This is a genomic window from Dyella sp. AtDHG13, from assembly GCF_003201105.1.
Lineage (GTDB): Bacteria > Pseudomonadota > Gammaproteobacteria > Xanthomonadales > Rhodanobacteraceae > Dyella > Dyella jiangningensis_B.
The window spans coordinates 170,573-262,544 of the sequence record NZ_QICJ01000008.1; the positions used below are offsets into that span (position 1 = coordinate 170,573).

Genomic DNA, 91,972 nt, shown 5'->3' on the forward strand with positions numbered 1-91,972 from the left:
TGCCGGCGGAGCCGCCGCATCCGACCCGGGTCTACCAGGTCGACGAGTGGCGCGTGCGCGCCCTGCAATGAACGACGCCCTGATCGCCAACCTACGAGCGCAGTGCGGCGGGCCGCGCGATGGCGCGCTGCTGCGCTTCTCGCTGGGCAACGCCCTGCTCAATGCAGGCGATGCGGCCGCAGCGATTCCGGAGTTACGCCAGGCCGTCGCCTTCGACGCGGGCTATTCCGCCGCCTGGAAACTGCTGGGCAAGGCCTGCCTTGCCGTGGATGACAAGAACGGTGCAGCCGACGCCTGGCGGCAAGGCATCAGCGCCGCCCAGGCGCGCGGCGACAAGCAGGCGGAAAAGGAAATGACCGTATTCCTGCGGCGACTGGAGAAGCAGGAGTGAGTAAAGAGTAGTGAGAAGTGAGAGACGAGCGCCGTGCTCTCTCTGTTTTCTCACTCCTCTTCACTCGTTTCTAGTCATACGGGCTGCGCCACGTATCCGACGAATACCGCTTGTAGTGCCACTGGTACTGCGAGAAGGCCAGTTCCACGCAGTTCTCTACGCCCTGGTTGAGGGCGCGGCAGGCGACGGCAAGGTCCCCGTCAGCCAGCCCTTCCGGCGCCGGCATCAGGTGGATGCGGAAACCCTCGCCGCGGGGCAGGCGTTCGGCGAAGGCGAACAGCACCGTCGCGCCGGTGCGCGCGGCCAGCCGGGGCAGCAGCACCATGGTCAGGGCGTTCTGGCTGAAGAACGGCGCCACTTCGCCCTCGCCCGCGCGCGGTTTCTGGTCCGGCAGGATGCCCACCGTGCCGCCTGCCGCCAGTCGCTTGTACAGCGTGCGCACGCCGGCGCCCTCGGCGCGCACCTGCTCCGGCGCCAGCGCGCCGCGCACCTTGCGCAGCAGGCCTTCGATCGCGGCGATGCGCGGGGGCCGGTAGAGGATGGCCATCGCCGTCTTGCGGCACAGCCAGTAGTTGAGCAGTTCCCAGCAGCCCAGGTGCGGCGCGGCGATGATCACGCCCTTGCCCGAGGCCAGCGCGGCATCGAACAAGGCCTCGCCGCGCACCTCGCGCACCATGTCCAGCGCGCGCTCGGCGTCGTTGCCCCAGATCTTGGCGATCTCGGTGGCGGAGCGGCCGCTGTCTTCCATCACCTGGCGCAGCAGGGCGGCGTGCGCCTCATCGTCCAGCGAGGGACGCACCAGCTTGAGGTTCACCGACGTGGTGTGCGCCGTGCCGCTGCGCAGCGCCAGCGAGAGGCGGCCGATGCCCGCGCCGATGGCGTGCAGCACGCGCAGCGGCAGCAGGCCGAACAGGCGCAGGAGGAGGTAGAGAAAGTAGATGTCGAATCGCATGGGCGACGCAGTGTAACGAACCGCCCGCGCGCCGGGGTCAGCCGTCAACGGATGGTCGCCCCTTCCCGTTCCCTGCGTCGAAGGCTACCGCGCCGAGCTAAGCTTTCGCCTCCTCCTGCCGTTACCTCATCGATGATCGCCCTGATCCAGCGCGTCCTGTCCGCCCGTGTCGACGTCGAAAACACCACCGTGGGCGCCATCGGGCCCGGCCTGCTGGCGCTGGTCGCCGTGCAGCCGGGCGACGACGAGGCGCGCACGAAGCGCATGCTGGAACGCCTGCTCGGCTACCGCGTGTTCGCCGACGAACAGGGTCGCATGAACCGCTCCCTGGCTGACACTGGCGGCGAGCTGTTGCTGGTCAGCCAGTTCACCCTGGCGGCCGACACCCGCTCGGGCATGCGGCCCAGCTTCACCCGCGCCGCCACCCCGGACGAGGGCCGCCGCTGGTTCGACCGGCTGGTCGAACTGGCCCGCGCGGCGCACCCCAGGGTGGAAATCGGACGCTTCGGCGCCCATATGCAGGTACATCTGGTCAACGACGGCCCGGTCACCTTCTGGCTGGAGACCCCATGAGCGCTCCGTTCCTCGCCGTGGCTGGGCCCGCATCCACGAAATCACCGGAAGATGCCGATTTGGCGCGATTTTTGCGTATCGGCCTTCCTCTTTTTCTTCCTTGAAAACTGGTCAAAAAAGCATCACATCGGTATACTGATCGGTTCCTGCATACGCGGCGGTAGGTATGAATAACAAAGCTCCTGAGCAACAGTCTGAAATCAAGGCGCTCATCTCCAAGGGTCTGGAGCAGGGCTACCTGACTTACGCCGAGATCAACGACCACCTGCCCGACGACATCGTCGATCCGGAGCAGATCGAAGACATCATGGCGGTGCTCAAGGGCGTCGGCATCGAAGTGCACGATGCCGCCCCGGATTCCGACCCGCTCTCGGACAACGCCCCCGGCGCGTCCACCGACGACGAGGCCGCCGCGGAAGAAGCCGTGGCGTTGCTGTCGGCCGTGGACTCCGAAGTGGGCCGCACCACCGACCCCGTGCGCATGTACATGCGCGAGATGGGCACGGTCGAGCTGCTCACCCGCGAGGGCGAAATCGCCATCGCCAAGCGCATCGAGGAAGGCCTGGGCCAGGTGCAGACCGCGCTGGCCAGCTTCCCGCTGACCATCGAGCTGCTGCTCGAGGAATACGACCAGCATCTGGACGGCAAGCGCCGCCTCAGCGAAATCCTGGCCGGCTTCGCCGACCTGGAAGAGGCCGCCGACGCGGCCCAGGCCGCCGCGGCCGACGCCGAAGTGGACGAGTCCGAAGTCGATGAAGACGAAGACGACGTCGAAGGTGGCGCTGAGGACGAGGACGCCGGCCCGTCCGGTCCGGACCCGGAAGAGGTCAAGCGCCGCATGGAGCTGCTGCGCGACTACTACGGCAAGTTCCAGAAGGCGGCCCCCAAGGCCACCGACATCAACGACAAGAAGGTCACCAAGCTGCGCGACCAGATGGCGGAGGAGTTCCTCAAGCTCAAGCTGCCGTCCGCGCTGATCGACAGCTTCGTGCGCAAGCTGCGCGACGTGGTGAACGACATCCGCCACCACGAGCGCGTGCTGATGGACATCTTCGTTAAGCACGTGAAGATGCCCAAGGCCGAGTTCCTCAAGACCTTCCCCAGCAACGAGGGCAACCTCGAGTGGGCGAACGAGCTGGGCCGCAAGCGCCAGAAGTGGTCGCCGAACATCAAGCCGCACAAGGAAGCGATCGACGCCGAGCAGGAAAAGCTCGCCGCCATCGAGCGCAAGCTGTTCCTGCCGCTGACCGACATCAAGGAAATCAACCGCACCATGTCGATCGGCGAGGCCAAGGCCCGCCGCGCGAAGAAGGAAATGGTCGAGGCCAACCTGCGCCTGGTCATCTCCATCGCCAAGAAGTACACCAACCGCGGTCTGCAATTCCTCGACCTCATCCAGGAAGGCAACATCGGCCTGATGAAGGCGGTGGACAAGTTCGAATACCGCCGCGGCTACAAGTTCTCCACGTACGCCACGTGGTGGATCCGCCAGGCCATCACCCGCTCGATCGCCGACCAGGCGCGCACCATCCGCATCCCGGTGCACATGATCGAGACGATCAACAAGTTGAACCGCATTTCCCGCCAGATGCTGCAGCAGTTCGGCCGCGAGCCGACGCCGGAGGAGCTGGCCAAGGAAATGGACATGCCCGAGGACAAGATCCGCAAGGTGCTGAAGATCGCGAAGGAACCGATCTCGATGGAAACCCCGATCGGCGACGACGAGGATTCGCATCTGGGCGATTTCATCGAGGACACCAACGCGTCCTCGCCGATCGAGTCGGCCACCGAAACGGGCCTGATGGAAACCGTGCGCGACGTGCTCGCCGGCCTCACCCCGCGGGAAGCGAAGGTGCTGCGCATGCGCTTCGGCATCGACATGAACACCGACCACACGCTGGAAGAAGTGGGCAAGCAGTTCGACGTGACGCGCGAGCGCATCCGTCAGATCGAGGCCAAGGCGCTGCGCAAGCTGCGTCACCCGAGCCGCTCGGAGCAGCTGCGCTCGTTCCTCGACATCGACTAAGCACTACGCTGGTGCAAGTTGCAGGGAGCCCCGCGAAAGCGGGGCTTTTTGTTGGCGCGACCTGTTGGCGCAATGCGCGGCGTTGCAACGGCGCGGCTCAACCGCCGGCGTCGTAGAAGAACTGCTCGCTGACGATCTTGTCGTCCTTCACGTGGTACACGCAGATCTCGGTCATGGTGACGCGGCCGTATTCCTTCATGGTCACGTCCATGGTCATCACTACGCTGAACCAGTTGCCGGCGATCAGCGGTTCGCTGACCTCCAGGCCGTGCATCTGCACCACGTTGGCCTGGAAGCGCTTGCCCTTCTCCAGGATGGCGTCGAGGCCCTTCACATTACCCAGGGGGCCTTCCGCCATGGCGGCGGGCTCAATGCTCTCGGCGTCCTTGGCGTACAGCTCGTGCTGTGCTTCCTCGAACTGGCCGTGGCGGCACATGGCCACCAGGCGCTTGGCGACGGCTTCGGTGCTCATACGGAACCTCCGGCTGGCGAGGCCCGCGAGCGTAGCGCCGGCCGCGGCATGCAGGCGTGAAGGCGCGCCGGGGCCGGCGCACCTTCACCTTGCTCATCAGTGCTTGCCGACGTTGTCTGTGTCTTCGATGAAGCGCGCCACGTTGTCGTGCAGCTTCTTCAGCGAATCCTCGTGGGCGTACACCATGTGGCCCGAGGGATACCACGCGTAGGAGATGTTCTTCTCCAGGCTCGCCGGGATCGGCATGTGGTGCATCTCGTAATCCGCCGCGAAGTAGGGCGTGGCCAGGTCGTAGTAGCCGCCGTTGAGCGAAACGCGCAAGCCGGGGTTGGTCTTCATCGCGGTGGCGAGGTCGGGCATCACGTTGGTCGACTGCTGCAGTGCCTCGGTGGCGCCGGGCGCCTTGTGCGCGAAATCCCAGTGGTCGATGTCCGCGAACAGGCGATAGGTCTGCCCTTCGCCGAACTTCAGCTGACGGCGCACGTAGTCGTTGAAGGCGGCCACGTAGGCGGAGCTGATCGCCGAAGACTGCGGATCGTACTCGGACGACTTGCTCAGCGGGTCCAGCGATGGCCCGGAGAAGCGCGTATCCAGGCGTCCCGTGGTGATGTCGCCATCCGCCTGCAGCTCGTGCTCGAACATGCCGCCGTCGACGCGCAGGTTGGCCTTCAGCAGATACGCCACCGGCAGGCCGGTGTACTGGTGCAGCTTCTGCGCGACCGCCTGCTTGCGCGACGCATCCAGGCGCGAGCCCTGCATCAATGCCGAGGCGTATTCACCGATGGCGTACTGCTCCACCTCGCGCAGGAAGGCTTCCTGGTCCGCCGGCTGCTGCGGCAGCTTGTGGTGGTAGTACGCCGTGGCGGCGAACGTGGGCAGGCCCACCACGTACGGCAGGTCCACGCCGGGATTGTTGCCTGGCCCGTCGATGCTGGTGTCGAAGTTGAGGATCTGCGACAGCAGGATCACGCCATTGAGATCGACGCTGTCCTCGTTTTCCAGGATGTTCGCCACCACGGCCGAGCGCGTGGTGCCGTAGCTTTCGCCGAACAGGTATTTGGGCGAGTTCCAGCGGTTGTATTTCGACAGGAACTGCGTGATGAACTGCGCGAAGGCGTGGGCATCGCCATCGACGCTGTAGATGGCCTTCTTGCGGTCCTTCATCTGCTCTTCGCGCTTGCCCTTGTCGGCGTCGTCCGCGATCAGGCGGCTGAAACCCGCGCCGGGCGCGTCGATGAACACGAGGTCCGAGGCATCGAGCAGGCTGTAATCGTTGTTCACCAGCCCGTACGGCGCGGCCGGCGTGTGCGAATCGTCGCTGGTCACCACGCGCTTGGGCCCGAACGCGCCCATGTGCAGCCACACCGTCGCCGAGCCCGGGCCGCCGTTGTAGATGAAGGTGATCGGCCGCTTGCCCGGTTCCACGCCCTTCTTGAGGTACGCGGTGTAGAACATGCTGACCTGCGGCTCGTTCTCCTTGTCGCCCGTGCCGTGCAGCACCAGCGTCCCGGCCACGGCCTTGTAGTCGACGCTCTTGCCTTCCACCTTCACCGTGCCCGAGGTCTCCGACGACTGCGGCTTGAGCAGCGCGGCATCGGGCTTGTCCTCGGGCTTGTCGTTCTTGTCTTTCTTGTCGGCGGCGTGGACGGCCGTGCCGAGCAGCAGCGTGGCCAGGGCCACGGCGAGGGAAAGCTTGCGCATGTAGAGGGAACCTCGGGAGGGGCGCGGGGGCGCGATGCGCCAGCTTAGGCACCGGTGTCCGTCGGTTTCATACGCCAGAAGTCATTGCCTGCTGCGCGCTACATGCCGGCGCCAGGGAGAGAACCTCAGTCCTTCGGACTCGTGCACGCCGCATAGCGGCGCCCTTCCACCTGCACCACGTCCTGGCCCTTGATGCTGATGCCGGCGGTGTAATGCTCCGCCGAGTCGAACTTCACCCTGCCTCGCGCCGCATCCGTCAGGCCCTGGCATTGCAGCGTCCAGCTCAGTGCCGTGCTGCTGCGATGCGGATCGGCGCGCTCGCATTGCGTGTAGCCCGGCACGGGCAGCTGGGCGAACTCGGGCCACGGGTCCGGGCCTTCGTCCACGCAATGCCAGGCCACCTGCGGCGGGCCTTCCTTGCCGTGCTCGAACACGCGGGTGACGATCTTCCACAGGCCGGGCATGGCCTGGAAATCGCCGGGGTCGGCGTGGCCGGGCTCGCCGACGAAGGCGGCGCCCAGCAGCACCAGCACGGCGAGCGCACGGGCCACGGCGTGGCCGCGGCCTCCCGAAGCGGATGGATGGTTCGTTTTCATGGGCGGCGACGATTCCCGACACAGCAAGAACCCCGCCCTGCATGGGCGGGGTTCGATCCCTGCTATTGGATCAGTCCTGTGTTTCAGCTGCTGCGTAGCTGTGGCCGTGGCCGTCGCGGTCGAAGTCGAACATGTTCATCAGGTTGCCGATGGCCGGCGCGTTGAGCGGCACATACGGGTTGTTGGGCAGCGACACCGGGTTGGGCAGGTTGTCGCGGCTGCGGCTGGAGATGGTTTCGTGCAGGCCCCAGTTGGCTTCCACGAATTTGTCGAAGGACACGTGGTCGTAGTAGGTGTGCACCACGCGGCCGCCTTCGGAGAAGCGCGACACCACCAGCAGCGGGATGCGCGTGCCGTCGCCGAAGAAGTCCACCGGCTGCACGTAGCCCGAATCGTAGTAGCCGCCGCCTTCGTCGAAGGTCACCATGATCACGGTGTCGTTCCACACCTTCGGGTTGGCCTTGGCCATGTCCACGATCTTCTTCACGTAGCCTTCGAACAGATCCAGCTTGGACGAGGCCGGATGGCCGTCCAGGATGCCGTCCGGCTTGGCGATGGACACCGCCGGCAGCGTGTCGTTCTGGATGTCGTTGTACAGGTCGGTGATGTCCTGGTTGTTCGCGCGCAGCTTCGGATTGGTCATGACCTGCGTGGAGTACAGGAACGGATCGCAGATGTTGCAGAACGTGCCGGCCTCGCCGTTCTCCTTGCCGCCCGCATAGCCTTCGCCGTAGTACTTCCACGACACGTGGTGGCGGGTGAGCAGCAGCGCGAGGTTGTCCTGGCGCGTCGGCGGGATGGTGAACTGGTTGGCGCCCAGCGGCGCCGGCGTGCCGTCGCCCAGGTAGCCCGGGTTGTAGTTGTTCACCAGGTAGTACGCGTTCTTCTTGCAGTCGGTGCCGTGGAAGGTGTGGTACGGCAGAGACTTGAGGTAATCCTTCACGGCGCCCACGCCGGGCTGTGTGTCATCGGCGCAGTTCACGTAGGAGCCGCCGCTGTAGCCGTCCTGCACGTACCAGTTGTTGGTGCCAGGCTGCGCGTCGGGATTTTCGATCTGGTTCGACGGCGGTGTGGCCGGTTCGCCGTTGGCATCGGCGTAGTAGATCAGGTCGCCGAAGCCCAGCATGATGTGGTTGGCGCCCGTGCCGCCCATCACCGACTGGTGGAAGTTGTCGCTCAGCGTGTAGGTGCGGGCCAGCTCCGCGAAGTACGGCGCGTCGCCCTTGGCGATGTTGAGGAACTGCATCGCGGTCGAGCCTTCGCCCGTGGTCTGGTCGTCGAAGCCGGCCGGCTGCGCCTTGCCGTTGGTGCCCGCGCCCACGGTGGTTTCCACCCACGGGAACAGGTCCATGCGGCAACCGCTGGGGTTCTTCTCGGTAGCGGCGCTGGCGTCGCAGTCCATCTGCTGCCACATCTGGAAGAAGCGGTGCACCGGGCTGTTGGCGTAGTCGTCGTAGCTGATCGATGCATGCATGTCGACCGGCGCATTGGCCAGCACCGACGGGAAGCGCGTGTCCACCACGTCGTTGGGCAGGCCGGTGCCGCCGGCGGCGAGCTCGCTGTAGGCGCTGGCCGGCAGGGCAGGCTCGATGGCCTGCGCCTGCGCGGCCGAGGCGAACGGCGCCTGCGTGGGCGCGCCGCCGGTGTTCATGCGCGGCAGCGAGGTGTAGGCGGTGGTGTGCGTGGGCGCCAGCGCGAACTTGCCGGTGCTGCTGGCCTGCCACTGCCTGGCGGCCGCGACGTTCGGGCCCGGCGTGCCGTCGGCGTTGACGATGCCTTCGGACAGCAGGTTGTGCACGCTCTGGCCCTTCGGCGGCGTGTACGTGGCGAACACATGGTCGAACGTGCGGTTCTCGCCGATCAGCAGGATCACGTGCTTGATGGGCGTGCGGGTGCGATCGCTGCGATCGTCGCCGTCGCGGCCCGGCGTGTGCAGCACGGTGACGCCGCTCGCGGGAGCCTGTGCAGCCGCGGTGGCAGTCGGAGTGGAATTGCTCTGGGCGCTCACCACGCCGGCCAGGCCGACGGCAAGCGTACCAAGGGCAAGCGGCAACAAGCGCTTGCGGACGTGCGTCATGGACATGACTTCGTTCTCCTGCAGCGATCCCTGGGAAGGGCTGCGTGAGTGGTCCCCCTGATTGACCGGCGCCTGTTCGCAACGTGGAGGGGCGCGGCCGGCGGCGAGTCTGGTCCGCGCAGATGACGGACCCTTGGCGCTTTTGCGACAGCGATGACGCGCTAGATGACAGTGCCAAGACGCCGCAAATCCTTGCGCGCCTGCATGCAGCGCAAAGCCTGTGGCTACGCGATCAACGCGTGCGGTGCGCGCGACGCGTTCGCCCTGTCGGCAAGAAATTGCTTTTGCATCGATGCAGGAAGAGGGTGCGGAAGTGTGCGATATCGCACGCTCGCGCGACGGCGCGCACGCGGCCTCACGCCGGCAGCAGCTGGAACGGCCGCATCATCTCGTTGTCTTCGTGCTCCAGCAGATGGCAGTGCCACACGTAGCGGCCGGGCTCGCCCTCGAAGCGCGCGATGATGCGCGTGACCATGCCGGGGTCGGCACGCACGGTGTCCTTCCAACCCATCTCTTCAGGGTCCGGCGGTATCGCGGGCCCGGTGTACTTCAGCGTCTTGCTCTCGTTCCACGCGAACAGGTCGAACGGCCGGCGATCGAGCACCTGGAAGCGCACCAGGTGCAGATGCATCGGATGCGCATCGCCGGTGAGGTTCACCATGCTCCAGATTTCCGTGCTGTCCTGCCGCGGATCTTCGGTAACGGGCGCCGACCAGTGCTTGCCGCCGAGCATCATCATCATCGGGCTGCCGCCGGCGTCGTCCTGTTCGCCCAGCGTGAGCACGCGTTCGCGCACGGCGCTGGCCGCGGCGATGCGCTCGATGGTGCGCAAGGTGGCCGGCACCACGCTGGTGTCCTTGCGGCCGCGATCGCGCACGCGGAATGCCATGATGGCTTCCGCCTGCTGGCGCAGCTGCACCTGCTTGCCGTCCATGCCGGAGAAATCGATGATCACGTCAGCACGCTCGGCCGGATACAGCGTGACGTGCGGGCGCGTAAGCGGCGCGGCGAGCAACCCCTGGTCGCTGGCGATCTGCTGGAAGCTCAAACCGTCGGACAACGACAGCGCATAGAAGCGCGTGTTGGCGGCGTTGATCAGGCGCAGGCGATAGCGGCGCGGCTCCACCTCCAGGTAGGGATACAGCTTGCCGTTGCACAGGATGGCGTTGCCCTGGCATTCGGACACCCACGGCGCATCCGGATCGTCGGACACGGGGTAATACAGCTGCCCGTCCGTCGCGATCAGCCGGTCGCACAGGATCAGCGGCAGATCGCATTCGCCCGTGGGCAGGTTGAGCGCGCGCTCCGCATCGTCCTCGATCAGGTACGCCCCGAGCAGGCCGGCGTAGATGTTCAAGCGCGTGATGCCCATGGCGTGGTCGTGATACCACAGCGTGGCCGCATCCTGCGCGTTGGGATAACGGCTGACGGCCGAACGGCCGGGCTCGAACCAGTCCTCCGGATAGCCATCGCTCGATGCCGCCACGCGCGCGCCGTGCACGTGCGCCACGGTGCGCACTTCCGGCTTGTCGCGCTCGGCGCCGTGGATGTTGTGGTCGATCGGCAGGAAGTGTTTCGTCGGCAGCGCGTTCGCCCATTCGATCAGCAGTGTTTCGTTGCGCCTGGCGACGATGGTGGGGCCGGGAAACGCGCCGTTATAGCCCCATAGCGGCGTTGGCGGCAGGTCGCGATGCAGCTTCGCCTTGAACGCGCGCATCTCCATCCGGTACAGCGGCAACTGTCGGCCAGGATGCGCGGGGTCGCTGTGCTGGCCCACCGGCTTGGCCACGGCGGGCAATGGCAAGGGATCCACGAAGCGCGCCAGCGTTACCGGATTCACCAGTGGCACCTTGGGCGCGGCGAGCGGCGGCATGGCCATGCGCGGCATCTTCTCGTTGCCGATGGCGGGCGCGGGCCATGCCAGCAGGCCCAATTCCATCGCCGTGGCCGCGCCGGCCATATCGAGCAGGCCACGCAGGAACTGGCGGCGTGAAGCGTTGGTGCGAGTCATCCGGCGACCTTAGGCAGGCCGGATGACAGTCGCGTGGCAAAGCGTGAAGGGCCGCTCACCCCGCGCGCACGCTGGCGCGAAGGGCGAGGTCGCTCACTCCGCGGAGGCCGGAACGCCCTGACCGGTGGTGGGTGCCTGCTGGCCGGCGACGGCGGCCACGTCGTCCTGCCCTGCTTTCTCGATGGGCGTGGCGAGCATGCGTGCGCGGCGCCAGCCGCCCCACTTGTAGTAGCCCATGGCCATCAGCATCGAGGCGAGCGAGCCCAGCGGAAAACTCCACCAGATGGAGTCGGCGCCAAGATGCGGCGCCAGCGCCACGGCGAACGGCGGACGGATCAGCCACATCGAGATGAACAGGATCACCAGCGGCGGCACCACCGCGCCGGTGGAACGCACCACGCCGAACAGCACGAAGGTGACGCCGAAGAACATGAAAGACCACACCGCGATGCTGTTGAGGTGCTCGGCCAGCGTCAGCGCCTGCGCGTCGTTGGGCAGGAACAGCCCCAGCGCCGCGTGATTGAACAGGTAGATCACCCCGATCAGGCAACCGCTGAGCAGGAAGTTGTAGAGCACGCCCACGCGCGTGATGCGGCTCACGCGATCCCACAGCCGGGCGCCCACGTTCTGCGCCGCCATGGAGGACACCGCCGCGCCGATCGCCATCGCCGGCATCTGCACATAGGTCCACAACTGCGTGGCGGCGCCGTAAGCCGCGGTGGTCTTGGAGCCGTACTCGTTCACCATGTGGATCATGATCATGGCGGAGCTGGAGATCACGATCATCTGCAGGCCCATCGGCAGGCCCTTCACCACCAGCGAACGCAGGATTTCCCGATCCGGCCGCAGATAGCCGAGCTCGTGGCGGGTCAGGCGCAGGAAGTGCTTGCGCCGGTACAGCGTGAACACCAGGGCGAACAGCGCGATGGTCTGCGCGATCAGCGTGGAGGTCGCCGAGCCGGCAATGCCCAGGCGCGGAAACGGCCCCACGCCGAAGATCAGCAAGGGGTTGAACACGATGTCCATCAGCACCGACAACGCCATGAACACGAACGGCGTGCGCGAATCGCCCGCGCCGCGCAGCGTCATCATCAGGAAGTTGTAGAAGAACATCGACGGCACGGCGACGAAGATGATGCGCAGGTACGGCACCGCGAAGGCCTGCGCATCGGCCGGCGTGTTGAGCGCGCGCAGCATCCACGGCGTGCCGACATAGCCGCCGATCGCCACCAGCACCGATACCGACACGAAGAACGTCACGCCGGTGCCCACCACGCGCTTGGCCTCCAGCATGTTGCGCGCGCCCAGGCTCTGGCCGATCAGGATGGTGCACGCCATGCTCAGGCCGAACACCGCGCCGAGCAGCAGGAACAGGATCAGGTTGGCGTTGCTCACCGCCGTGAGCGCCGCTTCGCCCAGGTAGTGGCCGATCCACATGGCGTTGACCGAGCCGTTGAGCGACTGCAGCACCGTGCTGCCCAGGATGGGCAGGGCGAACATCAGCAGCGTGCGCGCGATCGGTCCTTCGGTAAGCAGCGGCTGCCTTGCAGCAATGGATGACATCGAAAGAGTTCCGCGAAAGGGGAAAGGGGGAATCAGTCGCCCGCGACGGCGGCCTGCCATGCGCGCGCCGCGAGCCGACGCACATGCTCGCGCACATCGGCGGGCCATGCATCCGTCAATTGATGGAAACGCTCGCGCTCCTTGCGCCAGAACGCGCGCGATGCTTCTTCGTGATGGGCCAGGTTACCCGTCATCGCGCTCATGAAGCGATCGACCGCCTCGCCCGCCAGGCGCACGGCATCGCGCTCGCGATGGCTGCGACGCGCTTCCTCCACCAGGCGCCGCAAGGTCGCCGAGGCGCCGCCCGGCTGTTCGGCCAGCCAGTCCCAGTGCCGTGGCAGCAAGGTGACCTCGCGCGCGATCACGCCAAGGCGCGGACGGCCGGGGCCGCGCGGCGCGGGTTCCTCGTCCGTCGATGGCTTGGGCAGGCGGGCGAGCACGTCGTCCGGCGCGCCGCGCAGGTCCAGTTCCACCGGTCGGCTACTGAGCTCGTCGAAGACCAGCACCGGTCCCGCGGCACCGGCATCGACCGCGCGCTTGACCGCCAGCGCTACCTCGCTCAGCGAACCCGATGCGATGCGACGGTGGCCATCGAAGGCGATGCAGGCAGGCGTATCGGCCATCGGCATTGTTTTATCCGGGTATAAACAGGGCGCGCAGTGTGCGCCGGCAGGGCGCCAAGGTCAACAGGCGCCGCCGGTCCCAGGCCGCGCGCTACCATTTGCCCACTTTCCGCAAAGCGTGCCCCATGGTCATCCACCCGCCGCAACGCTCGCTCCGGCTGATGCTGTTCACCCTGCGCGGCTCGATCATTCCGGTGATCTGGAAGCGCGTGCTCGGCATGATGCTGCTGTCCGTCGCCGTGGTGGCGGTGGAACGGCACCTGCCGCGCACCGGCGTGGAACTGGGCGCCATTCCGCCCACCCTGATGGGGCTGACGCTGGCGATCTTCCTGGGCTTTCGCAACACCGTGGCCTACCAGCGCTGGTGGGATGCGCGAACCCTGTGGGGCGAGCTGCTGATCGTGCTGCGCAACCTTGCCCGCCAGACCATGAGCCTGCCCGAGGGCCTCAGTGTGCAGGAGCGCGAACGGATGGTGCACCGCCTGATCGCCTTCGCCCACGCGCTGCGCCATCACCTGCGCGGCACGCCGCCCGGCGACGAGGTCTCGCGTTGGCTCACGGCGGAGGACCAGGCGGCGCTCGCGGGCCGTCCCAATCCGCCGAACCTGCTGCTCGGGCTGATCGCGCAGGGCTACGCGCAGCTGCATCGCGACGGCCGGCTGGATGCCATCCTGCTGGCCAGCATCGATGCGCAGGTGACGCGCGCCTCGTACGTGCTAGGCGGCTGCGAGCGCATCCAGGGGACGCCGATTCCGTTCGCCTACATCCTGCTACTCCATCGCACCGTCTACATCTACTGCCTGCTGCTGCCGTTCTGCCTGATCGGCAGCGTGGGCTGGGTGACGCCGCTGATGGTGGGCGTGCTGTCCTACACCTTCTTCGGGCTCGATGCGCTGGGCGACCAGATCGAGAACCCGTTCGACCGCCTGCCCAACGACCTGCCGCTCGACGCCATGTGCCGCACCATCGAGATCGGCCTTGGCGAACTCCTGGGCGAGCACGACCTGCCGGCGCCGCTGCAGCCGGTCGACGGCGTGCTCATGTAAGGCGAAGCGCAACAGCGCTTTTTGCAGAAAAACGGGATTTCGCAAGCCCCACGTCAGCCCTTGCCGTAGTTTTACGGTGATTTCGGCACGTATTTCACACGGGCCGAGACAGACTGTTGCCGTGCGCAAAAAAGGACCCCCCGCGCACTTGTGCCGCCCAGGCAACGCACTGTTGCCTCGATTCGACCTATTTCCAGTACCGGTCGGTCCAGTTAAGTAATTATACTAGGCGGTGCATAAATCCCTCCCCAAGCAAAAAAGAAGAACTGCCATGCGATCTTCCCTCCTGCGCAGTGCCGCAGCGTTCGCACTGATAGCTGTTTCCGCCTCGGCCGTGGCCGACCCGCGCATCGAAATCAACGGCGGCCGAAGCTACTCCGACGGCTACTGGACCAATACCGCCTGGATCGAAGCCATCTGGGGCGAGCACAACCTCGGCAACAGCCGCATCACCTGGGCGCCGATGGCCTCGCTGGGTTTCATCAACGGCCGCAACGTCGCGCGCTACGGCAACGCCGTGTCCGATGACGTGTGGCTGGGCGGCGGCGGTTTCCGTATCCGCTACGGCGGCGCCGACGACTGGTATCACCACCTGTTCTGGAACACGGAAATCGCTGTCCAGGCCGGACGCACCTTGGCTTTGAGCAGCGGCGGCGAGTTCGTCAACTCCGTGGGCTGGGCTGGCGAGCACTGGACTTTCCAGATTCGCCATGCGTCCAACGCGGGGATCAAGGGGTCCAATCGAGGCGAGACGATGGCGCTGGTGGGGTTTGCGTTCAATCCCTGAGGCGTGTGGCTAGTGATGGATACGATGACGGCCCTTTGGGGCCGTTGTTGTTTGGATGGCTAAATGGATTTGGCGGGTGTTTTGCGTGAGGCTTTGTTCTGCTCTCTTTGCGCGGTTTGGAGGGCTGGGGCATGGTGCTTCGTGGTGGTTTGGGTCACTTGCCTCGCCGTTTCATTCTTTAGCCGTCATTCCTGCGAAGGCAGGAATCCAGTGACTTTGCGCTGGGTTGTCGCGTAAAGGTTGATCGGCTCTTTTCAGCGTTCCCGCAACCTGGCCGCCTGCGCGGCGGGCGTTCCGACCTCCTGCCGGAGGCCGGGTCACTTTCTCTTGCTTGCCCAAGAGAAAGTAACCAAAGAGAAGGGCCGCCCGGAATCGGCGCCTATCGGGCTGAAGCCCGATAGGTTCGCGGACGGGTTGCGGGGTTTGTCGACAGGGCATCCTGCCCTGACGACAAACTGGCTCGCATCCTTGCGAGCCACCCTGCGGGCTATTCCTCCACCCGCCCGCCGCCTCATACGGGGACCCGTAGATCAAGAGCATCGAGCCGACGGCTCGTGCCGCTGCGCGGCACATTGCGTCGTGGCAGGCGCTGAGCGCCTGCTTCAGAGCACAAGTGATGCGCTAATGACGGCTAAAGAACAAAACAGCGAGGCAAGGCCGCACTCACCATCGTAAAGTTGGCAATGCGCCATAAAGACAGCACCGCCCCGCGTCCAACAAGAGCGAGAAAAACCAACCCTCACCCCGCCGCCATCTGCGCCTTCAACGCGCGCTTCGCCGCTTTCTTCTCGCGACGTTTCTCCTTGCGGATCTTGCGATCGTAATTCCACAGATAGATCGCCGGCGTGCTCAGCAAGGTCAGCAGCTGCGACACCAGCAGGCCACCCACGATGGCTACGCCCAGCGGCTGGCGCATTTCCGAGCCCACGCCGAAGCCGATGGCCAGCGGCAGCGCCGCGCCCATCGCCACGAGGGTGGTCATCGTGATCGGGCGGAAGCGCACCAGGGCGGCTTCCTTGATCGCGTCGGGTGGCGACAGGCCGCGTTCGCGTTGCGCGACGAGGGCGAAGTCCACCATCAGGATCGCGTTTTTCTTCACGATGCCGATCAGCATCAGGATCGCGATGATCGCCATCAGGGTGAGCTGTGTCTGCGTCACCAGCATGGCGAGGAAGGCGCCCATGCCTGCGGCCGGCAGGGTGGAAAGGATGGTCAGCGGGTGGCCCAGGCTTTCGTAGAGGATGCCGAGCACGATGTACATCGCCACGATGGCGCCGATGAGCAGCACCATGCCGTTGCTCTTGGCCTGCTGCAGGCGCTGGTTCTGGCCGGTCCATTCCACGCGCACGCCTTCGGGCAGGCCCGCGAGGATCGCAGCGTTGCTCACCAGGCGCGTGCCCACGTCCTGCGACACGTCCTTGGCCAGGTTGTAGGTGATGGTCGAGGCTTCCAGCTGGTTGTGGTGGCGGATGCGCATCGGGCTCATGTTGGGCTCGATATGCGCGATGGCGGACAGCGGGATCATTTCCGCCTTCGCGTTGCGCACGCGCACGTTGAGCAGGGTCTCGGGGCTCAGCGAGGTGGCGGAGCTGGAGGTCAGCACCACCCAGTACTGGTTGATGTCCGAGTAGATGATCGACACCTGCCGCTGGCCGAACGAGTTGAACAGCGCGGTGTCCACGTCGCCCATGGTCACGCCCAGGCGGCTGGCGGCGTTGCGGTCCACCTTCAGCTTCTGCTGCTTGCCGACCAGGTCGAAGTTGCTGCCGACGTCGCGGAACTCCTTCATCTTGCGCATCTGCTGCACCATCTTCAGCGTCCACGGCTGCAGGTCTTCGCCGTTGCTGCCGATGAGCTGGAATTCGTAGGCGCCGCCCTTGTCGCCGCTGCCGCCGCCGCCGAGGAACTGCACCAGGCTCAGCGACACGCGGATGCCGGGAAGCTGGTCGTACTGCTTGGCGAGGCGCTCCATCACCACCTTGGCGCTGTCGTGGCGATCGTTGGGGCCGCTGCCCTTGGGCTTGAGGTCTACGAACATGCTGCCGGAGTTGCCCACCGCGCCGGTGCCGTCGTTGCCGCCCAGCGTGGTGAGCACGTCGAGCACGGCCGGGTCCTTCTTCATGATGTCGGCGGCCTTCTGCGCCTGCGTCGCCATCAGCGTGGGCGAGATGTTGGCGTCCGCGCGGATGTCGCCCTGGATCATGCCGATGTCTTCCTCGGGCATGAAGTTACCGCCGGCGGTCGCCACCACGGCGGCGCCCAGCGCGAAGGTGGCCAGCAGCAGGATGATCGGCTGCCAGCGCATCAGCCGGCGATGGCGCATGGCCCAGTCCAGGCCGCGCTCGTACACGCGCTGCACGCCCTTGTCGAAGCGCTCCAGCGCCTGCTCCACGCGGCCCGGCGTGCGCTCGCCCGGCTCCTCGTGCTTGAGGAACTTGCCGCACAGCGCCGGCGTCAGCGTGAGCGACACGATGGCCGAGATCACCACCGCCACCGCCAGCGTCACCGAGAACTCGCGCAGCAGCTTGATCAGCATGTTGTTGCCGAACAGCAGCGGCGCGAACACCGCCACCAGCGACAGGGTGATCGACACCACGGTGAAGCCGATCTCGCGCACGCCCATCAGGGCGGCCTGCAGTGGCGGCTCGCCGTGTTCCATGTGGCGCACGATGTTCTCGATCACCACGATGGCGTCGTCCACCACGAAGCCGATGCACAGCACCAGCGCCACCAGCGACAGCGTGTTGAGCGTGTAGCCCAGCGCCAGCATCACCACGAAGGCGCCGGCCAGCGACAGCGGCACGCTCAGCGAGGCGATCAGCGTGGGGCGCAGGCGGCGCAGGAACACCAGCATCACCAGCACCACCATGGCGATACTGATCAGCAGCGCCACTTCCACTTCATGCAACGCGGACTTGGTGGTGGTGGTGAGGTCGAAGATCGGCGTGATCTGCACGTCGGCCGGCAGCCACTGGCGGAACTCCGGCAGGCGGCGGCGGATCTCGTCCACCGTCTCCACCGCATTCGCCTCGGGGCGCTTGCTGATCTGCATCGCCACCGTGGACTGCGCGTTGAACCACGCGCCCTGGTAGATGTCCTGCTGGCCGCTGTACACCTTGGCCACGTCCGACAGCCGCACGGGCGCGCCGTGGCGGGTGGCCACGAGCACGTTGGCGAAATCGGCGGCCTCGCGCAGGCCGTCGTTGGCCGTCACCGTCATCTGCGTGCGGCCGTCGGTGAGCACGCCCTGCGGCGAGGTCACGTTGGCCGCGATCAGCGCATTGCTGACGTCGTTGGCGGTAAGCCCCTTGGCCGCCAGCGCATTGATGTCCAGCTCCACGCGCACCGCGTGCGGCGTGCCGCCGAACACCTGCACCTGCGCCACGCCGGGGATCTGCGCCACGGCGGGCTTGAGCAGCGTATCGGTCAGGTCGTACAGCTTGTCCTGCGGAAGCCCGGTCGAGGTGAGCGAGACCAGCAGGATGGGAATCTGCGAGGTGTCGAACTTGAAGTACTGCGGCGGCGTGGGCAGCACCGGCAAATCCGCCTGCGCCGCGTTGATGGCGGCCTGCACGTCGCGCGCCGCCTGGTCGGCCGTGCGGTCGAAGGTGAAGCGCACCTGGATCGAGGCCGTGCCCTCCGCCGCGTTGCCGTACATGTCGTCGATGCCGGGAATGCGGCCGACATGGCGCTCCAGCGGCGCCAGCACGGTGGACGCCATGGTCTGCGCGCTCGCCCCCGGCATCTGCGCCACGATGTACACGCCGGGGAATTCCAGCGACGGCAGCGCCGCCACGCCCAGCAGGCGGTACGCGAAGACACCCGCCAAAAGCAGGCCCAAGGCCAGCAGCGAGGTGCCCACGGGTCGGCGGATCAGGGGGGCGAAAATATTCACTCGGGTTTCCATACCGGTTAGGGCTGCGCGCGCCCGTCACCCAGGCAGACCATCAGCGCGGGCACACGTTCACGCAAGCAAGGCGAAAGGCCCAGACATGCTGCTCTTTATGCCTGTGGGGGCGGGAAAGGCGAATGTGCCTGAAGTCGGTCCGTGCCGAAAGGCAGGGGGCGAAAAATGGGACGAGGATGACGCGCTTGGGGCGGTTAGCCCGCCGCCGGCTGGGCCTTCAGCGCCCGCTTCGCCGCGCGCCGCGCCCGTCTCGCCTCCTTGCGTTGCTTGCGATCGTCGTTCCACAGGTAGATCGCCGGCGTGCTCAGCAGGGTCAGTAGCTGCGACACCAGCAGGCCGCCCACGATGGCCACGCCCAGCGGCTGGCGCAGTTCCGAGCCGATGCCGAAACCGATGGCCAGCGGCAGCGCCGCGCCCATCGCCACCAGGGTAGTCATGGTGATCGGGCGGAAGCGCACCAGCGCGGCCTCGCGGATGGCGTCCGGCGGCGAGCGGCCGTGTTCGCGTTGCGCCACCAGGGCGAAGTCCACCATCAGGATCGCGTTCTTCTTCACGATGCCGATCAGCATCAGGATGGCGATGATCGCCATCAGCGACATCGGTGTGCCCGTGACCAGCATGGCCAGGAAGGCGCCGGCGCCGGCGGCCGGCAGGGTCGAGAGAATCGTCAGCGGATGGCCCAGGCTCTCGTACAGGATGCCGAGCACGATGTACATGGCGAGGATGGAGCCCAGCAGGAGCACGTTGGCGTTCGAGCGCGTCTCCTCCAGGTTCTTGGCCTCGCCGGAGTAGCCGAGCTGGACACCGGCGGGCAGGCGGGCGTCGTCCACGATGCGGTTGATCAGCGCCGTCGCCTTGTCCTGCGTCATGCCCTGCTCGATGTTGTAGTAGATCTGCGTCGCTTCGAGCTGGTTGGTGTGGATCACGAACGATGGCGTGACGGCCGGCGAAATGCGCGCCACCGCCGACAGCGGCACCATGCTGCCGGTGTCGCTGCGGACGTAGGTGTTGAGCAAGGTGTCCGGGCTCAGCGAACGCTCGGCGGACGATGTCAGCACCACCCAGTACTGGTTGATGTTGAAGTAGATGATCGACACCTGCCGCTGGCCGAACGCGTTGTACAGCGCCGAGTCGATGTTGCCCATGCTCAGGTGCAGACGCCCGGCCGCGAGCCGGTCGACGGTGAGCATCTGCTGCTTGTCCACATCGTCGTAGTCGCTGCTGACGTCGCGGAACTCCTTGTGCTGACGCATCAGCTGCGTGACCTTGTACGCCCACGGTTGCAGGTCGATGTTGTCGCTGCTGATCAGCTGGAAGCTTTGGCTGCCCCGGTTGGTGTTGTCGTTGTCGTTGAAGAAGCCGATGGAATTGAGCGCGACGTGCAGCTCGGGCAGCTTCTCATACGCCTTGTTCAATCGGGTGATGATGTCCTTGACCGATTCGGCGCGCATGCCTGGCCCGTGCCCCTTGGGTTTGAGATCCACGAACATGGTCGCCTGGTTGCCCACCGCGCCGCCGGCGTTGTCGCTGCCGAGAAAGGTGGTGACGTCGCGCACGGCGGGGTCCGCGACCATGATCGCCGCCGCCTTCTTCGCGCGCTCGGCCATCAAGGTAGGCGAGATGTTGGTGTCGGCGCGCACGTCGCCCTGGATCATGCCGATGTCCTCCTTCGGCATGAAGTCGAAGCCATACAGCTTCACCACGGCGACGGCCATGCCGACGGTCAGGGTGAGCAGGATGAGCGGCTGCCAGCGCATCAATCGCCGATGGCGCATGGCCCAGTCCAGCGCGCGCTCGTACACGTGGTGCAGGCCGCGGTCGAAGCGCGCCAGCGCCCGCTCCATGCGGTTGGGCGTGCGGTCGCCCGCGTTCTCCAGCGTCAGGAAGCGGCCGCACAACGCCGGCGTCAGGGTGAGCGAGATCACGGCGGAGATCACCACCGCCGCCGTCAGTGTCACCGAGAACTCGCGCAGCAGCATGGTGAATTGGTTGTTGCCGAACAGCAGCGGCGCGAACACCGCGATCAGCGACAGCGTGATCGACACCACGGTGAAGCCGATCTCCTTCACGCCATCGAGCGAGGCCTGCAGTGGCGGCGAGCCGTGCTCCATGTGGCGCACGATGTTCTCGATCACCACGATGGCGTCATCCACCACGAAGCCGATGCACAGCACCAGCGCCACCAGCGACAGCGTGTTGAGCGTGAAGCCCAGCATCCACATCACGGTGAATGCGCCCGCCAGCGACAGCGGCACGCTCAGCATGGCGATCAGCGTGGGCCCGACCCGGCGAAGGAACACCAGCATCACCGCCGCCACCAGCAGCACGCTAAGCAGCAGGGCCACTTCCACTTCGTGCAACGCGGACTTGGTGGTCTGGGTAAGGTCGAAGATCGGCGTGATCTGCAGGTCCGCCGGCAGCCACGCGCGCATCTGCGGCAGCTTGGCGCGCACCGCGTCGGCGGTGGCCACGGCGTTCGCTTCGGGGCGTTTGCTGATGCGGATGGCCACGGCGCGGTGATCGTTGAACCACGCCGCCTGGTATTCGTCCTGCTGGCCCGTGGTGACCTTGGCCAGGTCCGCCAGCCGCACCGGCGCGCCCTTCTGCACGGCGATCAGCAGGTTGCCGAACTCCTGCGGCGTGCTCAGCGCGTCGGTGGCCGCCACCGTCATCTGCGTGCGGCCGTCGCTCAGCGCGCCCTCCGGCGACGTGACGTTGGCCGCGCGCAGCACGTTCGCCACGTCGTTGGCGGTCAGGCCCTTGGCCGCCAGCGCCGCCGTGTTGAGTTCCACGCGCACCGCCTTCGGCCGGCCGCCGATCACGCGCACCTGCGCCACGCCGGGAATCTGCGAGATGGCGGGATTGAGCAGCGTGTCGGCCAGGTCGTAGAGCTTGTCCGGCGGCAGCGTGTTGGAGGTGAGCGACAGCAGCAGGACGGGAATGTTGGCGGTGTTGAACTTGTAGTAGCGCGGCGGAATGGGAATGCCCGGCGGCAGGTCGGCCATGCTCGCGTTGATGGCGGCCTGCACGTCGCGCGCGACCTTGTCGGTGTTGTTGCCGAAGTTGAAGATGATGCGCACCGAGGTCGAGCCGTCATTGCTCTCCGAATGCATCTCCTTGATGCCGGGGATGCGTCCCAGGTGGCGTTCCAGCGGCGCTGCGACCGTCGCCGCCATGGTTTGCGCGTTGGCGCCGGGCAGCTCGGTGTAGACCACCATGCCCGGAAATTCCAGCGACGGCAGCGCGGCCACGCCCAGCAGCAGATACGCCCAGAAGCCCGCCAGCGCGAGCCCCAGCGCCAGTACCGAGGCACCGATGGGGCGACGTATCAATGGCGCGAAGAAATTCATGGCGTGTCGACCATCGAGATAGCGCGCCCCTGCCCGTGCCCTGTGAGCGGAGCGCTACCGCGCAGCCGCTCCCACGCCCTTTATGCACGCAAACGCGCGCCGGCGAATGTGCCGGAAGTAGTCGATGGCGAGGCTTTGCGTTTCGCCTTCCGTGAAACGCCATGCACCCTACCGTGGATTAACCATAGGGCCGCTCGCGCACCCATTTGGTCATGATCCATTTCTCCCCGCGCGCCACCGGCATGCCGCCATGCAGCGTCAGCGGATCGAGCAGGCCGCCGGCATCTCGATAGGCGAAGTACAGGCCCATGCCGCGCCGGGGAAAGCACGTGAAGCCGACGTCAGGAAATGTGGTGCCGCCTCCGGCTTCCACGTCGTTCAGATACATGATCAAGGTGGCGCAGCGCTGGCCGCCCTGCGTCACGTGGCGCGTGCTCCCCGCTTCCCCGGGCGGGAAATAATCGTAGTGCGGCCGGTATTCGCCGCCCTGCTGGTAGTGCAGCACCTGCAAGCCTTCGCCGTGCGCTACCGGTTCGCCCATCAGTTGCGCCAGTCGCCGTTCCACGCGCGACACCAGCGGCGTCTGGCCGCGTTCGAAGAACATGCTCTTGCTGCTGCGCGAATGAATGGTGCGCGCGACGCCATCGGCGGGATCGACCACGGTGGACTGCGTCATGCGGTTCCTGGACAACGTGATGAAGGCCTTGCATTCCTCGTCGGAAAGCACGCCATCGAGCACGGCCACGGCAGGGCGTTCCAGGCGGGCAACCATGCGTATGGCATGCCCCTCGATGTGCACGCGGTTGCTCGATGACAGCGCGAAGCGTGGCGACCAGCAATGGCATGCATCGCTTTCGTCGCCGGGTTCGCCATTGGCCGCCCGCCCTTCGGCGACGCGCTGGATGCTTTCCATTGCCAGCACGGGATCGATCCGTTCGTGGATCATCACCGACACCATGGATTCGACGGTGCATCCGCGCTTGAGGTTGTCGCGAATCCAGTCCTGCCAGGCTTCATCGAGCATGAGTGTTCCCCTGTCGCGTTGAGCGGCGCGGGCGGCGCGTGGGCCGCCCGCGCGCAGAGCAGTCACTTGGTGTTGTCGACGACGATCTGGCCGTTGTACATGACCTGTCCGCGGTAGAAGTAATCGACGCAGCGCTTGTAGTCGCCCGGCGTGACCAGCGAGAACGGCATCTGATAGTCGACCAGCTTGCATGCCGTGGCGGGCTTGCCGTTGACCCAGCTCCAATCCTTGTCCAGGTATGCCTGCACGGCGGCGGCCGAGCCCTGCACGAAGCCGCGCATGTTGGCGCAGCCCAGCGGCTCGTCCGGCGGTATGGTCACGCTGAGTTGCTCCGCCATCTTCTTGTAGGCCGCGATGCGGTTCTGCACCTGCGGCCGCTCGTCGCCGCCGCCGCCGCACTCGATGCCGCCATTGATGATGTACACCGTGGCGCCGGAACCGGGCTTCATGTTGTTCGCCAGGTCGATCGAGTTGGGCTTCCACGTACCGTCGATCACCCAGGTCATCGGCGGTTTGGGCGTCTGCGGCGCCACGGCGAACCACACGGCGGAGGCAAAGTTGAGCCAGGTATCGGCCACCTTCCCCGGATTGTCGAGCAACAGGTTCACGTCGCCATACAGGGCGTCCGAGAACGGGCCGAAGTTGTAGTTCCACGACAGCTGCTTGGCGCCGCGTCCGAAGTAATCGATGTACTGGCCTTTGCTGTTCTTGGCGCAGGGATAGAAGATCCAGTTGGTGGCGTGCGAGCCGGGCGTGCATTGCTGGTACGCACCGACGGCCGAGCCTTCCTCGTAACCCGATTCGCGCAGGAACCACAGACCCTGGCGCCACATCTCGATGGGCGTGTCGGGCGGCAAGGTCGCGAGCACGGCGTTGTTGTGATCGGGATAGGTACGCGCCTGCGCCGGCGTCAGCGACGACCAGTTGGCGCCCGTCTCCTGCACGAAGTGGGCGAACGAGGTCGCCAGCAGCTTGCGGCAGATGGCATCGGCGTCGCGCCCGTCCTTGTAGTCGCCGCAATACGCCGGGAACTTGGCGATGCCGCGCAGCAGGTTGACGTACGAGTACGCCACGCTGCGCACGGGGAACAGCGCGTCGAACTTCGCTTCCGTCAGCACCTTCTCCACCCGGCGCACGTTGGACGGATTGGCCGCCCTGCCCGGCACCACCGCGTTCACCTCGTCATCGGGAAGCACCTGCAACGCGGCGCGGATAAGCGCGATCTGTCCCTGGCTCTGCTTGACCAGGCCGTCCTCCGCCTGCGCCAGCTCCGCATCGGTGGGATAGCCCGCGGGCTTGGCGATGTAGATGATCGTCGGCTTGTACGACGCGGGGGCCGGAGTTGGTGTCGGTGTCGGTGTCGGGGCTGGCGTCGGCGTCGGCGTCGGCGTCGGCGTCGGTGCTGGTGCAGGCGCAGGCGCAGGCGTAGGTGCGGGAGTCGGTGTTGGCGTCGGCGCTGGTGCTGGTGCCGGCGTTGGAGTCGGAACCGGTGCCGGTGTCGGTGATGGCGTAGGAGCCGGAGTTGGAGCCGGAGCGGGTGTTGGAGTTGGCGCCGGCGCAGGCGCAGGCGAGCCTCCACTGCACGCACCGAGATCCTTCCAGACGCCATAGGCGCCCGACGCGGCGGGATTCTCTCCGCTGGTCCACCACTTGTTCTCGTAGTTCCGACCGCTGTACGTCACCTTCTGTCCGGGGTTGGCGTAGGTCGCCGTGGCGGACCATGCGGCGTAGCAGCCGCCAGGTGCGGGAGCGGGCGAAGGCGTCGGCGTTGGAGTGGGAACCGGAGCCGGTGCGGGCGCAGGAGTTGGCGTCGGGGCCGGAACCGGAGTTGGAGCGGGCGACGGAGACGGAGTCGGTGCGGGCGTGGGAGTTGGCGCCGGAGCCGGACTCGGCGTAGACGACGACGGCCCCAGGTCCTGCCACAGCGTGGGGCTGGCCGACGGTTGCCAGCCCGCGCCGACATAGGCCGTGTGCGTCTGCAGCGCCTTGTAGTCGTGTCCGTTGTAACTGACGATGGTGCCCGCCGTGTACGTGCTGCCTTCCTGTCAGGCGGGATACGCGGCATACGCCACGTTCGCGTAAAGGGCAAAAAGCGAGGCCGCGAGAGGGGTCAGATAGGTGTGCTTGGTGTGCATGGCGAACCTCGGCTAAGGGAAACGAAAAACCGTCATGACGGGCCCGTTGTTCCTGCGTGTGCCACGGTCGGTAGCGCTGGCGCGCCTAGCGCTGCACGTTCCCTCCCCCTCCTGGATAGTGGGCAAACTTCCAGTCGGCATAACTCTGTTGATGCGCGAAGTTGGCGTACTCGTCGTCGAAGCCGTCCTGTTTGAGCGGCACGCCATCGGCGCGGCTGTACACGCCGAACAGCTCGCCGTGCGGGCCGCGTATCAACTCCCAATCCCCCGACGTCATCGGGTCCACGTACGCCTGCCGCAGAAAGCGGCGCACATAGGGCACGCGGGGATCGGAAAGCAGGTCGTGCAGGCGCGTGGGAAAACGCTTGTCCTTGTCCACGTCCACGTAGGCCTTGATGGCCTGCCGGATGGCGTTGCCGACGACGAGCAGGTCGTGCTCGTTCTCGCGCCGCACTTCCGTCGTCCAGATCGTGCCTATGCGCCCCAGGTAGATGGCCATGATGGCGACGGCCGCAATGGCCCAGAGGAAGTTGAAACCGCGCTGGCGTGACCGGCTTCCCATGGCGTCACCACCACGTCCGGTATTCGGTGCCATCGCTGGCCTTGCCCGGCGCGCCGCTGTGCACGTCATACACGCCGGTGCCGCCGTCCGGCGGCGGGGTGACTTTCCAGCTGGTGGCGTTGCCGGTGAGCGTGTCCTTGGGAATCTCCCGCAGATAACGACGCTCGACCAGCTCCTTGAGCGAATCGGGATAGCGGCGCTGGTCCGCATGGAAGTGATCGATCGATTCGCGCATGCTCGCCAGGTTCTGGCGAAGCACGGTTTCCTTGGCCTTGTCCACTTGCTCGAAATAACGCGGCACCACCAGCGTGAGCAGCGCGGCGATGATCGCCAGCACGACGAGAAGTTCGATCAGGGTGAACGCATGTTCCTGTCGTCGCGTCATGTCGGTCACCATTGGCGGAACGGCACGCCGTTCTGTCCGTTACCCTGCGCGAGGGAATAGACGTCGTACACGTCGTCGCCTTCGGCGGGCGCCTCGGGCGGGCTGGCGTAGCTGCGCTTGCCCCAGGTCTGCGCATCCGACTTGCTCGGGCAGTCGCACAGCGGGTCGCGTGGAATGCGCCGCAGAAAATAGAGCTTCTGGCCTTGCGGACTGGACTTGTCCGTGACGCCATTCACGAGCACGTCGAGCGTCGGCGGATAGCCGCTGTCGGACGCGGATTTCTCGATCTTCCCTTCGTCGCTGGCCTTCTTGTAATCGTCGATGGCATCGCGGATCTGCCACAGGTCGCGCTTGAGTTCCTGTTCGCGCTGGCGTTCGGCCGCCATCTGCGCCAGCGGCAGCGCGACGGATGCCAGCGCCGCCAGGATGGCCAGCGTGACCAGCATCTCGATCAGGGTGAAGCCGCGTGGTGTCATGGCACGGTCGGCTCCGTCACGATCCGGAGGGTGGCGTGGGCGGTTGCGCGGGCGGCGCGGCGGGCGCCGGCGCAGGAGGCGGCGGTGGTGGCGGTGGCGGAGTCGTGCCGCTCTGCGGCGGCATGCGCACGCCGTGACTGTCGCGGTCCACGTCGGTCGGCGCGATGGTCATGCGGTTTTCCGTACCCGACTCGAACGCCATGACGCTCGCGCCCGGCACCGGCTGCGTGCGCACGATATGCGGCGTGATCAGCAGGATGAGTTCGGTCTTGTCGTTCTGCCGCGATCCCGTGCCGAAGATGCGGTCCAACAGCGGCACGCGCCCCAGCCCCGGAATGCCGGAGGTATTGTCCTGCTCGATACGCTGCAGCAGCCCGGCCAACGCCTGCGTCTCGTTGTTGTGCACGGTCATCACCGTGTCGGCGGTGCGCGTCCCGATCTGGTAGACCACCAGGCCGCTGTTGGTGGTGATGGTCTGCACGATGTTGGACACGTCCAGGGTCAGCTTGACCTGGATCTCGTTATCGTTGTTGATGATGGGCTCGACCGCCAGCGACAGGCCCACGTCCTGGTAGTTGACGCTTTCGGTGCTGAAATTGTTGGACAGCGTGGTGGTCACCACCGGCACGCGGTTGCCGATCAGGATGCGTGCCTTCTCGCGGTTCTTCACCCGTATCCTCGGGTTGGCGAGCGTGTTGGTCTTGCCCAGGCTCTGCAGCATGTTGAGCGTGATCGACGGATTGCCGAGGTTGACCAGGATGTCGCCGCCATTGATGTGGCGAAGCTGGTTCATGGTCAGCACGCCCGGCGTCGGCGTGGTGAAGGAGTTCGGGTCCTGCGGCGCCTGCACGGTCAGGCCCACCGAATCGGGATAGTTGATGCCGAGGTTGAGCAGATCGCTGGACGTCACCTCCAGCACCTCGACGTCGAGCATCACTTCCGACTGCGGCAGGTCCATCGCCGATACCAGTTTCTCTGCCACGGCGATGGCATCGGGCGAGTCGCGCATGATGATGGCGTTGGTGCGCTCGTCGACCAGCAGGTCGCGTGTCTTCAGCATCTGCTTCACCGCCGCCATCATCTGCGGCGCCGGAATGTAGTGCAGGTAGAACGTGCGGACGGAGAGGCTCTTGTACTCGGCGTCCTTGTCGGGCCGCTTGGGGTAGATCAGCAGCGTGTTGCGGTCGATCACCTTGCTGTCCAGCTGGTTGGACTGCAGCACCATGGAAATGACCTTGCTGATCGGCGTCCTGTTGGCAAAGATGGTCGTCGGCACGCTGCCGGCCACGTCGTGGTCGAACACGAAATTCAGGCCCGTGATCTTGGTGATCAGCTCGAACACGCTGATGATGGGCTGGTCGCGGAACTGCACGCTGATGGGCTGGTTGAGGTCATTGGCGAGCTTGGTCGCCAGCATGTGAGGCTGCCGGGTGGCGATGGAGTCCCTTACCGCCGCGGCGCGCGTGTTGTCGGGTTGCTCGCGCAGCACGTCGTTGACCAGGGCAAGCGCGTCGTCCGGTTGCGTGTACTGCATGGCTTCGGCGCGGCCGATCTTCTGGTCCAGTTTTTCCTGCGCGTCGATCCACTGCAGCATCGCCTTGGCGCTGTCGTTGTTCGGGGCGATGTCCAGAGCGTGTCGGGCCAGCTGGCGGGACAGCGCGGGCTTGCCATCCTGATAGGCGTCCCTGGCCTGCTTGATGTAGCTGTCGGTTTGCCGCGCCAGCATCTGCAGATAGGTGCTGCGCAGGTTGAGGTCGTCCGGATGCCGCGCCGTTTCCTGCCGCAGCCATTCCAGCGCGACGTCCGGCGGGTTGGTGGCGATCACCTGCTCCATGCGCAACTGCTGGGTTGCGCAGGAAGCCGCCAGGAGCAGCGCGACGGGTACGGCCAGGCGACGGCGGCGTGTCATCTCAGCCTCCTGCGATCTGAATGCGTTGTTTCCGGTTGAGCGGCAGGTACACCAGGCTCACCGCGCTGCTGGTGACGCTCTCGATCCGGTAATGGCCCAGCACGACGTTGCCGCTGCGCAGGAAGCCCGAGCGTTGGCACGCGTTGCACAAGGGAATGTCCTGGCCGTTGGCGCTGAGCAGCACGAACAGCGAACCCTCGGCCGATACCCACACCGACTTGACCACGAAGGGCAGCGGCGGCGGTTCCGGTGGCGGTGGCGGCGTGGTGCTGGGCGGTGGCGGCGGCGGTAGCCAGCTCTGCGCAGGAAACAGGTCGACGAGCGGTGCCGAAGACGACGGCGCCGCGGCCGTGGGCATGGGCGCTTGCGGTGCGGGAACCTGCGCGGGCGCGGCGGTTTCCGTCGGCTGCTCCGCAGGTACGGCCGCCGAGGTTTCGTTCGGCTCCTGCCTGCCACGCACGAAAACGAACACGCAAAGCGCGATGGCCGCGAGCAGAAGCCAGCGGAGGGTAGGCGATATCTTCATGCCGGCCGCTCGATCGCAAAGGACAGCTCGACGCGCACATCCAGCGTCGTCTGGCCGATGTCGCCGCGGGAGATGGTCACGTGCTCCAGCCGCATGCCGCCCAGCGTGCGCAGGTCCGCCGAGAACATCCGCAGTTGCGGATAGCTCGCCTTCATCGACAAGGCCACGAAGTAGCGTTCCACCTTGCCATCGCCCTCGGTCTCCGCCTTGTAGGCGACCTGGGACGTCGCGATGCCCTCCTTGTTCGCCATGGCGAACAGGCTGTGGAGAAACGTGGTGAAGCTCGGGCTGTATCCGTTGTCCTCGATGGTCGCCGGCGCGGGCGACGGCGGCACGGTGGCCTCGCGCGCGCGGCGTTCCAGGTCCTGCGAGCGGACGTGAAGATCGCGGGCCAAGGGCACCGCCTCGAACAGCGTCATGGCCACGCTGAAGAGCAGCAGCACCACGCCGAGCAGGCCGAAGGTGCCAAGCCGCCAGCGCAGGCGCTTGATCTCCCAGCCCAGGCGTTGCGCATGCCATGCCTTGCTCATGGTGCGGGCTCCGTAGCGGCGACGGCGCCGCCCGCCGGTTTCCAGTGCACGACCACGCCCACTTCCATGACGTCGCCCGCCGGCCCCGGCTTCTCGGCCTGGCGTTCGATCTGCACGCTCTCCGTCGATGGCTGCGCATCGAGCCAGTCGATGTAGGAGAGCGCGGTCTGTATCGAGCGAGCTTCGAAGACCAGATGCATTTCCCGCGTTGCCGTGGCGATGTCGATGCGCAGCATGGCGATGTCCGGCTGCCAGCCGCGTTCCAGCAGATCGCGCGCGGGCTCCACGGCGTAAGCCTGCTGCGCCTGCAACGCGGTGCGTCGCGGTGCGGGGTTCCGATGCGCGTGCTCCACCTGTGCGCGCGCCTGTTCGGCGCGCGTGATCTCGCTTTCGCGATCGTCCATCCGCGCGGCGCGCGCATGCAGCCGGTCCAGGCCTTGCATCACCGCGACCAGTGCCGCGACCGACAGCAACAGCACGGCGATACCCGACCAGCGTGGCGCGGCGTAGGGTCGATGAAGGTTGATGGAGGGCACCTTCATGCCGAGTCCTCGTTCCAGGGTTGGGCGAGCCACTGCGGATCGGGCAGGCCGTCCAGCCATTCCTTGGCGATCTGTGGCCCCAGGACATAACTGCGCAACGGCCATGCGACCCGGCACAGCACGGCGGCGTCGCTCAAGGCGTCGGCCAGGCGGCCTGGATCCAGTGGAAGCGTCACGAAGCCCGCCCAGTCGTTGTCGTGGCGGAAGGCGACGTGGGCGATGAAGCGGCCGCCGCCCGCCTCGACCTGGATCAGCGCGCCATCGCCGCCGATGGCGCGCGCATGCGCCGCGATGGCGTAGGTGACGCAAGGGAGTATCGAACGCAGCAACAGGCCCGATTGCCTGGCTCCTTGTTCGATGGCGCCGCAGAGCGACTCTGGCATGGCGGCGCCGAAGCGCGATTTCTGCCATGCCCCGTCCTCGATGCACAGCCGCCACTGGTCCGGCGCACCCAAGCCCATGCGCATCAGTTGCACGCGCGCCGCTTCGGCCCAATCCACTGGACGCGGAAGCGGCCGCCAGCCCAGCACGAAGTAATGGACCCACGGTTCGCCGATTACCGCATCGAGCAGATGCAGGCCATTGCGCTTGGGCGGAGCGAGCAGGGACGCGATGGCGCTTTCCGCCTCGGGCGAGCGCATCGGTTCGAGGATGGACATGTCCCTGAGCAGCCGACCGCCCGGTTCCACCAGACAGACTCGATCGCGGCCAAGCCGCAGCACGCAGCGGCTCACGTAACGGGACAGCACGGGCCGGGCGCGCGCGCAAACCACGTTGCGCTGCGCTTCCAGTCGGTCGCGCCACTTATTCAGCCATGGTGACACGGTTGACCTCGGTGAGCGTGGTCCGCCCATCGGCGACGGCGCGCAGGGCCATCTGGCGAATGGATACGTAGCCGTTGGCCAAGGCCAGCTGCTTCAGTTCAGTGATGGGACGGCGCTCGACGAAACATTGCTTGAGCACGTCGTTGAAACGCAGCACCTCCGCTATCGGTTGCCGGCCGAGATAGCCGGTCATGCGGCATTGCTCACAACCGGCGCCCTTGCGGAACAGCCAGCCTTTCACCGCGGCCGGCGTAAGCCCGGAGGCCGCGATGAGTTCCGCATCCGGTACGTCGTCGCGCGTGCAGTGCGGGCAGTTCTTGCGCATCAGCCGCTGCGCGACGACGCCGAGCAAGGCGTCGACGAAACTGTGCAGGTCCACGCCCATGTGCAGGAAGCGGTCGAGTACGGAAAAGACGTTGTTGGCGTGCACCGAAGTCAGCACCAAGTGACCGGTCAAGGCTGCCTGCACGGCGATGCCTGCGGTTTCGCCGTCACGGATCTCGCCTACGAGAATCTTGTCCGGATCGTGCCGAAGAATGGAGCGAAGGCCGCGCGCAAAGGTCAGGCCCTTCTTGTCGTTGATCGGTATCTGCAGGATGCCCGGCAGCTCGTACTCGACCGGATCCTCGATGGTGATGATCTTCTCCTCGCCGGTGTTGATCTCCGTCAGCGTCGCGTACAGCGTGGTGGACTTGCCCGAACCGGTGGGGCCGGTGACCAGGATCAGGCCGTAAGGCTCGCCGGCGACCGCGCGGATGGCGCGCACGGTGTCCGGCTCGTGTCCCAGCCGATCCAGCCGCAGCGGTTCGGCGCTCTTCTCGCCGCGCTGCTTGTCCAGCACGCGCAGCACCGCGTCTTCGCCCCCATGCACGGACGGCATGATGGAGACGCGAAAGTCGATGTCCCGCTGGTTGATCACGGCGCGGAAGCGTCCATCCTGCGGGATGCGCCGCTCGCCGATGTCCAGGTCCGCCATCACCTTCAATCGCGACAGCACCTGCTCGGCCATCTCCACGCCGGATGCGCCACCCGTGGCCAGCAGCACGCCATCGATGCGGTACTTGATCACCAGGCCGGTGGCGGTGCTTTCGATATGGATGTCCGAAGCCCGCGCCTTCAGCGCGTCATACAGCGACGAATTGACCAGCCGTATCACCGGGTGCGTATCGTGGGCCAGCGTCGCGAGGGAGATTTCCAGGCCGCCATCGGCCACCCGGTCGGAAAGCTGCGTGGCGGAAACCGGTTCCAGCGCGCGGTGCTCGGCCTCGTGCAAGGCCATGTAGGCGAGCAGGTCCGAAGGCACGCAGAAGGCGAAACTGAAAGGCTCGCCGAAGCGCTGCAAGGCCCAGCTGCGCTGATAAGGGTCGAACGGGTCGGCCAGCACCAGCAGATGTTTTCCGGAGGCGTCCACCGCGAACAGGCATACCCGTGCGCTCGCTTCGGCGAACGACAAGGCATCGAAGCGGGGACGCAGGGCGGCCAGTTCGTCCGCGCCGACGGCGCGCAGGCCGGTGAGGCGCGCGACTTCTTCGCGATAGTCGCCGGGGTCCTGTTCGCACTTCTCCCAGATGCGCTCCTGCAACGAGCCCGCCGTGCCGTCGGCAGCCGGATCGTAGTGATCGGTGCGGACCGTGGCCATGGCTCACCCGACGCTTCCCGCGAGCTGGAAGATGGGCATGTAGAGCAGGAAGACGATCGTGCCCACCATGGCGCCGACGAAGAGCATGATCACGGGTTCGACCATCCGCATCAGCGTGTCGATGGCGCGGTCGAGTTCCTCGTCGCAGAACTCCGCCGCGCGCGTGATCATGCCGGCGAGATCGCCGCTCTGCTCGCCGACGCGGATCAGCCGCTCGGCCACGGGCGTGGTGAGGTTGGCCGCCGGCAACGCCGTGGAGAGGGACTGGCCGGCCTTGATGCTCTCCAGCGCCTGGTTGAGCGATGCGCGCAGGTTTGCGGGCAGCAGTTGCGCCGACAACTCCATGGAGGCCACCACCGACATGCCGCCGGCGAGCAGCAGGCCCAGCGTCCGGAAGAAGCGCGTCAGCGCGAACAGCCGCTGGTAGCCCACCATCTTGGGCATGCTCCAGAAGGCTTCGATGGCGCGTGCGCGCATGCCGTCGTTGGCGATCGCCACGCCGATGCCGATGCAGGTGGCGGCGATGGCGGCGAACAGCATCAGCCCGTGTGCATGGACCAGGTCGCCCCACCACAGCATCAGCTTCGCAGCGAACGGAAGGTTTTTCATGGATGCGTAGATCTGGCTGAACTTGGGTATGACGTAGAACGCCAGGAACAGGATGATCAGGCCGCCGGTCGACAGCACGATCACCGGATACACCAGCGAGGCGACGATCTTTTTCTTCACCGCCGCCAGCCGCGCGTCGTACTGGTGATACCGCTTGAGCGCTTCGGCCAGGTGGCCGGTCCGCTCGGCGGAGGCCACCGTGGCCACGTACAGCGGCGGAAACACCTCCGGTTGCTGCTCCAGCGCCCGCGAGAGCGGCATGCCCTCGTAAAGCGCATCGACGATGCGTCCCTGCACGCGTTTCTCGATCTCGGTCTTGCTCTTGTCCCGTAACGTCTCGATGGTTTCGATCAGGCTCAGTCCCGCTTCCAGCAGTGCGATGAGTTCCTGCGTGAACAGCGACTCGTTGAACTTCTGCTTTCGCTTGAACAGCGAACGGCCTTCTTCGACCGGCGTGGCCTGCAGGAACACCATGCCCATGGAACGCACGTCCTGCCTGAGCTGTTCCTCGTCGTCGGCCGTCAGTTCCAGTTGCCGCTCCTCGCCCTGCACAGTGGCGCGTACCAGGTAGCGCACGGCCCTGGCTCCGCCTACTTCGCCTGGATGTCCGCGTCTTCGCCGGTGCCGCCGGGCTTGCCGTCGGCACCATAGGTGAGCAGGTCGAAATCCTTGCCGTTCTGTCCGGGCGACCGATACACGTAGGGGTGTCCCCACGGATCATCCGGAATGTCGTTGCTCATGTACGGGCCTTCCCAATGCGTGGTGTTGCCCGGGTCGTGCATCAGCGACTTCAGTCCATCCTGGGTCGAGGGGAACTTGCCCGTGTCCAGCCGATATCTGTCCAGCGCGTCGGACAGCGACTTCATCTGCGACATGGCCGTCTTGGTCTTGGCCTTGCCCACTTCGCCGAACAGCTTGGGCCCGACGTAGCCGGCGAGCAGCGCGATGATCAACAGCACTACCAGCAGTTCGAGCAGCGTGAAACCCTTGCCGCTTTGGCGGTGCCGCCCGAACGATAGAGACAAGGCACGCATGGCTGGACTCCTTTGAGCGTGGCGCTGTGATCGTCGCTTCCGTGTTCTGCTACTTGCCGTTGAGCTCGCCGATGACATTGGTGAGTTCGGCATTCGTCGCATCGCCATCGAGCTCCCAGCTGAAGGCGCCACCCAGGTTGTTCTTGCGGATGTAGTCGAGCTTGGCGCGGATGGTGGTGGGCGTGTCGTACGACCAGAACGTGGTGCCGTCGTACTTCCACGCCTGCATGGTCACCGGATGCTCGCGCACCGTTCCCGCGCGGTCCTTGAGCAGCTTGTAGTCCTCGATGCCCTCTTCGTACTTGCCGGGAGCGGGCTTGCTGGCCGTCTGGTACAGGCCATCGCCCTTGGAGCCGGCGGCGACACCCGTCCAGCCACGTCCATACAGCGGAATGCCCACGTTGAGCTTCGATGCGGGCGTGCCCGCCTTCAGCAGCGTCTGCACGGCGCTGTCGACGTTGTAGGTGGCGCCATACGTGCTCTTGGCGTTGGGGCTGTTGGGATCGAGATAGAGGTTGGACTGGAAGTCGGTGGGCCCCTGCGCTTCCCAGCCGCCGTGGAAGTCGTAGGACATGATGTTGATCCAGTCCAGCGACTTGCTGTACTGCGCAGGTTCCGTGTTCTCGATCTTGTCGCCGCCGGAGCCGATGGCGACCGTGAGCAGGTACCGCTTGCCGTCGATGGCGCCCTGGTCGTCCAGCTGCTTGCGGAACTCGGCCAGCAGCAGCGTGTAATTGTGCTTGTCGTTCTTGGTATCCACCGTGTTATAGGGCTGGCCGCCGCCGCCGGGGAACTCCCAGTCGATGTCGATGCCGTCGAACACGCCTGCCGCGGTTCCGGGGCCGCCGGCATTGGATCCCGCATCGAAGGGCAGGTTGCCCTTGATGTAGAGATTGATGCACGAGCTGACCAGCTGCTTGCGCAGCGCGTCGGTGGACGCGGCCTTGCTGAACCACTTCGACCACGTCCAGCCGCCCAGCGAAATCACCACCTTCAGGTTGGGATACTTCGCCTTGAGCTTCTTGAACTGGTTGAAGTTGCCCTTCAGCGGGCCCGTCTTGCCGTTCTCCGCGCCCCAGACGTCACCCTTGCCGTCCACCGACTCGTTGCTGGCAAAACCCTTCTGGTAGTCGGCCCAGCCGTCGCCGCCCGTGCCGGCGGCAGGATCGCTGGGATTGGTGGCACCCGGCTCCGTCTTGGTGATGATGTCGCACTCGTAGCCACCGTTCTTCGCATACAGGTTGCCGAAGGCGTAGTTGACGAAGGTGAGCTTCTTGGCCGCGCCGGACGTATCGATGTTCTTGACCTGATAGTTGCGGTCATAGATGCCCCACTGCGCGAAATAGCTGCCGAGCTGGTATTGGCCGGCAGGAGCGGGCGACGGTGCGGGAGTTGGCGAAGGCGTTGGTGCAGGCGTCGGCGTTGGCGCGGGTGCGGGAGCGGGAGCGGGAGCGGGAGCGGGTGTGGGTGTGGGTGTGGGTGAAGGTGTCGGCGCAGGTGCTGGTGCAGGTGCAGGTGCAGGCGTCGGTGCTGGTGCAGGCGCAGGCGCAGGAGCAGGAGCAGGAGCAGGAGCAGGAGCAGGAGCAGGAGCAGGAGCAGGAGCAGGAGCAGGAGCAGGAGCAGGAGCAGGAGCAGGAGCAGGTGCAGGTGCAGGTGCTGGTGTGCCACCGCTGCAGCTGCCCAGATCCGCCCACACGCCGTACTGCCCGGATTGCGCGGGGTTCTCACCTTGCGTCCACCACTTGTTCTGATAGTTGCGGCCCTGGTAAGTCACCTTCGTTCCGGGCGATGCATACGTCGCGGTAGACGACCACGCTGCGTAACAGCCGGAGGGCGAAGGTGCGGGTGCCGGGGATGGCGCTGGTGCCGGCGAAGGCGTTGGCGATGGCGTCGGCGCGGGCGAAGGTGCGGGGCTTGGCGCTGGCGCAGGTGCGGGAGCCGGCGTGCCGCCGCTGGACGGGCCGAGGTCCTTCCACAACGTCGGGCTGGAGGAAGGCGTCCATCCGGCACCGACGTAAGCGGTATGCGTCTGAAGCGCCTGGTAGTCGTGCCCGTTGTAGGAGACGAGTGCGCCGGCCTGATACGTCGCGCCCTCTTGCCAGGGTGCATTGGCCGCCCATACCGCCGAGGAAAAAGCTGCCCACACCGCTAACGCAAGTAGCGGCCTGCCAAGCTTCGCATTCATGGTTTTTACCCCTTGAGCAGAGCTGTCCACCACGCATGCCCACGGGCATGTCGGGTTGTCTTTGCGCGTTTTAGACGCCTATTTGGGGCGTCGAAATAAATCATGGGATAAGTGAATGACCTGTGATCCCAAATAATGCTTTTGAATTAGCGAACTGCGCGTTTCTCTTTTGCAGAAAAGGCGTGTGCAGGCGCGTAAATGTACGCGTTAATTCGTCCGCTGATTTGCGTGTATGAATTAGGTGGATTCGCCGCGTGGATTGGAAGTGCAAGGCGCGTAAATCAACGGGTTGCGATTTACCTGTAATTACGCTGACTTTCCAAGGACGAGCAGATGTCCCCCGTAATGATTCGCGAGGACCATGCGTAATAATGCGAGCGAGTCATCCGTATATATAAGGATGGCTTTGTATCGCGCGTGTTAGTTGCCGTTTCCGATGGTCGGAATATTTTTTTACTTAAGTTAATTTGGCGTGCGTGATCGCCAGGCCGGAAAGGCTTGCTTGGGCTCGCGCAATCGAACAAAGACACGCAGCGCGCAAGTCAGTCCTAGGAAAAAAGCGGGCGAAGGACGCGCCTCAATCCGTCTGCAGTTCCGCCACGAAATCGTAGATGTCGCCGCGATACCACGAGGTGGTGAACTCCACCACGCGGCCGTCGTCGAGGAAGCTGCGCCGTTCGATGTTGAGTCCCGCGCTGCCGGCGGGCACGTGCAGCAGGCGCGCCTGCTGCGCGCCCAGCGACACCGCGCGCAGCCGCTGCAAGGCGCGGCGCGGACGCGCGCCGAGTGTTTCGAGCACCTGATAGAGCGAGTCCTGCACGATGGTCGGGTCGGGCAGGATGCTCGCGGGCACCACGCTGCGCTCGATCGCCAGCGGTTCTTCCTTCGCATAGCGCACGCGGTGCAGGCGCGCCACCAGCACGCCGGGCGAGAGATTCAACGCCATCGATTCCTCGGGCGTCACCTCGCCGATGATGCGCTCGGAGAATTCGGAACGCGGGTTGAGCCCGCGCGCGCGCAAATCCTCGGTAAAGCTGGTGAGGCGCGACATCGGCTTGATGATGCGCTCGGCGACGAAGGTGCCCGCGCCGTGGCGCTGGTTGAGCAGGCCTTCTTCCACCAGTCCGGAAATCGCCTTGCGCACGGTGACGCGCGAAAGCTGCAGCAGGCGGGAAAGATCGCGCTCGCTGGGCAGCGCCTGGCCCGGCTCGATGTCGCGGTGTTCCACCACGTTGCGGATGGCCCGGCGCAGGCGCAGATAGGCCAGCGGCTGGCTGGTGGCGGGGTCGCGGCTGAGCCGGCGGTATTCGTTGACGAGGGCGGTTTCCATACCTAAACGATACCAATGACCATACCAATCTGGCAATCGACTGTTTTGGTGCGGCTTTTGGGTGGTACCAGTTTTATGCCCCAAACCTTGCCCAATGAAGGCTCCCGGCCCGCGCCCGGGGAACTGGTGTTGTCTGGTATGTCACTGGTACGATCAACGGGCAACGTACGTGGTATGCATGCCACGCACTGGCCCCACGCATCGCCTCGAGGTGACTGAAGTGACTGCTTCTCCCCAGCCGGTCGACACGTTTGACCTGGTGATTTTCGGCGGCACCGGCGACCTTGCCCTGCGCAAGCTCCTGCCCGCGCTCTACCACCGCTACACCGACGGCCAGATCCCCAACGACAGCCGCATCATCGGCATTGCCCGCGAAGGCCTGGACGACGAGGGCTACCGGGACAACCTGCGCAAGGTGCTGGTGAAGGACGGCAACGGCAAGAAGGTGGAGGATTTCCTCAAGCTGGTCGGCTACCGCTCGCTCGACGCGCGCAAGGACGACGGCTGGGATGACTTCGCCAAGCTGATGGGCAAGGACGCGGACCGCATCCGCGTGTTCTACCTCTCCACCTCGCCCGACCTGTTCGTCGACATCTGCAATCGCCTGGGCAAGTACGACCTCAACAAGGGCAAGTCGCGCGTGGTGCTGGAAAAGCCCATCGGCCACGACCTCAAGAGCGCCAACCAGATCAACGACGACGTCGGCCGTTTCTTCGACGAGTCGCAGACCTTCCGCATCGACCACTACCTTGGCAAGGAAACGGTGCAGAACCTGCTGGCGCTGCGCTTCGGCAACGCGCTGTTCGAGCCGCTGTGGAACGCCGAGCACATCGACCACGTGCAGATCACCGTGGCCGAAACGCTGGGCGTGGGCCAGCGCGCGGGCTACTACGACCACGCCGGCGCGCTGCGCGACATGGTGCAGAACCATATCCTGCAGCTGCTGTGCATGCTGGCGATGGAGCCGCCCTCCTCGCTCGCGCCCGACGCGGTGCGCGATGAAAAACTGAAGGTGCTGCGCTCGCTCAAGCCGATCACGGAAAGCAATTTCGCGCAGCTCACCGTGCGCGGCCAGTACCGCGCCGGTTCGGCGGACGGCCAGGCCGTGCCGGGTTATCTCGACGAACTGAAGGACCACAAGTCCAACACCGAAACCTTCGTGGCGGTGAAGGCGGAGATCGCCAACTGGCGCTGGGCCGGCGTGCCGTTCTACCTGCGCACGGGCAAGCGCCTGCCCGAACGCGTGTCGGAGATCACGGTGGTGTTCAAGGCCGTGCCGCATTCCATCTTCGATGCCGCCGCCGGCCCGCTGCAGCAGAACCGCCTGGTGCTGCGCCTGCAGCCGGACGAGGACATCAAGCTGTGGCTGACCATCAAGCATCCGGGGCCGGGCGGCCTGCGGCTGCGCCATGTGCCGCTGGACATGAGCTTCGCCGAAGCCTTCGGCGCCTCGCAGCCCGATGCGTACGAGCGCCTGCTGCTGGACGTGGTGCGCGGCAATCCCACGCTGTTCATGCGCCGCGACGAAGTGGAGGCCGCATGGCGCTGGGCCGATCCCATCCTGGCCGCGTGGGCGGAAAGCGGCGAAGCGCCGCGTCCGTACACGTCGGGCACCTGGGGCCCGAGCGCGGCGGTGGCGCTGATCGAGCGCGACGGCCGCACCTGGAACGAGGACAGTGACTAAGCCCTCGTTCGGTTTGGTGCAAGGCGATGCACGGGCGTTTCACCCGTGCGTCGCAAGCCGGCTCCTAGACTTCGACGCCTACCCTTTTCTGCGCCGCGTGTGTGCTTCCGCGCAGTTTCCTCTTCTCGCTCACCATGCCTGACACCCTCAACGTCACCACCCACAGCTTCACCGATTGCGACGCGTTGGCCGTCGCGCTGGCCGAACGCATCGCCGAGCGTCTGCGAGAAGGCATTGCCGAACGCGGCAGCGCGCTGCTCGCGGTGTCCGGCGGCAGCACGCCGCGCCACTTCTTCGAGAAACTCTCGCGCCAGTCGCTGGACTGGGCGAAGGTGGTGGTGACCCTGGTCGACGAGCGCTGGGTACCCGAGAGCAGCGAGCGTTCCAATGCCGCGATGGTGAAGGAACTGCTGCTGCAGCACGCCGCCACCGCGGCGCAGTTCGTGCCGCTCTACACCGATGCGCCGACGCCGGAAGCCGGCCTCGCCACGGTGCGTGCGCGCATGGCCTCGCTGGCCCTGCCTTTCGATGCGGTGATTCTCGGCATGGGCAACGACGGCCACACGGCCTCGTTCTTCCCCGAGGGTGATCGCCTGCCCGAAGCGCTCGACCTCAACAACAGCGCGCGCGTGCTGCCCATGCGTGCGCCGGGCGCCGGCGAGCCGCGCATCACCTTTACCTTGTCCGCCCTGCTCGATACGCGCGCGCTGGTGCTGCATATCGAAGGCGAAGCCAAGCGGCAGCTGCTGGCGGATGCGCGCCTTGGCCTGGGCGACGCCGCGAATTTCCCGGTGCGCTCGGTGCTGACCCAGCAGCGCGTGCCGGTGGCCGTGTACTGGTGCCCCTGAGGCACCGCGGCCTCACCTGATGAATGGGCGCGCCCGCGCGCCCGATGATCTTCCCGGAGTTCGACCATGAGTGTGCTGCACCCCGTTCTTGCCGAAGTCACCGAACGCCTGCGCGAGCGCAGCCGCGAATCGCGTGCGCAATACCTGCGCCGCATCGAGGCGGCGCAGGGCAATGGCCCGCATCGCGAGCGCCTGTCGTGCGGCAACCTGGCCCACGGTTTCGCCGCGTGCGGCGTCACCGACAAGGAGCGCCTGCGCGAAGGGCATACGCCCAACCTCGCCATCGTCAACGCGTACAACGACATGCTCTCGGCGCATCAGCCGTACGAGCGTTATCCGGAACTGATCCGCAACGTGGCGCGCGAAGCCGGCATCACGGCGCAGATGGCCGGCGGCGTGCCGGCGATGTGCGACGGCGTCACGCAGGGCCGGCCGGGCATGGAGCTGTCGCTGTTCTCGCGCGACCTGATCGCCATGGCCACCGCCGTGTCGCTCTCGCACGACATGTTCGACGGCGCGATGTACCTGGGGATATGCGACAAGATCGTGCCCGGCCTCCTGATCGGCGCGCTGAGCTTCGGCCATCTGCCCGGCATCTTCGTGCCCAGCGGCCCGATGCCCAGCGGCATCAGCAACGAGCAGAAATCCAAGGTGCGCCAGGCCTATGCCGAGGGCAAGGCCACCAAGGCCGAGCTGCTGGAAGCCGAGGCCGCGTCGTACCACGCGCCCGGCACCTGCACCTTCTACGGCACCGCCAACTCCAATCAGATGCTGATGGAGATCATGGGCCTGCACCTGCCAGGCTCCAGCTTCGTCGCGCCCGATACGCCGCTGCGCGACGCGCTGACGCGCGAGGCCGTGCTGCGGGTGGCGGAACTGAGCGCGCCGGGTTCGTCCTACCTGCCGCTGGGCCACATCATCGACGAGCGCGCCATCATCAACGGCGTGATCGGCCTGCATGCCACGGGCGGCTCGACCAATCACCTGCTGCATCTGGTGGCCATCGCGCGCGCGGCGGGCATCGAGTTGCGCTGGGACGATTTCGACGCGCTGTCCTCGGTGATTCCGCTGCTGGCGCGCGTGTATCCCAACGGCTACGCCGACGTGAACCAGTTCCACGAAGCCGGCGGCATGGCGTTCCTGATCGACCAGCTGTTGAGCCAGGGCCTGCTGCACGCCGACGTGCGCACGGTGTTCGGCACCGGTCTGGACGGCTATGCGCAGGTGCCGCACCTGGACGAGCACGGCGCGCTGGCGTGGTCGCCGGTGTCGAAGGAAAGCGGCAATCGCGGCGTGCTGCGCGGCGTGGCCGAACCGTTCCGCGCGGACGGCGGCCTGCGCATGCTGTCGGGCAACCTGGGTCGCGCGGTGATCAAGGTGTCGTCCGTGCCGGAGGACCGCCTCGTCATCGAAGCGCCCGCCATCGTGTTCCACGACCAGGACGACGTGCGCAAGGCGTTCGAGCGCGGCGAGCTCAATCGCGACTTCGTCGCCGTGGTGCGCTTCCAGGGTCCGCAGGCCATCGGCATGCCCGAGCTGCACAAGCTCACGCCGACGTTGTCGGTGCTGCAGGACCGCGGCCACCGCATCGCGCTGCTCACCGATGGCCGCATGTCCGGCGCGTCCGGCCGCGTGCCGGCCGCGATCCACGTGACGCCGGAAGCGCAGGACCTGGGCCCCATCGCGCGCATCCGCGAGGGCGACATCATTCGCCTGGACGCCGTGGAAGGCCGTCTGGAGGTGCTGGTGGATGCCGCCGAATTCGCCGCGCGCACGCCGGCGACGGCCGATCTTTCCGCGCATCAGTTCGGCCTGGGGCGAGAGCTGTTCGGCATGTTCCGCCGCAACGCCACCACCGCCGATCTCGGCGCGGGCGTGTTCTGATCCACATTCACTTTTTACGGAACGCCATGAGCATCGAAACCAAGCAGAAACAGGTCGAGTCCACCCTACGCCTTGCGCCGGTGGTTCCCGTGGTGATCATCGACGACGCCCGCCAGGCGGTGCCGATGGCGCGCGCGCTGGTGGCCGGCGGCATCCCCGCCATCGAAGTGACCTTGCGCACGGCCGCCGCACTCGATGCGATCAAGGCCATTGCCGATGAAGTGGAGGGCGCGGTGGTCGGCGTCGGCACCGTGCTCAGCGCCAAGGATCTGCGCGCCGCGCACAAGGCCGGTGCGAAGTTCGCAGTGTCGCCGGGCGTGTCGCCGGGCCTGCTGGACGCGGCCGACGACAGCGAACTGCCGCTGCTGCCGGGCGCGGCCACGGCCAGCGAAGTGATGACGCTGCTCGAGCGCGGCTATCGCTTCCTCAAGTTCTTCCCGGCCGTGCCCGCGGGCGGCCACAAGCTGCTTGGCGCGTGGGCGAGTCCGCTGCCGCAGATCAAATTCTGCCCCACCGGCGGCATCAGCCTGAGCAGCGCACCGGATTTCCTCTCCCTGCCGAACGTGGTGTGCGTGGGCGGCTCGTGGCTCACGCCCGCCAACAAGCTGCACGGCGGCGACTGGGCCGGCATCGAGGCGCTGGCGCGCGAGGCCGCGGCGCTGCGCTAAGGCGTGGCGTCCACGCGCGGCCACGACTGCGCGGGCGCATCGCCGCCTTCCACGTAATCCAGGCGGATGACCTTGCCCTGCGCATCGTGTACCGGCTGGAAGTAACTCAGTTCATCGGGCACGAAATACAGACGGCCTTGCGCGGTGGCCTGCAACGGCACCGCGTGGCGGCCGGTGCGCTGTGCGAACAACTGGCCGTCTTTCACGCTGAGCGTTTCCAGCGTCGCGCCGTCGATGCGGTAGCTGCCTTGCAGTGCATCGAGTTCGGCCTTTGATAGCGAAACGGCCACGGGCGTGTCGTAAGGTTCGCCCATCGCCAGCGCGGCGAGTCGGCGCGCCAGGGTGCGCGCATCGGTGTGGTCGTCGTTCGCGAGCACCACCACGGTGACCTGCGCCGAGGGCACGTAAGCCACCGCGGAAGCGAAGCCATCGATCTGCCCGGTGTGGCCGATCATCGGCTTGCCCCGCACCTGCCACAGATAGACGCCCAGGCCGTAGGGATGCGCGGACGTCACTCCGGCTGGCAGGGAGGCCGGCGTGGTCATCTGCGCGAACCAGGCGTTGCCGATGACCTTCCCGCCGGTCAGCGCGCGCATCCAGTGGAACAGATCCTCCGCCGTGGACACGAAGGCGCCAGCGGCGGCCGGCACCGAGGCGTTGATGTAGGACGCATTGCGCACGCCGTGGTCGGGCGTATCCGTGGTGTAGCCGGCCACGCGGCCCGGAATGATGGCCGCGTTGTCGCCGTAGCCGGTCTGGCGCAGGCCCAGCGGCTCCAGCAATTGCTCGCGGATGGCTTCGTGCCAGGGCTTGCCGGTGACCTTTTCGATCACCGCGCCGAGCACGGCGTAGCCGCCGTTGGAGTACGACTGTTGCGTGCCGGGCGCGAATGCCGGATCGCGACTGGCCACCTGGGCCAGCAGCGTGGCGGTATCCAGCTTGCGCGCGAAAAAGCCGGGCTGTGGATTCTTCGCCACATCGGAAATGCCGGCGGTGTGGTTGAGCAGCTGCCGCAGCCGGATGTGCGAAGCGTTGGGGAAGTCGGGCAAGTATTTGTCGAGCGTGTCATCCAGTGACACGCGTCCCTGCTCGGCGAGCTTCAGCACCTCGGCCGCCGTGAACATCTTGGTGATGGAGGCGATGCGATAGACCTGCCCCGTGCGCAGCGGCACGCCCAGCTCGATCTCGGCGCTGCCGCGCGCGGCATGGAACAGCACACGGTCGCCGCGGGCGATCAGCAGCTCCATGCCGGGTGCATCGGGACGCGCCGTCTGATCCAGCAAGGCTTGCGCCTGCGTGGCCACCGCGGCATCCGACGGCGAGCCGCCGGCCGCGGCCGCGAGTGTCGAGAAGGCCACGGCGGCCGCCAGCGCCCAACGTGCCATGCGTCGTGCCGGGCTTCGTGTTGTCGCTGCCATCGGGTGTACCTCTGCGTGCATCAGGCGGCCGCCACGTTGCAAAACCGCGGACAGCGACGAGGCGCGTTACGGAGCGGGCGCCGGCGTCGTCTGCACGCACTGCGCCACCTGTTCGAAGTACCAGGTGTCGTCCTCGTTGAAGTTCGAGTAGTACGTGGCCACCGTGTGGTCGCCCACCGGCTTGATGTCCACCAGCGCCACGGCGGGACCGTTTTCGGTCTGGTGGATCTCGATGGTGGTGCCGGTGTACAGCACGTAGGACTCCAGATGTACGGGCTTTCTGCCCCAGGCGTCGGCGACGCACGATGCGATGTCGGCCGCGCTGCCCGCGCCCGCATACGAGGCGGTGGGCTTGGAATTGCGCAGGCTGCCCGCGCTGGAGCAAGCGGCGAGCAGGGTGACGGCAAGGGCGAGGACCACAAATCGTTTCATCGAAGGTCTTCCATCGGTGGGGTGAGGGCTGTGGGGCGTTGAGGCATGCCGGCGCTTGCGGCCCATGGTACGTGTGCGCCGCCGTCATGCCCATGCATGATGCAAACGCGCTACCCATGGCTCGCACTTAGAGCCTGTTCACGATCTCCGCGTAGCCCGCGTTGTTCTTGAGTGGCTGCCCGGCGGCACCGCGTGGCGCAGCGCCTGCCTGGTGGGCAGGTCAAGCCGCGCGGTGCCGTTGGGCGGCCACTCAAGAACAACCCTTCGGGCCGGGTCTGTTTGCCCCCAGGCCGGCGTCATCACTCGGTCGTGTACGGACGTACACTCCCTCGCTCTTCCTTGCCCTGCGCGCAAACAGCTCCCGGCGCGGGCCACGCGGAGATCGTGAACAGGCTCTTACGCGGCCATAACGACACAGGGTGTTCAATGCGCGCACCTGACGGAGGGATACCCATGAACAAACGCATCGGCAGCATCGGTACGGCCTGCGTGGCCATCGCCCTGAGCCTGGCCTGCAGCACCGGCGGCGCGCAGGACCTGGGCAAGCTCGGCAGCATGATCCCCGGCGGCGGCGGTTCGCTGACCTCCGGCAGCATGGGCAACGTGGCGGGCCTGCTGGAGTACTGCGTGAAGAACAACTACCTCGGCGGCAACTCGGGCGCCTCGGGCATCCAGAGCCAGCTGATGGGCAAGCTCAGTGGCGGTTCCAACTCGTCCAGCAACAGCACGGGCTCGAGCACCAGCGACATGCTCGGCCAGCTCACCGGCAGCAAGAAGAAATCCTCCGACAGCAGCAGCTCGGGCGGCGCGACGAACGACCCCGGCTATCTCAACGGCGCCAAGGGCATCCTGCAGGGCAGCAACGGCCAGACCACGGACCTGTCGAGCCTTGGCGGCGGCAACAGCGACCTGAAGTCCCAGCTCACCACCAAGGTGTGCGACACCGTGCTGAAGCAGGGCAAGTCGTTCCTGAAGTAAGTCGGAGCACGGCAGGGGCGCAGCCTTGCGCTCCTGCCATCGCGGGACTAGCGACCGCGGCGCAGCCGCCGCTCGTCCCGCGCCACGTAGATGCCCGCCGCCAGCACCATCAGCGCCAGCAGATACCAGGTGATCAGGTAGCTCAGGTGGTTGTTGGGAAACGCGATGACGGTGAGCCCGCCTTGCGGCCACGCCGGCTTGCCGGCGTCGCGCGTGCCGGGTGCCGCATCCTGGTCCACGAAATATGGCGCTACATGGCTGAGCCCGCGCGCCGCGGCGATGGCGGTCACGTCGCGCGTGTACCAGCTGTCGCGTGACGGGTCGTTATGGCGGAACGGGCGCGGCGATTCGCTGATGCGCAGCAGGCCGGTCACGCTAGTGTCGCCGGTCGGGCCGCGTGCGCAGCTGCCCTTGATGCCGCACCAGTCGGTGGGCACGAAGCCGCGGTTGACCAGCACGATCGAACCATCCGCCTGCTGCAGCGGCGTGAGCAGCCAGTAGCCGGTGCCATAGTCCGTCGCCGTCCACACCAGGGTTTGCTTGTCGTGCAGGAAGGCGCCGTGCAGCGTCATGTGGCGATACTCGGCGGACTGCGCATCCACGCCGGGCCATTCGGCCGGGCCCGGTGCTGCGACCGGTGGCGCATGCACGCGCGCATCCACGCGTGCGATCAGGTCGCGCTTCCAGCCCAGCCGATAGACCTGCCAGGTGCCCAGCGCCACGAAGCCGGCGAACAGCACCACGCCAAGAAAGGCCAGCAAGGCCAGCGCCACGGGGCCGCGCGGCTGGCGGCCCGGTTCTTCAGCAACACTCATCGGGAACCACGTCTCTGGATGGGGTGTGGATCGTCAGGGCAGGTTCGACGGATCCATCATCGACGGCATCATGTTGCTGTTGAGGTGATACATGATCCAGATCGACCCGCTCAGCGTGATGACCACCAGCACGATGGTAAACACCAGCGCGAGCATGTTCCAGCCGCCTTCCGATTTCGCGTTCATGTGCAGGAAGTAGATCATGTGCACCACGATCTGCACCGCCGCCAGCCCCAGGATGATCACCGCCGCCGTGCTCGACTTGGTGATGACGTGTCCCATCACCAGCCAGAACGGAATGACGGTGAGCACCACCGACAGCACGAAGCCCGTCGCGTAGCCGCCCAGGGTGGCGTGGATGCCGAAATCCTCCTCGTCGTGGCCGTGGTCGCCGCCGTGGGCGTGCAACTCGTCATGCGCACTCATGGCAGCACTCCCATCAGATAGACGAAGCTGAAGACGCCCACCCACACCACGTCGAGGAAGTGCCAGAACATCGACAGGCACAGCAGGCGGCGCTTGTTGGCGGTGATCAGGCCCTTCCTCAGCACCTGCGTGATCAACACCACCAGCCAGATCAGGCCGCAGGTGACGTGCAGGCCATGCGTCCCCACCAGGGTGAAGAACGAGGACAGGAAGGCGCTACGCTGCGGCCCCGCGCCGATCGAGATGAGGTGCGCGAACTCGCGCAGCTCCAGCGTGATGAAGCCCGCGCCCAGCAGGCCGGTGATCACCAGCCACACCAGCATCGGGTTCTGGCGGTTGCGCTGCATCGCCAGCACGGCGAAGCCGTAGGTGATGGAGGAAAGCAGCAGCAAGGTGGTGTTCACCGCCACCGCCGGCAGCTCCAGCACCTCCTGCGCCGTGGGCCCGCCCGCGTATTCGCGGCCCAGCACGCCATAGGCGGCGAACAGGCAGGCGAACACCAGGCAGTCGCTCATCAGGTACACCCAGAACCCCAGCAACGTACCGTTGACCGGGTGGTGTTCCGCCGTGTCGTAAAAGGCCAGCGGCTTCGCCGGGCCGCTACCGGGGAGAGTCGTCGATATCTCAGACATGGCTGGCCAGCAGCTCCGTTCGGGATGCTTCGGTGCGGGTCACTTCCTCCGACGACAGGTAATAGTCGCGGTGGTAGTTGAAGGTATGGCCGATCGCCACCGCCAGCAGCGCGATGAAGGACACCGCCGCCAGCAGCCACATGTACCAGATCATGGCGAAGCCGAACACGAAGCTCAGCCCGCCCATGATGATGCCTGCGCCGGTGTTGAGCGGCATGTGGATCGGCACGAAGCCGCCGATGGGCCGCTGGTAGTGGTGCTTCTTCATCATCCACCACGCGTCGTGGTCATGCACCAGCGGCGTGAAGGCGAAGTTGTACTTCGGCGGCGGCGAGGAGGTGGACCACTCCAGCGTGCGGCCATCCCACGGATCGCCCGTGGTATCGCGCAGCTTGTCGCGGTTCCTGAAGCTCACGACGAACTGGATGATGTTGCACGCGATGCCCAGCGCGATCAGCAAGGCGCCGAACGCCGCGATCTGGAACCAGATCTGCAGCGAGGGATCGTCGAAATGGCTGAGCCGGCGCGTGACGCCCATCAGGCCGAGCACGTACAGCGGCATGAAGGCGAAGTAGAAACCCACCACCCAGAGCCAGAACGAGCACTTGCCCCAGAACGGATCGAGCCGGAAGCCGAACGCCTTGGGGAACCAGTAGGTGATGCCGGCGAACAGGCCGAACAGCACGCCACCGATGATCACGTTGTGGAAGTGCGCGATCAGGAACAGGCTGTTGTGCAGCGAGAAATCCGCCGGCGGCACCGCCAGCAGCACGCCGGTCATGCCGCCGATCACGAAGGTGACCATGAAGGCCACCGTCCACATCATCGGCAGCTGGAACTCCACCCGCCCGCGGTACATGGTGAACAGCCAGTTGAAGATCTTCGCGCCGGTGGGGATCGAGATGATCATGGTGGTGATGCCGAAGAACGAGTTGACGCTCGCGCCCGACCCCATGGTGAAGAAGTGGTGCAGCCACACCAGGTACGACAGCACGGTGATCACTACCGTGGCGTACACCATCGAGGCGTAGCCGAACAACGGCTTGCGGCTGAAGGTGGCGGTGACTTCGGAGAAGATGCCGAACGCCGGCAGGATCAGGATGTAGACCTCCGGATGTCCCCAGATCCAGATCAGGTTCACGTACATCATGGCGTTGCCGCCAAGCTCGGTGGTGAAGAAGTTGGTGCCGGCGTAGCGGTCCAGCGCCAGCAGCGCGAGCACGGCGGTGAGCACCGGGAAGGCCGCCACGATCAGCACGTTGGTGCACAGCGCCGTCCAGGTGAACACCGGCATCTTCATCATGGTCATGCCGGGCGCGCGCATCTTCACGATGGTCACCAGCAGGTTGATGCCGGACAGCAAGGTTCCCACGCCCGCTATCTGCAAGGCCCATATGTAGTAATCCACGCCCGCATCGGGGCTGGACACGATGTCCGACAGCGGCGGATAGGCCAGCCAGCCGGTGCGCGCGAACTCGCCGATGAACAGCGAGGCCATCACCAGCATGGCGCCGGCCACCGTCATCCAGAAACTGAAGTTGTTGAGAAAGGGAAACGCCACGTCGCGCGCGCCGATCTGCAGCGGCATGACGAAGTTCATCAGGCCCGTCACCATAGGCATGGCGACGAAGAAGATCATGATCACGCCGTGCGCGGTGAAGATCTGGTCGTAATGCTCCGGCGGCAGGTAGCCGTGCGAATCTCCGAAGGAGATCGCCTGCTGGGCGCGCATCATGATCGCGTCCGAGAAGCCGCGCAGCAGCATCACGAAGCCCAGGATCATGTACATGATGCCGATCTTCTTGTGGTCGATGCTGGTGAACCACTCGCGCCACAGGTAGCCCCACAGCCTGAAGTAGGTGATGGCGCCCAGCAGCGCGATGCCGCCGATGGCGACCGCCACGAACGTATACACGACGATGGGCTCGTGCAGCGGCAGCGAGTCCAGCGTGAGTCGACCGAAGATCAGCTTGGCGAGGTCGGTTTGGGCAAGCATCGTGGACACCACCGGATGGAAGGATCAGTCGGAGTGGGGATGGTCAGCCATGGCGGCCATGCCGCGGGTCGATGCGGGTTGCAGCATCACACCCGAGTCGCTGGTCTCGTGCGGGCTCAGGTCCATGCGCGTCATGCACGAGGGGCTTTCCGGATCCACGCACTTGGTGAGGATGGCGCGGTAAAGGCCCGGCTCCACCGTGGCGTAGTACGTCACCGGGTCGTTTTCGCTGGGCTGGGCCAGCTTCACGTAGGCCTCACGGCTGAGGTCGCCGCCGCCGGCCTTGGCCTTCTGCACCCATTGCGCGAAGCCTTCCTCGCTGACGCCGTGGAAGAGGAAATGCATGCCCGAGAAACCGTGGCCGCTGTAGTTGGCCGAGAAGCCCTGGAATTCGCCGGGCGCATTGATCACGGCCTGCAGCTGCGTCTCCATGCCGGGCATGGCGTAGATCTGCCCGGCCAGCGCGGGGATGAAGAACGAGTTCATCACCGAGGAGGCGGTGATCTTGAACTGGATCGGGCGATCCACCGGCGCGGCCAGTTCGTTCACGGTGGCAATGCCTTGCTCCGGGTATATGAACAGCCATTTCCAGTCGAGCGCGACCACGTTGACCTGCAGCGGTCGCGCGCCGGCCGGCATCGGGCGGTGGGCGGCGACGCGTTCGAGCGGACGATAGGGATCGAGCTTGTGCGTGCTGACCCAGGTGATCGCGCCCAGCGCGATGATGATCAGCAGCGGCGCGGCCCAGATCAGCAGTTCGAGGATGGTGGAGTGATCCCAGTCGGGATCGTAGGTGGCCTTCTTGTTGGATGCGCGGAAATGCCAGGCGAACAGCAGCGTGAGCACGATCACCGGCACGATGATCAGCAGCATCAGCACCGTCGAGGTGATGATCAGGTTGCGCTGCTGCACCGCGAGGTCGCCCGATGGCGACATCAATACGGATTGGCAACCCGCAAGCAGCAGGGCGACAGATACGAGCAGTCCACGGAAAGCCTTCATAGACATACCGACGGCGCAACGAGTGTGGAGAACGGTACGCCAGTCGGCGCGAAACCGGAACAGGCAACATTCCAAGTGACGCGAGTGGCGCGGTAGTGCCATAGTGTGGCTCGGAACTTCCCCAGACATATTCCTTCTTCCCGGGTAATGACTATGTCAAGCACGTTCCCTGAGCACGGCGCGGGCCACACGGTAGAGGACATCGGGCGCATCCAGGCGCACGCGAAGGTTGCACCGGGCGAGATCGCCGTCGGCGTCATCATCGGGCGCACCTCCGAACACTTCGACTTCTTCGTGTTCGGCATTTCCTGCGTGCTGGTCTTTCCCTCCCTGCTGTTCCCGTTCGCCAGTCCGTTGAACGGCATGCTTTACGCCTTCACGATCTTTTCACTGGCCTTCCTCGCGCGGCCCTTCGGCACGGCGCTCTTCATGAGTTTCCAGCGGCGCTGGAGCCGCGGCATCAAGCTCACCATCGCGCTGTTCCTGCTCGGCAGCGCCACGGCGGGCATGGCCTTCCTGCCTGGTTATAGGGTGATCGGCGATTGGTCGATCGGCCTGCTGGTGTTGTTCCGCATCCTGCAGGGCATCGCCCTGGGCGGCTCGTGGGATGGCCTGCCCTCCCTGCTCGCCCTCAACACGCCGCCGCAGCGTCGCGGCTGGTACGCCATGCTCGGCCAGCTCAGCGCGCCGATCGGTTTCATGGTGGCGGGCGCCCTGTTCCTGTTCCTGCACAGCAACCTCAGCGACGAAGACTTCATCGACTGGGGCTGGCGCTATCCGTTCTTCGTCGCCTTCGCCATCAACGTGGTGGCCTTGTTTGCCCGCCTGCGCCTGGTGGTGACGGAGGAATACACCGTCGCGATGGAAGAGCGCGAACTGGAACCCATCGGCATCGTCGAGCTGCTGCGCACGCAGGGCTACAACATCTTCATCGGCGCGTTCGCCGCGCTGGCGAGCTATGCGCTGTTCCACCTGGTGACGATCTTCCCGCTGTCGTGGATCGTCCTCGGTTCCACGCAGTCGGTGAATGCCGTGCTGGTGGCGGAAATCATCGGCGCCTGCGCGTGCATCGTGGGCATGATCATCTCCGGCCTGCTGGCGGACCGCATCGGCCGGCGCACGACACTCGGAACCATGGCGGCCTTGATCGCCATCTTCGCCTTGCTCACGCCCTGGCTGCTCGGCGGCGGCAAGCTGGGGCAGGACGCCTTCATCATCCTGGGCTTTGGCGGTCTGGGCCTGTCGTACGGGCAGGCGGCCGGCAGCGTTACGTCCAATTTCGAGATGCGCCTGCGCTACGCCGGCGCAGCACTCACCACCGACTTCGCCTGGCTGATCGGTGCGGCCTTCGCTCCGCTGGTGGCTTTGGGTTTGTCCACGCGCTTCGGACTGGTGGCGGTCAGCGCCTATCTGCTCTCCGGCGTGATCTGCACCTTGCTGGCCTTGCGTGTGAATCGCGCGCTGGCGGCGCGGGAATAAGGCGCGTGTGAGAACTCACGACGGCGCGTATCGACGCGCCGTCGTGGTATCGCGTGCGCTCAGCGCTGCTCCGGCGCCCACCCTTCCAGTTGCGCCGCAAAGCGGGCGTGAGCGGCCAGGTCCACCGGTTTGTGCGTGACGGTGCGCGTGGCGGGTTGATCGCTGAGCGAAACGCCCGGCCGCCACGCATGGGCGGGGCGGATGGGGCGCGCCGTGAAGCCGCCGCCGCAGTTGGGGCACACGTTGTGCAGCGCGTCCACGCAATCGCGGCAGTAGGTGCACTCGTACGAGCAGATCATGGCCTCGGTCGAGGCCGGCGGCAGCGTCTTGTTGCACTGCTCGCAGGTGGGACGCAGTTCCAGCATGAGGTGTCCTCGGTCGTGGGGTGCGCATGGTGATCAGGTGTTGGGCGAGCGGCGGGCCACTCATTTCAGCGCGCCAGGCCGAAGCCTTCGTCGATCCATCCGGTCAGGCCGCCGATCATCTCCTTCACCGGCCGCCCCAGCTGCGCCAGTTTCACCGCCGCCTTGTTGGCGCCATTGCAGTGCGGCCCCGCGCAATACACCACGAACAAGGTATCGGACGGGTACTCGGCCAGCCGCTGCTCGCTGATCATGCGCGTGGGCAGGTTCACCGCGCCGGGCACGTGGCCGGCGGCGTAGAGCGTGGGCGTGCGGACGTCGAGCAGCACGAAGTCCTTGGTCTCGTGGTTGGAGGCGTAATGGACGTCCGCGCAATCGGTCTCGAAACCCAGGCGGGCCTGGAAATGCGCCAGCGCGTCCTGGCTGGCGGCGGCGGGAACGCGTTGCACCACACTGCTCATCGTCTGGCTCCGTCGGTTGGGATGGCGGCATTGTCGGCACTGGCGCCGCCGGCGAACATTGGCAAGAATGCCATTTACCATGAAAAATCCGCCAAAGCGATCCAGGCGTCCATCCGGGCCACCCAACCGACAGGTGGCCGCCCTGGTGTACGACGGCCTGTGCACGTTCGAGTTCGGCATTGCGGTGGAAATGTTCGGCCTGCCGCGGCCCGAGCTTTCGGAGTGGTACGAGTTCCGGCTGTGCGCGGTCGACCGCGGACCCATGCGCGCGGCGGGCGGCATGCGCGTGCTGGCGGACGACGGTCTCGACACACTGGCCAGCGCCGGCACCATCGTGGTGCCGGGATGGCGCGGCGTCGATGCGCCGCCGCCTGAGCCCTTGCTGGAGGCCCTGCACGCCGCTTACGCACGGGGCGCGCGGCTGCTGTCGTACTGCTCCGGCGTGTTCGTGCTGGCCGCCACCGGCCTGCTGGACGGACGGCGCGCCACCACGCACTGGCGCTACGCGGATGCGCTGGCCCAGCGTTATCCGCGCGTGCACGTCGAGCCCGACGTGCTCTATGTGGACGAGGGCCGCCTGCTCACCTCCGCCGGCAGCGCCGCGGCGCTGGATCTCTCCTTGCATCTGATCCGCCGCGATTACGGCCCCGAGGTGGCCAACGCCGTCGCCCGCCGGGCCGTGGTGCCCGCGCATCGCGATGGGGGGCAGGCGCAGTTCATCCAGTCGCCGATGCCTGCGCAGGGCGATGGGCTGGGCAAGCTGCTGGAATGGATGCGCCGCCATCTCGACCAGCCGCAGCCGGTGGCGTTGCTGGCCGAACGCGCGCGCATGAGCGAGCGCACCTTGTTGCGGCGCTTCGAGGAGGCCACCGGCTGCTCGCCCAAGCAGTGGCTGATCCGCGAACGCCTCGGCCGCGCCCGCGAGCTGCTGGAAGGCAGCGGCATGGGCATGGACCGCGTGGCGCAGGTGTGCGGATTCGGCAGCGCGGATACCCTACGGCACCACTTCCGCCAGCAACTGCAACTGAGCCCGGCACGCTATCGCGAGCGCTTCACCCATCAGCGATAGCGTTCGCGGCCGCAGGACGGCTGACATCAAGGTCCGCTATACCGGCGAAGCCAGCTTCGCCTCCCACAAGGATTCCCCATGGTTTATGTGTTGCTGAGCGTTGTCTGCAGCGTGCTGGTCTCGGTGCTGCTCAAGCTCGCGCGGCGGCTGTCGGTCGACGTGGGCCAGGCCATCGCCTGGAACTACGTCGCCACCAGCGCGTTGACGGCGATGGTGTTCCGCCCGTCGCTGGCGGTGCTGGCCAGTCCGCAGGCGCCGTGGCTGGGCTTCGTCGGCTTGGGCCTGCTGTTGCCGCTGATCTTCCTCGCCCTGGCCGCGTCGGTGCGCAGCGCGGGCATCGTGCGTACGGACGCCGCGCAGCGCTTGTCGCTGCTGATTTCCCTGCTGGCGGCCTTCCTGCTGTTCGGCGAGGCGCTGAGCGCGGGCAAGGCCGTGGGCATCGCGCTGGGCCTGGCGGCGCTGCTGTGCATGGTGTGGCGCGCGGCGCCGGCCGGCGCCAGCCAGGGCGAACGCGGCTGGTTGTGGCCTTGCGTGGTGTTCGTGGGCTTCGGCGTCATCGACATCCTGTTCAAGCGCGTCGCGGTGGCGGGCGCGCCGTTCGAGGCCTCGTTGCAGGCGATGTTCGCGCTTGCCTTCGTGGTGTCGCTGGCGATCCTGCTGTGGCGCCGCTGGCACGACCGCACCTTCTTCACCGTGCGCGATGCGGTGGCCGGCCTGCTGCTGGGCCTGGCCAACTTCGGCAACATCGTGTTCTACCTGCGCGGGCACCGGGCCTTGCCGGATCATCCTTCGCTGGTGTTCGCGAGCATGAACCTCGGCGTGGTGGCGCTGGGCGCGCTGGTGGGTACGCTGGCGTTCCGCGAGCGCCTGAGCTGGCTGAACGTCGTGGGCGTGCTGCTGGCGCTGGGGGCGATCGGAGTGATCGCCTGGTCGTGAGGAGACATCCGCCAGCCTGCGCCAAGGCAAAGAAAAAGGCCGCATCGCTGCGGCCTTTCTCGTATGCACGCCTGGAACCGATCAGTGATCCGCGCCCGGGCCCGCCTTCGCGCTGAACGGCGGACGTGCCAGCCAGACCACCACGATCAGGCTGAGGAACACCCATCCCAGCATGTGGAACACCTCGTTGAACGAGATCTGGTACGCCTGCTGGTTGATCAGCTGCTCCAGCAGGCCGTTGCTTGCCTGTCCCGTCACGCCCGCGGCCTGCAGCGCCGCCTGCGGCGAGCTGTCGTACGGCGTGATGTGCTCGGTCAGGTGCGCGTGGTGCACGATGGCGCGGTGATCCCACAGGAAGGTGGTGAGCGACGCCGAAAAGCTCGCGCCCAGCGTGCGCAGGAAGGTCGCCAGGCCGCCGCCCGCGGCGATCTCGTTGGGCAGCAGGTCCGACAGCAGGATCGTGGTCACCGGCATGAAGAACAGCGCCACGCCCAGGCCCTGGATGAACTGCGCGCCCGCCACGTGCCAGAAGTCGATCTGCGTGAAGAACTCCGAGCGCATGAAGCATGTGGCGCCCATCACCAGGAACGCGCACGAGGCCAGCAGGCGCATGTCGGTGCGCGGCGCGTACTTGCCCACGATGAAGGTCAGCATCACCGGCAGGATGCCCAGCGGCGCGGCGGCGAAACCCGCCCAGGTGGAGGTGTAGCCGATGTTCCGTTGCAGCCACTGCGGCACCAGCAGGCCGATGGCGAAGAACGCCGCGTAGGCCAGCACCAGCGCAATCGTGCCGGTGCGGAAGTTGTGGTGGCGCAGCAGGCGCAGGTTGACGATGGGTTCCTTGTCGGTGAGTTCCCAGATCAGGAACACCGCCAGCGCGATGACCGACACGATGGTGGTGATCACGATGAATTGCGAGCTGAACCAGTCCTCGTCATTGCCCTTGTCGAGCACGATCTGCAAGGCGCCCACGCCCACGATCAGGGTGATGAGGCCGACGTAGTCCATCTTCGGCCGCATGGTCACGTCCACGCGGCCCTTCATCTGATTCGCCACCACCGTGCTGGCGAAGATGCCGATGGGCACATTGATGAAGAAGATCCACGGCCACGAATAGTTGTCGGTGATCCAGCCGCCCAGTATCGGGCCCGCAATGGGCGCCACCACCGTCACCATCGCCAGCAGCGCCAGCGCCATGCCTCGTTTCGCGGGTGGATAGATGGAGATCAGCAGGCTCTGCGTGATCGGATACATCGGGCCGGCCACGGCGCCCTGCAGCGCGCGGAACAGGATCAGCATCGGCATGCTCTGCGCGAGGCCGCACAGGAAGGAGGCGATCGAGAACAGCAGCGTCGACCAGATGAACAGCTTCACCTCGCCAAAACGGCGCGTGAGGAAGCCGGTGAGCGGCAGCGCGATGGCCGTGCTCACCGCGAAGGAGGTGATGACCCAGGTGCTCTGGTTGACGCTCACGCCGAGGTTGCCGGCAATCGTCGGCAGCGACACGTTCGCGATCGTCGTGTCCAGCACCTGCATGAAGGTCGCCAACGAGAGGCCGACGGTGGTCAGCGCCAGGTTGGGCGGACGGAAATCTTGGCTCATCGCACGGTTAACCTGCGGAATGAAGGGTGTGTCCGCTTCGAGCAAGGCATCGAAGCGGCTTCTGCTTTTTGCTCGTCATTCCGGTGCACCCGGGGCGCGCAGGAACGACGCTTGGAATGAAAAGCGTGGCTGGCATGGATGGCGATGCAGCGCCTCCACGCCAGCCACAAACTGCTTACTGCTTCTGGCCTTCGCCGGCACCGGCCATGTTCGCGTGGATGATTTCCGCGATCATGCCGTCGGCCTTGGCCAGCTGTTCCTTGTACACGTCGGTCTTGAAGGCCGGCTGCGTCGGCGCCTGGTTGGCGAGCAGCAGGCCCTTCTGGTCGTGCAGGTTCACTTCCACCTTGGTCGACAGGCCGATGCGCAGCGGATGGTCTTCCAGCTGCTTCGCATCGGTGAAGAACACGCGCACCGGCACGCGCTGCACGATCTTGATCCAGTTGCCGGTGGCGTTCTGCGCCGGCAGCAGCGAGAACGCGCTGCCCGTGCCCACGCCCAGGCTCTGCACGGTGCCCTTGTAGGTCACGCTGCCGCCGTACACGTCGGCGCGGATCTCCACCGGCTGGCCGATGCGCATGTTGGTGAGCTGCGTTTCCTTGAAGTTGGCGTCGATCCACACCTCATGCAGCGGCACCACGGCCATCAGCGGCGTGCCCGGGGCCACGCGCTGGCCCAGCTGCACCGAACGCTTGGCGACGTAGCCGTCCACCGGCGCGACGATCGAGGTGCGCACGTCGTCGAGGTAGGCGGCGCGCAGGCGGGCAGCGGCCGTCTGGACGTCCGGATGCGAGGCGACGACGGTGTCGTCCACCAGCACCTTGTTGGTCTGCAACTGCTGCTGCGCGGTGGTCAGGGCGCTCTGCGCGCTGGTCAGCGCATCGAGCGCGTGCGACAGCTCTTCCGCCGAGATCGCGCCGGACTTGGCCAGGTCGCGGCGGCGGTTGTAGTCGGCCTGCGCCTTGTCCACGGCGGTCTTGCGCACGGCCACTTCGGCCTGGGCGCCGCTGACGTTGCTGTACAGGCCGCGCACCTTGCGCACCGTGCTGGCCAGGTTGGCGCGTGCCTGCTGCAGCGCGACGTCGGCGTCGGCCGGGTCGAGCTTCACCAGCACGTCGCCGGCATGCACCAGGTCGCCGTCGTCGGCGCCGATGGTGATCACCGAACCGGGCACCTGCGGGGTGATCTGCACGACGTTGCCGTTGACGTAGGCGTCGTCGGTCTCTTCATACCAACGGCCTTCGAGGAAGTACCACAGGCCCCAGCCGATGGCGGCAAGCACCACCACGGCCGCGAGCGCGCGCAGCAGGAAGCCTCGACGGCTCTTGGGAGGTTGGGCGGCCGCGTTCTCGGCCGCAAGCGGGGTTTGGCTAGACATGGGGGCAGCCTTTTTCTAAGTGCTCAAAGCGAATGATCGGGGGAAGTCTGGGCGGCGACGTCGGCCGTGCCCTGCGGACGGAAACCGCCGCCGAGGGCCTGGATCAGCTGCACCGACAGATCGACCTGCTGCGACTGCAGCGCGGCAAGGCGTTCCTGCGCGGCGAGCAGCTGCTGGCGCACGATCAGCGCCTCCAGGTAGCTGCCGACGCCCGCCTTGTAGCGCTGCTGGGAAAGCTGCCACGCCTGCGTGGCGGCATCCACTGCGCGCCGCTGGGCGGCGACCTGTTCCTGCGCGGACTGCACGGCGTCGTAGCCGTCGGCCACTTCGTTCACCGCGCGCACCAGGGTCTGGTTGTACTGCGCCACGGCCTCGTCGTACTGCGCGTCCTTGGCGGAAAGGTTCGAGCGCAGGCGGCCGCCGTCGAAGATCGGCAGGCTCAGCGAGGGGCCGAAGGTGTAGAAGCGCGCCGGCAGCTGCAGCGGGTTGATGCTGCCGAACGCGGCCACGCCGGCCATGGCGCTGATGCTCACGTTGGGCAGGAACTGGGTCTTGGCGACCTTGATCTCCTTGCCCGCCGATTCCACGCGCCAGCGCGCGGCGACGATGTCGGCGCGATGGCCGAGCAGTTCGGTCGACAGGTCCGCCGGCGCGGTCAGCGCGGCCGGCGAGAGCATCTGCGGACGGCCGATGTCCAGGCCGCGATCCGGGCCCTTGCCCAGCAGCACGGACAGCGAGGAACGAGCGGCGTCGATGGCGCGGTTGGCCGCGGCCACCTGCTGATCGGCGTTGGCCACTTCGGTGTCGCTCTGCTTGAGCTGCAACTGGTTGTCGAGGCCGGCGGACACGCGCTGCTGCGTCAGCTGGCGGGCCGTAGTGGCGCGCTCGTGCTCGGCCCTGGCTACGTCCTGCTGCGCATAGGCATAGGACAGCTGCACATAGGCGCGGGCCACGTTGGTGGACAGCTCGATGCGCGCGGCCTGCTGCTCGATCTCGGCCGCGCGCTGCATGCCCACGGCGGCTTCCCACGCGGCGCGCTTGCCGCCCCACAGGTCCAGGCCCCAGCTGAAGCTGGCGCGGGCGTCCTTGAACCAGGTGAACTTGCCGCCGCCCAGTTCCGGCGGTGCGGCGGTGAGTGGCAGGCGCTGGCCGATCACGTTGGCGCCGGCGGTCACGCTGGGGCCGCGGTCCGCATCGGCCGCGCCGGCTTCGGCCTGCGCCTGGCGGGCGCGGGCGTCGGCCACGGCGAGGGTGGGGTTGTCCTTCAGCGCTTCGGCGATCAGGGCGGACAGCTGCGGGTCGCCCAGGCCGGTCCACCAGTCGTTGGCGGGCCAGGCGGCGGGGGACAGCGCGACGCCGGACAGGCTGCGATCGGCCTTCAGCGAAGAGGCATCGGTCAGCGCGCCCTCCGGATGCAGGCCGCCGCTGCTGACGCATCCCGCCAGCGCGAGGGAGAGTCCGGTGGCTGCCGCAATGATTTGCAGACGCATGGGCTTGGTTTCCAGAAAGGTGAAACGGATCAATGGATGTCGCGGAGCGCGACCAGCACGCGTTCCAGGTAATCGCGCAGCTGTTCGCGTTCGGTCGGATCGAGCGCCTTTTGGGCGGCGTCCAGCACCCGGTCGTTGCAGGGCGTGATCTGCCGCCACATGGCGTCGCCGGCGGGCGTCAGCTCGATGCGCAGGGCGCGGCGATCCTGCTGGTGCGGCAGGCGGCGCAGCAATCCCTTGCCTTCAAGCTGGTCGAGCTGGCGGGTCATCGCGCCACCGTCCAGTTCCACCGCGCGGGCCAGTTCGCTGGCCGACATCGGGCCCATGTAGGCCAGGCGCTTGAGGATCAGGAACTGGGTGAAGCGCAGGTCCGCGCCCGACGCCTGAAGCTCGGCTTCCATCTTGCGGACCAGTTCGCTACGGACCAGCCCGATGAGGACGCCGATGCTGTCCTGCGGGTACGAGGGAGGGTTGGAGGGGCTCATGGACCCGGCATTCTATTGCCGGAAATATATTTGTCAAGGCAAATATGTTCTCGATAGATTTTGCCTGAACAAAATTTGGAGCCGCCTCAATGAGCTCCCTCCCGCAACTCGTCGTTCAACCAGGTACGCAAGGCCGGGTCGCGCAACTCGAACAGCTCGAACACGCCCAGCGCCCGCAGGGTGGGCAGCAGGGCGAGCACCCGCGTTTCCATCGCGCGGCGGGCGGCTTCGGGGGTGTCGGGGTCCAGCATCTGGTGGGCACAGGCCACGAACGCCTCCAGCGGGGCGGTCTCGGCGGTAGGCATGCGTAGGGCAATCATCGACATGGGCTCTCCCTTCGGCGCCTGGGGGCGGCGTCGCTGGCTTCAGTGAGGACGTGTGTCGGGGTGCGGGCGTGACGGCGCCGGATCAAGCAGGAGGAATGGCACAGGCGGAGGAACCGCGACCGACAGCACGTTCGTCACCGCGAGCGGCGGCAGCGGTGAGAAACGGAGCAGCATGATTGAGCAGGCGCGGGGATTACTGTTAGCGTTATTTGGTCAAAGTTTGTCGAGAATCGGCCATGGGCCATGTAGCGGATAAAGACGAGGCGCGGTTCCACGCCCTGATCGAGCGCCTGGACGGGCCACCCGTGATCGCCTACTGGACCGAGGGCGAGGCCTCGAGCGAGTACAGCGACAACACGCGCCAATACGGCTGGCATTCCCATGCGCGCGGGCAGCTGTACTGCGTGGAAAGCGGCTTGGTGCACGTGCGCACGGCGCACGGTTCATGGCTGCTGCCGCCCCACCGCGCGGGCTGGATGCCGGCGGGCGTGGAGCACACCGTTACCCTCAACGGCTCCATGAGCGGCTGGGGCGTGTTCATCACCCCGCTGGAATGCGGTTGCCTGCCCGCCGAGCCGTGCGTCATCGCCGTCACCGAACTGATGCGCGCCCTGGTGCGCCGCGCCAGCACCTGGGTGTGGGAGCGGGAACTGGACGAAAGCCAGGAACGCATCAGCCGGGTTCTGCTGGAAGAAATCTGCCGCGCGCGACACGAGCCCCTGCACCTGCCCATGCCGACCGATCGCCGCGCACTGCGCATTGCCGTGGCGCTGCTGGAAAACCCCAACGACAACCGCGGCCTGGACGACTGGGCCGCCTGGGCCGGCCTGTCCCCGCGCAGCCTCAGCCGCCTGTTCCGCAGCGAAACGGCCTTGAGCTTTGCGCAGTGGCGCCAGCTGGCGCGGCTGACGCGCGGCCTGGAACGACTCGCCGATGGCGAGCCTGTATCTGTAGTGGCGGATGCGCTGGGCTATGCCAGCGTGAGCGCGTTCGTGGCGATGTTCCGGCGCAGCTTCGGGCAGCCGCCGGCGAGGTATTTCGCGACGCAGTCGGCGCAGTGACCGGGCGGGTCAATTCCCGCCCTCACTCCTCCAGCGCGGCGGCCGGCACCCGATCCACGTCCTCGCTTGGCAGGCAGCCCGGCACGACGGCGTCGGCCTTGAACATCCACCACTCGCGCCGGTTCGCGTGGCCCAGGCTGATGGCCTTGCTGCGGTCGACGCACTGGGCCATCACGCCATCGAGCGCGAACAGCCAGCGATGCGCGGGATCTTCCGCCTGCCACTTCACCGCGGCGGCGTACTGGTCGTGCCACGGCCGGGTGAAGCCGAAATCCGTCGCGGGACGGTCGAGCATCAGCAGGTTCTGCTCCTTCCACGCGACCATGCCGAGCTGGTCGCCCGCCGGCAGCCGCTCGCGCACGTCCTGCATCAGGCCGGCGGCGGAGCTGGAATCGTTGAGGATGGGATAGGCCCACAGGCTCCACACCAGCCACATCGCCGCCATGCCGCCCGCCACGGCGGCCACGGCGCGGCGCACGCGCAGCGTGGCGATCAGCAGCAGCTGGATCACGCCGATGGTGATGGCCATCCACCACAGCGCATGACCGCCATCCTCGAAACCGCGCGCGGTGGCGAACTCGCTGGCGAACTTCGGATGCGCCACCAGCGCCGCCGTGCCCACGCCCAGCATCGCCGCACCCATGATGCCGATGAATGTGAGGCCCGCGATGCGCAGCCAGCGCTTCTGCAGCAATTCACCGAGATAAGGCGCGGTGACCAGCGCCAGCATCGGCAGCGCCGGCATGATGTACACGTCGCGCTTGCCCTTGGGGATCGAGAAGAACACCAGCAGCAGCACGATCCAGCCCAGCGGCAACAAGATGCGCGCGTCCTTCGCCTTCAGCGCCTGCCACCAGCGCGGCAGCGTGCCGGGATAGGTCAGCGACAGCGGCAGCCAGGTGAACAGCACGATGGGCACGTAGTACAGCGTGTTGTGGTGGTGATCCCACGACTTGCTGTAACGGCCGGCCGTCTGGTGGAACAGGATGTCGTTGACGTAGGCGGCATAGGCCGGGTCGCCCGTATGCGCCTTCGCGCCGAGCAGCATCGGCACCAGCCACAGCGACATCGCCAGCAGCAACGCGACCAGGCCCAGCGCCCAGCGCCACCAGGCGCCCTCGCCCATGCGCGATACGCCGTTCCATTGCCCGAACGCGGCGACCAGATACGGCACCAGCAGAAGCAGCGCGAGCACGCCCACGCCCTTGGTGATCACGCCCAGGCCCGCGCAGAAACAGCCGAACCAGAAGGCTCGCCAGTTCGGGCCCTTCAACATATGGATCAACAGGCCCCAGTTCGCCGCGGTGATGTAGAACATCACCAGCGGATCGATCTGCGCGCGCTTGGTCTGGTAGACGAACTGGAACGTGATGAGCAGCGCCGACGCGGCATACAGGCCCACCTGCCGATTCCACAGGCGACGTCCCAGGTCGTACACCAAGGCCAGGCAACCGAGCGCGGCCAGCAGCGAGGGCAGCAGGAAGGCGAGGCGCCAGCTGCGCAGCACGGTATAGCTGGCGGCCTCCAGCCAGAACAGCATGGGCGGCTTGTCCGAATACAGCTCGCTGCCGCGATGCGGGAACAGCCAGTCGCCGCTTTCCACCATCTGCTTGGCGGCGAGCGCAAAGCGCGGCTCGTCGGACGGCCAGGGATCGCGCAGGCCCATGCCGGCGCCGATCACGATCAGCGCGATCAGCATCAGCAGCCAGAAGCGGCGGCGTTCCAGGGGTGTGGCTTCAGCGAAAACGGACATGCATCAATTCCGGGAGGCGGCACAGCCGCGTCGCAAACCAAGGGGCCGACGCTTCAGCGTGTGCTGGCGGGCGGCTCAGGCCTTCTCAAGGACGGCATAGTACATGCCGTCGAGATCGCCATCGCCGGGCAGCACCTGCCAGCCCACGGCGGCGGCCTGGCCCACCGGCAAGGTGAAGGCCACGGCGCGGGCGTCCGCCTGGGTCTTCAGCCACTCGCCGACGATGGCGTCGTTTTCCGCGCGCAGCATCGAACAGGTGATGTAGACGAGCCGCCCGCCCGGCGCGAGCAAGGGCCACAGCGCGGCGAGGATGCGGCGCTGCTGCGCGGCGAGCGGTGCGATATCGCTTTCGCGGCGATGCAGGCGCACATCCGGCCGCCGGCGCAGCACGCCGGTGGCCGAGCATGGGGCGTCGATCAGGATGCGGTCGAACGGCTTGCCATCCCACCACTCCGTTGGTTCGCCGGCATCGCCGATCACCAGCTTGGCCGACAGGCCGAGCCGCTCCAGGTTCTGGGTGATGCGCTGCGCCCGCTTGGCATCGAACTCCAGCGCGGTGAGCGCCACGTCCGCGCGTTCGAGCACATGGCAGGCCTTGCCGCCGGGCGCGGCGCAGGCGTCCAGCACGCGCTGCCCGTCGCGAAGATCGGCAAGGTCGGCGGCGATCTGCGCCGCGCCGTCCTGCACCGCGAACTCGCCGGCGACGAAGCCCGGCAGGCGGGTGACATCGGTGCTGTGCGGCAGCACGATGCCGTCGGCGAGCCAGTCGTGGGCTTCGGCCGTATAGCCGTCCGAACGCAGGCGGTCGATCAGCGACTCGCGCGTGGTGCGGCGCCGGTTCACGCGCAGCATCAGCGGCGGCTCGACATTGTCGGCCGCCATCACGGCATCGGCCTGTTCCGGCCAGTCGCGCGCCAGCGCCTTGGCCAGCCACGCGGGATGCGCGTGGCGCGTCTGCGGCTTGGCATCCAGCGCGGCGAGCAGGGTTTCGCGCTCGCGCTGCCAGCGCCGCAGCACGGCGTTGACCAGCCCTGCCATGCGCGGGCGCTGCATGGCGCGCGTGGCCTGCACCGTCGCGGCCACGGCGGCGTACTCGGGCAACTGCAGGATTTCCAGCTGCACCAGGCCGAGCACCAGCAACGCGTGCACCGCCGGCTCCTTCTGCCGCAGCGGCTTTGCCAGCAGCCGGTCGAGCACCGCATCGAAGCGCAGCCACCAGCGCGCGCCGTCGCTGAGCAAGGCCATCAGCAGCGCGCGATCGCGGCTGTCGGCGAGCTTGGGCGCGTGCCGCTCCATCGCATCGCGCAGCGAGGCGCCGCGCAGGGCGACGTCGGCGAGGGCTTGGGCGGCGAGGGCGCGGGTGTCAGTCATGCAGGAAAACAGGAGAGAGAAGTGAGTAGTGAGAGGGCGCAATGGCAGCCAGAGGGCATTCTCTCACTCCTCACTACTCTTCACTCACTTCTCGCCCTTACCGCGTTGAGGTAATCCGCTGCGGTAATGCGCTTGCCGCCGGCGCGCTGCAGCGCCGTGACGCGCAGTGCCCCATCACCGCAAGCGATGTCGATGCCATCGCGGCTCATGCCGATCACCGCGCCCGGCACGCCCTTCCCTTCGACAGCCCGCGCTGCCCAGATACGCAGCATCTCGCCGCCGATCTCGCCCTCGGCCACCGGCCACGGATCGAAAGCGCGCACCTGGCGCTCCAGTTCGATGGCGGGGCGGGTGAAATCGAGCCGCGCCTCGGCCTTGTCCAGCTTGTGCGCGTAGGTCACGCCTTCCTCGGGCTGCGGTCGTGGCGGCAGGGTTTCGCCGGCGATGGCGCGGGCCAGGCCTTCGGTCAAAACATCGGCGCCCAGTGCGGCGAGGCGGTCGTGCAGGGTGCCGCCGGTGTCGTCGCGGGAGATCGGCGTACGGCGTTCCAGCAGCACGGGGCCGGTGTCCAGCCCGGCTTCCATCTGCATCAGGTCTACGCCGCTCTCGGCATCGCCGGCGAGGATGGCGCGCTGGATCGGCGCCGCCCCGCGCCAGCGGGGCAGCAGGCTGGCGTGCACGTTCCAGCAGCCCAGGCGTGGAATGGCCAGCACCTTGCGCGGAAGGATCAGGCCGTAGGCCACCACCACCATCAGGTCGGGCGCGTATGCGGCAAGCTTCGCGCGGGCTTCCTCGGACTTGAGCGATTCGGGTTGTTCGACCGGAATGCCCGCGGCGACGGCGGCTTCCTTCACCGGGCTGGGCGTCAGCTTGCGGCCGCGCCCGGCCGGGCGATCCGGCTGCGTGTAGACGGCCACCACCTCGGCGCCGCTGGCGCGGCAGGCTTCGAGGCAGGGAACGGAGAATTCGGGAGTGCCCGCGAAAACGACGCGGAGCTTCAAGCGCTGGCCGCCTGCTTGCGCTGCTTTTCCATGCGCTTGAGCAGCATGGAGCGCTTGAGCGGCGAGAGGTAATCCACGAACACCTTGCCGGCGAGGTGATCCATCTCGTGCTGGATGCACACGGCCAGCGGGCCTTCGAACTCGCGCACGACTTCGCTACCGTCCACGTCGTTGGCCTTCACCTTCACCTTGAGGGCGCGGGTGACGTCGGCATAGATGCCGGGGAACGAGAGGCAGCCTTCCTGATAGACCTGGGCGCCGTCCTTCTCCAGGATCTGCGCATTGATCAGCACGATGGGCTGGTTGCGCTCGTCGCTCATGTCAGCCACCAGCACCTGCCGATGCACGTTGACCTGGGTGGCGGCCAGGCCGACACCATTGGCGTCATACATGGTCTCGAACATATCGGCCACGAACTGCTTGAGTTCGGCGTCGAACACGCGCACGGGTTCGGCCTTGGTGCGCAGGCGAGGATCGGGAAATTCGAGAATGGTCAGGATGGACATCAGCTTTTACCTCGGCGTCGAAACTGCGGGCGAATCGGTGAAAACCAAGCCCCGACGCACTTTAGAATGGCCTTTATTGTACGCCGCCAAGCCCGTGTCTGGCATGCCGTTTTGCCAACTGGTCACGGTTGCGTGAACAAGTTGTTCGGTTACACTCGCCCGAGCGTCGGGGGATGGGGGATTCCCGTTTATGATCAGAAAGTCCATTGGGCTGCTGGCCGGCATGCTGGTCACGGTGGCCGTTTACGCTGCGGGCGCGCAATTGCGTGCCGATCACCCCGATACCTATACGGTGAAAAAGGGCGACACGCTCTGGGCGATTTCCGCGCGTTTTCTTTCCAAGCCGTGGCTGTGGCCGGAGATCTGGCAGGCCAATCCGCAAGTGCAGAACCCGCACCTGATCTACCCGGGTGACGTGCTCAATCTTTCCTTTGCCAATGGCCCGCGCCTGGGCCTGCAGCCGCGCGTGCGCGCCGAGGGCGATGCGATTCCGGCCATTCCGCTGGAGCAGCTGCAGACCTTCCTCAAGGAAATGCGCGTCCTCAATTCCAACGAGGTGAAGTCGCTGCCGTACGTGGTCGGCTTCGAGGAAGCGGACCTGCGCGGCACCGTGGGCAAGAACGTCTACGTGCGCAACCTGTCGGCGGAACCCGGCCAGCGTTTCGTGATCGTGCGTCCCACGCAGACCTTCCGCGACTTCGACGCCAAAAAGGGTCGCGACAACGGTTCGGACCTGGTGGCGCATCCGCTGGACAGCAACGTGTCCTTGGTGCGTACGCCGTGGAAGGAAGACTTCCGCGCCGACGGCCACTACGGCCACGGCCAGGACATCGGCACCGAGGTCACCGTGATCGGCCGCGCCGAAGTGCTGCGCACCGGCGATCCGTCCACCCTGCTCCTGCTCGACTCCACCATGGAGATCAACAAGGGTGATCGCCTGCTGCCGGTCGACGACAAGCCGTACGACGCCTACTACTACCCGCATGCGCCCAAGTCGGTGCCGAACAACGCGCGCGTCATCGCGTTCGCCGACGCCTACGACGCGGTGGGCCCGCATCAGGTGGTGGCGTTGAACATCGGTGCGCAGGATGGCGTGGACAACGGCCAGACCTATTCGATCTACCAGCCGGGTGAAACCATCGCGGACGACGTGGCCAGCGACAGCTGGGATCGCGGCACCGGCAAGAAGGTCACGCTGCCGCAGGAGTTCGTCGGCCACGTGATGGTGTTCCGCACCTTCGACCGCGTCAGCTACGGCCTGATCATGGACGGCCTGCGCCCGGTCCACCGGCACGACAAGCTCGAGTTGCCGGAATAAGCCCCGGCGGCACAGGACGACAGTACGGCGCGGCCAAGACCGCGCCGTTTTTTTTGGGGCGCGCGCTAGGCTGGGCGGTCATGAACGAACCGTCCCTGCTTCGCACCTGGCTGACCCTGCTGCGCACGCCGCGCCTGGGTCCGGGCGCCCTGCGCGAACAACTCGGCGCGCACGGCGGTCGCATCGATGCCGTGCTCAGCGCGCTCCGGCAGCGCCTGCCCACCCTGCCCGACGACACGCGCCGCTGGCTGGAACGCCCGGACGAGCGGCGCCTCGACGACGACCTCGCCTGGCTGGCGCAACCCGGCCACCGCCTGCTGCTGGCGGCGGACGAGGACTTCCCGCCCCTGCTGGAAACCATCCCGCAGCCGCCCGTCGCCCTGTTCGTGGCCGGCGACGCCAGCCTGCTGCTGCATCCGCAGCTGGCCATCGTGGGCGCGCGGGCGGCGACACTGAGCGGGCGCACGCATGCGCGCGGCTTTGCGCAGGAGCTGGGGCAGGCGGGCTTCGCGATCACCAGCGGCATGGCCGATGGCATCGATGGCGCCGCGCATCTGGCCGCGCTGGACGCCGGCTTGCCCACGGTGGCCGTGATCGGCACCGGGCCGGATCGGGTCTACCCGGCCCGGCATCGCGCCCTGGCGCGCCGGCTGGTGGCCGAGGCGGTGATGGTCAGCGAATTTCCGCCCGGCACGCCCGCGCGCGCCGACCACTTTCCCCGCCGCAACCGGCTCATCGCCGGCCTGTCGCTGGGCACCCTGGTGATCGAGGCCGGCCTGCAGTCGGGTTCGCTGATCACCGCCCGGCTGGCGGCCGAACAGGGACGCGAGGTGTTCGCCTTGCCCGGTTCCATTCATAATCCGCTGGCTCAAGGCTGCCATCGGCTCATCCGCGATGGCGCGCGGCTGGTCGAAACGGCGGCTGAGATCGTGGAAGTGCTTGCTCCCGCTGCTGTCGCACTGGGTCATGAACTGGCGGGCCGGCTGGATCGGCTCGCCGTCGCGACCCCTCAAGGCATGGCATCCGAAGCCGATCCGTCCGTCCTGGCGCTGCTCGAGGCGCTCGGGCACGGGCCGGTCGCGCTCGCGGATCTGGCGGTCGACACCGGCAAGACTGTCGCGGAGCTTGCATCCGCGCTGGTGCTGCTGGAACTGGACGGCAGGGTCGAATCGTTGCCTGGCAACCGCTACCAGCGCTTGCCAGGGTAGCGAAAGCCGACGTGCGGCGCGCTTTCACATCGTTCAGCTTGACGGCGTCAGGCCGCCATGCCTTTAACTAAATATAGAAGCCGGCCCGGACAGGCCGGTCACAGATGGCGGATAGCGAGTTTCATGGCAAAGAACCTGCTCATCGTCGAGTCGCCGGCCAAGGCGAAGACGATCAACAAATACCTCGGCAAGGACTTCCAGGTCCTGGCTTCCTACGGCCACGTCCGTGACCTGAAGCCGAAGGAAGGGGCCGTGGACCCGGACAACGGCTTTGCCATGGCCTACGAGGTGATCGACCGCAACGAAAAGCACGTCGACGCCATCGCCAAGGCGGCCAAGGTGGCCGACGACATCTACCTCGCGACCGACTTGGATCGCGAAGGCGAGGCGATCTCCTGGCACATCAGCGAGATCCTCAAGGAGCGCGGGCTCACCAAGGGCAAGCACCTGCACCGCGTGGTGTTCTCCGAGATCACGCCCAAGGCGATCAAGGCCGCCGTGGCGGCGCCGCGCCAGCTCTCGCACGACCTGGTGGACGCCCAGCAGGCGCGCCGCGCGCTGGACTACCTGGTGGGCTTCAACCTGTCGCCGGTGCTGTGGCGCAAGGTGCAGCGCGGCCTGTCCGCCGGCCGCGTGCAGTCGCCCGCGCTGCGCATGATCGTGGAACGCGAGGAAGAGATCGAAGCCTTCGTGGCCCGCGAGTACTGGACCATCGAGGCCTCGCTGCGCCATCCCGAGGGCGATTTCTCGGCGCGCCTGACCAAGCTCAACGGCAAGAAGTTCGAGCAGTTCGACCTCACCAACGAACACGATGCGCTGGCCGCCCGCCACGCGCTGAAGGAAGCCGCACGCGGCCACCTCACCGTCAGCGAGGTCAGCAGCAAGGAGCGCAAGCGCCGTCCGGCGCCGCCGTTCACCACCTCCACGCTGCAGCAGGAAGCCGCGCGCAAGCTCGGCTTCTCCACCAGCCGCACCATGAAGGTGGCGCAGGGCCTGTACGAAGGCGTGTCGCTCGGCACCGAGGGCAACGTCGGCCTGATCACCTACATGCGTACCGACTCCGTGGCCCTCTCCGAGGATGCCGTGGGCGAGCTGCGCCAGCTGATCGCGCGCGACTACGGCAACAAGGCGCTGCCGGATCACGCGCAGGTCTACAAGTCCAAGTCCAAGAACGCGCAGGAAGCGCACGAGGCGATCCGCCCGACCTCGGCCATGCGCACGCCGCGCGAGGTCGCCTCATTCCTCAACGACGAGCAGCGCAAGCTCTACGAGCTGATCTGGAAGCGCACCGTCGCTTGCCAGATGATCCACGCGACCATGAACACTGTGTCGGTGGATTTCAACGTGCCGCACGTGAAGGGCGGCGACGCCGCGTTCCGTTCCACCGGCACCACCGTGGTCGACCCGGGCTTCCTCGCCGTGTACGAGGAAGGCCGCGACCAGAAGACAGCCGAGGACGATGACGAAGGCCGCCGCCTGCCCAAGCTCGACGTGGGCGAGCGCGTGGCGCTGCAGGACATCCTGGCCGACCAGCACTTCACCGAGCCGCCGCCGCGCTACTCCGAAGCGAGCCTGGTGAAGGCGCTGGAAGAGCACGGCATCGGCCGTCCGTCGACCTACGCCAGCATCATCCAGGTGCTGCTCAACCGCGAGTACGTGTTCCTCGACAGCCGCCGCTTCAAGCCGACGGACGTGGGCCGCGCGGTGAGCAAGTTCCTCACCGCGCACTTCACCCGCTACGTCGACTACGACTTCACCGCCAAGCTCGAGGACGAGCTGGACGCCGTGAGCCGTGGCGAGGAGCAGTGGGTGCCGCTGATGGAGCGCTTCTGGCAGCCGTTCAAGCAGCAGGTGGAAGAAAAGACCGAAACGGTCGACCGCAGCGAAGCCACCGGCGCGCGTGAGCTGGGCACCGATCCGAAATCCGGCAAGCCGGTGTCGGTGCGCCTGGGCCGCTACGGGCCGTACGCGCAGATCGGCGACAAGGACACCGACGAGAAGCTGCAGTTCGCCTCGCTGCGTCCCGGCACCAGCATGCACACCATCACGCTGGAGGAAGCGCTGGAGCTGTTCAAGCTGCCGCGCAAGCTCGGCCAGGCGGAGAACGGCGACGAGGTATCCGTGGGCGTGGGCCGCTTCGGTCCGTTCGTGAAGCAGGGCAGCACCTACGCTTCGCTCAAGGCGGAGGACGATCCGTACACCATCGAGCTGCCGCGCGCCCTGCAGATCGTGCAGGAAAAGCTGGAGATGCTCGCCAACCGCATCATCAAGGATTTCGGCAACGGCATTCAGGTGCTCAACGGCCGCTTTGGCCCGTACATCACCGACGGCGAGAAGAACGCGCGCATTCCCAAGGACCAGGAGCCGAAGGAACTCACCGAAGCGCAGTGCGCGGAACTGCTCGCCGCCGCGCCGGTGAAGAAGGGCCGCGGCGCGTTCAAGAAGACGGCGGCCAAGAAGGCCGCGGCCGAGAAGAAACCGGCGACGAAGAAGGCGGCGGCCAAGTCCACCACCCTGACGGCAGCCAAGAAGACTGCCGCCAAGAAGGCCGCGACCAAGAAGACCGCCACGAAGAAGACCGCGGCGAAAAAGGCCACCACCAAGGCCGCCACCAAGAAAGCCGCCGCCAAGAAGCCGGCGGACGCCTGAGTGACCGCACGCTTCACCCTGGCCGATCTGGATGCCGCCGCCGCGCTGATGCGCGACGGCGGTGTGCTGGCGTATCCCACCGAAGCGGTCTACGGGCTGGGCTGCGATCCGCACAACCTGGCGGCGTTCGAGCGCCTGTTCGCCCTCAAGCAGCGTCCGCCGACCCAGGGCGTTCTCCTGATCGGCGCCGACTTCGCCCAGGTCGAGCCCTATATCGATCTCGCCGCCGTGCCCGCTGAGGTGCTGGCGCAGGTGCAGGAGAGCTGGCCCGGGCCCTTTACCTGGATCTTCCCGCGCTCCCCGCGGGTGCCTGACTGGGTTGCCGGCGCGCATGCCGGCATCGCCCTGCGCGTGACCGCGCACGAACCGGCCGCCGCGCTGTGTCGCGCGTTCGGTGCCGCCCTGGTATCCACCAGCGCCAACCCCCACGGGCAGCCGCCCGCGCGCAGCGCCGAGGTCGCCGCCGGCTATTTCGGCCCGGCGCTGGACGGCCTGCTCGACGCGCCGCTGGGCGACCAGGCGCGGCCCTCGGTCATACGCGACGCGTTGACGGGCGCTATCATTCGCTCTTGATCGAGAGCCCGGACCGCCCGCCGAGGTTTTTCCCGGCGAGCATGAACGGCTTCCACACGCCACGATCTCCCGGTAGGGAGGGATTCAGTGGCTCCCGCGAGGATGGGGACCATCGCGGACTTGCATGGATCCGTCCGACATCGGGCTGGCTCTGGCCGGCCCGCAGCGGCGGATTGCAGTTGTCGGAGAAGACTTTGGCCAGCGTTATCGAAAACCTCCAGCTCGAACAACCGGCGCAGGACCTGCCGTTGCTGGCGGCCGGCACAGCGGACCGTCCGGTGGTGTGGCGCCACGACCAGCCCGTGAGCGCCGCGCGCTTCATGGCGCACGTGCACGCGGTGGCCGAACAGCTTCCCGCGGGGCCCGCCGCGGTGAACCTGTGCGAGGACCGCTACGCCTTCCTCGTCGCGTTCTGCGCCATTGCGCTGCGCGGCCAGACCAACCTGCTGCCGTCCTCGCGCGCGCCGCAGGCCGTCGCCGAAGTGATGGCCGCGCATCCGGGCAGCTATGCGCTGGGCGAACTCGCACTGGACGCACCGCCCGCCCACTACCGCCACCTGCCGAGCCTGCTGGAACCGGTGAGCGGCGAAGGTCCTCTGAGCATTCCAAGGCTGCCGGCCGATCAGGTCGTGGCCATCGGCTACACCTCCGGCTCCACCGGCGTGCCCAAGGGCAACCCCAAGACCTGGGGCAGCTTCAACGCCAGCAACGCCGGCAATATGCGCGCGCTGCAGGACACGGTGGGCCAGCACTTCCACGTGGTCGCCACGGTGCCGCCGCAGCACATGTACGGCATGGAGATGTCGGTGCTGCTGCCCCTGCTTGACGACGTCGCCGTGCACGCCGGCCGCCCCTTGCTGCCGGCCGACGTGGCCGCGGCGCTGGCCGACGTGCCCCAGCCCCGCGTGCTGGTGACCACGCCGGTGCATCTGCGCGCACTGATCGAATCGGGCGTGGAACTGCCGCCCATCGACGCCATGGTGTCGGCCACCGCGCCGATGCCGGTGGAACTGGCGCAGGCTGCGGAAGCGCGTTTCGGTGCGCCGCTGGTGGAAGTGTTCGGCTCCACCGAAACCTGCGTGTTCGCCAGCCGCCGCTCGGCCCTCGACGAACCTTGGTCGCTCTACGACGACGTACACCTGCACCCCCAGCCCGACGGCACCCTGGTGCGCGCCCCCCAGCTCGCGCAGCCGATGACGCTGGCGGACATCGTCACCCTGCACGACGGCGGCCGCCGCTTCCGCCTTTGCGGCCGCCATTCCGACCTGCTTGACATTGCCGGCAAGCGTGCATCGCTGGGCGACCTGACCCGTCGCCTGCAGGCTATTCCAGGCGTGCAGGACGGCGTGGTGTTCCAGCTCGAAAGCGGCGATGCACTGGGCGTGCATCGCATCGCGGCGCTGGCGGTGGCGCCGGGATTGGATGAGCACGCGATCCTGGATGCGTTTCGCCAGTCGGTGGACCCGGTGTTTCTGCCGCGGCCGCTGAAGCTGGTAGACAGCTTGCCGCGCAACGAGACGGGCAAGTTGCCGAGGGCGGCGTTGTTGGCGCTGCTCTGAGGTTTTGCTCTCTGCGCTGAAGGCGGTGGCCATTGCCGCCTTCGCAACATCACCCTCCAACCCAACACCATCTCAAGGCAGGCGCTTCGCCTCTGCCACGATCGCGATGTGCCGCGCAGCGGCACGAGCCGTCGGCTCGATGCTCTTGATCTTCCGGGTCCCCGTATGAGGCGGCGGGCGGGTGGAGATCAGGCCCCGTAGGGGTGCCTGGCAGGAAGCCAGGCACTTTTCGTCGGGGCAGGATGCCCCGTCGAAAAGCCCGTAACCCGTCCGCGGACCTTCCGGGCGAAGCCCGGAAGGCGCTTCATCCGGGGGGCCCTTCTCTTTGGTTACTTTCTCTTGGGCAAGCAAGAGAAAGTGACCCGGCCTCCGGCAGGAGGTCGGAACGCCCGCCGCGTAGGCGGCCAGATCGCGGGAACGCTGGTAGAGAGCCGATCACTCTCTACGCGAAAACCCAGCGCAAAGTCACTGGATCCCAGCCTTCGCCGGGATGACGACAAAGACAAAACCTCGCGTCCGTCACGCGAACACCGTCCATCGCACCCCACCCTGCAGCCCGGTTCATGCTGCGCTGCGAAATCCCCTCCCTCCCCTTACAATGCCCCATTGCGCCGCCCCCGGCGCCCCTCTTCGGCAGTTGGAGTCCCCATGAAAGTCCTGGTCATCGGCAGCGGCGGGCGCGAACACGCGCTGTCGTGGAAGCTCAAGCAGTCGCCGCGCGTGAGCGAGGTCATCGTGGCTCCCGGCAACGCCGGCACGGCGCGCGAAAAGGGCCTGCGCAACGCGAACGTGGCGGCGACGGATCTGGACGGCCTGTTCAAGCTCGCCAAGGACGAGAAGGTCGAGTTGACGGTGGTGGGTCCGGAAGTGCCGCTGGTGGCGGGCGTGGTGGACAAGTTCCGCGCAGCCGGCATGCGCTGCTTCGGCCCGCGCGCGGTGGCCGCGCAGTTGGAAGGCTCCAAGGCATTCGCCAAGGATTTCCTGCTACGCCACAACATTCCCACCGCGCGCTATGCGGTGTTCACTGAACTCAATCCGGCGCTGGCCTATGTGCGCCAGCACGGCGCGCCCATCGTCATCAAGGCCGACGGCCTGGCGGCGGGCAAGGGCGTGGTGGTGGCGCTGACGCTGGCGGATGCGGAGCAAGCGCTGCACGACATGCTGGGCGCGCACCAGTTCGGCGATGCGTCGGCGCGCGTGGTCATCGAGGAATTCCTCGACGGCGAGGAAGCCAGCTACATCGTGATGAGCGACGGCCAGCACGCGCTGCCGATGGCCAGCAGCCAGGACCACAAGCGCCGCGACGAAGGCGACCTGGGCCCGAACACGGGCGGCATGGGCGCCTATTCGCCCGCGCCGGTGGTCACGCCGGAGGTGGAGAAGCGCATCCTCAAGGAAGTGATCGAACCCACGCTGCGCGGCATGGCGATGGAAGGCGCGCCCTTCATCGGCTTCCTCTACGCCGGCCTGATGATCGACAAGAGTGGCGCGCCCAAGGTCATCGAATTCAACGTGCGCTTTGGCGACCCGGAAACGCAGCCGATCATGCTGCGCCTGAAGTCGGATCTGGTGGATCTGATCGAGGCCGCGCTCGATGGCGAGCTGCACCACACGCACGCGCAGTGGGATCCGCGTCCTTCGCTCGGCGTGGTGATGGCCGCGGGTGGTTATCCGGGCAAGGTGCGCAGCGGTGATGTCATCACCGGTCTGGACAGCGACTTCGGTCCGGATGCGAAGGTGTTCCACGCCGGCACGCAGCTCGATGCGCAGGGCCACGTTGTCACTGCTGGCGGTCGCGTGCTCACGGTGTGCGCGCTCGGCAAGGACATCGCGGCTGCCCGCGAGAACGCCTATGCCGCCGTGTCGAAGATTCACTACGAAGGCGCGTTCTGCCGTCGCGACATCGCGCATCGCGCGTTGCATCGCGGCTGATCGAACCGGTTGGCGTGATGTGCAAAGCCCCGGTCATCCGGGGCTTTTGTTTGTGACGTGGCGTAGGCGTTAGCCCGGGATTTCCGGCTCGACCAGTTGCGCGAGATGGATCAGCGACTCCTGCCAGCCCAGGTAGCATTGCTCGGTGGGGATCATCTCGGGAATGCCCTCCTGCACGATGTGCAGTTCCGTACCGCAGGAAACCTTCTTCAAGGTGACGGTGGTCTGCATTTCGCCCGGCAGGTTGGCGTCGTCGAAACGCGCCGTGTAGCGGATGCGCTCGCCCGGCACCAGCTCATGGTAGGTGCCGCCGAACGCGTGGCTGTGGCCGCTGGTGAAGTTGGTGAACGACATCTGATAGGTGCCGCCCACCTTGGCATCCAGATGATGCACCTTGCCGGTGAAGCCGTGCGGCGGCAGCCAGCGCGCCATCGCGTCGGGCGTGGTGAAGGCGCGGTAGATTTTTTCCGGCGTGGTGCGAAGTACGCGGTGAAGCTTGACGGTTCCGGTGGTCATGCGAGTGCTCCGTGGAAGGAATGAACGGGGCAGTGTGTGCCCGTCATGGATGCGACGAACCGATCTGCATCATTTCGACAACGGGCTCAGTTTCGTTTGCGCAGAACGACGTGCGTCGCCCGCTCGCCGGGAACGCTGCTGACGCTCTCGTAGCCCAGCGCAGGCAGATCGAGTCCCTGGAACAGCGCTTCGCCACGGCCCATCACGATCGGGCGCACGGCGAGATGCAGTTCGTCGATCAGGCCGGCCTGCAGGTATTGGCGCACCGTAGCCACGCCGCCGCCGATGCGCACGTCGCGTGCACCCGCCGCCGCACGCGCCTGTTCGAGCGCCGCGTGGATGCCTTCGGTGACGAAGTGAAAGGTGGTGCCGCCGGCCATGGCGAGCGGCGCACGCGCGTGATGGGTCAGCACGAACACCGGCACGTGGTACGGCGGCTCCTCGCCCCACCAGCCTTTCCAGCTGTCGTCCGGCCACGGCCCGCGCACCGGCCCGAACATGTTGCGCCCGATGATCCATGCGCCTATGCCGTCGAAACCCTTCTCCGCGATGCCGTTGTCGATGCCGGTCTCGCCATCGCCGCTGCCATGCATGCGCTGGAACGTGCGCGTGGGGAAGAACCACTCCATCAAGGCCGGTCCGCCGACGCCCAGCGGGTTGGCCAGGTCCTGGTCCGGCCCGGCGCCGTACCCGTCAAGGGAAACGCCAAAGCTCTGCACGCGAAGTTTCGACATGATGGGTTGTCCATGAAGGGGAGGTCGACTACACGACGAGCGGCGCGGCGCCGTTTCGACACCGCAGCCCGGCCCCGGACAACGCCGGACCTTGGCTAGGCGTGCCGCCGCCGGCGTACTTTGCGACGCCGGGGGCGGCCGAACAAGGCGCGTAGTTCGTCCTTGGCGGCTTCCAGATGCTTTCGCTGTGGCGCGGAGAGCTGCTTGCCGGCGCGATTGATGAAGAAGTTGAGCATGGACATGGCCGAACGGAACGGCGAGGACTTGCGCCGCTTGCTGTGTTCGGCGGACGTCTTGAGCGAACGCGCGATGGCGGCGGGATCCGTCTGCGAGAACATGCCATGCGGCAGGTCCAGCGCATCGCTGGTTTCCATCACGTGTTTCGACCAGCGGCGCTTGCCGCGGGGAGAACGGTGAGAGCGGGATGTCGTGGCCATGAGCGTGCGGTGCGAAGCGAATGACACGCCGAGCAGTAGCGCAGGTCCGGTCATCGCGATGTGTGGGCCGGCTCACGCGCATGTGACGCCGTCAGGTGGGCACCGCAAGCAGCTGTTTCGCGGAGTGCAGCAGGCTGTGCCGCGGGCCTTCCGTCAACGCGAGAAAGGCGAGCCGATGGGACGCCATTCCCTGCCGTCGAGCAGGCGCACGTACAGGAACGGGTCATGCCCATCGCCATGCACGGCGCTCGCCGGTTCGATCCACCGTCCCGGTTCCTGTTCGCGCAACACTTCGCCGGCATAACTGCCGTAGGCATAAAGCGAGGGAGCCATGGCATCGACCGTGGCGCCGGCGTCGCGCCATGTCGCCAGCAGGCGGTCCACGTGGCCGAGCGAATCCAGCGTGTGCGTGAGGCTGATGCCGTGGGCGTCCCGCATGTGGCGCACGGCGTCGTCGGCGTGGCGGCGAACGGTGGCGATGGCGGGCGCCATGTCGATACGAAAATGCACGAGTCACTCCCTGTGAGCACGGTGGCGGTTCGTTCGTGGTCTGCCGGCGCCCTGTCCATGGTGTCGGGAGGAAAATCCCGCCGACGCCAGCCGCTGCATTACATACGTCGGCCTGGGCCTTCGACAAGCGCGGCGATGGCCTATATCGATGGTCAGGGGCTTTCGCGCTAGGCTTGCTCAACGCACACGCCAGGGATCCACATGAGTCAGTTCAACCTGCTGGGAAGCCGGCGCTTTGCGCCTTTTTTCTGGACCCAGGCGCTGGGCGCGTTCAACGACAACGCGTTCCGCAATGCGATGGTCATGCTGGTGGCGTTCCAGATGGGCCTGGATGACAAGACGGTGTCGCTGTACACCAACCTGGCGCCGGCGCTGTTCATCCTGCCCTACTTCCTGTTCTCGGCCACGGCGGGCCAGTTGGCTGAGAAGTACGAGAAGTCGCGCATCATCCGCTACGTGAAGTTGTTCGAGATCATGGCCATGGTGGTGGCGGCTATCGGCTTCTACACGCATCACACCACCTTGCTGCTGGTGGTGCTGTTCCTGATGGGGCTGCACTCCACCACGTTCGGGCCGATCAAGTACGCCATCCTGCCGCAGGCGCTGAAGCCGCAGGAGCTGGTCGGCGGCAACGGCTTGGTGGAAATGGGCACGCAGCTGGCGATGCTGGTGGGCATGATCGCCGGCAATTCGCTGATGCTGATCAAGGGCTATGGGCCCATCGCGGCGTCGGCCACCACCATTGCCATCGCGGTGCTGGGCTATCTCGCCAGCCGGCGCATTCCGCCCGCGCCGGCCACCGCGCCCGAGCTGGTCTTCAACTGGAATCCGATCACCGAAACGGCGCGCGTGCTTGGCATCACCAAGGCCGACCGTCGCGTGTTCAATGCCGTGCTCGGCATTTCGTGGTTCTGGTTCTTCGGTACGGTGCTGATCGCGCAGCTGCCCAACTACACGCGCATCAACCTGGGCGGCGACGGCTCGGTCAATACGCTGGTGCTCACGCTGTTTTCGCTGGGCACCGGCGTGGGCGCGCTGCTGTGCGAGCGCATGTCCGGGCGCCGCGTGGAAGTGGGCCTGGTGCCGCTGGGCGCGTTCGGCCTCACGGCGTTCGGCGTGGACCTGTACTTCGCCCATCCGCACGTGGCCGCGGTGCACGGCCTGGACTGGCTGGCTTTTCTGCATGGCGCGGGAAGCTGGCGCGTGGTGATGGATCTCACCCTGATCGGCGTGTTCAGCGGTTTCTACGTGGTGCCGCTGTTCGCCTACGTGCAGGCGCGCACGCCGCGCGACCGGCTGTCGCGCGTGATCGCGGGCAACAACATCCTCAATGCCTTGTTCATCTGCATGGCTTCGGGGTTCGGCCTGGGCCTGGGCGCGCTGGGCTTGACGGCGGTGCAGATCTTCCTTGCCGCGGCGCTGCTCAACGTGCTGGTGGCGGTGTACATCTTCACTATCGTTCCCGAATTCCTGATGCGCTTCATCACCTGGGTGCTGGTGAACACGCTGTACCGCGTGCGCGTCGACGGCCTGGAGAACATCCCGGAAGAAGGCCCGGCGCTGCTGGTGTGCAACCACGTGAGCTTCATGGATCCGCTGGTGCTGATGGCGAACCTGCGGCGACCCGCGCGCTTCGTCATGTACTACAAGATCTTCAACATCCCGGTGCTGAAGTTCGTGTTCCACACCGCCAAGGCGATTCCCATCGCAGGCCAGAAGGAAGACCCCGCCGTGCTGCAGCGCGCTTACGACGAAGTCGACGCTGCGCTGGCCGACGGCGATCTGGTGTGCATTTTCCCCGAGGGTGGATTGACCAAGGACGGCGACATCGCGCCGTTCCGCCCGGGCGTGTCGCGCATCCTGGAACGCCGTCCCGTGCCCGTGGTGCCGCTGGCGCTGCGTGGATTGTGGGGCAGCGTGTGGAGCCGCCGCGATTCCATGCTGCATCGCGCGCGCCTGCCGCGCCGCTTCCGCGCGCGCGTGGAGTTGGTCGGCAGCGCGCCGATCGCGCCTCAGGACGTTCGCATGGACGCGCTCGAGGCCCGCGTGCGCGAGCTGCGCGGCGACATGGCGTGAGCCGCTGGCGGGCTCACGCGACCTTCGTTGATGCTTACGCGAGCCAGCCGGCGAGCACGATCAGCGCCACCACGCTGAGCCACGCGAGCAGGGCGCGCAACAGGGCGCCGCGCAGGCGGATCAGTTCGGCCAGCGTGTCGATGCGCTCCTGCGCGTAGCCGTCGCCGGCTTCGATATCCACCTGCACGTCCGCGCGCGCCGCGGCTCCGAGGAAGCCGGGGCCTTCCACATACCAGCTGTTCGGCGACTGCTGCTGATGCCAGCGCTTCCACGCGCCGATCACCGCATCCCAGTGGCCTACCAGCGCCAGCGTGAACACCATCAGCTGCGCGGGCAGCCAGTCCGCCACGTTGGCGAAGGAGCGCGCCGCGCTGCGTGCGGGCGAATCCAGGCGCAGGGTCTGGTCGCGGCCCAGCGTCTGCGCAAGGCGGTACAGCAAGGCGCCAGCCGGCCCCAGCAGGAAGAACCACAGCAGCACGCCGAAGCGGCGATGCAGCGCGGCGTAGGCGGTGGCCTCGCCCAGCGGCACGGCGTGCCATGCGACCGGTTCGCCGTCATCGGACAAGGCTTGCGCGGCCGCTTCGCGGGAGGGCTGGTCAGGCGCCTTGATGATGGCTTCGAGGTCCGCCTCGTACGCGTGCGGACCAAAGCAGTACAGCAGCACCACGAAGGAGAACACCAGGCGGAACAGCTCGCTGCCAGGCAGCAGGCCGAGCAGCCAGATCACGAGCAGGCACAGCACTACCGGCACGCCCAGCGTCACGGCGACGCGCGCCGGGCCGGCCGTGTCGCCCAGCTGCGCCACCCAGCGACGGAACCCGCCATCGCCGCGCCAGTGCGCGAGTTGCGGCATGACGTGCACCAGGCCGAGAGCGATGAGTGCGGAAAGCAAGCTGACAGCCATGGGTGCGGATCTCCGGTCGACGGCCGCATTGTAGGGCAAGGGCGTGACGGCTCAGCGCGTGCCGAATGCTTCACATTCGTCATTCCGGCGCAGGCCGGAATCCAGTGGCCTCGGTGTCAGGCTTTCGCGGCGAGCAAGTCGCTGTGGATACCTGGCGTAAACCGAACATGGTCGCTACTGGATGACCAGCCCTTCGGCTGTTGAAAAGCACCTCCGGCCTGCGTCGGAATGACGGCTGTTGCAGGCAGCAATCAGCGCTTGTGCCGCGCCACCAGCTCATCCAGCTCCAGCCCCGCCTGCTGGCGCAGCCAGTGTTCGAGCAGGCGATAGGACACCGACAGCGGCGGCGACGGAATGAAGCTGCCATCGGCCATGCCCTGCACGATGTCCTGCGGCGTGAACCAGCGCGCGTCCTCCAGCTCGTGGTCGCGCAGGCGGATGGTGCGCGCCACGGCCTTGGCGGTGAAGCCGACCATCAGCGACTGCGGCAGCGGCCACGGCTGCGAGGAGTGGTAATGCACCTCGCCCACGATCACGCCCGATTCCTCCGCGACTTCGCGGCGCACGGCGTCTTCCAGCGCTTCGCCCGGTTCCACGAAACCGGCCAGTGTGGAGTAGCGGCCCTTGGGCCAGCCGGCCTGTCGGCCGAGCAGGCAGGCGCCCTCGTGCTCCACGATCACGATGACGGCGGCATCCGTGCGCGGAAAGTGCATGCGGCCGCAGTCGCTGTTGGTGCATTGCGTGCGATGGCCCGAGGCCACCAGCACCAGCGGCGAGCCGCAGTACGTGCAATGCCGTGTTTCGCGCTGCCAGTGCGCAAGGCCCTTGCCGTAGGCGAACAGGCCGGCCTCGTCCGCGGGAAGCAGCAGGCCGACGTCGCGCAGGCCGGCGCGGCGTGCGCCCAGCACGTGTTCCAGTTCGCCGGCGCGCTGCTCGTCATCCAGCGTGATCAGGAAGTTGGGACGCTCGTCGGTGAGGCCGAGGAAACTGGCCTTGTGGTCGCCCAGCAGCCGTTCGCGCTCGGCGCTGTCCAGCCAGCGCAGCGTTTCGCCATCGGCCTGCAGGTAGGTCTGTCCCAGCGGATCGATCAGCAGGTAACGCGCGTGCTCGGACGCCGCCAGTTCGCTGATCCACACGGACTCGTCGCGCCGTTCGGCAACGCGATCGAGGATCAGGCTGAGTCCCGCGAAGGTGTTGTGTCGCGGCAAGGTGGTGCGATCCATGCCGTGGCAGGTCTCAGGTGGAGAAGGACGAGCCGCAGCCGCAGGTGGTCTTGGCGTTGGGGTTGCGGATGACGAACTGCGAGCCGCTCAGGCTTTCCGAATAGTCGATCTCGGCGCCGGTGAGGTACTGCAGCGACAACGGGTCGACCAGCAGGGTGACGCCCTCGCGCGCCAGCGCGTAGTCGTCCTCGGCCTGGGCCTCGTCGAAGGTGAAGCCGTACTGGAAGCCCGAGCAGCCGCCGCCGGTGATGTACACGCGCAGCTTGAGTTCAGGGTTGCCCTCTTCCTGAATGAGCTCGTGCACCTTGCGGGCCGCAGCCTCGGTGAACACCAGCGGGGCGCCGGCGCTGCGGTAGTCGGGAACGGTGGGGAGGGGGACGACGGTATCCATGAGACTCAAGTGGGGGTGCGGCAACCTGTGCTCAAGGATACCGCGATCAGGCAGGTACGGCTTCTGCGTCGGCGAGTGTAGGCGCAGGGAGTTCCCGCGTTGCCTCCGCCGAGTGGTGGCTCATGCGCCCGTTGACCTGGGCGCCGGCGGCCATTTCCAGGGTGCGGTAGTGCACGTCGCCCGCCACGCGGGCCTCGGAGGCCAGTTCCAGGCGCTCGGCGGCATGGATGTCGCCGCGGACGTGGCCATTGATGATGGCGTGGGGCACGCGGATCTCGCCCTCCACGTGGCCGCTCTCGCTGAGCGTGAAGACCGCGCCCTGCTCCTCGGCCAGCACCGAGCCGACGATCTGGCCGTCCAGGTGCAGCGCTCCGCTGAAGCGGACGTCGCCCTGGATGACGGTGCCCCGCGCGATCAGGCTGGTGTCCGGGTGGGCCGGCGCGCGCTCGCTGCGCTTACGGTTGAGCATCTTGTTCCCCTTGGGTCGGTGTGAGGTGGCCGGACAGCGCCTCGCTCCAGCCGACCGCACGCGTCACGGGGTCGTCCCCGGCGGGCTGGACCTTGATGAGCAGGCGCGTGGGCCGGAAATCGGCGGGCAGCACGATGGTGCTGTGAAGCTGCTGGAAGTACTTGAAACGGAACGGGATGCCGTCGCGCTGCGCGGTGTCGCCCAGCGACGGCCAGTCGAGCTGGACCACCTTGTCGGCGCGCAGGCCCTCCACGCTGACGGTGGCGGTGCCGGCCACATCGTCGCCGCGCTTGGCGTTCTGGGTGACGCTGAGCGTGAGGTTCCAGGCGTGGGAGTTCTCCACCGGCTGCAGGCGCACCTCCTGCACCTTCAGCCCTTCGCGCTGGGCGTCACCGCCGGTCAGGCGGGAATAGAAACCCAGGTCGGCCCGCAGGCCGCTGATTTCCTCTTCGCGCTCGGATAGCGTCTTGCGCAGCGAGGCGTTGGCGATGTCGGCCACCTGGCCGGCGCGCTGAAGGTTGGCCACCTGCTGCTGCAGGTCATTGTTCTGCTTGGTGAGCGCCTTGAGCTGGCGCTCCTCGGCCGCCACCGGTGTGCCATGGTGGGCAATGCCGCCCACCACCAGTCCCACCACCAGCAGGCTGGCCAGCCAGGCCGCGCCCAGCCACACACGCCGCCGCCCGACGGACGCGTCGTGCGGACGTACCACGAAGCGCGGTGGCGGACGTGAGGCCATGCGGGGCTTTCCCGGGGAAAACCAACGTATAGCCTCGCCGTGCAGAGAGCGTCAAGGAACGGCGGCACGCTTTGCGACCGTTCCCGCCCGGTGAAGGTCAGCTGTCGATCTTGGACTGCAGGTAGCGCTCGGCGCTGAGATCCTTGATCAGGCTGAACTGGGTTTCCAGCCAGTCGATGTGCTCTTCCTCGTCGTGCAGGATCCCCTTGAACAGGTCGCGGCTGACGAAGTCGGCAATGCTCTCGCTGTAGGCGATGGCCTCGCGCAGGTCCTTCACGGCGGCCATTTCCAGGTCCAGGTCGCCCTGCAGGCATTCCACCGGGTTCTCGCCGATGCGCAGCTTGCCCAGGTGCTGCAGGTTGGGCAGGCCGTCGAGGAACAGGATGCGCTCGATCAGGTGATCGGCGTGCTTCATCTCCTCGATGGATTCCTTCTGCTCGTGCTCCGCCAGCTCGTTGTAGCCCCAGTCCTTGTACATGCGGTAATGCAGCCAGTACTGGTTGATGGCGGTCAATTCGTTGTAGAGCACCTTGTTGAGGAACTCGATGACCTTGGCGTCGCCCTTCATGGGAAGTCTCCTAATCCGTACAGCCGCCGACTATACGGCGTCCCGTGTGGGCACGTCGGAACGAGAATGACTAGGAGTTGCGCATACGAAAACGCGCAGCCGAGCTGCGCGTCGCGGGAAGTTCTTCGATGGGGGCCGCCCTCAGGCGACCGCGACCACCGGCAGCGCCGACAGCACCTGCTGCACCGCCTTGTCCAGCGTGGCGCGGGCTTCGTCCTCGCAGCAGCCGCAGCAGTCCGAGCAGCCCGTGCGGGCCTGCAGCTCGGCGAACTGATGAACGCCCTCGGCGGCGGCCCGGCGGATGTCGCCGTCGGTGACGGCGTTGCACATGCAGATATACATGGGCGTATATGGGAACGCAAATGCGAATGATTGTCAACTGAGAACAGCCGGCCGGACGTGGGTGTTCAGCATCCGGCCGGCTAGTTGAAGGCCGGACGGCGCGGGTCAGCCGGAAAGGCAGGGCGAAAACCGGCCCCGTACGCGCCCTCAGGCCGCGGCCTTGCCCTTGCGGGGGCCGTCGCCGGCCTCGTGGCGCTGCTCGCGCTGCGGCAGCTCGCCCAGCTGGACGCTGAGCAGGGACTCCACCAGGGGTGCGAAATGGCGCAAGGCGCGCTCGTAGACCTGGCGCTTGAAGTTGACCACGTGGGCGGCGGGATACCAGAAATCCACCCAGCGCCAGTGGTCGAACTCCGGCTTGTCGCAGGCGTCCAGGCGCAGGGCGTCCTCGCTGCCCACCAGGCGCAGCAGGAACCAGACCTGCTTCTGCCCGATGCAGGTCGGGTGCTGGTGGTGGCGGACATAGCGGCTGGGCAGGCGGTAGCGCAGCCAGCCCCGGGTGGCGCCGATCACCTCCACGTGGTGCGGGGCCAGGCCGGTTTCCTCCTCCAGCTCGCGGTACATCGCCTCCAGCGGCGTCTCGTCGCTGCGCATGCCGCCCTGGGGGAACTGCCAGCCATCACGATTGACGCGGCGCGCCCAGAACAGCCGGCCGTCCGCATTGAGCAGAACGATGCCTACATTCGGACGATAGCCATCGACGTCGATCATGTTGCCTCCTGAAGCCGGGCGGGTACGACGGACGACTCAGCTCCGCCATGGCTCGTGAGTCCATTCAAGCACGCGCAGGAAGACGGGACAACCAGACCTCTTGAACCCAGCGGCCCAGCCCACTACACTGCCGGGCCCTGCCTGGTCGACGCCACGTCGACACACCGGGCGGACGGCACCCAAGGCTATGTAGCTCAGCCGGTTAGAGCACAGCACTCATAATGCTGGGGTCGGTGGTTCGAGTCCACCCATAGCCACCACATACCAGTCCGAACCTGTCCAGCGAAGTCCAGGGAACCTAGTGATACCAAGGGTTTCGGGTCTTTTTCGTCCAAGCAAGTCCCATGAGGTCCATTGAAATCGAGGGGCAAGTGGGGGCAGGATCGGGGGCAACACTACTTCTTCAGTGGTAGATGCCCCCATGCCGCTCACGGATACCGCGATTCGAAAAGCGAAGCCTATTGAAAAGGCGCAACGCTTATTCGATGGCAGTGGAATGTATCTGGAAATTGCGCCTTCTGGAGGCAAATGGTGGCGCTTAAAGTACCGCTTTGGGGGGAAGGAGAAGCGGCTTTCCTTGGGTGTTTATCCAGACGTGGGCCTGGCACTTGCTCGTGAGCGTCGTGATGCGGCGCGCAAGCTGCTCGCACAAGGGATAGATCCAGGGGTGCAGCGCAAGGCGGAGAAGGCCGCTGGTGACGAGCGTGCTGCGAACAGTTTTGAGGTCATTGCTGGTGAGTGGCTCGCTGTAAAGGAGCCAGAGTGGACCCCCAAACAGTTCGCTAAAGAGCGCGACCGCTTGCGCAATCACGTATTTCCTCGGCTGGGTACCCTTCCTGTTGCGAATGTCGGGGTGGCGGAAATCCGCCCGTTACTGATGCACCTGGTGAAGCAGGGGCATATTGAGCAGGCACATCGCCTGCGACATCAACTAAGTCGGATATTTCGGTTCGCCATTGCTACAGAACGAGCCGTGCGTGACCCGGCAGCCGATCTTCGCGACACACTTCCTGCCCGGAACCCCAGGAACCACCCGACCATCACCGATCCCGTGCAAGTGGGCGAGCTGATGCGAGCCATAGAAGGGTTTACAGGTACTTTCCCGGTGCAATGCGCACTAAGGTTGGCGCCGCTTTGGTTCTGCCGTCCTGGCGAGATACGAATGGCAGAATGGGCTCACTTTGACCTCAAGGGCGAGACCCCTGTCTATAGAGTGCCGCCTGAGAACAGAAAGCTCAAAAAGGCCGCCAAAGAAAACCCCGCCACTCCACCGCACATCGTGCCGTTGTCCACGCAGGCACTGGAGATCTTGCGGGAGCTAAAGCCTCTGACTGGAAATGGCCGATACTTGTTTCCCGGGGCGCGTGATCCGAAACGACACATGTCGGACGGAGCGTTGAACGCCGCGCTGGCGCGCATTGGTTACAAAGGAATTATTACAGGACACGGTTTCCGCCACATGGCGCGCACGATGTTGGGAGAGCAGGGCTGGAACCCTGAGGCCCTTGAGCGGCAGCTATCTCACAAAGAGCCTGGAGTTGCGGGCGTTTACAACAAAGCACAGCATCTCCCCGAGCGGCGAAAAATCATGCAATCGTGGGCTGACTACCTCGATTCGCTCAAAGCGACTGGAAGGACTACCCTAACTCAGAGTGAGGTGCTCAATGCCGCTTAGTCCGATGAGGGAAATAGCTGCGCGGAGATACGGGATATCACCCCAGTGAGTGCTCAGCCTTGCCATGGCGAAGTTGATCAGAAAGCCGCCGCTTTCCAGATCCGAGCAAATGTCCCGAATTCGCAGCCGGGATACTTTGCCGGAAATGCTCTTGCGCCGCACGCTTTGGCGGATGGGATTGCGATACAGACTGCGTTCCACTCTTCCAGGTCGTCCGGACATTGTTTTTTCGTCCGAGAAATTGGCAGTGTTCGTGGACGGATGCTTTTGGCACGGCTGCCCTACGCATTTTCGAGCACCAAAGACGCGGGCTGAGTATTGGTCCCCGAAGATCGATGCGAATATTGCCCGGGACAGGCGTAACGATGAGGCTCTTCATGCAAGCGGCTGGCATGTGTGTCGACTCTGGGAGCACGAGATCGAGACTAATCCCGAGGCCAGTGCGCGAAAAGTTGCCGCCCTGCTACTGGAACTCCGTAGACAGGCTGGCGCTCCGGAAGGGCCGTTAGAAAGAATCCAGTTCGACTAGAATGAAGCCTGGTCGGAGGAACAGAATGGTTGACCCAGAGGGAGGCAATTTGAGGGAGCTACCGATACCGCGGCTCGCAGAAGGCACGGTGCCCGTGATTTCCCTTTTCTGCGGCGCGGGGGGGCTGGACCTGGGTTTTGATGACGCAGGATTTCGCACTATATTCGCAGCGGACTCGATGCCAGCTGCAGTAAAAAGTTTCAATCACAATGCCGGCGCCAATGTTGCTGCCGTTCTGGATCTACTAAATACCTCTTCCGGAAGCATTGCTAAGGTGGTGCGCGAACGCATAGCTCTGGCGGGAGCCGCGCCCCGGGGTTTGCTTGGCGGGCCGCCGTGCCAGGGCGTGTCAAACGCGAACAATAAGTCGGGCCCCAAAGATCCGCGCAATCGATTGTTTGCGCGTTACACGAATATCGTGCTCGACCTTGACCAGGAATTTGGGCTCGATTTCTTCGTCTTCGAAAATGTCCCAGGGCTTAAGGTGGCGAAGAATAAGCCTCTTTACGACACCCTAGTTAAGCGACTCGGCAAGGCGTACAACCTTCACGAAGCGATTCTTGATGCTTCGAAGTATGGAGTACCTCAGACCCGTCGCCGTTTAATCATAGTGGGCATCAGTAAGAGATTGGATGACGCAAACTTCCAATTTCCGACCCCTAGTTCCGGCGCCGCGCCAACCGTTAAAAGTGCAATCAGCGGTTTGCCTGAGCCCGTTTTCTTTTCCCGAGAGGGGAACTGCAGTCCAAGCGCTGAGCACGTCAATCATTGGACGATGATGCCAAGGTCCAAGAAGTTTTTCGGGGCTGCAGTACCTCCCGATGGTCGGTCATTTATTCGCTTAGAGTGGGATGCGCCAAGTCGTACCGTGGCTTACGGCAATCGGGAAATTCATGTCCATCCTAGTGGAAAAAGACGGCTCAGCATTTACGAAGCACTCTGCTTGCAGGGGTTCCCAAAATCCTTCGAGCTTCTAGGCAATCTAAGCGAGCAGGTTACCCAGGTTTCAAATGCAGTTCCGCCACCCGTAGCAGCGGCAGTCGCGCACTCAGTCGCTGCCGCGCTTCGTCGCGCCCGCCCCTCACTCTAGGAATGACAGCAGTGGACAGCGGCAAGCCCAAGACTCTCGCTGAGCGAATACGCGATGCTGGCACGAGCGGCGCTAAGATCGAAGACGTTTTGCAAACCGATCAGCGCGTGCTTGCTCGAATCACTGATGGCATCTATCGCCAGCCAGCATCCGCACTGAGAGAGCTAATCGCCAACGCTTACGATGCGGATGCGTCGCAAGTGGTCATTGAGACGGACCCTCCGCGTTTTGATCGAATGATCATCCGAGATGACGGCAGTGGCATGAGTGTCGAGACGCTTGCGTATGTCTTGCAACATATCGGTGGAAGTCTCAAGCGTACCGCCCAAGGAGCGAAGTTAGACGTAACGAGTTCGTCAAATGCGTCGCTCAGCCCTGGTGGTCGCAAGCTGATCGGCAAGATCGGAATTGGTTTGTTCTCCGTTGCCCAATTGACGCCCCACTTCCAGGTTATAACCAAGACAAAGGGCGAAAAAACAAGGCGTATTGCGGACATCATCCTCGCTCCGGAGGATGCTGAGCGTGCCTTGGCAGAGCGCGGCGGTGATACCGAGCTAAAAACGGGCACCGTAAGAATCTGGAGCGTGCCGGCGACTGACGTCGAATCGCATGGTACCGAAATTGTGCTTATGGATCTTCGTCCTCAAACAAAGGAATTGCTTCGTAGCCAGGCGCGATGGGCTGCCTTGCGGCCCTCTCCTGAAGGCGCGCAGGAGAACTGGATGCCCACCGCGACTGTGGAGCCCGTCTTTCATATCGGCGGGCTCGACTATTCAACCAAGCGCACGATTAGTTTGCCTGCATCGTTACCCTGGAAGAGTAGCGATTCGCCGACGCAAAAGTTCAAGAAGCTTGTTGATGGGGTCAGGGCTCAGACGGCGACAAATCCAAATCCAGAACTCGAGCAGGTTCTTGATAACTATCTTAGGTTGATCTGGACTCTCTCTCTTGCTCTGCCAAGTCGCTATGTAGATCAGCACCCGTTTGATTTAGATGCGAAAAGCGGACTCGATTTCTTCGCCATTTCTAACGATGCCAAAGGCCAGGCTTCTGAATTGGCGCTTCAAGGGAACGCGCAGGTTCGCTCCTTGATGGGCCTTTCCTCTCCAGCCGACTTCGAAGACACCGAATTCAAGGTTCTTATCGACGGGGTTCAATTGCTTCGTCCGTTAAAGTTCGGACGAGCCAAGGAGAGCACTCATGCCATGTCACGAGATCTACTCTTTGTCGGCAAGTGTGCACCCGATCTAAGTAAGATTCCCGAGGAATATAGGGGCGGTAACCTTTCTTTTGAGGCCTATCTTTATTGGTCGCCTAAGATTGTCCCCAAAGATCACAACGGCGTACTCGTCCGCCTAAAAGGCGCAAGTGGAACACTTTTTGATCCGACTTTCATGGGTTACCAGGTGTCGGAACAGACTCGTCTAAAGCAGCTGACTGCTGAGATATTTGTTCATGAGGGCCTTGAGGGTGCGCTAAACATCGATCGTGAATCATTCAACTATGCGAGTATTCACTACCAATTTATCAGTCGGTGGCTGCACGGCGCGATCCGTCAGTTTGCTAACCGGCAGAAGTTGATTTCAGGGAAGCTGCTTAGTGAGAAGAAGGAAAAAATTGGCCAGCAGCTGGACGAGAAGTTGCAGCGGGCGGCTGAAAGTGCGTGGGAAGATGCGCGCGGTGAAAACGCTGAGGCACCTCCCGAAATAGTTTTCGGCGACGACGATAAGCAAGTCCTGGAAAGGCGCGCTGCTGGTGCTCCTGCGTTTACCCGCAGCGCCGTGCTAAAAGCAAGCCAAAAGGGTAAGGGCAAGAAGTTGCCGGCTGATTTGGAGCCGCGTCTGAGAGCGATTGCATTGGTACTCCAAGCCTATGGCGTGTTCGACAACATGCAATATGCAATGCAGGAGAAGCTGATCGGGGAGATCGGCAGGATCATCACCACAGAGGCTTCTGATGGAGATTGAGGTCGAGAATGGGGGGAGCGATTACGTTGGCGATCTCGTTCAGCAACGTGTCGAGCATCCAGAGCTTGCTCCAAAGGACCACTTTTTTCCTTGGCACAAACCAAGGAAACACTGGATACGTCGCAATCAGTGGCAGGCAGAAGCTGCAGACCTCATCGCTGCACTAAACCTCTCTGACAAGCGCAGGCCTCTCTCCTACTTAAGTCTTCCTGGTCCTGACATGTTGGATGTAAGGGCTATGCAACAAGTTTGCGCAGAATCTGGCGCAAACCTGCGTTTTGTCGGCTTCATGGAAGGGGGCTTGGATGCTCAGACAGAGCTCAATCTTTCTTTGGATGAAGTGATGCGGATGCAGGGCGTCGATCAGGAGTCGACTGTAATCCTCGATCCATTACAAAGTCTTGCAGATCCGAAATCAGTTGGATACGCCCGAACGATGGGGGCGGCATCGTTTGATATCGTAAATATCGACCTATGCAACTCTATCGGTGCGGCACCGCCACTTGATCAACAGCTTGGATGTTACGACGCCATTCGGCAGCTTCTGGACTTTCAGCGCCGACGACGTCCTGCGGACGAGCCATGGATACTATTCCTGACAACCCGGGCGAACCATGGCCGGATCAACGCTGAAGCACGCGTGCGCTTCTTCGACTGCCTTCTTAGAAATGCGCGCGATCACGCCGAGGTCGATCAGGTCATTCGCGACGAGCTGCATCTTGATCAATCAGCATTGAGTGCAATGCAGGCGGGTCCGGTTCAGGATGATTCTGCCTTCGAAAATGCTTTCGCGGCGGCGGTCAGCAAATGGCTTCTCCAGATGCTGGACAGCTCTCCGCCGGCTGGCACATTGAGGCTACTGGCGAGTAGTTGTGCTTACTCAGTTCGCGTGCCGGGAAGTAGAGACATGCTTTCTCTCGGTTTTTTTTGCCAGACGGTTCATGCGCCTGCACGCGATCTTGCGGGACTGGCTGCGTCTGTTGAGCAACCCGTCCAATTCCCAAGCGAGCCCGAGGCAGCGATCGAGATAATTCGCTTGATACCTCGTCTTGCTCATGTCGATGGCATTCTGTCGAATCCGGACACCTACGACACGGTTACACTTGAGGCATCCGACCTAATGCGAAGTGCTCGTTTTGACGCTGATGCGTACATCGATTGGGCGCTTTCGCAAAAAGAGAACCCGAAGGCTTCCCTTGATGTAGCCTAGAAAAGCCAGTCATTTCGAACCTAGATATTTTTAAATCTATATCACCGTGCTGAGCAGCTCGTTGGGCTGCTCGTTCTCTATTAAGGAGCATGGTGATGTTTGAAAAATCGTGGATTGGCTACTCCTCATCGTCGCTGTTTGAGTGTTTGATTGTTTTTGCAGTGTTGTTTATCGCTGGGAATTTGTGGCCTGCCTGCGCTCGTTGGTGTGTCGAGCTGCGTACCGGCTAGGCTTGCGTATGACGCAACCAAAGTCCTTTCCCGGTGGCTAACGAGATAGTGGAGGTGAGAGCTCACTGCTCGTAGCGCAGTCCGCTCGAACCGCTGGCGACATCGCGTTGCCGAAATTCTCTGCTCTAAAGCTTCCACCTCTTGGTCGTAATCGTACATAGGGCCCGGCAAAAGCCGGGTCCTATCTTCCAGCGATCGAATGCCAGGCTGCCATTATTCTATTTCCGATGGCGGCTTGGCCGTTCATTGACACCAAGCAGATCTCGAACGTCCTCGCCAAGTATTGCGCCAAGCCTGCATAGGACGGCGAGGGAAGGATTTCCGATCGCACGTTCGATCTGGCTGACGTAGGTTCTGTCGACATCGGCCTGAAGGGCCAATTGTTCTTGCGATAGGCCAGTCTCCGACCTTAGCGCTCGAATATTCGACGCCAGCTGTTTTTGTACGAGGTCAAAGTCCCTTGCCATGTGGGCAAGTGACCTGCCCCCGGGCTTAGGGCCAAAACCTATTTCGTAGAGTCCAAGGTTGCGAGCTTATCGCTCGGTGATGGGTTGGCAAGGGTTCCTTGAT

At 65.8% G+C, this 91,972-nt stretch carries 83 protein-coding genes and 1 tRNA gene (1 of these 84 only partly in view); 28 read left to right on the plus strand and 56 right to left on the minus strand.

The features are described from left to right. Positions 1-71, plus strand: partial view of a glycosyltransferase family 39 protein gene (locus BDW41_RS14625; RefSeq protein WP_074549649.1) — the final stretch only. It extends 1,636 nt beyond the left edge of the window; 71 of the gene's 1,707 nt are visible here — the last part of the coding sequence; its start codon lies off the left edge, out of view; its stop codon occupies positions 69-71. Further along, positions 68-391, plus strand: a complete 324-nt coding sequence (locus tag BDW41_RS14630) for a hypothetical protein (protein ID WP_074549651.1) — start codon at positions 68-70, stop codon at positions 389-391. Before BDW41_RS14625 ends, BDW41_RS14630 begins: the two co-directional genes overlap by 4 nt. A gap of 70 nt (positions 392-461) precedes the next feature. Here BDW41_RS14630 and BDW41_RS14635 read toward each other — a convergent pair whose 3' ends face one another. After that, positions 462-1,343: a lipid A biosynthesis acyltransferase gene (locus tag BDW41_RS14635; RefSeq protein WP_074549653.1), complete on the minus strand. Its 882-nt coding sequence runs from the start codon at positions 1,341-1,343 to the stop codon at positions 462-464. 132 nt (positions 1,344-1,475) lie between these two features. Here BDW41_RS14635 and dtd point away from each other — a divergent pair, with 132 nt between their 5' ends. Continuing rightward, positions 1,476-1,916, plus strand: coding sequence for a D-aminoacyl-tRNA deacylase (gene dtd / locus BDW41_RS14640; protein ID WP_074549655.1), 441 nt, complete (start codon positions 1,476-1,478; stop codon positions 1,914-1,916). Between the two features lie 166 nt (positions 1,917-2,082). Next, positions 2,083-3,942 (plus strand): RNA polymerase sigma factor RpoD, encoded by a 1,860-nt coding sequence (gene rpoD / locus BDW41_RS14645; protein ID WP_074549657.1) that lies wholly within the window; start codon positions 2,083-2,085, stop codon positions 3,940-3,942. A gap of 97 nt (positions 3,943-4,039) precedes the next feature. On the opposite strand, the gene BDW41_RS14650 is transcribed toward rpoD, so the two are convergent. The 7 genes from BDW41_RS14650 to BDW41_RS14680 all read right to left on the minus strand — a co-directional run bounded on the left by BDW41_RS14650 (position 4,040) and on the right by BDW41_RS14680 (position 12,991). Further along, complete coding sequence (locus tag BDW41_RS14650) at positions 4,040-4,414, minus strand: nuclear transport factor 2 family protein (protein ID WP_074549659.1); 375 nt, start codon at positions 4,412-4,414, stop codon at positions 4,040-4,042. Between the two features lie 96 nt (positions 4,415-4,510). Beyond that, positions 4,511-6,115, minus strand: a complete 1,605-nt coding sequence (locus tag BDW41_RS14655; protein WP_074549661.1) for a peptidase S10 — start codon at positions 6,113-6,115, stop codon at positions 4,511-4,513. 125 nt (positions 6,116-6,240) lie between these two features. Further along, positions 6,241-6,711 (minus strand): DUF3617 family protein, encoded by a 471-nt coding sequence (locus tag BDW41_RS14660; protein ID WP_074549663.1) that lies wholly within the window; start codon positions 6,709-6,711, stop codon positions 6,241-6,243. A 70-nt stretch (positions 6,712-6,781) separates the two neighbouring features. Beyond that, complete coding sequence (locus BDW41_RS14665) at positions 6,782-8,794, minus strand: alkaline phosphatase family protein (RefSeq protein ID WP_233496880.1); 2,013 nt, start codon at positions 8,792-8,794, stop codon at positions 6,782-6,784. 349 nt (positions 8,795-9,143) lie between these two features. Next, positions 9,144-10,799 (minus strand): multicopper oxidase domain-containing protein, encoded by a 1,656-nt coding sequence (locus BDW41_RS14670; protein WP_074549665.1) that lies wholly within the window; start codon positions 10,797-10,799, stop codon positions 9,144-9,146. 93 nt (positions 10,800-10,892) lie between these two features. After that, positions 10,893-12,362: an MATE family efflux transporter gene (locus BDW41_RS14675; RefSeq protein ID WP_074549667.1), complete on the minus strand. Its 1,470-nt coding sequence runs from the start codon at positions 12,360-12,362 to the stop codon at positions 10,893-10,895. 32 nt (positions 12,363-12,394) lie between these two features. Next, positions 12,395-12,991, minus strand: a complete 597-nt coding sequence (locus tag BDW41_RS14680) for a DUF2239 family protein (protein WP_074549669.1) — start codon at positions 12,989-12,991, stop codon at positions 12,395-12,397. Between the two features lie 119 nt (positions 12,992-13,110). On the opposite strand from BDW41_RS14680, the gene BDW41_RS14685 reads away from it, so the two are divergent. Together BDW41_RS14685 and BDW41_RS14690 are read left to right on the plus strand one after the other, a co-directional pair. Next, on the plus strand, positions 13,111-14,031 hold the full coding sequence (locus BDW41_RS14685; protein ID WP_074549671.1) for a bestrophin family ion channel: 921 nt from the start codon (positions 13,111-13,113) through the stop codon (positions 14,029-14,031). A gap of 271 nt (positions 14,032-14,302) precedes the next feature. Then, positions 14,303-14,818: a lipid A 3-O-deacylase gene (locus BDW41_RS14690; protein ID WP_074549673.1), complete on the plus strand. Its 516-nt coding sequence runs from the start codon at positions 14,303-14,305 to the stop codon at positions 14,816-14,818. Between the two features lie 739 nt (positions 14,819-15,557). On the opposite strand, the gene BDW41_RS14695 is transcribed toward BDW41_RS14690, so the two are convergent. The 18 genes from BDW41_RS14695 to BDW41_RS14790 form a co-directional block, all read right to left on the minus strand. After that, positions 15,558-18,713, minus strand: coding sequence for an efflux RND transporter permease subunit (locus tag BDW41_RS14695; RefSeq protein ID WP_074549675.1), 3,156 nt, complete (start codon positions 18,711-18,713; stop codon positions 15,558-15,560). A gap of 206 nt (positions 18,714-18,919) precedes the next feature. After that, positions 18,920-22,075, minus strand: a complete 3,156-nt coding sequence (locus BDW41_RS14700) for an efflux RND transporter permease subunit (protein WP_074549677.1) — start codon at positions 22,073-22,075, stop codon at positions 18,920-18,922. A gap of 178 nt (positions 22,076-22,253) precedes the next feature. Beyond that, the gene (locus BDW41_RS14705) at positions 22,254-23,099 is read right to left on the minus strand and encodes a 2OG-Fe(II) oxygenase (RefSeq protein WP_074549679.1); all 846 of its coding nucleotides are present in this window, start codon (positions 23,097-23,099) and stop codon (positions 22,254-22,256) included. A gap of 62 nt (positions 23,100-23,161) precedes the next feature. Then, positions 23,162-24,295 carry a chitinase gene (locus BDW41_RS14710; RefSeq protein ID WP_083337695.1) on the minus strand — a complete coding sequence of 378 codons (1,134 nt, stop codon included), beginning with the start codon at positions 24,293-24,295 and terminating at the stop codon, positions 23,162-23,164. Beyond that, complete coding sequence (locus BDW41_RS23390) at positions 24,282-24,683, minus strand: hypothetical protein (RefSeq protein ID WP_158537000.1); 402 nt, start codon at positions 24,681-24,683, stop codon at positions 24,282-24,284. Before BDW41_RS23390 ends, BDW41_RS14710 begins: the two co-directional genes overlap by 14 nt. A gap of 636 nt (positions 24,684-25,319) precedes the next feature. Continuing rightward, complete coding sequence (locus tag BDW41_RS14730; protein ID WP_074549683.1) at positions 25,320-25,796, minus strand: hypothetical protein; 477 nt, start codon at positions 25,794-25,796, stop codon at positions 25,320-25,322. A 4-nt stretch (positions 25,797-25,800) separates the two neighbouring features. Continuing rightward, the gene (locus BDW41_RS14735; protein WP_083337696.1) at positions 25,801-26,181 is read right to left on the minus strand and encodes a prepilin-type N-terminal cleavage/methylation domain-containing protein; all 381 of its coding nucleotides are present in this window, start codon (positions 26,179-26,181) and stop codon (positions 25,801-25,803) included. Between the two features lie 5 nt (positions 26,182-26,186). Further along, positions 26,187-26,657, minus strand: a complete 471-nt coding sequence (locus BDW41_RS14740; protein ID WP_074549687.1) for a type II secretion system protein — start codon at positions 26,655-26,657, stop codon at positions 26,187-26,189. Positions 26,658-26,673: 16 nt separating this feature from the next. Beyond that, entirely contained in the window at positions 26,674-28,566 is a 1,893-nt protein-coding gene (locus tag BDW41_RS14745; RefSeq protein WP_074549689.1) for a secretin N-terminal domain-containing protein, read from the minus strand. Between the two features lies 1 nt (position 28,567). Next, positions 28,568-29,092 carry a hypothetical protein gene (locus BDW41_RS14750; RefSeq protein WP_074549691.1) on the minus strand — a complete coding sequence of 175 codons (525 nt, stop codon included), beginning with the start codon at positions 29,090-29,092 and terminating at the stop codon, positions 28,568-28,570. Further along, positions 29,089-29,622, minus strand: a complete 534-nt coding sequence (locus tag BDW41_RS14755) for a hypothetical protein (protein WP_074549693.1) — start codon at positions 29,620-29,622, stop codon at positions 29,089-29,091. Before BDW41_RS14755 ends, BDW41_RS14750 begins: the two co-directional genes overlap by 4 nt. Beyond that, positions 29,619-30,164 (minus strand): hypothetical protein, encoded by a 546-nt coding sequence (locus BDW41_RS14760; RefSeq protein ID WP_074549695.1) that lies wholly within the window; start codon positions 30,162-30,164, stop codon positions 29,619-29,621. Before BDW41_RS14760 ends, BDW41_RS14755 begins: the two co-directional genes overlap by 4 nt. Beyond that, a complete protein-coding gene (locus BDW41_RS14765; protein ID WP_146217362.1) occupies positions 30,161-30,988 on the minus strand; it encodes a hypothetical protein in 828 nt (275 codons plus the stop codon). Before BDW41_RS14765 ends, BDW41_RS14760 begins: the two co-directional genes overlap by 4 nt. Next, positions 30,969-32,627 (minus strand): GspE/PulE family protein, encoded by a 1,659-nt coding sequence (locus tag BDW41_RS14770; RefSeq protein WP_074549699.1) that lies wholly within the window; start codon positions 32,625-32,627, stop codon positions 30,969-30,971. Before BDW41_RS14770 ends, BDW41_RS14765 begins: the two co-directional genes overlap by 20 nt. Positions 32,628-32,630: 3 nt before the next feature. Beyond that, positions 32,631-33,812 carry a type II secretion system F family protein gene (locus BDW41_RS14775; protein ID WP_074549701.1) on the minus strand — a complete coding sequence of 394 codons (1,182 nt, stop codon included), beginning with the start codon at positions 33,810-33,812 and terminating at the stop codon, positions 32,631-32,633. A gap of 14 nt (positions 33,813-33,826) precedes the next feature. Continuing rightward, entirely contained in the window at positions 33,827-34,270 is a 444-nt protein-coding gene (gspG, locus tag BDW41_RS14780; protein ID WP_074549703.1) for a type II secretion system major pseudopilin GspG, read from the minus strand. A 49-nt stretch (positions 34,271-34,319) separates the two neighbouring features. Further along, a complete protein-coding gene (locus tag BDW41_RS14785) occupies positions 34,320-36,455 on the minus strand; it encodes a glycosyl hydrolase family 18 protein (RefSeq protein ID WP_110301615.1) in 2,136 nt (711 codons plus the stop codon). Positions 36,456-37,032: 577 nt separating this feature from the next. Continuing rightward, on the minus strand, positions 37,033-37,785 hold the full coding sequence (locus BDW41_RS14790; protein ID WP_074552067.1) for a GntR family transcriptional regulator: 753 nt from the start codon (positions 37,783-37,785) through the stop codon (positions 37,033-37,035). Between the two features lie 220 nt (positions 37,786-38,005). On the opposite strand from BDW41_RS14790, the gene zwf reads away from it, so the two are divergent. The 4 genes from zwf (at position 38,006) to eda (ending at position 42,869) form a co-directional block, all read left to right on the plus strand. Further along, positions 38,006-39,469 (plus strand): glucose-6-phosphate dehydrogenase, encoded by a 1,464-nt coding sequence (gene zwf / locus BDW41_RS14795; RefSeq protein WP_074552066.1) that lies wholly within the window; start codon positions 38,006-38,008, stop codon positions 39,467-39,469. Positions 39,470-39,603: 134 nt separating this feature from the next. Next, positions 39,604-40,317, plus strand: coding sequence for a 6-phosphogluconolactonase (gene pgl, locus BDW41_RS14800; protein ID WP_074552077.1), 714 nt, complete (start codon positions 39,604-39,606; stop codon positions 40,315-40,317). A 66-nt stretch (positions 40,318-40,383) separates the two neighbouring features. Beyond that, on the plus strand, positions 40,384-42,201 hold the full coding sequence (edd, locus tag BDW41_RS14805) for a phosphogluconate dehydratase (RefSeq protein WP_074552065.1): 1,818 nt from the start codon (positions 40,384-40,386) through the stop codon (positions 42,199-42,201). A 26-nt stretch (positions 42,202-42,227) separates the two neighbouring features. After that, positions 42,228-42,869: a bifunctional 4-hydroxy-2-oxoglutarate aldolase/2-dehydro-3-deoxy-phosphogluconate aldolase gene (gene eda / locus BDW41_RS14810; protein WP_074552064.1), complete on the plus strand. Its 642-nt coding sequence runs from the start codon at positions 42,228-42,230 to the stop codon at positions 42,867-42,869. Here eda and BDW41_RS14815 read toward each other — a convergent pair. Continuing rightward, positions 42,866-44,254 (minus strand): serine hydrolase domain-containing protein, encoded by a 1,389-nt coding sequence (locus BDW41_RS14815; RefSeq protein WP_074552063.1) that lies wholly within the window; start codon positions 44,252-44,254, stop codon positions 42,866-42,868. The two genes, eda and BDW41_RS14815, sit on opposite strands and share 4 nt — an antisense overlap. Positions 44,255-44,353: 99 nt before the next feature. Continuing rightward, positions 44,354-44,719: a hypothetical protein gene (locus BDW41_RS14820; protein WP_074552062.1), complete on the minus strand. Its 366-nt coding sequence runs from the start codon at positions 44,717-44,719 to the stop codon at positions 44,354-44,356. Between the two features lie 453 nt (positions 44,720-45,172). Here BDW41_RS14820 and BDW41_RS14825 point away from each other — a divergent pair, with 453 nt between their 5' ends. After that, on the plus strand, positions 45,173-45,697 hold the full coding sequence (locus BDW41_RS14825) for a DUF2501 domain-containing protein (RefSeq protein ID WP_074552061.1): 525 nt from the start codon (positions 45,173-45,175) through the stop codon (positions 45,695-45,697). Positions 45,698-45,744: 47 nt separating this feature from the next. Here the strand turns inward: BDW41_RS14825 and BDW41_RS14830 are convergent, their stop codons facing one another. From BDW41_RS14830 to cyoA, 5 genes are read right to left on the minus strand one after another with little or no spacing between them, the layout of a single operon-like run. Continuing rightward, positions 45,745-46,512, minus strand: a complete 768-nt coding sequence (locus BDW41_RS14830) for an SURF1 family protein (RefSeq protein ID WP_074552060.1) — start codon at positions 46,510-46,512, stop codon at positions 45,745-45,747. 33 nt (positions 46,513-46,545) lie between these two features. Then, positions 46,546-46,938 (minus strand): cytochrome o ubiquinol oxidase subunit IV, encoded by a 393-nt coding sequence (gene cyoD, locus BDW41_RS14835; protein ID WP_074552059.1) that lies wholly within the window; start codon positions 46,936-46,938, stop codon positions 46,546-46,548. Next, a complete protein-coding gene (cyoC, locus tag BDW41_RS14840; RefSeq protein ID WP_074552058.1) occupies positions 46,935-47,570 on the minus strand; it encodes a cytochrome o ubiquinol oxidase subunit III in 636 nt (211 codons plus the stop codon). The genes cyoD and cyoC overlap by 4 nt, the downstream gene beginning before the upstream one ends. After that, positions 47,563-49,536, minus strand: coding sequence for a cytochrome o ubiquinol oxidase subunit I (gene cyoB / locus BDW41_RS14845; protein WP_199535348.1), 1,974 nt, complete (start codon positions 49,534-49,536; stop codon positions 47,563-47,565). Before cyoB ends, cyoC begins: the two co-directional genes overlap by 8 nt. A gap of 54 nt (positions 49,537-49,590) precedes the next feature. After that, on the minus strand, positions 49,591-50,568 hold the full coding sequence (gene cyoA, locus BDW41_RS14850; protein ID WP_074552057.1) for a ubiquinol oxidase subunit II: 978 nt from the start codon (positions 50,566-50,568) through the stop codon (positions 49,591-49,593). Between the two features lie 153 nt (positions 50,569-50,721). Here cyoA and BDW41_RS14855 point away from each other — a divergent pair, with 153 nt between their 5' ends. After that, the gene (locus BDW41_RS14855) at positions 50,722-52,047 is read left to right on the plus strand and encodes an MFS transporter (RefSeq protein ID WP_110301617.1); all 1,326 of its coding nucleotides are present in this window, start codon (positions 50,722-50,724) and stop codon (positions 52,045-52,047) included. Between the two features lie 59 nt (positions 52,048-52,106). Here BDW41_RS14855 and BDW41_RS14860 read toward each other — a convergent pair whose 3' ends face one another. Both BDW41_RS14860 and BDW41_RS14865 read right to left on the minus strand, forming a co-directional pair. Further along, the gene (locus BDW41_RS14860) at positions 52,107-52,412 is read right to left on the minus strand and encodes a DUF1272 domain-containing protein (protein WP_074552055.1); all 306 of its coding nucleotides are present in this window, start codon (positions 52,410-52,412) and stop codon (positions 52,107-52,109) included. Positions 52,413-52,477: 65 nt separating this feature from the next. Next, entirely contained in the window at positions 52,478-52,870 is a 393-nt protein-coding gene (locus BDW41_RS14865; protein WP_074552054.1) for a rhodanese-like domain-containing protein, read from the minus strand. 79 nt (positions 52,871-52,949) lie between these two features. On the opposite strand from BDW41_RS14865, the gene ftrA reads away from it, so the two are divergent. Both ftrA and BDW41_RS14875 read left to right on the plus strand, forming a co-directional pair. After that, the gene (gene ftrA / locus BDW41_RS14870; protein WP_074552053.1) at positions 52,950-53,939 is read left to right on the plus strand and encodes a transcriptional regulator FtrA; all 990 of its coding nucleotides are present in this window, start codon (positions 52,950-52,952) and stop codon (positions 53,937-53,939) included. Positions 53,940-54,017: 78 nt separating this feature from the next. Then, positions 54,018-54,875 carry a hypothetical protein gene (locus BDW41_RS14875; RefSeq protein ID WP_074552052.1) on the plus strand — a complete coding sequence of 286 codons (858 nt, stop codon included), beginning with the start codon at positions 54,018-54,020 and terminating at the stop codon, positions 54,873-54,875. 81 nt (positions 54,876-54,956) lie between these two features. On the opposite strand, the gene BDW41_RS14880 is transcribed toward BDW41_RS14875, so the two are convergent. The 5 genes from BDW41_RS14880 to BDW41_RS14900 all read right to left on the minus strand — a co-directional run bounded on the left by BDW41_RS14880 (position 54,957) and on the right by BDW41_RS14900 (position 60,156). After that, complete coding sequence (locus tag BDW41_RS14880) at positions 54,957-56,477, minus strand: DHA2 family efflux MFS transporter permease subunit (protein WP_074552075.1); 1,521 nt, start codon at positions 56,475-56,477, stop codon at positions 54,957-54,959. Between the two features lie 175 nt (positions 56,478-56,652). After that, positions 56,653-57,855: an HlyD family efflux transporter periplasmic adaptor subunit gene (locus tag BDW41_RS14885; RefSeq protein ID WP_074552051.1), complete on the minus strand. Its 1,203-nt coding sequence runs from the start codon at positions 57,853-57,855 to the stop codon at positions 56,653-56,655. A 23-nt stretch (positions 57,856-57,878) separates the two neighbouring features. Continuing rightward, positions 57,879-59,345 (minus strand): efflux transporter outer membrane subunit, encoded by a 1,467-nt coding sequence (locus BDW41_RS14890; RefSeq protein WP_074552074.1) that lies wholly within the window; start codon positions 59,343-59,345, stop codon positions 57,879-57,881. 29 nt (positions 59,346-59,374) lie between these two features. After that, on the minus strand, positions 59,375-59,830 hold the full coding sequence (locus tag BDW41_RS14895) for a MarR family transcriptional regulator (RefSeq protein WP_074552050.1): 456 nt from the start codon (positions 59,828-59,830) through the stop codon (positions 59,375-59,377). An 86-nt stretch (positions 59,831-59,916) separates the two neighbouring features. Further along, complete coding sequence (locus BDW41_RS14900) at positions 59,917-60,156, minus strand: hypothetical protein (RefSeq protein ID WP_074552049.1); 240 nt, start codon at positions 60,154-60,156, stop codon at positions 59,917-59,919. 236 nt (positions 60,157-60,392) lie between these two features. Between BDW41_RS14900 and BDW41_RS14905 the strand changes: the two genes are divergently transcribed. Next, positions 60,393-61,217 (plus strand): helix-turn-helix transcriptional regulator, encoded by an 825-nt coding sequence (locus tag BDW41_RS14905; protein ID WP_074552048.1) that lies wholly within the window; start codon positions 60,393-60,395, stop codon positions 61,215-61,217. A gap of 22 nt (positions 61,218-61,239) precedes the next feature. On the opposite strand, the gene BDW41_RS14910 is transcribed toward BDW41_RS14905, so the two are convergent. The 4 genes from BDW41_RS14910 to def form a co-directional block, all read right to left on the minus strand. Beyond that, positions 61,240-62,970: a glycosyltransferase family 39 protein gene (locus BDW41_RS14910; RefSeq protein ID WP_074552047.1), complete on the minus strand. Its 1,731-nt coding sequence runs from the start codon at positions 62,968-62,970 to the stop codon at positions 61,240-61,242. A gap of 75 nt (positions 62,971-63,045) precedes the next feature. After that, positions 63,046-64,341: a 16S rRNA (cytosine(967)-C(5))-methyltransferase RsmB gene (rsmB, locus tag BDW41_RS14915; RefSeq protein ID WP_074552046.1), complete on the minus strand. Its 1,296-nt coding sequence runs from the start codon at positions 64,339-64,341 to the stop codon at positions 63,046-63,048. 80 nt (positions 64,342-64,421) lie between these two features. Further along, a complete protein-coding gene (gene fmt / locus BDW41_RS14920; RefSeq protein WP_074552045.1) occupies positions 64,422-65,342 on the minus strand; it encodes a methionyl-tRNA formyltransferase in 921 nt (306 codons plus the stop codon). Then, positions 65,339-65,848, minus strand: a complete 510-nt coding sequence (gene def, locus BDW41_RS14925; RefSeq protein ID WP_074552044.1) for a peptide deformylase — start codon at positions 65,846-65,848, stop codon at positions 65,339-65,341. Before def ends, fmt begins: the two co-directional genes overlap by 4 nt. Before the next feature lie 190 nt (positions 65,849-66,038). Between def and BDW41_RS14930 the strand changes: the two genes are divergently transcribed. From BDW41_RS14930 to purD, 6 genes are all read left to right on the plus strand, one after another. Next, on the plus strand, positions 66,039-67,166 hold the full coding sequence (locus BDW41_RS14930) for a LysM peptidoglycan-binding domain-containing protein (protein ID WP_074552043.1): 1,128 nt from the start codon (positions 66,039-66,041) through the stop codon (positions 67,164-67,166). Between the two features lie 80 nt (positions 67,167-67,246). Further along, positions 67,247-68,374, plus strand: a complete 1,128-nt coding sequence (dprA, locus tag BDW41_RS14935) for a DNA-processing protein DprA (protein ID WP_074552042.1) — start codon at positions 67,247-67,249, stop codon at positions 68,372-68,374. 123 nt (positions 68,375-68,497) lie between these two features. Continuing rightward, positions 68,498-71,023: a DNA topoisomerase I gene (locus BDW41_RS14940; RefSeq protein ID WP_074552041.1), complete on the plus strand. Its 2,526-nt coding sequence runs from the start codon at positions 68,498-68,500 to the stop codon at positions 71,021-71,023. Further along, complete coding sequence (locus BDW41_RS14945; protein ID WP_110301618.1) at positions 71,024-71,596, plus strand: Sua5/YciO/YrdC/YwlC family protein; 573 nt, start codon at positions 71,024-71,026, stop codon at positions 71,594-71,596. A 194-nt stretch (positions 71,597-71,790) separates the two neighbouring features. Further along, the gene (locus BDW41_RS14950) at positions 71,791-73,155 is read left to right on the plus strand and encodes an AMP-binding protein (RefSeq protein WP_074552072.1); all 1,365 of its coding nucleotides are present in this window, start codon (positions 71,791-71,793) and stop codon (positions 73,153-73,155) included. A 648-nt stretch (positions 73,156-73,803) separates the two neighbouring features. Next, positions 73,804-75,087 carry a phosphoribosylamine--glycine ligase gene (gene purD / locus BDW41_RS14955; RefSeq protein ID WP_074552040.1) on the plus strand — a complete coding sequence of 428 codons (1,284 nt, stop codon included), beginning with the start codon at positions 73,804-73,806 and terminating at the stop codon, positions 75,085-75,087. 69 nt (positions 75,088-75,156) lie between these two features. On the opposite strand, the gene BDW41_RS14960 is transcribed toward purD, so the two are convergent. The 4 genes from BDW41_RS14960 to BDW41_RS14975 all read right to left on the minus strand — a co-directional run bounded on the left by BDW41_RS14960 (position 75,157) and on the right by BDW41_RS14975 (position 77,284). Beyond that, entirely contained in the window at positions 75,157-75,603 is a 447-nt protein-coding gene (locus BDW41_RS14960; protein WP_074552039.1) for an SRPBCC family protein, read from the minus strand. Positions 75,604-75,689: 86 nt separating this feature from the next. Then, complete coding sequence (locus BDW41_RS14965) at positions 75,690-76,337, minus strand: dihydrofolate reductase family protein (RefSeq protein WP_074552038.1); 648 nt, start codon at positions 76,335-76,337, stop codon at positions 75,690-75,692. 95 nt (positions 76,338-76,432) lie between these two features. Then, positions 76,433-76,828, minus strand: a complete 396-nt coding sequence (locus BDW41_RS14970; RefSeq protein ID WP_343125764.1) for a DUF3175 domain-containing protein — start codon at positions 76,826-76,828, stop codon at positions 76,433-76,435. A gap of 99 nt (positions 76,829-76,927) precedes the next feature. After that, complete coding sequence (locus tag BDW41_RS14975) at positions 76,928-77,284, minus strand: hypothetical protein (protein WP_074552037.1); 357 nt, start codon at positions 77,282-77,284, stop codon at positions 76,928-76,930. A gap of 201 nt (positions 77,285-77,485) precedes the next feature. Here BDW41_RS14975 and BDW41_RS14980 point away from each other — a divergent pair, with 201 nt between their 5' ends. Continuing rightward, positions 77,486-79,360, plus strand: coding sequence for an MFS transporter (locus tag BDW41_RS14980; RefSeq protein ID WP_074552036.1), 1,875 nt, complete (start codon positions 77,486-77,488; stop codon positions 79,358-79,360). 34 nt (positions 79,361-79,394) lie between these two features. Here the strand turns inward: BDW41_RS14980 and ampE are convergent, their stop codons facing one another. The 8 genes from ampE to BDW41_RS15020 all read right to left on the minus strand — a co-directional run bounded on the left by ampE (position 79,395) and on the right by BDW41_RS15020 (position 84,701). Continuing rightward, positions 79,395-80,264: a regulatory signaling modulator protein AmpE gene (gene ampE, locus BDW41_RS14985; protein ID WP_074552035.1), complete on the minus strand. Its 870-nt coding sequence runs from the start codon at positions 80,262-80,264 to the stop codon at positions 79,395-79,397. A gap of 251 nt (positions 80,265-80,515) precedes the next feature. Next, complete coding sequence (gene nudC / locus BDW41_RS14990) at positions 80,516-81,487, minus strand: NAD(+) diphosphatase (protein ID WP_074552034.1); 972 nt, start codon at positions 81,485-81,487, stop codon at positions 80,516-80,518. Between the two features lie 13 nt (positions 81,488-81,500). Next, positions 81,501-81,878 (minus strand): iron-sulfur cluster insertion protein ErpA, encoded by a 378-nt coding sequence (gene erpA, locus BDW41_RS14995; protein ID WP_074552033.1) that lies wholly within the window; start codon positions 81,876-81,878, stop codon positions 81,501-81,503. A gap of 46 nt (positions 81,879-81,924) precedes the next feature. Next, the gene (locus BDW41_RS15000; protein ID WP_074552032.1) at positions 81,925-82,347 is read right to left on the minus strand and encodes a polymer-forming cytoskeletal protein; all 423 of its coding nucleotides are present in this window, start codon (positions 82,345-82,347) and stop codon (positions 81,925-81,927) included. After that, the gene (locus BDW41_RS15005) at positions 82,334-83,083 is read right to left on the minus strand and encodes a DUF6776 family protein (protein WP_074552031.1); all 750 of its coding nucleotides are present in this window, start codon (positions 83,081-83,083) and stop codon (positions 82,334-82,336) included. The genes BDW41_RS15000 and BDW41_RS15005 overlap by 14 nt, the downstream gene beginning before the upstream one ends. A gap of 97 nt (positions 83,084-83,180) precedes the next feature. Next, on the minus strand, positions 83,181-83,651 hold the full coding sequence (gene bfr / locus BDW41_RS15010; RefSeq protein ID WP_074552030.1) for a bacterioferritin: 471 nt from the start codon (positions 83,649-83,651) through the stop codon (positions 83,181-83,183). Between the two features lie 141 nt (positions 83,652-83,792). Then, complete coding sequence (locus tag BDW41_RS15015) at positions 83,793-83,993, minus strand: (2Fe-2S)-binding protein (RefSeq protein ID WP_074552029.1); 201 nt, start codon at positions 83,991-83,993, stop codon at positions 83,793-83,795. 147 nt (positions 83,994-84,140) lie between these two features. Beyond that, positions 84,141-84,701, minus strand: a complete 561-nt coding sequence (locus tag BDW41_RS15020; RefSeq protein WP_074552028.1) for an RNA pyrophosphohydrolase — start codon at positions 84,699-84,701, stop codon at positions 84,141-84,143. Positions 84,702-84,884: 183 nt separating this feature from the next. Between BDW41_RS15020 and BDW41_RS15025 the strand changes: the two genes are divergently transcribed. The 6 genes from BDW41_RS15025 (at position 84,885) to BDW41_RS23055 (ending at position 91,172) form a co-directional block, all read left to right on the plus strand. Next, positions 84,885-84,961: transfer RNA gene (locus BDW41_RS15025), tRNA-Met, on the plus strand. Positions 84,962-85,122: 161 nt separating this feature from the next. Then, positions 85,123-86,376, plus strand: a complete 1,254-nt coding sequence (locus BDW41_RS15030) for an integrase arm-type DNA-binding domain-containing protein (RefSeq protein WP_074552070.1) — start codon at positions 85,123-85,125, stop codon at positions 86,374-86,376. Between the two features lie 64 nt (positions 86,377-86,440). After that, positions 86,441-86,905, plus strand: a complete 465-nt coding sequence (locus tag BDW41_RS15035; RefSeq protein WP_074552027.1) for a very short patch repair endonuclease — start codon at positions 86,441-86,443, stop codon at positions 86,903-86,905. A gap of 25 nt (positions 86,906-86,930) precedes the next feature. Then, on the plus strand, positions 86,931-87,995 hold the full coding sequence (locus BDW41_RS15040; protein ID WP_083337827.1) for a DNA cytosine methyltransferase: 1,065 nt from the start codon (positions 86,931-86,933) through the stop codon (positions 87,993-87,995). Positions 87,996-88,006: 11 nt separating this feature from the next. After that, positions 88,007-89,962, plus strand: coding sequence for an ATP-binding protein (locus BDW41_RS15045; protein WP_158537001.1), 1,956 nt, complete (start codon positions 88,007-88,009; stop codon positions 89,960-89,962). Continuing rightward, positions 89,952-91,172, plus strand: coding sequence for a hypothetical protein (locus BDW41_RS23055; RefSeq protein ID WP_146217363.1), 1,221 nt, complete (start codon positions 89,952-89,954; stop codon positions 91,170-91,172). Before BDW41_RS15045 ends, BDW41_RS23055 begins: the two co-directional genes overlap by 11 nt. Positions 91,173-91,972 lie beyond the last annotated feature (800 nt).

Excerpts from the sequence above, each read along its gene's own strand:
- BDW41_RS14630 (WP_074549651.1), top strand. The coding sequence starts at position 68 with ATGAACGACGCCCTGATCGCCAACCTACGAGCGCAGTGCGGCGGGCCG.
- BDW41_RS14635 (WP_074549653.1), bottom strand. The coding sequence starts at position 1,343 with ATGCGATTCGACATCTACTTTCTCTACCTCCTCCTGCGCCTGTTCGGC.
- dtd (WP_074549655.1), top strand. The coding sequence starts at position 1,476 with ATGATCGCCCTGATCCAGCGCGTCCTGTCCGCCCGTGTCGACGTCGAA.
- rpoD (WP_074549657.1), top strand. The coding sequence starts at position 2,083 with ATGAATAACAAAGCTCCTGAGCAACAGTCTGAAATCAAGGCGCTCATC.
- BDW41_RS14650 (WP_074549659.1), bottom strand. The coding sequence starts at position 4,414 with ATGAGCACCGAAGCCGTCGCCAAGCGCCTGGTGGCCATGTGCCGCCAC.
- BDW41_RS14655 (WP_074549661.1), bottom strand. The coding sequence starts at position 6,115 with ATGCGCAAGCTTTCCCTCGCCGTGGCCCTGGCCACGCTGCTGCTCGGC.
- BDW41_RS14660 (WP_074549663.1), bottom strand. The coding sequence starts at position 6,711 with ATGAAAACGAACCATCCATCCGCTTCGGGAGGCCGCGGCCACGCCGTG.
- BDW41_RS14665 (WP_233496880.1), bottom strand. The coding sequence starts at position 8,794 with ATGTCCATGACGCACGTCCGCAAGCGCTTGTTGCCGCTTGCCCTTGGT.
- BDW41_RS14670 (WP_074549665.1), bottom strand. The coding sequence starts at position 10,799 with ATGACTCGCACCAACGCTTCACGCCGCCAGTTCCTGCGTGGCCTGCTC.
- BDW41_RS14675 (WP_074549667.1), bottom strand. The coding sequence starts at position 12,362 with ATGTCATCCATTGCTGCAAGGCAGCCGCTGCTTACCGAAGGACCGATC.
- BDW41_RS14680 (WP_074549669.1), bottom strand. The coding sequence starts at position 12,991 with ATGCCGATGGCCGATACGCCTGCCTGCATCGCCTTCGATGGCCACCGT.
- BDW41_RS14685 (WP_074549671.1), top strand. The coding sequence starts at position 13,111 with ATGGTCATCCACCCGCCGCAACGCTCGCTCCGGCTGATGCTGTTCACC.
- BDW41_RS14690 (WP_074549673.1), top strand. The coding sequence starts at position 14,303 with ATGCGATCTTCCCTCCTGCGCAGTGCCGCAGCGTTCGCACTGATAGCT.
- BDW41_RS14700 (WP_074549677.1), bottom strand. The coding sequence starts at position 22,075 with ATGAATTTCTTCGCGCCATTGATACGTCGCCCCATCGGTGCCTCGGTA.
- BDW41_RS14705 (WP_074549679.1), bottom strand. The coding sequence starts at position 23,099 with ATGCTCGATGAAGCCTGGCAGGACTGGATTCGCGACAACCTCAAGCGC.
- BDW41_RS14730 (WP_074549683.1), bottom strand. The coding sequence starts at position 25,796 with ATGGGAAGCCGGTCACGCCAGCGCGGTTTCAACTTCCTCTGGGCCATT.
- BDW41_RS14735 (WP_083337696.1), bottom strand. The coding sequence starts at position 26,181 with ATGACGCGACGACAGGAACATGCGTTCACCCTGATCGAACTTCTCGTC.
- BDW41_RS14740 (WP_074549687.1), bottom strand. The coding sequence starts at position 26,657 with ATGACACCACGCGGCTTCACCCTGATCGAGATGCTGGTCACGCTGGCC.
- BDW41_RS14745 (WP_074549689.1), bottom strand. The coding sequence starts at position 28,566 with ATGACACGCCGCCGTCGCCTGGCCGTACCCGTCGCGCTGCTCCTGGCG.
- BDW41_RS14750 (WP_074549691.1), bottom strand. The coding sequence starts at position 29,092 with ATGAAGATATCGCCTACCCTCCGCTGGCTTCTGCTCGCGGCCATCGCG.
- BDW41_RS14755 (WP_074549693.1), bottom strand. The coding sequence starts at position 29,622 with ATGAGCAAGGCATGGCATGCGCAACGCCTGGGCTGGGAGATCAAGCGC.
- BDW41_RS14760 (WP_074549695.1), bottom strand. The coding sequence starts at position 30,164 with ATGAAGGTGCCCTCCATCAACCTTCATCGACCCTACGCCGCGCCACGC.
- BDW41_RS14770 (WP_074549699.1), bottom strand. The coding sequence starts at position 32,627 with ATGGCCACGGTCCGCACCGATCACTACGATCCGGCTGCCGACGGCACG.
- gspG (WP_074549703.1), bottom strand. The coding sequence starts at position 34,270 with ATGCGTGCCTTGTCTCTATCGTTCGGGCGGCACCGCCAAAGCGGCAAG.
- BDW41_RS14785 (WP_110301615.1), bottom strand. The coding sequence starts at position 36,455 with ATGAATGCGAAGCTTGGCAGGCCGCTACTTGCGTTAGCGGTGTGGGCA.
- BDW41_RS14790 (WP_074552067.1), bottom strand. The coding sequence starts at position 37,785 with ATGGAAACCGCCCTCGTCAACGAATACCGCCGGCTCAGCCGCGACCCC.
- pgl (WP_074552077.1), top strand. The coding sequence starts at position 39,604 with ATGCCTGACACCCTCAACGTCACCACCCACAGCTTCACCGATTGCGAC.
- edd (WP_074552065.1), top strand. The coding sequence starts at position 40,384 with ATGAGTGTGCTGCACCCCGTTCTTGCCGAAGTCACCGAACGCCTGCGC.
- eda (WP_074552064.1), top strand. The coding sequence starts at position 42,228 with ATGAGCATCGAAACCAAGCAGAAACAGGTCGAGTCCACCCTACGCCTT.
- BDW41_RS14815 (WP_074552063.1), bottom strand. The coding sequence starts at position 44,254 with ATGGCACGTTGGGCGCTGGCGGCCGCCGTGGCCTTCTCGACACTCGCG.
- BDW41_RS14820 (WP_074552062.1), bottom strand. The coding sequence starts at position 44,719 with ATGAAACGATTTGTGGTCCTCGCCCTTGCCGTCACCCTGCTCGCCGCT.
- BDW41_RS14825 (WP_074552061.1), top strand. The coding sequence starts at position 45,173 with ATGAACAAACGCATCGGCAGCATCGGTACGGCCTGCGTGGCCATCGCC.
- BDW41_RS14830 (WP_074552060.1), bottom strand. The coding sequence starts at position 46,512 with ATGAGTGTTGCTGAAGAACCGGGCCGCCAGCCGCGCGGCCCCGTGGCG.
- cyoD (WP_074552059.1), bottom strand. The coding sequence starts at position 46,938 with ATGAGTGCGCATGACGAGTTGCACGCCCACGGCGGCGACCACGGCCAC.
- cyoC (WP_074552058.1), bottom strand. The coding sequence starts at position 47,570 with ATGTCTGAGATATCGACGACTCTCCCCGGTAGCGGCCCGGCGAAGCCG.
- cyoA (WP_074552057.1), bottom strand. The coding sequence starts at position 50,568 with ATGAAGGCTTTCCGTGGACTGCTCGTATCTGTCGCCCTGCTGCTTGCG.
- BDW41_RS14855 (WP_110301617.1), top strand. The coding sequence starts at position 50,722 with ATGTCAAGCACGTTCCCTGAGCACGGCGCGGGCCACACGGTAGAGGAC.
- BDW41_RS14860 (WP_074552055.1), bottom strand. The coding sequence starts at position 52,412 with ATGCTGGAACTGCGTCCCACCTGCGAGCAGTGCAACAAGACGCTGCCG.
- BDW41_RS14865 (WP_074552054.1), bottom strand. The coding sequence starts at position 52,870 with ATGAGCAGTGTGGTGCAACGCGTTCCCGCCGCCGCCAGCCAGGACGCG.
- ftrA (WP_074552053.1), top strand. The coding sequence starts at position 52,950 with ATGAAAAATCCGCCAAAGCGATCCAGGCGTCCATCCGGGCCACCCAAC.
- BDW41_RS14875 (WP_074552052.1), top strand. The coding sequence starts at position 54,018 with ATGGTTTATGTGTTGCTGAGCGTTGTCTGCAGCGTGCTGGTCTCGGTG.
- BDW41_RS14880 (WP_074552075.1), bottom strand. The coding sequence starts at position 56,477 with ATGAGCCAAGATTTCCGTCCGCCCAACCTGGCGCTGACCACCGTCGGC.
- BDW41_RS14885 (WP_074552051.1), bottom strand. The coding sequence starts at position 57,855 with ATGTCTAGCCAAACCCCGCTTGCGGCCGAGAACGCGGCCGCCCAACCT.
- BDW41_RS14890 (WP_074552074.1), bottom strand. The coding sequence starts at position 59,345 with ATGCGTCTGCAAATCATTGCGGCAGCCACCGGACTCTCCCTCGCGCTG.
- BDW41_RS14895 (WP_074552050.1), bottom strand. The coding sequence starts at position 59,830 with ATGAGCCCCTCCAACCCTCCCTCGTACCCGCAGGACAGCATCGGCGTC.
- BDW41_RS14900 (WP_074552049.1), bottom strand. The coding sequence starts at position 60,156 with ATGTCGATGATTGCCCTACGCATGCCTACCGCCGAGACCGCCCCGCTG.
- BDW41_RS14905 (WP_074552048.1), top strand. The coding sequence starts at position 60,393 with ATGGGCCATGTAGCGGATAAAGACGAGGCGCGGTTCCACGCCCTGATC.
- BDW41_RS14910 (WP_074552047.1), bottom strand. The coding sequence starts at position 62,970 with ATGTCCGTTTTCGCTGAAGCCACACCCCTGGAACGCCGCCGCTTCTGG.
- rsmB (WP_074552046.1), bottom strand. The coding sequence starts at position 64,341 with ATGACTGACACCCGCGCCCTCGCCGCCCAAGCCCTCGCCGACGTCGCC.
- def (WP_074552044.1), bottom strand. The coding sequence starts at position 65,848 with ATGTCCATCCTGACCATTCTCGAATTTCCCGATCCTCGCCTGCGCACC.
- BDW41_RS14930 (WP_074552043.1), top strand. The coding sequence starts at position 66,039 with ATGATCAGAAAGTCCATTGGGCTGCTGGCCGGCATGCTGGTCACGGTG.
- dprA (WP_074552042.1), top strand. The coding sequence starts at position 67,247 with ATGAACGAACCGTCCCTGCTTCGCACCTGGCTGACCCTGCTGCGCACG.
- BDW41_RS14940 (WP_074552041.1), top strand. The coding sequence starts at position 68,498 with ATGGCAAAGAACCTGCTCATCGTCGAGTCGCCGGCCAAGGCGAAGACG.
- purD (WP_074552040.1), top strand. The coding sequence starts at position 73,804 with ATGAAAGTCCTGGTCATCGGCAGCGGCGGGCGCGAACACGCGCTGTCG.
- BDW41_RS14960 (WP_074552039.1), bottom strand. The coding sequence starts at position 75,603 with ATGACCACCGGAACCGTCAAGCTTCACCGCGTACTTCGCACCACGCCG.
- BDW41_RS14965 (WP_074552038.1), bottom strand. The coding sequence starts at position 76,337 with ATGTCGAAACTTCGCGTGCAGAGCTTTGGCGTTTCCCTTGACGGGTAC.
- BDW41_RS14970 (WP_343125764.1), bottom strand. The coding sequence starts at position 76,828 with ATGACCGGACCTGCGCTACTGCTCGGCGTGTCATTCGCTTCGCACCGC.
- BDW41_RS14980 (WP_074552036.1), top strand. The coding sequence starts at position 77,486 with ATGAGTCAGTTCAACCTGCTGGGAAGCCGGCGCTTTGCGCCTTTTTTC.
- ampE (WP_074552035.1), bottom strand. The coding sequence starts at position 80,264 with ATGGCTGTCAGCTTGCTTTCCGCACTCATCGCTCTCGGCCTGGTGCAC.
- nudC (WP_074552034.1), bottom strand. The coding sequence starts at position 81,487 with ATGGATCGCACCACCTTGCCGCGACACAACACCTTCGCGGGACTCAGC.
- erpA (WP_074552033.1), bottom strand. The coding sequence starts at position 81,878 with ATGGATACCGTCGTCCCCCTCCCCACCGTTCCCGACTACCGCAGCGCC.
- BDW41_RS15000 (WP_074552032.1), bottom strand. The coding sequence starts at position 82,347 with ATGCTCAACCGTAAGCGCAGCGAGCGCGCGCCGGCCCACCCGGACACC.
- BDW41_RS15005 (WP_074552031.1), bottom strand. The coding sequence starts at position 83,083 with ATGGCCTCACGTCCGCCACCGCGCTTCGTGGTACGTCCGCACGACGCG.
- bfr (WP_074552030.1), bottom strand. The coding sequence starts at position 83,651 with ATGAAGGGCGACGCCAAGGTCATCGAGTTCCTCAACAAGGTGCTCTAC.
- BDW41_RS15015 (WP_074552029.1), bottom strand. The coding sequence starts at position 83,993 with ATGTATATCTGCATGTGCAACGCCGTCACCGACGGCGACATCCGCCGG.
- BDW41_RS15020 (WP_074552028.1), bottom strand. The coding sequence starts at position 84,701 with ATGATCGACGTCGATGGCTATCGTCCGAATGTAGGCATCGTTCTGCTC.
- BDW41_RS15030 (WP_074552070.1), top strand. The coding sequence starts at position 85,123 with ATGCCGCTCACGGATACCGCGATTCGAAAAGCGAAGCCTATTGAAAAG.
- BDW41_RS15035 (WP_074552027.1), top strand. The coding sequence starts at position 86,441 with ATGGCGAAGTTGATCAGAAAGCCGCCGCTTTCCAGATCCGAGCAAATG.
- BDW41_RS15040 (WP_083337827.1), top strand. The coding sequence starts at position 86,931 with ATGGTTGACCCAGAGGGAGGCAATTTGAGGGAGCTACCGATACCGCGG.
- BDW41_RS23055 (WP_146217363.1), top strand. The coding sequence starts at position 89,952 with ATGGAGATTGAGGTCGAGAATGGGGGGAGCGATTACGTTGGCGATCTC.